Raw genomic sequence first — 92,993 nt, 5'->3', positions numbered from 1 at the left:
TGCGCTTCTTGGGCACCACGGTTTCGGATGCGACCAGACGGTTGACTTCCTTGCTTATCTGAATCGCCGAGTTGTAGAACTCGAAGGTAGAGAGATTTCTGTTTCTAACGAAAATACCGCTCATAGTGGGTATCCTTCCAGAGAATCCGTACGAAGGTACCCCCCCCCCTGCGATTTTGCAAAAATCCAGCGACTCCCGCTTCGCGGGAGGGGGATGCGCCCGCGCAAGGCGGGCGCTATGAGGAGTACATTATACGGCTGCTGCTTCGCATCAGCCTACGAGGAAGCAGGGCAGCGGGCGAACCCACGTGTTCGCAGCCGAATTGTAGTTGGCATGGCCAGTGCTGTTGACACTGCACACGTTCGACGCCGACGCGCCGTGCGCGGAGCGCAGCCACCAGTTGACCCGCTGTCCCTGAATGCGGTCTTTGGTCTGCTTGAAGATCGGGAACTGGCAGTCCATACCGACCGAATATCCCGGGGTGCCCCAGACGCAGCAGCCGTAGACCTCCATTTCAGAAGGAGACCAGATTTCCCCGAGGTTCTTCCACTCCCAGCCGTTGGAAGCGTTGAGAGCGCCGGAAGCGCTGTAGCGGGTCTCGGCCAGCGACCTGTACGGAAGGATCGCGTTGCGCACCATCTGTGGCAGCGACGGCAGGTAATCGTTGATCTCCCACTTGTGCAGATTGCTGACGAGGTAGGGCGACTTCTCCGCGCTGGTGCCCTGATTGGTGGCTGTGGTGTTCCACATGATGTAGCTGCCGTTAGTGACGTAGGTTGTCGAAGCGTTCAGCTCCACGGGTGCTGTCGGCACCATTATCACATGGTGAGACAGCGGCGAATCGGAACACTGGTAGTAGGGGTCGAACGCCCCGATCTGGTAGCGCACGGTGCCGTATTTCGTAGTCACCACGTCGATGTAGTCGCGAATGCGCAAACCGGTGAAGTTCGCGGCTTGAACTCTGGCCTTGAGCCAAGCCCAGATGTTCGCGTAACCGGCGATCTCGTCGGCGAAGACGATAGCAAGGCTCCTGCCTGCGATGGTATCGAGGTTGTCGCTCTCCAAGTAAGCGATCCGATCCTCTTGGTTCTCGTCGGTGTCGTCGAGTCCTTTTAGTAGACCGTCGATGATGTCGGCGTTTCCGTTGATGACCGCGATGTCCACGTCGTCGCCGTATGCCGGTTTCTCAAGATTAGCGAATGATGTCATAGTACTCATAATCGTTATCCCTTCAATTCTCCCCAAGTTGTCGTTCCGTTGAGGTCGCCCCAAGTGACCGTGTTGTGAATCCTGTCGAGCTTCTGCTTGTCGTCGGATGTCATGAAGCCGTTCGCGGTGGCCGATGCCGGTGCGTGGACATGGATGAGCGGTGCGAACGCAGCCGTCAGCTTCGACCACAGCACAGACCAGAAATAGGCCAGCCCTGTCAAGGTGACCACTTCCGAACCAGTGGGCGTCTCGCCGTTCGCGATACCGTCGATTTGGGAGGTCGTGACAGGAGCGATCTTCGACTCGGTAGTGCCAAGGCGCTCCCAGCCGTCATCGTCCTCGCCTACGATCCACTCGACCCACATGTTGTCGTCCGAGGGGTCGTCTGAGGGAACGAAGTAGATTGTCGCCGTGTTCGGGTTCTCGATCGTCGGCACGAGGGTGTCGGGGTCGTACTCGCCCTCAAGGCAGTAGTGGCGCAGCCATCCCTTAGACAACAACTCCATCTGAGCGAACCGGGCAGTCCTGCGGGCTTCCTCAAGCTCGCGGTTGGTCTCTGCCGTCTCCCTGCCGCTCTCCGCCGCAACACGCGCCCGTTCAGCCGCAGCCCGTTGAGCTTCCGCTTCCTCGCGGTTTTCCTCGTTGCCTTCGCGGGCAAGTTCGTGTACCTGACGCTGTTGCTCGTTGAACTCGCGAATCTGCTCGGCTTCGTCGCGGTCGGTCTCAGCTGCGTCACGGTCGCCTTCCGCCTGAACACGGGACACTTCCTGAGCTGTGGCCGTGGTGATGAATTGCTCGGCCTTTGAGACCGCACCGCCCACCTGATCGGTGAACTCGTCTTCGAGGGCTTGGGCGATGTCGTCCATGTCCTCGAATGTAGCCATGCGCTTGGCGCTGCCGGTGGAGAAGCAAATATAGAGAGCCTTCCCGTCCTCGACGTTCGGGTCGCCTTCGAGAACGACCGCGCCCTCGCCGGACACCAGCTTCGTCGGATCGAACTGGTCGTAGGAGCCGCGTCTAAGTTGGATAGCCATAGCGAACCTCCTAAGCCTTCACGAGGTACTTCTCAGAGCCGTTGGACGTGCCGATGGCGACGTAGCGCGTCGCGCCGCTATATGCGGTGTAGTGCGCCCATATGTAGCCATCGCGCTCCACAACGTCGGCTGCGATGCTGTTGATGGTCTGCCCATAGCTGTAGGAAGCGACGACACTTCCAGACATACCGGGCGCATCGCGGACGTTGAGCGAGGATGCGACGACCTTGTAGGTTCCGGCGATGATCCTCGGCTTGCCAGTCGAAGTGCCAGCTGCGTTGGGCGTTCCGTTCAACAGCTCGTTGACGCGAGCCTGAACCTGAGCGTACTTGTCTCCAAGTGCCGCTTTGCGGGCTTCTCCCGTGCCGTAGCGACCGGCGATGACTGCCCGAGCAAGCTCGTCGATGGTGCCGCCGACCACGGTTGCCGTAGAGCCTGCGGACGCGGAACCGCTCGGAGCGTTGCCGCTCACCACGATCACGGCATGCCCGCCCGAAACGAGAATCGAGCCGACCTGCGCCTTCTGCTGGATTTGCGAGTAGGACAGCCCGCGATACACGGTCACGAGACCCGTCTGCTCAAGACGCTCGGCGAGGTTGCCCGTGTAGCCGAGATTGCCACCGGCGTACATGATCGACTTGGCTGCACCGGCGGCGATGCCGCAGACGCTCGCGAGGGACGAGCAGTCGCATTCGCAGTCCTTCGCGATCTTCGACAGGTCGTAGCTGACCGCTTCCGCAGGAGGAAGGATGGTGTTGCGCTCGCCTTGGTCGTAGCCGATATGGAGGTTCGACACCGCCCTCGACGCCGCAGTAGCACACGCTCTAGCGGCATCGGCGCTCTTCCACACGACCAGTGAAAGCCAGTTGTTGTCCCAAAGCGCACGAGTGTTAAGCTCCGTACCCGATTGGTTTCCCGCTTGACCGCCGACGTACTTGCCGCGCTCGTCGCAGGAAGCCTGTGCGATATATGTGGTCATGGCTCCCTCATTTCCCGCAGCGTCGTACTGCGTGAGATCGAATTGCTTGACGAGAGCCATGCAGGAACTCACATAAGTGGAGCTTGTCGTATAGCCGTCGTCCTTGATGGTCTGTAGGTACTTCTCGGGGTCGCGAATGCCGCGAAGGTTGCTGTAGCGCGGGAGCTGAATGAACTCGAAGTAGCCCTTGATCCCGTCCTCCATGCTGTCGTAGACGCGGAAGTTGTCGGTGATCGTGGTGAGCGTTCCGGGTTCGTACTCCTCCTTGGTGCTGAGATTCACCGATCTGCCAGTCCACTTCGTTCCGCACTTGAGACCGAAGTAGTTGTGGTAGACAGCGGCCAGAGTGGACTCACCCCAGCCGCTTTCCAGAATCGCCTGCGCGATGACAGCCGACCTCGCGTAAATCTCGTAGGAATCCGCGTACTTGGCAACGCAAGCGGCGACAGCCCCGATGAACTGCTGCCTGTCCATGTCTATTTCTCCTCGGATTCCTTGATGTTCGCGGCAGGCTCGGTGTAGGCTAGCGCCCGCTTAGAGTCAGACCAGTCGTCTGTGGTGGGGTCGGCCACGATGCCGAGAATCGCCAGCAAGACGAACACGGTATCGACGACCGCTAGAATCTGCGTTTGCAGAATGGAGAAGTCGAGCGACAGTCCGAAGATGTCGCCGATCTGTACGACGAGAAGAAGAATCGCAGGGATAATGGCGATCCAGAACGCCTTGTTCTTGATGCGTACTTTCCAGTTGATATTCATAACAATCGACGCTCCTTGCTTGTTCACTGATAAAGGAAGCGTCACCTCTCCGCCGCAATGAATGTCACCTTAGTCCGCTTTGTCGATACCAGCCCTGTCCATGCGATTGTGAGCGGCTTCCGCTCGCTCTTGTGCGTGAAGGGCGATGTCGCGCACCTCGCTTAATTCGTTGGTGTGGTTCTCTCGCATTTTCTGAATGTCGCTTGCGGTGCGCCTGTTCTCGGCCTTGATGTCCTTGATGTCATTCCCGATGAACTCCAACTTCAAGTTAGTCTCGGCTCGCTCGGCAGCATCCCCTTGTACTACCTGCTTGCCGCCACGCATGTAAGTCGCAAGTGCCAGAAGGGCGCTCATGACCGCAACGGTGACCGACACGGCGGTAACGATCTCAGTAGGCATTTTTGCTCACCTCCTCTCGTCGTCGGGTCTGCGGTCATTCCGAAACCAACTGAGCCTTAAGCTCAGCAGTATCGTCGTAAAGCTCTACGAAGCCCTCAAGAAGGTCTTTGGCACCGGCGCTCGCCTGCTCAAGACCTGCCAGCAAGTTTTCCAGTTTCTCATCGGACGTGGCTCCCTCTACGTTGCCCACGGACAGGAGGAAGGCCGCAAACGCCCTTGTAACGTCCATGTGCATCTGGCTAAGCACGTCGGTGTTGCCGATAATCTGCGATGTGATTTCCTGCGTCTCGTCCATTGCTCTCTCTCCTTAGTCTTCCAGCATCCATTCAATTTCGAGCATTTGCCTGCCGCTGAGGATTCCGATGCACTTCTCCGTTGGAATCTTGTAGATGGGCGGCTCATGCTCTATCTCAGCCCATTCGATGATCTCGTCCGAGTAGTCCTTGAACTTGGGGCTGTCGAAACGCAACTCAATCTGCCCCGTAGGATTGCCCTCGTCGTCAAGCACCTCTTCGCCGTATTTGGCAACAAGCTCCTCACGGCGAGTGATATATTCCTGAATCTCGTTCGTTAGGATTCTGGTGTTGCGAGCGGCTGCATAGCCTACGATGTCCGTGTGATCCAGAAGCGGTTCGAGCGATTTAATCATCAGCTCCATTTCGATGTTCTTATAAGATGTCATAGCGTGTTCTCCTGTTCTTCGCCGACTACGGCTTCCACTTGATTCTGTCCGCTCTCGCTGTCAACACCCTCTTCTACGGCATTTACGGCGGCTTCGTTCATCGGCGTCAACGTGAGCTGATAGATTTCAAAACCAGCCTGTTCCCACATTTCAATTTGGCTCGCTGGCGCGTAAAACGAAGCGTTGCCCTTCTTCACTAGATACAACTCGTCCATTCTCTCTCCTAACTTGTGTCCATGATTCCCTTGGTAAAGTGGATGTTCTGGGTGTAGTACCTGCTGACATAGGGAATCGTGAATGTTGTTGAGTAATACTTCCCGTTCGATATGCTCGTCACGCATGTGAATGAGAAGTTCTTATATTCCAGCGAAGTCATGAAGGTCTTGGTCGCAGTAATGCCTATCGACATGGTTGATCCCTGCCCTCGGCTGTAGTACGCCCCCACTCCGAGATAAGGGGTGAGAATCGCAACGCAGCCTTTACCGGCAATTCTTGTTCCCGGAGTATTCGTCGGGGTGTATCTGGTGTTGAAGCTCAGATAACCGGTTTCTGTTCCGCTCGAATAACCTCCAAAGAATGCTGCGTTACTCATGGCATTCCATTGGGCACCATTGCCGGTGCTGATGCCAGAGGTATTGAGCAACACACCAGCTGTGTTGCCTGTGTGGCTGTTTCTTCCGTTGTAATTGAGAGCGCCGTTAGCCAGCGTCAAATTGCCGATGGTACCGCTCTTTGCCGTGATGACGCCCGTGCTGGTGACAGAGAAGTTCGTGCTGTTCACGACGAACGTGTTCGAGTTGAAGGTGACTGTACCGCTGCTGATGGTGATTGCGGACTTATCGTTGGCGAAGGCGCTGCGAACCTTTGACATGTCGATGTTCTTGGTTTGCGTCTCGCCATTGACGCTCAGTTTTATGGAAGCGGTGCTTCCAAGCGATCCGGTCACGGACAGCTCGATGCTGTCTGCGGTCTGCTTTATGAGGGATAGCGTTGCCGAGTCGATGGCTACCCAGTGCGAACCGTCATAGCGGAACGTCATGACGCCCTTGGCTTCCCAATAGTAGTCATCGGACATGTAGGTGTCGTTCACGTAGATGTGCGCCGCGCCTGTGCCGTTGACGTTCAGTCTCGGGTTGGCGGCGGTGTTCTTATTGGTGAACTTGACCGTGATCTCAGCACCCGTGTAGAGCGTGAAACCCGGAGCCGTTACGACCTTGGTCGCCGTGGCTGCGGCAGTGGCGCAGGTGCCGTAGGCCACCTTCATGGCACTAACTGTGGAAGTGAGTCCGTCGGCTGTCTGCTCAAGCACGTTCACACGGTCGGTGAGGTCTACGATGAGACCGCTGGACGTGTCCTCATCGACGTTCCAAGCGTTGTCCGCGTAGATGAAGGTCTTGATGTCACCGGCCTTCCACCACTGCGAACTCGTCATGGCTGCACCGTCCACGAAAATCGGTATGCTACCTGTGCCGTTCACATTCAGCTTCGGATTGCTGACTGTGTTGGCATTCGCGAACTTGACGCTTATGGCCGCTCCTTCGATAAGCTCGAAGTCCTCGCACACAACGACCTTGTTCGCCACGCTCGCGGCAGTGGCGCAGGTGCCATAGCTTGCCGAGAGCGAGGAGACTGTTGACTTCAACCCGTTCACGGTCTGCTCAAGGACTGCCATGTCTCGCGTGTAGCCGTTGAGAGCCGCTGTGAGCGTCCCAGAGCCTACTGTAACGCTGTCGGCGGCTATGACAACCTCACCTGTATTCAGGTCTGCCTTGAACATCGTCTTGGCTGTGTCGGGCTGCTTCACGACGAGAGCGCCCGTGATGATATAGGATGCGTCGATGCCGATAGCGTAGATTCGGTTGAGGATGCTGTCGCCGTCAACAGTAAGCCCGTAGGGGTAGGTCTCGCCGCCATCGGTGGACATGGCGAGCGCTTCCGCAGTGAGTTTCCATACGATCGAGGACTCTTCAAGCGTCGGCTTGTCGTGCATGTAGTAGATCGTAGAGCCGTCGGACTGCACGTCCTCGGTCACGAACATACCGCCCGATTCGGCCAGTCTGGTAGCAAGCTCCTCGATGGCAAGCTCGCGCTTGGTCTTCTCGCGTTCGATCTCCTTGTGAGCCTTGAGGTAAGCCTTCGTGGTAGCGCTGTAGGACGTGGAGCTGTTGCGGGCGGGCGTCTCGGCGTTGCAGGCGATCGACTGGTAGTTACCGATCTTGTATGTCTGGTTCGTAATGAAGGACGCGAAGCGGGTGCCGTTGCGGTCGATGATCGCAACGGGGTCTCCTGCTTCTGAGAGCGGGTTTCCCACCACGGACGCTTCGTAGGGGCGGAAGATCATATGCAGGGCACCGCGACCGATGCGCTCGGCCACCTCCGCTGCCTGCCCGATGGCGATGAGCGGGTTGTCCAAGACCTTGAGGACGTAGCCCTCCACGCCCCATAGCGCTTCGTCGAACTCGTCGTCCTCGCCCTCGACCTCCACCTTGATGCCCGTGACAGTAACCTCGTCGGTACACATTGAAAGCGATGAGAGGGCGTCGATGGTACCCACCTCGCTCAAGCCCGAGTACGTGACGAAATCGCCGCCGTCAACAGACCAAGCTGCCGCGTAGTTGATGAAGTTGCCGCCGTCGGCTTCGTCGCCGTCGCCGTAAAGGCCGTCCTCACCGGTGACATCGAAGGTGCCGCCGTCGAGGTTCACCTCTCGCAGCGCCAGCAGGGCGTCGCGGTCGTACCAGTTCATGACGATGCGGCCATGGGTGTCGGTCTTGACCCAGCATCCGGCCACCTGAGCCGCGTAGGAAAGGATAGACAGGCATGTCTCATCGTCGTCAGGGCGCATCTGCACAATGAAGTCCCAGTTCTGAAAATCCGACTTGAACAAGGTCAGCCCTGCGAATTGGCAGATGTCCTCGACTATCGTGCGCAACGTGGCCGGATAACTCGTCTGAACATAAGCGTAGTCCTTCTCAAGGAGAGATAGGTTGTCGTAGCAATCAAGACCGATGGTGCTTCCGTAGGTGTCGGGTTGCTCCACACGGTAGACGCCCTTCTTCACCCATTCCTCGCCGCCATTGGCAAGCTCGATGCCTACGTAAGGCTCGATCTTTGCGCCGGTGAAGTCATAGCCGTCGAAGCGACGATCCCAGTTGTTGAGGGTGCAGGAGAACTTTCCGATGACGGCAGCGCCTATGTCGAAGGCCGACGAGGACGACGTTGCTTCTGTGAACGAAGCCGTCGCATCCATGAAATCATCGCCCTCTAGGCTCCTCACCTCGCCGTTGGCGAATGTCATCGTCGCCTTGAGAAGTAGCTTGCTGTTGTTGGCGACCTTCTGCCTGAACTCCATACTCGCAGTTAGCATGTCCGCCTACCTCTCGATGATGTCGAACGAGAGCGTCGCGAAACGGGTGCCGCCGTTCACGTTAAACCACTTGTAGGGGGCGGTTCTGTCGCCGACGTAGGCTTCCATGGTGCGCCAAGTGCCGGTCATGGCGTCCTCGTACTTCACGTAGAAGTACTCAGGGTTGACGGCCTGCAAGATCGCAGCGGCCTGAGCCTTCGTCGGCATAGTCCACGTGAGAACCAGCTTGCGCTTCTGGCTAGTGCGCATCTTGTACATAGTGTTCCCGCCGTTCTGGACGCGGCCTGCGTCGGATGCGGAAATGTCCTGCAAGCCCCACTGCATCGCGGAGGGGTCTGGGGTGATGGGTCGCAGGTTGTTGGGGCTTTCGCCAATATAGATCATCGCCATTTCAATCACCTCTAACCAAACGACATCCCAAGCTCGCCGCGACGCTCAAGGTCTTTGAATCCCTTGTAGGTGGCGCGGGCAAGCTCGTCGTTGCCGACTCTCAAGACGACCTCCACGGGGCGCTCGCCTTCGGAGCGGCCTGAATCGGAGAGTGTCATGACAGAGAGCATCGCTTCGATAACGCCCTGCTTGATGCCGTCCACGATCTGCTCGTTGTTCGCGACGGTCGCCTGACCGCCCATCTGGCCGACCAGCTCGGGCATGCCGTTCTCACGGGCTACGAAGAGCTGTCCGCTCATCACTTGACCGCCTGTGGCGAGATAGGGAATCTGAGGTGCGCTGATGTTGCGCAATCCGCTGAACGGGTAGACGCCCGCGATGTTGAAGCCCTTGATGAAGTTAATCGCCGAGTTGAGTCCGCTGAACGGGATCGAGATCACGTAGTTCACACCGCTGATGAGGTTGTTGATGATCGACTTGAGACCGTTCAGGATTCCGCTGCCGAGGTCGCCGAACATGGTGCCAACGGCACCGAAAATGGTGGTGACGCGGCTCCAAGCATTCGAGAAGATGCTGTAGAAGAAGTTCCCGACCGCGCTGAAAATCGTCACGATGCCATTCCAAGCCGCCTGAGCGCCGTTCTTGATGGCGTCCCAAGCGCCGGAGAACCAATCGGACACGGGTTTGATTACGTTGTTGTAGAACCAGCTCGACACTGCGTTCCATACGCCGACGATGCCAGACCAGCAAATCTTCGCACCCAGTGACAGAGCGTTCCAGAGAGTCGAGAAGAAGCCGCTGATTGGCTTGATGATGTTCTGGTCGAACCAACTCGATACGACGCCCCAAATGAGCTGTATCGTTGTCCAGCAGCCCTGCGCGATGACTCCGATGTCATAGAAAACGTCGGACACCGTTTGCCAGATGCTCCCGAAAAGCTCGGCGAACCACGCGACGATAGGCGACCAGAAATCAATGAAGGGCTGGATCACGGTGTCTTGGAACCATTGTGCGGCACCGTTCCAGATGCCCACGATAGTGTCCCAAGCGCCTTGGAAGAACCCGCAGATGGTGTTCCAGCAATTCTGGAACCACTCTCCCACCGGCGCGAAGAAATCGCATATTCCTTGCCACAGGTCGGCGAAGAACTGAGAAATGGCTTCCCAATTCGCAACGACAAGGGCAACGATCGCCGTTACGGCCGCGACAACTGCCGCCACAGCCAGTGCAGGCCATCCGAAAATGAGCGCCAGACCGGCTCCGATTGCCAAGATGCCTGCACAGATGAGAGCGATATTCTCTACCGTGATGCCGTTGTTGAAGGCGTCGTAGAGACCCACTGCGATTAGCGCCAGACCTCCTACGACCAAACCTATGGCAGCTGCCAGCACCCCGAGGGTCACCGCGTGACCGGCCACGGCCACGTATGCGATTTTCAGCATGTTGCCGAGGTTGGTGAACGCGAGATAAAGACCACCGACCGTCGCCACGAGACCCACGAGGATCGCGGCCACGTTCGTGAAGTTCAACCCGTTGTTCACGGCGTCGATGATCCCGGCAGACAGCAATGCCAGACCGCTGATTATAAGTCCTATAGCTGTGCCGGTTGAGCCGAACGCAAGTCCAAGACCTCCTACTAGCAGCACCGCACCGGAGAGCATCATCAGCAGGTTGTCCCAATTAAGCCCGTTCACCAATGCGTCGCACCATCCCCATACGAGCAGAACAGCGCCAGCAGCGGACATAGCGATTCCCAAGAGCCGCTTCCAACCAAGCTCCAATCCGAGAAGGTCGTTGAGGGCGCTCGCGATCTTCCATGCCGCGATGCCAGCACCAATGGCCGTGACATAGGGAATGATCTTCTGGAAGGCCGTGGCGAGCTTCTGCGCAAGAGCGTCGGTCTTCTGACCGATGGTGTCGGTGAGACCTGCGAGGAAATCGTAGGTGTCGAGCGGAAGGTCGAGACCGATTCCGCCGCCGTTGCCCTTATCCTTGCCGCTTCCGCTAGAATCCTCCGGAGGGGCGTTGAGCTTGTTCAACTCGTCGAAGCCCATGACGGTGTTCTTGTATTCCTTAGCGGCCTTTGAAGCCTTGTCGAGGGCATCTGCCGCGTCGTTGGCGTCGTCGCCAGTAGTGGCGATACCCGACGTGTCCAGAGAGCTGTAATCGACCTCAAACGTGGCGTCGATGCCGAAGAAGTTCGCGATTGTCTGAGCGAGCAGGCGGATTGCCTTAACGACGGCGATAGCGACGGGAAGGATCATATTCAACGCCGGAATGAGCAGATTGCCTATTGCGCGAGCCGCAAGCGTGACCTGAGCCTTGAGGACTCGCAGCTGGTTCGCGGGACTTGCGATAGTACGAGCCATGTCCCCATGCACGATGGTCACCTGATTCATGATGAGGTAGTAGCGAAGCGCCACCTTTTCCGCCTGCGTCATCGACTCGGCGTTCGCGTCAATACCCATCTTTGTCAGCTCAAGGTTCATGCGGGCGTTGGACAAGTCCCAACCGATACGGCGCAGCGGCTCAAGCTCGCCAGCGATGCCCGACTGAATCTTGAGCATGGCGTCTTCCGTACTCATGTTGTAGAAGGAAGCGATGTCGTAGCCGAGCTGGGTTAGCTGCTGGCTCATAACGGACGCCTTGTCGGCTGTCATACCCATGCCCGTAATGAGCGTTTGGAACACGCCTTGGTTACGCGCCCACTCGCCGAAGTCGATGCCGAGCAGTTCTTGACACTTCATGCCGAACTCGGTAGCAGCCTGAGTGCCAGCGCCCATGGACGCCTGAAACAGGTTCATGTTCTCGATGTAGCTGTTCGACTCGTTTATGCAGCTCGCCAAGACGTTGATGACCTTGCGCCCTGCGGCGACGAGCATGGTGAACTTGCCGATCACGTTCAGCGTGGATCGCGACACCTGCACATTGCTGTCGTTCAGATACTTGTTGGAAGCCGCAAGGCTTCGAGCAGCCGCGCCTGCGGTTCGCATCGAAGTGGGTAAACTCTTGAAAGCTGTACCGAGACGGTAGATGTTCGCCGCCAGTGGTTTCAGCTGGGTATTCAGCATTTCCATCTGTCGGACGAAGCCCGTTACATCCAAGTTCTTATACAGGGCAAGAACATCTGGCAGCTGCTCAAGCTGCTTGAGCGCCGTCTTGATGTTCATTCCGTTCAACCCCTTGAGCGGCAGCAGAACAGACGCGAGTCCTTGGAACTTCGATGCCCCATCAACGGGGAAACGAGTGATGGAATCTCCTAGCAAACCGAGATTGGTTGCAGCAGACCTGCTGATAGTCAGACCACTCAGGGCGTTCAGGGAAGCGAGCGGGCGAACCTTCTCGCCTGCATCCATCGGAATCTCCTTGGCGGCGTTCGCCAGCAGAAGAAGGCTGTTGCCGAGCGTTCTGCTGACAGTGACCTCGCCAATGCCCTTCAAGGAATCGAAGGCGCTCAGTCTGGCGTTGGCGTCTGCCGGAATTGCCGCGATGCCATCGGCGAGTGACGACAAGTTCGCGCCTAGATTGGACGCTACCTTGATTTTGCCGACCTCTGCTAGTTTTGACAGATTCAGGTTGGCCGCGCTGTTCTTGAGATCGTTTACAGCACCGGACGCTTCGCGAAGACGCGCATATCCTGAACCGGTGCTTTTCTCTAGCCGTTCAAGAATACCAACGAGATCGGAAAGACCCTTAGCGGCACCACCAGCATTGCTGCTGACCTCAATGGCTAGTTTATCTATGGTGCCGTCTGTTGGCATTTCCGCTCTCCTTCGCATTCTCGTGGAAAGCGGAACCTCTCCTGTGTCGAGCTATTCCCCTTGCTCGAACCTCGCATTGAACTTCGCAGCGAAGGCAGTAAACACCGCCTTGTTGCGCTCCATGCGAGCCTTTTCTTCCTGCTCCTTGGCGATTTCCTTGGAGCGCTCGGTAGAGAACAGCGGCTTATCCGGATAAGGATGCTCCGATGTCTTCTGGAACTCGCGGTACGCATTGGCTGCGCTCAGAAGCGCTTCAAACATGTACACGCCAGCTCGCCATTCGGCGACATACTTGTTCTCCACCGTGATCGAGTAGGCTTCGCGATATGCTTTGCAAAGCCTTAAATCTCCGTGCCAGAACTCCTCTGCCGACATGCCTATCGCTAGGTACTCCGGCAGAACCTTCCAAAACAGCTCTTCCAAGCTGTCGAAGGCATTCCCGCTGGAAGGTTGCCCGTCTGGGTCTAGCGAGCCTTCCAGCCGATCCCTTTTCCCTGTTCCGGCTCCTCAAGAACAGACCCAGCAGTATTGCCGTACATGCCGACAAGCACCTCGTAGAGACCCTGCTTGTCTTCGAGCTTGTTCCAAAGCTGCTGCATGGTGCGAGGCTTGATGTGAGGGTGGTTCTTGATGAACGCGGCGAAGAAGAGGGACTGGATGGCCGAAGCCTTGCCGCTCATAGCTTCGCTAAGCGACAGGTCGAACATCTTCTCTGCCTTCATGGCTGAAGCGCGATCAAATCCAAGCACATAGGACACGCCGTTGTCAGTGAACACGATTTCCGTTGGAACCGTATCCTCCTCGGGGGCGGTCTCTACGGTCTCCTCGACCAACACGGCGATTTCCTCTTCACGATTCTCATTCTGTCCAAACATTGCGGAACCTCTCTTTCATTCGTCAATAAATCGAATCCCAATTAGTTGCCGGTCTTAGGCAGCGTGATCTCCGTGGAAGGAGCAATAGCAATGCCCATTTCCACCGCCGAGGAAACACTCGCGCCCTTGACGTACACAGCGAGCTGACCCTTGAACTCGAACTTACCGGCGTTGCCATCCGGCGTGTCCACGCCAGCGGTGGTCGTAGCACCAAACCACACGGCGAAGTAGTAGTCCTTATGAGCCATAGCGGCCAGCTTCTTGTAATCGTCCAGATCGTAGTTCGAGGTGAACTCAAGCTGACCCGTGTCGAGGATGTCCTGCAAGTAGCGCTTCTGGGCATCCGACAGAGTGGTGATGTCCACGGTATCGGGAGCCTTGCCGAGATCGGGAATCTCCTTCACATCGACCAGCTTCTCGTAGTCCGTGCCGTCCTCCGAGAACATCAGATAAGTCTGGTAGCTTGTACGTGCCATTTTCTATCTCCTATACATGACTAGGTTTCGGTCAACAAATCCCGTGTAGCGGGCGATCATTCTGTACACGGTCGGGTCTCTCGCGTTATCGACCGTCGAGGACATGATTCGCGTCATGTTGCAAAGGCGCATCCTCTTGTCGATCACGTTTAAGATTGCCTTGCATTCCTGCTTGGCGTTGCTCTGCGAGTTGCTGTAGACGTTCACCGTGTAGGTGAGTGCCGCCATAACTTCCTCGCCTGAGCTGTCCTCGGTTCCCTCGTTCGTGACGTTGTTCGTCTCGATGATCGAGATTGCCGGGAACTGGGGTGGCGCTTCGACGTACTCCGAGGACACGAACGATTCCGGGTACTCTGCAAGGATCGCTCTTGCAAGTTCGTCGAAGAGGTCTACTTCCACATCAATCAAATGCGAACACCTCCTTGGCGATCTCAAGCACCTTCTGGCGCATGTCCTCTCCGGACTTAGCCATGTACGATGCCGCCTGCTGCCCTCGGGTTCTATGCCGAACGCCGTCAGCGTCGTAGTAGTACCAAGCCGTAGGGTCTTGAGGGTCGTGCGCTTCGGGGGTCTCGCGCGTGTCGTAATCCCAGTCAGAGGGAAGCTCTCCCTCGTAGGTGCCGGAACCGACGACGCCAGTGCCGAACTCCACGAAAGCAGCGTGACCGCCAACCGAGACTACGAGATAGTCAGCGTCTCCGATGCGTTGAACCGAAATACCTCCGGCCAGCTCGCTAGTGTCGATCTTCACGTGGGTAAGCGCAGCGTCCATGCCGATCTCGCTCAATCGCCTAGCGAACTCCTCGCTCATAGCGGGAAGTGATGCCGCATATTCCTTGATCTGCTCCCGAGCCTTGCGAATCGACTCGGCTGAAAGCTCTATCTGCAAGGTCTTCACTTCGCCACCTCCACGTGCTTGATCGCCACAGCGATGCAGTTTGGGGACTTGGCTACGCGCTTCACCGTGTAATCGTGCGACTTGCCGCCTGTGTAATACACGTTGAAGCCCTCGTCGATCTCATCGCCCGACTCAGGGATAGACACGTTATCCACCCAGAAGACCGAGCTTTCATCGACGGGGCAAGACGTGTCTTCGATGATGACCGTCTTGTCGTAATCCAAGTCGATGCCGAACGGGCTGTTCTCGACGTTGCCCTTCGATGCCGACACGCTGAGGTAATAGGGAATTGGCTCCGTCCGTACCACCTCGTGCTTGCCGGTGAGCCTACCCTGCTCGTCCTCGCGAGCCTTCTTCTCGATGAAGAAGGAAATGAGTACGAGTTGTTTGTCTCTATCCAAGCACCTCATAGGACTGCTCCGCAGAACGGAACGATGCCCTCGAAGTAGCTCTTCGGAATACCGGCGGACTCGTAGCTGCGCGACACGCCGTTCTCGCTGTGTGAGACCTCTCCCTCAGCCCCGCGCTTGTTGATGAGGAAGACAGCGATCTCGCAAGTTCTGGCATGGTGCTTCTCTGGAACGTCACCCCAACTGGCGTCGCTCTTGTAGGGATACAAGTGAGAAATCACCGCATCCTTAGCTATTGCCAGATAAGATTCGATCAGTTCGTCGAAGCGCGGATCGCCGAGAAGGGTCGAGACCAGTGCTGTCATTTCCTCATCAGTCATGGCCGTCTCCTATCGGACACCCGGGGTGATGAGCTTCGCGATCGGGATAGCATCCACGTCGCTGTAAGCTGGTGCCCAGTTACCCGACGCCTTGAGTTGGGTGTCAGTCGGAGAATCCGTGTAGCCGGACTTGGGCTTGGAGAAGGTGAAGCCGTCCGGGTGGATGGTCTCGCGCAGGCGGTTGACGAAGTAGTCCTCGCCGCCGTTCTTAAGCGGGTCGCGACCGAACTCGAACGGGTTGCTCACAGGAGCGTCGCCATGGCGCAGGGAGCCAGCCCCGAACAGGTAAGTCGCGTACGTCGCAGGCTGCGCATCGACCTTGGAAGCTCCGGAACCGGACTCGGGAACGGCTGCGGTCTTCGGAACACCGTTGTAAACCACGACGGGGATGCCGTTGATCTCGTAGATGTTAAGCTCACGAGTGAGACCGTTAGGATCGGTGTACTTCAAGTACTCGACGCGCTCCTTGTCCTTGTAGAACTGGGCGACGGAGGAGTGCATTACAGCCAGTGCGATCTGGCTCGCGTTGTCGCCGAAAATCTCCTCGCAGGCGTCGTCGAGCGTGGTTTCGGTGAGCGCGTCCTTGGTGAGGACGTGACCCGCCATCTTGGTGTTAGCAAGACCAGCTTCAACGATGCCGAGCATGGTGTTCTGCTTCTTTACAGCCCACCACTTCTTTGCGCGAGCAGCCATAGCGGCCATGGGATTGGCGGCAGTGAAGTCGGTCACGAACTGGCGAGCGCCCCAAGCGTGAGCGCGTCCGTAAACAACACCGGTCTGAGAGCCGCCGGAAATGCTGCCGACGGTGATGTCAGTGCGACCGTCGTAGTTCTCAGGCTCAGCATCGTAATCGAGCAGGCCGTAGAACGGGATGGTGTAGATGTCCGAGCCATCCTTGATAAGCTCATTGATGTAGCTGTCCTCTACCATCGCACCAGAGGTGAGCAGGGCGACGCTCATGAGGTCAGGCTCATCGTTGAAATACGCGGCGAAGATTTCCTCGTCGTAGGGAATCGACATATTGCCGAGAGTGAGTGTACCGGGCATTTTGATTACTCCTTAGTCAGTTGGGACATGATTTCAGGGTTGTCAGCCTTGAGCTGCAACTGCGTCTTGTACGGAAGAGCCAAGAACTCCTTCATGGTCTTAGGCGCTGTCGGGTCGGACTCGCCGCCCGCGCCTTGGAGCTTCGGATTACCCTTGAGCAGTTCGTTCTTGGTGTTCTCCTCGACAGACTTTCCATGACGTTGCACGACCTCGATGATCGCGTTCGCCTTGGCAATCGTGGCGTCGAGGTCTTCCCCGACTACTTGCTCCACGAGGGCTGCGATCTCCTCGTCCTCGAAGCAGCCTGCGGCGACGAAAAGAGCCTTGGCATCTACGCCGTTGCTCTTGAGCTGGAACTCGCGCTCCTTCTCCTCGGCCTGCGCCCGCTGCTGCTCAAGAAGCTCCTCTGCGGTCATACCGGCCTGCACCTTCGCGGACAGGTCATCGACCTGATCCTTGTAGGCTTTGTTGTCGGCTTCCGCCTTGGTCAGCTTCTCCTGAGCTTCGTCGCGGCTCGCGGTCGTCTCCTTAAGCTCCTTTTTGAGCGGATTCAACTCCGAGCCGAACTGGTTCAGGATGTTGTCGATCTGCTCGTCGGTGGCTCCGGGGAAAATCTTTACAACGTCTTCTCGCTTCATTTCCTTATCCTCTCGATACGCTTTGTTGACGCAGTTAGCTCTGCAAGGACGTTTACGTTGCCATTTGACGCATGGCTGCTCTATGCGCTCGCGGCGGCTGCTGCCGCGTCATCGCCTTCCTCAAGTTCCGGCGCACCGGCTTGGGAGCCGACCTTCGGGTCATCTTCCTCGCCAGTAGCGACGGGTGCGAACTGGAATTGCTTCTCAGCCTTCTCGTCCGCGTATTGCTTGCTTTGGTAGTAGGCCGCTTCCGGGTCTGTGAACATCCCACATGCTTGGAACGCAAGCTCGGGATGGATTTGATTCGACTTGAGCATCGTCGTGAGAACCTGCGCCTTCGTGAGGATGTTCTCGTAGTTGCGCCTGTTGAACGCAAGCTCGATGTCCCGGATGCGAAGGTCGATGTGGGTATCGCTCGACTGCCTGCAAATCTCAAGTACAACGCGCAGCATGTCGCGCTCGCTGCGCTTGAATTGCAGCTCGTAGCTCTTCGCATGGGACTCGGCCAGCGTCCAGCCGTCACGAAGAAGCACCGCAGCGCCCGTGTCTGACGAGCTGCCGGAAGTGCCGTTGCGATTCGGCATGCCGCAGATGTTCACGATCGCCTGATAGAGGTCGTCCTTGGTGACCTGCGTCTGTGTCTGATCGAGGTCGTTCTTGATGATGTCAACGTCGCTCTGAACGCCATCGGTAGTGGTCACCTTTACGGCTCCAAGCTCGACCATGGCCTTGAAAGTAGTTTCGTCGATGTCGCAATTCACGAACTTCATGAGTGCCTGAACCGTCTGCTCGATACCGTCTAGCCTGTTGCTCTCGACGGCATTGATTGCGTCCAAAAGCGGAAGCACCGGCTCGAACACTCCCATGCGGGCGTTGTTCAGCTTGTACTCGACGATGGGGTTGTGCTTATAGGTGTGGGGCTTGGTGTCGATAATCTTGCCGTCGCAGATTACGTACAGCACCTCGTCGGTGTAGACGTTGTAGATTACCTTCTCGGTAATGACTTCCTTGCCAATCCAGACACTCATGATCTGCCTGTGGTGGTAGGCGCTGGAATAGACGACGTAGGTGACGCGGGGGTCGAGGGTGTAAAGCTCGAAGGGAGCGCCGCCGTCCTCGCGGTCGTCCTCGGTGTCGGATTCCGTCATGCGATAACCCAAGCCGCAAACGCACATCCACTCGAACAGGTCGCGGTCGCACGACGCCTTGTCCTCGGCGAACATCAGGGTATTAAGCTCATTGATCTGCTTGAGGTCGTCGCCCTCGACATCATCGGAATCGCTGTTGTAATTGCGGCAGGTGTACTGCAACGGCTCGGCGAGCTGGTAGCCGATCTTGAAGGCCACGATCTCCTGAGCATGGTTCACGACGATCTTGTTATTGATCTCGGGGCGCACTTCCTTCTCGCGCTTGAGAATGGGCTGCTGCCCACGGTAGTAATCCCAGAGATACTGAACCTCTGCGGCGTTCACGGAGTGCATGGGCAAGGTGTCGTTGAGAGCGGCCACCACGTTGTCGGCGTCGATCTTCTCGTAATCGGAGAAGATGCGATGACGACCCTTGAACAAGGTGCCGCTACCGCCGAGATTCGCTTTGGGCTGTTCTGTGTTCTGCTCTTCCGACACGTGCCGTTCCTTCTTTCGATGATTTAGACGGTGACGCCAGCCCGCCGAACACATAGGGGGGTGTGTCCGCCGAAGCGGAGACGGGCTGGTTCATCGACGACGGAGAGGTTCCGCCGATCGGGATGCTCGCTCATCGGAAAGCGGCGCGTAAATACTTTCGTGCTATGCACTGCAATGGATTGGTTTGTATCGCTTTGTCTCGTTTTCGCGCAATCACATGAAGCGCTTCACGGGTTCAACCTTCGCCTTGCGCATGGAAGAGACGAATCGCTTGTACATCGACATGGCGTCGGGCGGGTCGTCGTAGCGGTTCTTGCCCGAGATCGTGTAGTGGGTGAGAAGGCTCATGAAGCGCTTGTAATCGGCATCGGGGAAGTCCGACCTGAAATAGCAGTGTTCTTTGATCCACCCGGAGTCCGCCAGTATTCGCGTCTCCTTGTTGGTGGTCGAGAACTTCTTCGAGATTTTGACGACATGCCCCTCGTCGAGACACGCCTTCTGGATGTCGTCGGCTACTCGACCACCGGCGCTGTTCGACTCATAGCGAGCCAGCGACACATCGTTTCTGATGAGTGAGTCCTTCAACCTCGGCTCCACCACCTCTGGCAGGCGGTTGTCGCACACGACCGAGTGGATGTAGTGCCTGTCGCCGTAGACGTAGCCTACGATCTGGCAGGCGTAGTCAGTGCCGCGATCCTTGGTGTCGCATACGGCGACCACCATGTCGCACTCTTCATCGGGAAGCTCGGCGTAGTACCTCAGCTCGTCCTCTGGAAACATGAGACCGGTCATCCAATAGGGATCGCCCATGTACTTCGCAGCCCATGAGTCGTCCTCACCGGCGTCTATGAGCGAATCGCGCATGTCCTCGTAATACGCCGTCGAGAACCCAAGCCCGTACTGATAATCGAAATTGCTCAGGCCGTTCTCGTCTAGCGCCGGTACCGCAACGAAGCGGTAGCGCGGGTTTCTAGCGTACTGTTCCTCGATCCTACCAATCGGGTCGTTGGGCACCCAGCGCGTAGCCACGAAGAGCTGTTTCGCACCGTCGTTCATACGGTCTTTCAACTGGTTCAGGTAGGCGGAGTAGAGCTTGTCCATTCGGTCTACGTTCAGGGCTTCCTCGCGGTCTTCCACCAAGTCGTCCATGTATAGCAGCGCGTATCGACCCACCTCCACGGCACCGGTGAGGGTGCCCTCGATCGAGCGGCACGTCAGCGTCGGGAAGCGCTCGTTGCAGCCCTTTAGCAGAAGCGTCTCGTCGGCCATCGACTTGTCGTAAAGCTCTGATTTCGGGAACACCTCGGCGAACCTATAGGTCGGGTCGGTGATGATGGACAGCGCTTCCTTGTGGAAACCCTTGGTCAGCTTGTCCGAATGGCCGCTCATCACGTTCGCCCTCTCGGGATGGCGACCCATTGTCCAAGTGAGATAGAAGATACACGTGGTGGACTTTCCCGTTCTGGGCGGCATGGATATGGAGAGGAAGTCAAGTTCGTCGTCAGCTAGGTCTTGCAGATGCACGACCACTTTCGGGTAAAGCACGTGCCGTCTCGGCTGATAGAACTTCTTCTCGGGAGGGCGGTTCCATTCCATGAACAGCATATAGCTGTCGAAATCGTCTCTGGCGTTGAGCTTCAAGATCGACTCGATGCAGGACATGATCCTGTCCGCGCTGTCGGTGTCGCCCACGGCGCAGCACTCCATGACCTTGTTGCCAGCAACCTCGCGAAGGTATCTGGCGTAAGCCCGTTCGACGAACATGTCCTCTTCGAGAAGATTCGGCAGCAATGCCAGCGCGTCCTCGAACGGCTCGGGAGAGCATCCGCCCTCGGCTGACGCCACGATGGCGTCCAAGATTATCTGGGTCTCCATTTCTCGCTCCTAAACAAAAGAGATTCTTAGCTGTCAGCTAAGAACCTCTCCGTCCAAGAGCGCCGACCCCTATGGCGCTATGTGAATCCTAGCAGCCCCTCACAGGACGTGGGACGTGCCGCTCGAATAAGATGATCTCCTGCTCTGGAAGTCCTTCACGAAGAGCGACGGCTTCTGCCAGTCGGCGTTGCCCGCCTTCGGGTCGTCGTACTGGAACACTAGGGACGCGGGGCTTCCAGACCTGTCCGTGTAGTCGATCACGAGGAACATCTTACGCACGACGCTCCTCTTCTCCTTGGTCATCGCGGCACCGGCGACGGCTCCGATTATCCCGAGCGTCGCCCCACCGAGGAGCGCCATCCCGGGGCGGTTCTTCAAGTGCGTCTGGACTTCCTTCTCGGTGAAGGTCTCGACGTTTGTGACCTTCTCCTTCGCCAAGTCCCAGCTGTCGCCGCTGCCGGTGCGGATCATATAGCGCTTCTCCAACATGTCGATGGTGACAGCCGTGCCGTCGGCTATCGGAAGCCCCGACCTGTGGACTGCTGGAAACGGCTTCGCCCCGTACCTCTTTCCTCCGAAGCTCATGCGATCAGCCTTCCTTCCTCGATCATCCTGTATATCGTAGCGCGGTTCACCCCGAGCATCTTAGCGGCTTCGGTCTTAGCGCCGCCGTCTCGCAGGAACAGCTCCACCTCGCCGAGGAGGTCTCCGTCGAACTCGGTCGGCTTCCTGCCCTTGTAGACGCCGCGCTCCTTGGCAAGGGCGATACCCTCCGCCTGCCGCTGCTTCATCTTCTTGCGCTCGGTCTGGGCGACGTAGGCCAGAAGCGACAGCAGCATGTCCTCGACGCACTTGCCCACGTCTCCCATGGCGCGGAACTTCGCAGAATCGAAAAACTCAAGGTCGAGCGCCTTCAAGTCGCAGCCGATATCGCGGGTGATGCGACGCCACTCTACGGTCAAGTCGTCGTAGTCGCGCCCAAGGCGGTCGAGCGAGTCCAACACGATCTCGTCGCCCGAGACGATGATGCCCATGAGCTTCTTGTAGCTGTCGCGCTCCAAGTTCTTTCCGGACGCCTTGTCGATGAAGATGCACTGCTCGTCGATCCCGAGGTCTAGCATCTTCTTGACCTGACGCTCCTCGTTCTGGTCGGCGGTGGAGACGCGGACGTAGCCGTAGCGCATCCTACTCACCTCCGTGGATTTGGAACTCAAGCTCGTCGTCGATGACGATAGAACCCTTCGGCAGCTTCGAGCCGTCCGGCACGATGACCAACTGGTACCCCAGCTTGCCGAGGATCGCCACTAGGAAATCCGTCCTCGGCGACTTCGCCCTGCGCCTATTGTCGAATGCCTGCGGGCTTGCGAAGCCGAGAGCCGATGCCAGTCTGGCTTGAGTCCAATCGGACATCTTGATGAGTTGCTGTATGGCGTCTTTTGCTTTCATGTCATTCCTTCCGACGACGGTAGGATATAACATCAATAATAGTGTTGTCAATACTTTTGTTTATCCTGTTTCGCTTTTAATTTTTCTGGCTATTTGAACCACTAACCTAGTAGTATCGCGCGTTTCCTATTTACTGCCCGGGTGTCATGATCCGCCGGGTATTTCGATCGTTTGGGGCTAATCCGGCGTCGCGTTTGGGTAGGGGCAAAAGCAACGCGAAACGCCCTAGATAATAATCAACAAAATTATTGATATTTTGGGTTGACAAGACAACAAAAGTATTGATAATAGGGTGTATCAACAAAAGTGTTGATATAAGAAAAGCCCCCGCGCGGATCAAGGCAACGGGGGCAACGTCCGAAGACTAGGGAAGGATACCAAAATGAGCATGACATGGGAAGAGTATCAAAATCAAGTAAAGGCCGACGCTCTGGACGTTATCGAGTCCGAATATAGCGACTATGAGGACTGGGACGAAATGAGCGAAGCGCTTTTCATCGACGACAGCGTAACCGGCAACGGCTCCGGCTCTTATACGTTCTGCACTGCTACCGCAGCCGAGAATGTGGCCGGGATCATCTTCGACCCGGAAGCCGTGGACGCTTTCGAGGAATACGGCTATAAGAGCATCCCGACCGAGAAGGGCGCGGAAGCCTGCGACGTGATAGCCCGTTGTATCGCCCTCGGTTATGTGGGCTATGAATTAGAAGAGCGCTTCGACGAGCTGAAAGCAGAAAACGACTAAACCCAAACGAGAAAAGGGGCAATTATGAAAACTTTACCAAATATCAGCGACGCCGTTATAACCGACTGGGACGGGGGCGTAATAGAATACCACGCGGAAGGCGACAGCACATACACGGCAGAAAACGCCTTCATTTTCACCCCTACCACTCCGCACATGGGACTTTTGACGCTGAACGATCGAAACGGGCGCGAAATGCTCACCATGTGCCAAGAACACGACTTCGAGGACTTCGACGCCTATATAGCGCACCGCGTGGCGTGTCATGTAGAAATGTATTGGTAAAGGGGGATGCTATGAAACGATTTATAATCACTTTTCCACTTTTGGGCGCTCGTGCCCATTGCACCGGCGAAAACGTAGCCGAAGCGCTCGAAAATGCGCGGCGCATGTATGCCGGTTGCATCACTGAAAACGGGCTTGCAACCGTCGCGGCTGAAAAGGGCGTAACCGTTGCCCAGCTTTTCAAGAACGCAAACGTAACCGTAGGGGGTGCGCTATGAAAGAGAAAACCGGCGCAGATATAGCGCTATCAGTGGCAAAAGGTTTAGGGCTAGCGCTTCTGATCGTTTTTGCTTTTCCCGTCCTGCTGATTATGCAACTGCTGAAAATATCGGACTAGAAAACGCCCCGGATCGCCGGGGCTTTTCTTTTGGCCTGATCCCTGAGCCGTCCCGTTACACACGAGGCGGCTTTTCGCGCGTTATAAGCCCGTATAACGCCCGCCCGCGCTCATCTGGTACCTAAGCCCACCCGGGGGCGTTATAGCCCCTCATACGCCGCCGCATGCCCTCAGAGCGCTATATAACGCGTTTGCATACCCTTATATAAGCGTCTCAGAGCGTACAGAAGCCCCGATATAGCCTAAACCCTAGCCCGTACACGCCCCGCGTGTTTGCGCGTCCCGTGGACGCTCTGAGACGCTGAGAACGGCAAACGACACGCGCCCACATAGCCCCAAACGCAAGAAAGCCCCCGACCCAAACGGATCAGGGGCTTTTCTCATGCCTTGATTCGGCCTGTTCGGCGGCTATCGCGATCCCGTCACGGCTTCTGCTACCGGATGCCCGGAAAGTCGAAAGTCGCACGGGGCGCAAAAGTCGAAAGTCGTTTGCGTTTCCGGAAGTCGGAAAGTCGAAAGTCGTTCGCTACTCGCCCTCGGGAAGCTCGTAGACGACCTCCGGTTGGGGCTTGCCCAGCTGCGCAGCGTACTTCGCGGCAACCTCGTCGGCAGTCGGAAGCGCAGCCCGCTCGTCGATGTTCACGTTGATGTGTTCGGACTGATCCTTGTAGCCGAAATGGTTCTTGGCGAGGAAGAAGTACTTCACCGGATTTCCCTTGTCGGCCATCATCAGATTTTCGAGCGTGATTTCCAAAAAACCGTAATGCTTTTTGATAATGTCGAGGGATTCCCGAGTTAGTTTCATGCCCCCGACAGTCACCTGCTGATAGTCGCGCCGGGTCAAGTCCCAGAGTCGCTGCCTGCTGATACCAAGTGCCGCCGCATAAGAAGCCACACCGGCTCTCATGCCCCACTTGTCGCACAAAGCGAGAAAGTCGTAGAACCTCTCGTCGATGGCTTCCGGGTCAGTGAGGTCGCACTTGTCCATCTGGGTAAGCTCTTTCGTGAACTGTATGACCCTATGGTTCACATCCGGGTCTACCTTCTCGGCACCGTTCCCGGCACCCTTGCGTCTACCGCCGCTGCCCTTGCCGCCCATCGGCGTCCACCTCCTTCCATCTTCCGCACCAATCGTTGTCCTTCACGACGGGAAAGCGGAAACGCTCGGAGTACTGATCCGACACGAACACCGGCGGATCGTGCCTGCACTCCCTGTCGTAGCTCTCGCCGTGAAGGTACGAGAAGTCGCAGAACTCGCAAGTCCCTCTAGCCATTCCATACCTCCGTTCTCGTGTGGGTGGAGTAGGTTGACCTATTTCTTATATGTTGCTTATAAAGTTATACATACCCCATAAACACATATATAGATAGGTCTTATATCCACCTACTCCACCTTTGCCTGATAGAACCGTGGATTTACCTCCACCTTTTAGTCCACCTTCGCTCCACCTACTCCACCTTTTTCAACCTTCTTTCCGAGCTTCACGGTCGGCTTGCTAGTCGATTTCGGCGATTTCGGCGTCGTTTTCGAGCTTCTTGCTCCACCTCGGGTGGACTTAGGTGGAGTTGAGGTTGACTCTTTTCCCGACTTCTCGGGAGCTTCCTTGAGGGCGATTCCGTAGAAATAGAAGTAGCCCTTCGCTCCCTTCCTAGAGGGTATGGCGCGGTCTTTCAGCCGAGCCTTGATGTCCTTGTCGGTAAGGTTCTCCTTGTCGTTGTCGGTAGCCCATTGCTTGTAAGCGTCGCAGATGTCGCGCACCTTCTCCTTGGCGCTGGTCTCGATGACGCACTCGGTATCGACGAACTTCTGGAAGTCGTCCCCTCCGGAACCCGCCCAAATCTCCGTGGCGTCCACGATCGACTTGGGTTCGGCCAGCCCCTTCCGCTTCCACTTCTCGTAGCCCTCGATCAGCCACGTCAGCACCGTGTAGGCTCCGTCCTTCGTGCGGAAGCGGTTCTTCAACGTGCTGTCCTGCTCGGCCTTCTCGAAATGCCGCTCGAAGGGGATTACGCGGATGCGCCCGGAGGTGAACACGGTGGTGTCCTCCACCGACGGGAGCCTGTTGCACGACAGCCACATCGTGAACTGCGGGTAGAAGGTGGTCGTCGGGCAGTACTTCCGGGCGACCGTGATGGGGTCGTTGCCGGTGAGCGACTTCACCTTCGCTTCGTCGAGCTTGCGGCCTGCCGTCGGCTCGCTCATGGTCACGAAGCGAACGCCATCGAGCGCCCCGAGCGCGTCGTCGTCCGACGAGCTTCGCTGTTTCGTGCGGGTGAGGAAGTCGCTCGGCATGTTCGCGGCGTAGTCGCCGAGAACCCAAGCGATCGTGTTCAGCAGGGTGCCCTTGCCGTTTCGGGTCGTGGCACCGTAGGCGATGAACATGACCTCCTCGGGATTGCCGCCCAGCATCGAGTACCCGAGCGCCCTTTGCAGATAGTCGGCTCGCTGCTTGTCGCCGCACATGATCTCAAGGATGAACTCGTCCCAGCGCTCGTCGTAGGCGGGGTCTTGGTTGAAGCGGCTCTGAACCTCGCCACGGCAGGACTTTGTGACGTGCCAGCGCTTGGCGTCGTCCTCGTAGCCCTCCATATCGGTGAGCAGCCGACCCATGTCCATATCCACCACGCCGACCTCGGTGCCGATGACGGTAGGCTCGCGGTTCAGCTGCGACGCGGCTATCGTGCGGGTCTTGCAGAACAGCGACACAGCAGAACGCAGCTGGGATGCGTCGTTGGCCTTGGTGACGTGCTTGAGGTACGCCTTGGCCGAGCCTAGCCGCTCCTTGTCCTCGCCAGCGGCCTTCGCTATCTCGTTCATAGCCCACATGCGCCGACCCTCGTTGAACCGCTGCATGAGCTGGTAGAGGTATTCGTCGCCTTCCTTCTCGATGAAGGAGTCCTGACCGTTGCTCAGGATCAGCGAGCGGATGCCGGGGCACCAAAGCACGTCGTCGCGCCAGACGGCGAACTCGGCGATGGTCTCGGCGCTGTTCAGCGACAGTTTCGAGTCGTCGGCCAAAGGGTCGATGTCGTCGAGGGTGCGCATCACGCGCTCGATGTCGCCAGTCACCTCGGTGCCGTCTTTCAATTCGTAGCTCATAGCTTTCCTTCCTCCTTCGGAACGTAGTCGAGGAAGCCTTCGATGAAGTCCAAGACGCGCTTCTTAGACCAGTTGCCGTTCTCGTAGATGAGGGCGTCTGCCATCGCGTAGACGAGATCGTTGCGCACGTCTTTGTCGCGGGCTTCGTGGTTGCGCTCCAACTTGTCGATCTGGGTATGCAACACGGCCTGCCGGTCGCGGCTGCGCTGGTTTTCCTGCTCGACGGCCTTGATCTCGCGCTCGACCTGCTCGCGCTTGTGGGTCTCGGCATCGCGTTCGCGGCGGCACTGCTCTGCGAAGACCTCGGCGCTCGATAGCTTGGCCTTGACATTCTCCATGGCTTCGAGTTGCGCTTCCGCAGATTTGAGCTTCGCTTGCAGCCGCAGCTTCTCCTCGTAGGTCTCGCCGACCATGCGCTCAAGCTCCTCGCCCGAGTAGCGCGGGGCGATTACCTCGACTGCTGCCGGAGCTATCTCGGCGCAGGGCTGTTTCCGTTTGAAGAAGCTCATCGCCCACCTCCGATGTTGCATAAGGCCGTCCGCAGCCGTTCGGTTGTGGCGCTCATGGATTGCTCGTCTTCCAGCTTGGGAAGCACCTCGTTGAGGGCTTCCAGCAACTCCGCGTCGTTCACGACGATGATCTTCGGGATCGTTGCGTTCACCTTGCGGATGCGGAGTCTGTTGGTGCAGCTGATCTTGTGGTAGATGATGACGGTCGCGCATACGAAGATGCTACCGAACATGATCGCTGCCACAAGGGCGCTCAGAAGTTCGCTCATTGTTAGACCTCCTTCTCGATAAGCTCTATTTCTGCCCTGACGGCAGCTTCCTCGTCCTCGATGGTGTCGTAGCGCTCGTGGATGGGAAGCTGCTTCAAGGCATTGCTCAATAGTCTGTCGGCATGCTCGGTGCAGTAGTCGCCCACGACCCTGCTCTCGTAGATGACCTCGCCGGTGACGCTGTGGGCTACGATGAATCCGCATCCGTCGGCTGGCTTGCCGCAAACGTCGCAGAAGCGCTCTTCCACGACCTTCTCTGGTATGATGCGCTGCTTCTTCATAGCCCGAGTCCCTTCTTGTCGTCGGCAGCGCCCACGCTGAATCGGATCAGCATGCAGCACAGCCACACGCCCGTTCCGATAAGAAGGCTCCATTCAAGCCCGAAGCACAACGTGATGAGCCAGCTTATGAGCAGCACAGCTCCCCACGACATGCCGAGAACCAGAGCCACGGTGAGAACCGTCGTGAGGACGCTCACCAAAATCGCCATGAAAGCCTTCATGACCAATCACCTGCCATTCTTCTCTCATAGAGCGCCTTCTCGCGCTCGTATCTCCTTGCTTCTTTCCTGCCCTCGATGATGTCCCGCACGTCTTCGAGCAGGGCATCGAGAACAGGGGTTTCGATCTCGCTGGGTGGTTCGGCATCTTCGAGCGCATAAGGCTCCAAATCCGCTTTGGTCTCATCGACCTCCGCCTTTATCGAGTCGAGAATCTGCCCGATGCTACTCATCGTCCACCTCCATGATGTCGATGAGGTAGTCGATGCACTGGCGGCACTTCCTCAAGTCCTGAACGCCGTTCTTCCAAATCCAGCGCCAGAGGTACTTGAACGCGCAGCCCCACCAGTAGAAACCTGTCGGGGGAATGTTCTTGGCTTTACCGCCGTTAGCCTGCGGCTGGACGCAGTAGACGCTGTTCATCATCGACTGCAACGCATCCATGCATTCGATAGTGCCATCACCCCTATAGTGTCTCGGCGCTGCAACGGGGTCTTCCGCAACGCTCGCGCAATGGTTCATAGAAATCACTTCCTAAAGGACAGCTGCTCCTCGCAGGTGTCTACTATGTGTTCGCACAGGGCTTCCGGGATGCGGCTTCGCTCCACCAATCCCTTGAGTCCCTGTGTGCCCGTCTTAGCTCCTCTCGGTGCCGATACGTGGCATGGGTCGCCGTTCTTGCACGGTGGAAGGAACTTCGGATTGGGATGGTTAGTCCAAATGTCGGTGGGCTTCATACGCGTGTCGCCGTATTGGCAGTAGGTAAGCGTGTAACGCTCTAAGCCGCGCATGAAGTCCATCTTCCTCATGCCACCGCGCGGGTTCTCAATGAACCAAATGGGGGGGGGATCAGCATCATGATGAGGTTGTGCATGTGGAGGTTCACACGATCGCAAATCCTCGCGTAATCGCTGACTCCTGCGAGATTGCCGTGATCCTCGCGCTTGCGGTGATGGCTGATGGCAGCGATGCTGTAGGTCGTGCAGTCCGGGGACGCCCAGATGACATCGGGCTTGCCGATGAGGTCTAGGATGTCACGATAGGTGATCTCAAGCACGTCGGCGTTCAGGTCGATGTCCTCGAAGCGATCGTCCCAGTCTACGGAAAGTACCTCATGTCCTCGACGCTCGAAGGCTCGATCGATGGAGCGGGTACCGGCGAAAAGCTCCACTACTTTCATGGAAGCATCACCACCTTGTTTCCATAGGGGTCACCTATGGAAATGAAGTAGCCGTCGTCATCAGTGGTAATCGAGACCATCTGCCCATTGAGCAGGTCGTTGATGAAACCGCCGTCTTCCCAGTCGATGTGTAGGCAGTCGAGGACTTCCTTCAACTTCTCGGGTGTCAGTTTGATGCTCCCACAGGTATCGGGTTGTCCGATCATGATGCGGGTCTCGAACACACCGTAGTGGCCTATACCGTAGATACCGGCCTTGTTGATGCGGTAGATGTTGCTCACAGCCCACCTCCAAATATCTCTTGGATGGTGTTATTAAGCTCTCCCTCTGTAGGGATGACGTGACCAGCGAACACCGGACATCCGCACTCGCAGTTCTCTCGGTTCTCGAAGCGGTTCATGTCCTCGGTCAGGGGCATCGGCTCGTGAAGGTGGATGTCCTCGTGCCAATCTACATGAGTCATGAAACCGGGTGCGCAGTTCGGGCATGAGATCGTGAATGGCACGGGCTTGTGGTTCTCGTCATGGGTCTCAAGCGTGTCGTCGAGCCACATGACGGCGTGGTGCCCGCAGTTGCCGCAACGGTAGTGCATTCCTTGGCGCGTCATCATGCTGCATCACCTCCATGGTCGCGCTGCTCGGCGCACGTGGGGCAGTAACAGCCTTCGTTGTCCGGGTCGTCGGGGATGTGCCACCCTTTAGACCGAAGGCGCTCTACGATGCCGTCGAAGCCCTCTCCGTGTTGGGACTGCTCCTTGCGCGTCGCGCCGCAGTCGTCGCAGATCGCCCAGGCGGTTATCTTCTGCTTGAACATTTCTGAATCCTCCTCGGAAGGTTAAGCTCGACATCAACACCCAGAAGGTTCTGGATGTTGTTAATCTCGTCGCGATCCTCGATCTCCTTGATGGCGAACTCGATAGTCAGATGCGGCAGCCGGTAGTCGAAGCTGGTATTGATCTCGATATGCTTGGCGGTGATCTTCATGTCTACTCACCGAGCGCCTTGCTGAGCTGGTCGATGTAGTTCGGGAACGTGCGTTTGAGGGACGCGTTAACCACACCCTCGCGACGCCACAGGGCAGGGTTACCGTCGTGGAACGCCTGACACCCGCAGGCACCGTCCTTCGTGCGGAATCGCTTGCACTGACCGCTCATGACGCACTCGTGGCACTTCACGACGGTCTTCTCGCCGTCAGACCAAAAGATGATCGTCGCGGGTGCGTTGTAGAGGACTCGCTCGATGTACCGCTTCTGATCCGGATAAGAAATCAGTGCAACGCTTCCACCGAGGGTGCGCCAATCGTAATAGTTGTCTTTAGATGGCATGTCATTACTCCTTGTTCTCAGAACGCTCCATGTGGAGCAGGTACTCTTCCAATAGCGCCTGACCGATCGACTGCGACACATAGGCGCGAATCTCGTCATCGACCGTCTCGCAACCGAGAGATTCGAGGTATCTGGTGGCGACGTGCGTCGTCTCGTGTACGAGGACGCCCATCATGGCTTCTCGGTCATTCGGGCGCTCGCTCATGCGGACGCAGGCCACGAAGCGCCCCTCGTCGCTCCTGCACGTGATGGCTTCGCCGACCGTCCTGCCGCACATCGGCACCTCCCCGGGCGTCAGCCCGAACTGCATCAGGTGGGTTGCGACCTCTTCCTCCGAGTAGCAGAGCGCCACATCGACGGGAGGGAGCATGTCTGTGATGGACATGTAGCTAAGCGTCGCCGTATCATCGCCGTAGTAGCCGCGATCCTTGTTCTTCGCGACCACGGCGTCGGCTACCCTCAACACGATCTCCGGGTCGAACTCGCGCAACGCGGTCTCGCAGGCATGAATGCAGTCAAGCACCTCCTCGATGTATTTCTCGGGAGGGTTCGCCGCATCGCTGGTCGCTTCCGCGAAAAGCTCGGCGGCTTCCTCGACGATATGGTCTGCTTGACCGGCACGTGTAAGCCCCTCGGGCGGAACGAACTTGGCGGGTGGGAAATTGAAGCAGTAGCTCATCGGCTTCCCACCTCCTTAGCGGCCTTGTCTGCCGCCTTGGCGATGACCTTCGCCTGCGCTTTTACTGCCTTCACGGCATCCTCGATCCCGACGACCGAGCCGCCTTCTTTGAGCAGGCGCTCGTGTACGATGTTCAGTGCTTGATCGAGCGTGGAGGGATAGCATCCTTCCGACACCCACTCTCTCTTCACCGAACCATCCTTCTTCTTAACGTCCCTGAACTTCCAAACCTCCCAGCACAGGTTGTTCGGATAGGGACGTATCTGGTAGTTCTCTATCTCGACAATCATTTTCTGCACCTCAGTAACATGATTTTTCCTTCTTGCCTGTGAACCTTCACTAGGTTCTTGAAGTCGTTCTTGCGACTCACGTTGTAAAGACCCTTGTAAAGCGTCTCGAAATCGAATGGGCAAGATTCGTGTCTCACATAAGCCTTCGGGGCGCAGCCCTTGAGGAAGGCGATCACAAGCTCCTCTGAGAACTTGCTCAGGCTCGTCGTGTTGCGTCTGAGCAACACGGGATCGGTGCAGTCGTCTAGGTAATGCTCCATTTCTACCTCCTGTACCTAGTGACCGAATCTACGATCTGGCGAACCTCTTCCTCCCCCAAGGGCGGCTCCATGTAGTGCTCGTTCACCGTCAGAGCCATCTTCAACAGCGTCTCCTTGTGTGCGAGCGCCCTGTGAATCTGGCCGCAGTAGCTAACGAGCGACAGATGTCTGCTGCCACTCGTCACCGGCTCGAACGTCGGGCAAAGCGGAACCTTCCCGTTGCTTCTGAGCGTGTAGGAGGGCTTCCAAATCTTCTGGCGGTTTCCCGATTTACTTGACGATTCCGCCACCTCATCGGAGAAGTGGGCTTCGAGAACGGCGTCGATACCCTCTTGGGCTTCCGCGATGTCTGTGAACATAACGGTCTGCCCAGTGAGGACGAAGAAGCGCCCCTCGCGGTATATCTCCCATCCCTTGCGGTTGTTCTTGCCACGGAACGGGATGTCGCCCTTGCAGATGATGTGAAAGCCCTTGCCGCTCTTGGACACCTCCGTGTAGCTCTTGCATGCGCTTATGGCGGCGAGAGCTTCATCAGTCGGAAGGCCGTCCTCGTCGAAGCCGCAGTCAATGTCGATTCCGACGAAGCCGTCGGAATCGAAGACGAAGCCCGCGTACTCGTAGATTCCGTCTTCGATGCACTCCTCGGCTTCCTCGAAGGACGCCCAAGTGTCGGGCTTGCTTACGGACGCTGCCGCCGCCGCGAACGCCCTCATGGGCATCTTGCTGTCGGCATTGGAACAGACCCAGCGTTGAAGACTTCTCAGCTCTGGCGGTATGTTTCCCATCAGCGTCGCCATGGCTCTAGTCCTTCTTGGCGCTCTTGGTAGGAACGGCTGTCTCGGGCTTGTCGCCTTCCTCGAAGTCGATCACGTTCAAGGGAATGAAGTGGCAACCGTCAATGTTCATGTAGCCGTTCACCTCTTCGCCCTTCTTGCCCTTGGCGATGATCTCAGCCGCAACTTCGGCGGGCATTTCAGAGACCGTGAAGCGACCGTCACCCGCGTCGAGCTTGTAGGCGACCTTGCCGCCCTTTTTGAGTACTTCGTTCTTGATCTTCATGCAAATCGAACTCCTTGGTCATGACCTCGACGAAGGTGTCGAAGTCGTCTATCACGTAATGGGGGGTTCCCACGGCCTTGAAGCGCCTGCGCCAGATGATCTGATCCGGCTGAACCTTGTAGCCGCTGTCGGCCTTAAGCTCTACGGCCACGGCTTTCTGGTCGCCGAAGACGAGAATGTCCGGGAAACCCTTGTTGGAGTAGCCCCCGCCGTGGATGTTCACGGCGAGGAGCCTGCCCCGGTAGTTGTCCTTGATCCAGTCAAGGCATTGCTTCTGGAAAGCCGTCTCGCGCATCAGTCGAACAGCCCCTCGTCGTCTTCCTCATCGGCTTCGGCGTCGTTGAGGTCGGCGACCTTGAAGTTGCGGACGTGGTAGTAAGTGTTGGTGCGACCAGTGTCCTCGTCGGTAACGATGTCCTTGGTCACATCTGCCTGCACGTAGCAGTCCTCAAGCTCCTGTGGGTCGAACTCGGTCTCCTGCATGCCGAAATCGTTGAGGGCGCACATAGCGAGCGTGGTGAAGATGTTGAGCGCCACCTCGTTCGGCTTGCCGTTCTTCCCGGTGAAGAGGAACTGCTCGGTGCAGGAGCCGCCGCGATCGTCCTTGAAGGTCACCTTGCACTTGTCGTACTTCTCGTCGTAGGTGACCTTGGAAATCTTGAGGGTCTGGTTCTCGCCCTCGGTGAGATTGATGAAGCCTTTTCCGAGTTTCATTAGATCTGTCCTTCCTATTTCTCGAACTTGACGTTGAACCGGGTCGATTCGGTCTCCTCGGCGTATTTGTCGAAGATTCCGTCGTCGCGCATGGCGTCCTCGTTGACCTTCACGGCCACGGTTCTGGTGAGCTTGCAGGTGACGCCGCTGCCCTCGATCGTGAGGGTGTCCTCCTCGCCGATGTTCTCAAGCGCGTACTTCTTGAGCTGTTCCTTGATGACCTTCACGCGCTTGGCGTCCTCCTTGACGGTGGCTTCCGCTACGTCGATGCGCTTCTGGCAGTCGCGCAGCTCCTTTAGCAGGGCGTCGATGTCGCTGTTGGGGTTGAGCGACACGTTGCGCAGCAGCTTGAGGTAGTCGGCGTCCTTCTTCTCGTCGAACTCGGGCGAGTTGCCGGTCTCGATGTGTCGATCCCACCAAGCCAGCGCTGGCTTGACGTACTCCTCCTCGAAGTTCGGGTAGCGCTCGGACACGTTGAACTCGTAGGGCTGCGTGTTCTCAGCGTTGGGGACGAACTCCTCGGGATGCTCGTAGTCCTTGTCGGTCAGGAACGTGACCACCATGACCACGTAGTCGCAATCGAGCAGATAGGCGTAGAGCGCGGCCTGCAACGCGTAGTACTCGGGCGGCTCGACCTCTCCGTCGTCGTTGAGCCAGTCCTGCGGGCGCGAGGTCGTCTTGAACTCAAGAACGCCTTCCACGTTGCCGTCTTCGTCCTTGAGCAGCGAGTCCCACATGCCGCCAAGCACCTCGTGGTCGAAGAAATTGCCGTATGTCTTCGAGAAGTAGTCCTTGCCGAACTCCTGCGTGGGATCGACTAGGTTGTCCATGCCGTAGCTCTCACGCATGTACTCGATCTGCTTAGGCTCGATCGCCTTACCGGCAAGCGTGTACTTGGTGTCCTCGAAGGGGACTATGACGGCCTTGGTGATGTCGCACCAGATTTGGAACGGCGTGTTCCAGCGGTTCATCCCCAGAACGCTTGCGAATCGGGTGCCCGTGAGCTTCTTGGGGCGCTTGGGAGGGTCGATGCTGATGGTTCCGTCGGTGTTCCATTGGATGTCCATTACAGCTCCACCTCCTCTTTGAGGAACTTGATGACGCCATCTGTAGGCGCTAGGACGCCGTAGTCCTTGAACACCCAGTCTTGCAGCTTCCCGAGCGCGGCTCCCATTTCGATCGGGTTGACCCCAACTTCGTCAGCAGCCTCGGTAATCTTGTCGCACAGCAACAGAACCTTCTCCTCGTCGCAGGAGAGGTCTACGACCTCGATCTCGATGTTGATATTCGACATGCTTACTCAGCTCCTTCCGTGTCGAACTTCTCCTTCATTTCGCCGATGGCCTGAATGGCTTCCTCGGCTTGGGTCTTGGTGATGTCCTTTAGGTTGTTAGTGGACGCACCAAGCTCGGTGATGTAGGCACCAACCTCCGGCTTGTCGCCGTATTCGGTCTTCAAGGTCTTGATGGCCTTCTTGAGCTGCGTCACTTGCAAGTTGTTGGCCTTGCCGTCGGCGTTGGTGACCTTCTTCGCAGCAGCCTTCTTGTCGGCTTCGGTAGAGGGCTTGGCAGCGGACTTTCGAGTGGTGGTCTTGCGCACGGGCTTGGCTGAGTCGCTGGCCGACTTGGCCGGGGTCTTCTCCTCTTCGGCACCGCTGTTCGCTTCGTTGGCGTCGGTCTCGGTGAGATCGAGGACTTTCAGCTTGTTGTAGCGGCGCAAATAGGTCGTCTCGCTGCCCTTGCGCTGCAAGGCGTTCTGGGCTTCCTTGCCCGTCTGCTTGCTGACGATCGGCTCAAGCTCTGCCCAGTCGGTGCGGAACTCGATGAACTCCTCAGGCTGGTCGGTGTTGATGACGCGGGACAAGGCGTAATGCTCAGGCTCGCGCTCGTCGATGAGATTGCGGGTACCGTCCTCGCTGACATCGGTCAGGAAGGTCTTGCCGCGCTTGACCTCATCGAACAGCTCGATCAGGCCGACCTTCTCGAAGATTCGGGTTTGCGCCGGTGTGATGTCCTTCAACTCGAAGAACTCGAACTCCAAGTGGAAGTTCTTGCCGCTCGGCACCAGCCTCTCGTCGAGGATCATGCGTCGTGCAATCGCGAGCTTCTGATAGACGTTCAGCTTGCTGTAGTCTTCGGTCTTGCTCGTCTTAGATGCAGCTCGTTTGGGAGCCGACTTGGTTTCTGTCGTAGTTGCCATTTCACTCTCCTTGAAGTCTTGCGCCCGCTTCTCTGCGAGCTGGATGTAGTACGACTTGTCTATTAACGAAATCGCTGGCGGATTCTTTTGAAGGTCGTCGTTCCAGACAAGGCAGTGTTCGGGAAGGCTCTCGATCTTCGCCACCTTGCCGTCGGATTTCTTGACCTTGTAGAGACGCCCGTAGCGCTCGTCGTTGCAGGCGAAGACGCGGTTGCACTTCTGGCGCTCCACTGTCTCTGTGCCCGCTTCGCCGACAGGCTCGGGGAAAATCTCTTGATAAACGCGGCTGTATTTGCCGCCCGCCTTGGCGATGAGCTGGAACTGGTAGGGGTCGTCGCAAGCGTTGATGGTGTCTGCGACAGGGATGCCGTCCAGCAGGTACTTCTTGAGGGCTTCTGCGACGATCGTCGCGTTGAAGTTCACAGACCAAGCTCCGATGGGGTTCACGCCCCTGACCAGATAGCCACCCTTGACCTTCTCCGTACCGTCCATCTTGCGGCAGACGTAGTTGTTCACGTCCTTCTGCCAGATGAAGTCAATCTTGTCCTCTTCGAGAACTAGAGAGGTCTGCTGCTGCCACCAGTCGTTGACGGCGACAAGCTCTCTGTAGCTTTCCTTCGGGATGCTCACCATGATGCCATCGGTGTTGAGTTGGATGATCTGCAAGCCCTCGATGCGTGAGTAGACCACCGCAAGTTCGGTGATCGAGAGCTGGCCGCTGATGCACACGCTCCTCGCCATCTTCGGGTCGTACATGGGGTTGTACTTGTTCAGCATCGCCCCGTACGCTTTGTTGAGGGGCGACTTGAGCGCGTTGGCCGTTTTCTTGTCGCCCTTGGCCTTCGCATCGAATCGCTCTGAGCGGACGTTGGCAAAGACCTCCGGGGAAGGCACTGCGCGGCTTACGTAGCCGTACTCGATCATGAGAGACGGGTACAGGCTCGCCACGTCGTAGTTGAGGATCAGCGTGTCCTCTGTGGCCTTCTGCCTGTACTTCGGAAGCGCCCCGTGGATGCCGCCGAAACCGTAGACCGTCGGGCACCCTCCGATGTCGATCTCCAACTTCGAGCTGAACAGCTCATCGTCGGGAATCTCGTCGTTCCAGATGCGCTCAAAGAACGCTAGAACCTCGGTGGGTATGAAGCGATACTCAAGCCTGCCCGGGAACTCGTAGTCGCGTTCGTCCTCGGCGATGTCGGCCACAGCCGTAGCGCCCATGAAAGCCGCCGCGAGCATCGGGTCTGTCATGTTGAGTGCCCTGATCTGGTTGATGTCCGCCATGCCCGCAAGGTGCATCTTGGTTTCAAGGTAGTCCTTGCGAAGCTCTAGCAGCTCCATCGTGGCGTCAACGTCGTGACGGCAGTAATGCTCCACCTCCTTCCTCTGCTCTTCGGTGAGCTTCTTCGTGTAGGTGAAATCGACCGTGGACTCTTCCACGCTCATTCCCAGATGGCCTTCGATTGATTTCAGGGACGTGCCCTTCATCATGTCGTCCATCAAGTCCGAGTTGTTGAACCAGAACCTCGGCTCGCCCGCTATGTTCAGGTACGGGTGCTGCCAGCCCGGGTCTCCCGACTCGATGATGAAGTCGTTGACCTCTTTCGCTTCCTCCGGAGTGCATCCGGCCATGAGAGCTTTCAAGATGTACTGGTCGTAGTGTTTCGAGTTGAAGCCCACGAATACAGCTTCCTCGTTGGCGTTCATGAAGTCGTAAAGGTTCTCGGGGTCGTTCCAGAAGCTCGTGTAGGTGCCGAGCTGATCCTTGAACACGACCAACCAGTCATGCGCGAACACCTCGAAGTCGTAAACGATGAGGTCGAGGTCGTCTAACTGCATGAGACCACCTCATTAAGGGGCTTACCCTTCATGTTCCCCAGAACGGCTTCCAGCGCTTCAAGACGCTCCCAATAGCGAGGGAGGTTATCGTGGATTGCTTTAAGCTCTTTCCGGTTCTTGTTCCTACAGCACCAACATGAAACTCTGTCGAGAACGTCGTAGAGTCTTACACCATCCTCTAACCATTCATGACCTTGCTCGTAGCAGTAAGCCAAGCACTCTCGCTCTGTCATGTTGTAGTCGAGCAACGGGTAGCACTTGTCGCCGATGCGATTCTTCTCATCGGCTGCTATGCCTACGTATTGGACGACCTTCTCTTGATAGCCGCGCAGGTGTTTAGCAATCGCTAGGTTCTTATAGGTGGTGCCCCAACGGCATGACCCTCCGCACCAACCGTAGCCGTGCTTGTGAACCCCGCCGGTCTTCCTGCTGTGTACGGGATGCGCGAACATCTGGTAGAAGAACGGTTCCGCTGGATGCAGCTCGGTGTACTTAATGTGGCGCTCTTCGAGAAGCGGCAAGATGCGATCGCGCTCTCGGTAGATGCAATCGAACTCCGCCCCTGTGTCGTAGAAGACCACCTCGTCAAGCGACCGTCTCTGCTCAAGAAGCAGGTGCAGCATCGCCAAGCTGTCTTTTCCAAAGGAAACCGATGCAACGAATCTCAATGTTTTCACCTCCTAGAAGTTCACGTAAACGTCGATCACGCCGGAGGGACAGCCGCAGTCATAGACCTTGGCGGCTCCGAATGGCGTGTCGCTGATAACTGATCCGAATGGGTAGTCCTCAGATGCAACGACCGCGTAGCCGTCACTGTCTCGGTAGACGCCCTGAGAATCAGGAGTCCACTCGTTCGTCCTGTAGTGGTGCAGCACGTTCGAGGAGTACCACGTGTACTTGAATCCCCCGTAGTACCAGACCCCATCGCGCTTGAAGCTGCTTCCCGAGTAGGACGATTGCTGCGGCGTCTCAGTTACCTCCTCTATAGAAGGTTGCTCGATCGGCTTAGGTGCGACCTCTTCCTGAACAGGCTCGGGGTCGTCCCCAATTTCAGGCGCAGACTCCGGTTCAGGCTCCGGTTCCGGGGCTGGGAAATCCGAGACCTGCAAGAGCATCGCTTCGTGCATGATTTCTTCGTCTGACCGCTCTTCCGCCGGTGCGGCACTGCATAGGCAGAGCGCCAGCAGGAGAATCGACAGGGGAATGAGTAGGAGCATGAGTTTTCTCATATCCTCGCTCCCTTCGTGTACTCGCCGATGTAGCGCGTGAACAGCGCTTCACCGAAGTCCTCGTAGTTGCATAAGGCTCCGTAGATGGCGGCTTCGATGGTGTGGTCGGTAATCAGGTAGACGTAGCTGCAAGCCCTCTTCTGCCCTACTCTGTGGATGCGGTCTTTGGCCTGCTCGTTGAAATTGCTGGATAGCGTCGGCTCAAAGAAGATGCAGGTGTCGGCGGCGTACAAGTCAATGCCCGCGCTGCCGCTCTGGTATTGGCAGATGATGGCTTGGATTCCCTCGTCGCTTTGGAAGCGCTGCCAGATGGACTTGTCCTGCTGTCTGCCGTCGAGGATCACGTGTTTCATCTTCAACTTGTCCATGACGGCGGACACTGCGTCGATGCTGTTGCGAAACTCGCAGAACACGACGACCTTCTTCTCGAAGTCCTCAAGGAACTCCTTCAAGGCTTCCAGCTTCGCGCACGGGTAATCGACGTGTTCGTCGTTCTCCGTCTCGATGAAGCCGGACGCGATCTGCCGAAGACGCAGAGACCGCGTGAGCGGATTTCCCGCAAGCGTGTCAAGCTCCAAGATCGCCGAGCTTTTCACCATCTGCCTGTAGTCGGCTATGACGCCGCTTTTCAGCTTCACATGAAGAATCTCATCCGGCATCTTCTCGGGGAGGTCTAGGCACTCCTCCTTGGTGATGCGGTAGCTGACCTCCTCCATGACCTTCTGGATGGAAGCCACGTTCTTGTACTTGTACGGCTTGTGGTACTTGTTGAGATAGGCGACTGAATCTAGCCAGTCGGCGTAAGTGGCACCGTCAAAGCACTCCGGGTAGACGCGACCCTTGCGCACGATAGGAGTGATGGCCGCGAACTGCGACCACAGGTTGCAAAGCTGCCCGTTAGATGTCGGGGTGCCTGTGAGAATCCATCGGTACGTCGCCCTAGAAGCCAGCTTCAAGCATCCCTTCGTGCGCTTGGCGGAAGGGGACTTGATGTAGTGGCTCTCGTCGAACACCACGGCGTCGTACGTCGAGTCCGCGATGTCCTTGTGACGCCAAACGATGTCGTAGGACGCGATGACCAGCTCGATGGATTCGAGCGCTTCTCGCTGATCTACCGACAGCTGGCGTATTTTGTCTTCCCAAGAGCTGCAAACGGCCTTCGGAGCCGCTATGAGAGCCTTGGAAATGCGGCCTGTATGAGCAAGCTCGGCGAGCCTGAAAAGAATCGGGAATGTCTTTCCCGTGCCCTGCTCCATGAATAGGGCGAACCCGTTGTTCAGCCGCAGCAGGCTGAGCGCCGTCTTCTGATGCTCGTAAAGCTCTACCATGGGCGCTCACTCCCTATTCGGAGGGATGCGCATGCTAGAATTGGCTTGCAGGTAGCACCTGTGTTCGAGCGCTTACGCTGGCAGGCTGGGGCGCTCGTTCTTTTTCGCCTTGTTGGCACGTGAACCCTCCTCTCATCATTCCGTAGACGATCGCCGCGAAGCCCCGCTTCTCCCACTCGCTGAGTTGGGCGAAAAGGTTCACGTGCGTCGCCTGTTCCTGTTCGCTCGTTTCCAAGCGTTCCACCTCCTAAACGGACTTGGCGGCATCTAGCAGAGCCTTCTGCCGCATCTTTTCCTCGGTGAGGATCGTCAACGCCGCAGTGAGCAGCTTTCGCGCTTTAGGCGTGTTAAGCCCGCTCATAGCTGAGGAGAACTCGGAGCAGTTCGTCTTGTAGCCGTACTGGCTCTTGATCTTCTCGACCACTTCTGCCTGCGAGAACGTCACCTCTTTGAGCAACCGCCGAACCTCATTGCGGATGTCGTCGCTCATGAACTTCACCTCCTAATAAAGGTCAAAGATTTCCAAAACTTTCACCGACCTTTTGACGACTATCTCGGCACGGTCGTTTCCGGCTAAGCCGTTTCCATTCCGTCGGTGTGAACCATTCAGTTGTCAAGGTGCGGATTTACCGAGTTACTTAGTAACTGTGTTGACGGTTACGTAATAATTCGGTAAGATTCGGTCTACAACTCAATAAGGCAATTAAGGGCTAGACCTCGGGTGTTGTGAGGTTTATTACTTTGTGCTTATTGAGTTGTGGTCGAACTAGTATTGGATTATTACGTAGTAACTTAGTAATGTCAAGGGAGTTTCCAAAGAAACTTTGGAGAATGGTATGTTCTACGAGAACTTCGAGAGAATCTGCAAATCAGCCGGGGTGAGTCCAAGCGCTGCGGGGCTGGCTATCGGTGTAAGCAAAAGCACTCCTTCCGCATGGAAGAAGAACGGGACGATTCCAAAAGAAGATGAGCTGAAAGCACTGGCACAGCACCTCCACTGCTCCGTGGCCGACTTTTTCGCCGACGACAGCGGCATGAGGTTCGGCACGAGCGAGGAATCCGCTATCAACGCGCTTTACCAAGCCCAAGACGACGAAGCCCTCGATCTCGACGAGAACGAGGAGGAACTTCTGCGCATCTATGGAGAATGCTCGAAGAAGCAGCGGGCTAAGCTGATGATGCTCGTCTACGACTTCGAGGAAGAGGAGCTGGCGTGACGATAGCCGCCATATACGCCCGTTTCTCAAGCGACCGCCAGCGCGACGAGTCCATCGAGATTCAAGTCGAGCATTGTGAAGCGCTGATCGAGCGCGAGGGGTGGACTCTCGGTGAGATTTACACTGACTACGCCAAGACGGGCACCAACGACAAGCGCCCGTCCTTCAAGCGCTGCATCGAGGACGGCAAGGCCGGTGCCTACGACGTTCTCGTCATCTACAAGCTAGACCGCTTCGCCAGAAACGTCGAGATTTCCCGCCGCTACAAGCGCGAGCTTCGCGACGCAGGCGTGAGGATCGTCTCGGTGCGCGAGGGCGAGCAGCGAGATACGCCCGACGGCCTTCTGCAAGAGGGAATGGGCGAGCTTTTCGCCGAGTACTATTCACGTAACTTGTCCGTGGTAGTTCGCGACGGCATCAGGAAGAACGCCGAAAATTGCAAGGCGAGCGGAAGGCGCATATTCGGATTCGCCGTGGACGCTTCCGATCACTTCGTAGAGGACGAGGTTCAGGCACCGATCGTGCGAAGGGCGTTCGAGCTTTACTTCTCCGGGCGGTCGTCGAACCAGATTTCCGAGTGGATGGCCGATCTGGGATTCCTCACCAAACGAGGAAATTCTTGGTCGCCGAAGGCCGTGCTTAACATGCTGACGAACGAAGCATATATAGGCGTGTACGACTACGCTGGCGTCCGCGTGGAAGGCGGCATGCCAGCAATCGTGGACAGGGGGCTTTTCATGGCCGTGCAGGAGCAGATGAGGTTGCGCAAGGAATCCAAGCGCAAGAACGTAGTGAACGACTTCCTGCTCACCGACAGGATGTTCTGCCTAGAGTGCGGCAAGCCCATGTGCGGCACGAGCGGAACGTCCCACACCGGCAAAAAGTACAGCTACTACGGCTGCGTGAACAAGGACGGGTGCAAGCTGCGCGTGAACGCTGACAACGTGGAGGACGCGGTTCTCGAAGAGCTGTCGAAGCTGCTTCACGACGAGCAGACCATCGACGATATGGTCGCGAGCGTCGTCGAATACGCAAGGGAGCAGCAGAGCATGACGGATATGTACCGTGAGGAGCTGTCAGACTGTCTCTCGCGTAAGAACAACTTGATTAAGTCCTTGGAGGAGGGCATACCAGCATCGGCTGTCAGGGACGCTCTGACGGCTTTGGAAGATCGTATCGAGGAGCTTGAAGGTCTCGTTGCCTTCGAGGACTTCAAAGTGGAGAAGCTGAGGGACGAGGATTCTATCCGCTCGTTCGTGAGAGAAATCGTGGACAGAGCCGAGAAAGACCCCGCCAAGGAGAACCTTCTCATTTCCACCTTCGTAAAGGCGGTATACGCGAACAAGGAGACCATCATTGTCGTGTTCAAGGTCAGCGGGGATGACGGCGATAGGTATGACTTCGAGGAAATCAAGGCTATAGAAAACGCGAACCCTGCCGAACTTCCCAGTTCAGACAGGGTTCGCAAACTCAATTTCTGGTCGGGTTGACAGGATTTGAACCTGCGGCCTCTGCGTCCCGAACGCAGCGCTCTACCAAACTGAGCCACAACCCGAAATGCTCTTCTCGCGAACAGCGAACGATATGATACCACAGTTATCGCCCAGCGCAAGCGGAAACTTGCGCGGTTGCTCAAGAGGAGCGAGGGACCTAAAACGCCGCGGCACCAGCGCGGGCGGCCTCGCGCTCGGCGGCCTTCTGAGCCAGGTAGGTTTTCGGCACCACCTTCACGACGATGGTACCGTCGCTGATCACATCGCCCTCGTCGTCGTAGGCCGCCACGTCCCAGATCAGCTTGTAGCCGACCCGCGAGGACGGCACGCGCTCGGCCAGGGCAGCCACCCCGCGCAGGTTCCCCGCCTTGCCGCTCTTCTTGTGGCGGATGTTCACCTCCACGCCGAAGGGCTGCTCGGTTTCCACGTCGCAGGCCACTTCCCCGCCGGCCGAAGCCACCGATTCCAGAAGCGCGATGGTCGCACCGCCATGGAGGAAGCCGAAGGGCTGGTGCACGGCGGGAGTGATGGGCATGATCGCTTCCAGATGCTCGGGAGTGACCTTCGTGAACTGCACGCCCAGCGTGTGGTTCAGGCCCACGCTCTCCCGCTTCTCTGCAATTTCAGCTGCCATCGATTGGGTATCCGCCATGGCATCTCCCTTCCCGCGAGGCGCCGAGGCGCACCCGCTACTTCTTCAGATGATCGTTATGCGCCGCCGCAGGGGCCGCGCCCGGCTCCTTTGCCAGCGCCGCAGGTTCGGCAACCGAACCCCGCGCCCCTTCCGCAGGCTCGGCCGCAGAAGTCGCGGGCATCTCGCCTGCCGCGTCCTTGCGGGCCCGCACGGTCCCCAGCGGCACCGGCTCGCGCTTGAGCGCCTGCTCGCTGGGCACAAAGGCGCGCATCCGCTGGATGACGAAGGCACCCACCAGAAACGGCAGCCAGAACACGATGCCGCGGTACACCATGACCACGGCCAGACCCGTGGCCGAATCGATGCCGAACAGCGCGAAGGCCACGGTCACCGCCGCCTCCACCACGCCCACGCCCTGGGGCACAAAGGAAATCATAGCAAACAGCGTGGCCACCACATACCCGCAGATCAACGCTTCTGGGTGATGCACCCCGAAGGCGAAGCCCGTCAGCACGAAACAGCCCATCTCGCAGATGCTGGACAGGGTGGTCCACAGAAACGACTGCACGGTCTTCTTCGGGTTCTTCGTGATCAGGTGCGCCGCGCTCGAGAAATTGTGGATGGTGCGGGTCACGGCATCGTCGATGGGATCTTTCTTGAACTTCGCCAGCACCTTATCGGCCAGGAGCACAAAGGGATGCAGCACCTTCAGCACCAGATTGGGCTTCAAGCCGCCCACGGTGATCATCAGCACCAGGCCGCCTACCAGCACGATGGCCACCGCGCCCACAGCCAGCCATCCCGGCTGCAGCCCCACGGTAAACGACAGGATGCCGAAGGTGACCAGCATGATAATCACGAACCCCGTGTCGATGGACAGCTGCATCAGCAGCGCCGCCGTGGCGCCGCGGCCCGCCTGCATGCCGTTCTTGGTGGCCGTGGTCATCACGAGCGAGGTGCCGGCCAGGTTCATGGAGGGGGCCACCGTGTTCATGAAGAACGTGCCGAACACAAGCGACAGCCCCGTGCGGTAGCTGATATGCCCGTTCACGGTGTTGAAGCAGGCCTGAAAGCCACGCCCCTGGGCAAGGTACTTCCCTATTTGAGCCGCAATGGCCGCGCCGATGAACAAGGGCGCGCCCTGCTTGATGGTCTCCACCAACTTCACGAGCGAATCGCCCGAGAAGAAGATGAAGGCCAGCACAATAACGGCGATCACGCCGATCATGATCTTCTGTAAGTTGCCGCGCACGGGTCACCTCCCATGTCCCGGACCCGTCGAGGCGACGGGCTCTTAGCCCTCGCGCCCCTCGGGGCGACTCGCCGGCAGTACGATTCCAGCCGGGCCCGCTGCACACGGCGCGTCGTCCCCGGCCCCGTTTTTGCTCGGTTGCAGCATACCCTCTTCGTGGGCCTTCCCGCTCACCATTTGCCCTTCTTCGGCCTGCTGTTCCCAACCTGTTGTTGTCCCTAAATCTTGAGCCGTGCCACCCCGGGCGGCGGGACGCTTTTGAGCCCGCGCCCGCGCCGCGCCGATGCGCGTGCGGGCATGGCCCAAGGCATCGTCAGTGTAGGGTTGCAGCGAGCCCAGCGAGAAGGGCCGATCGAAGGCAGGGCGCTTGAAGAACAGCCAGACAGCCAGCAGGATGCCCGCGATGCCGATATGGATGGTGCCCTGGAACAGAAACTCCACCCCCGCCACCAGCACGAGCAGGCAGATGGTGAAGGCCCAAGCCGTGCGGAACCGCAAAATGAGCCCAGCGGCCAGCACGAGCATCAGCATCGAGGCGATGATAAGCGGGCCGCCCACGAACACCGTGGACATGTCGATCCACGAGGTGAGCATCGTGTAGGGCGCGAAAGAGCTGGGGATGAAGGCCAGACCGATGTTCACCAGGCCGATAACGGCCACGAGCGTGCCGGAAATCCAGCCGATGTCCTTATGCTTCTGCTCCTCGGTGGCCGTCTTCTTGCTGGCGAAGAAGCCCGACTGGGACAGCAGCACCGCACCGATGCAGAAGGGGATCCAGAACATGATGCCGCGATACACCAGCGCGATGGCCGTAGCCGTGGCCAGCGAGCACCCGTAGGCCGTGAGAATCGCGGCGATGGCCGCCTCCACCACGCCGATGCCCTGGGGCGTGGGGCTCAAGATCACCGAGATGGCCGCCACGGCGAAGGCCGCCACCAAAGGCGCCGCCTCCTCGAAGCCGAAGGCGAAGCCGATGGCCACGAGGGTAGCCATATTCAGGATGGCCGAGAACGACGCATAGGCCACGGTGATGAAGGTACCGCGGGGATTACGGGCCAGGATGTTCGCCGTGTTCTCGAAGGAATGGGCCGTCTTGCGGCCCCAGCCGGCGCCCATGGACTTCTTGAACACGCCCACGATGCGGTTCAGCAGATTCTGCAGCCCCAGGAAAAAGCGGTAGAGCAGCCGCGGCCTCAAATGCCCGATGAAGAACAGGCTGGAAAGCGCGATGAGCGTCGCCGCCAGGCAGAGCGCGCCGGTGACGAACAGGAAGTTCACCTCGCCGGCCACCAGCATGGTAATGAACCCGATGGCCGAGATCACGAAGATGGCGGCGAAATAACCGATCTGGGAGAGGATGGCGCCCCCTGTGGACTGGCCGGCGTCGCAGCCTTCCCGATGGGCGTCGTCGATGATGAAGGCCACGCCGGTGGCCCCCGAGAACAAGCAGAAGGTGTTGATGAACACCAGCGAGAAAATGAGCACCACGTTGTGCCAGAAGCCCGTGGCGTGCCCCACAGCGTCGAAGGCCGCGTCATAGGAGGCGGCCTGCACGAAGTGGCGCGCCAGCATGAGGATCACAGCCAGCACCAGGGGAATGAAGGCGCCGGTTTGCAGCGTATCAACAAACGTTGCCAGATAGTCGGCGTTGCCAATGAGAAAGCACACGGCCACGATGCCCAATATGAGCAGCAGGGCTTTCTTCAAAGGGGATCCTTTCCTCGGGGTGCATTTCAGCGGCGTATGTCTGCCTATTATATAACGGAACGCGGCGGCGCTTTGCTGAGGCGATCCGTCACCATTGGTTTCGCATGGGCGGGAAGCGGGGTCGGGCGCGGAGGGAAAGGGCGGAACCGAGGGGCACCGAGGGGCGTCCAGGGGGGCAGCGGGCACCCCGGGGCGCCACCAACCCGCGGCAACCACCCGAGCCCACCTACTTCGTGCGGCGGCGACTGATGAGAGCCAGGGCTACACCGCTGGCGATGACCACGAGGAAGGCGATCACCATGGGCACGCCGAGGTCATCGCCAGTTTGGGCGAAATCGGGAGCGCTGGACTTATCAGACCGGTCGGCCCCGTCAGGCTGGGGCTTCTCCGCGTTCTGACCGGCGTTTGCGGAACCCTGGCCGTTGTCGCGGCCGCCCACGGCCTCGGGCCCATCGCCGCTCGCGCCGCCCCCGTCCTTGTCGGCGCCGCCATCGGCGGAAGCGTCGCCATCGGGCCGCACCCCGCCACTCGCACCGCTTTCGCCGCCTGTGGGCTTATCCCCCTCGCCGGCGGCCGCGTCACCGCCCGAGGGCTTGTCGCCGCCCCCATCGGGGCCGGGCACCGCTTTCAGATGGTTCTCCCACACTACAGGGCTCGGCTGGGCCGCCAAATCCACATCGACCCAGGTGTCGCTGCCCATGGGCTTCTTCCGCACGTGGGTGATGGCGGCGTCCAGCTTCTGCTGGTCGTTCTGGGTCACCTCCACGGTGATCACGTAGGACGCCTCGTCCAACACCGCCGCATCGGCCACAGCGCGCGCGGAGGCCACCTGCTTCACGGCATAGAAGAAGCGTCCGGGCCCGTCGAACCGCGCGTTGCTGATCAGGGGCACAGCGGCCGTCTGCTCGCCACCGTCGCTGGCCTCGCAGCCCACCTCCGCGTTGTCGAGAACGGTGCCGTCCTCGGCCACCTCGCGCACGTCGAAGCTGAACTCGCCGGCGGCGATGGGATTGCCGTCCCAGGACACCGCGCCGTCGTAGGATTCCAGCACCGTGCCGTTGAACACGTTCACGAAGCCCCGTCCCGCACCGGGCGCAGCCCTTCCGGGACCCTGATCGAAGATGGCGTCGCCCAGGGGCACGAGCACCACCGACGAGGCACCGGCCGCATCCACCGACTCATAGGCGTATATATAGATGCGCTTCACGCTATCGTCGTAGGCGACGCCCTGGTACACATAACGGCCGCTCGCGTCACGGGCGACCCCGTCCTTCAGCGAGCCATCGGCGTTGCGCGGCACCTGTTCGGCCACGGAATAAGAGAAGATCGTGCCCTGGTGGCGTTGGGTCGCCGTCGCTCCCAGCGAGGCCCCGCTGAAGGTGATGGGCGCGAAGGCCACCGTGCCGTCGCTCGCATTCACTGCCACCGACGAGGCGGGCATCGGCTGAACCGAGGAGGGGTAAAATGTCAGGCCGCTCTCCATGATCAGCTGGTATTTCTCGTCATCGGACAGACTGCTTCCCTGGCGCAGCTTATACGCCAGATCGCTCGCTCCGGGCACTAAAGCCGCGCCGCCCTCGCCCAGACGGAACGAGAATTCCCCCGCCGCCAGCGGCCGGCCCTCCAGATACTTCATGCCGGAGATGGTGAAGGATGCTGGAGCGATCGTACCGCTCGCTGCTTTCACCAAGGGCAGTCGATGGTGATCGGGCAGGTCGCTCGACCCCGCCTGGGCCAAGTCGGCTGTTGTCGGCCGAGCCGTCGCCGGGTCAGCCGACGGCGAGGCCGCCAGAGGGGCCTCGGCGGTCTTTGTCGGCACCGACGAAGCAGCCGCGGCCGAAGATGCGGCCGACCCCTCCGCCGCCGGCCCAGCCGCAAAGGCCACGGGGGCCACGAGCACGCAAAGCACACTTGCCATCAGCGCGGCGCACGCCACGGCGGCCCAGCGCCGCGCGCGGCCCGCCGTCTTCTCGGTTGTCTTCGCCACGATTATCACCCACCTCATTCACAGGACGAGGCGCGATCGCACAGACCGCGCCTCGTACAGCATAGGCGGCAAAAGGTGAGCCGCTCAGTGGGCGTTAACTTTGTTCGCGGGCCGTCATCCCCGCGTTAGATACGGGTTTACCCCACGAATTCCATGAGATCGCTGTTCAGAAGCCATTCTCGCTCGGCCGCGCCGGCCCCTTCCTTGTCGGTCTGCAGGAACAGAAAGCCGTAGAAGCCCACGGTCTCGGGATCGAAGCTGTGATACGACAGCACATGAGAGAACCGCTCCAGCAGCCCGTCGCTGTTGAAAGGCTGGGCCAGATCAGCCTCGGGCGCCGGATTCAACAGCGACATGGAGAACACCTGACCCGGATGCGCCCCGTACAGAGCCGCCAGATCCACCGGCTCGTTCTCCAAGAACGCCGCGTAGGTGCGCAGCCCCACGCCGAAGTAGGCCACGTCGGTGCCGCCCAAGCCGGCGAAGCGCAGCGGGTTGAACTCGATAGGGGCGATCACGTCGCCATCGACGCGCAGCTCCACATGGATGGGAATGTTGCAGGCCCCCACCACCTCGTTCACGGCAGCGAGCCAGTTCATGAAGCGCGGACCCATCTCGCTCACGATGGTCTCGTCGGTCAGATACAGGCGATCGGACGTGTCCTCGGGGCCGGCGAAGTCGTGACGCAGGATGTTCAGGATGTGCGGCGCGCCCGCCTCGTCGTAGTAGCAGTCCAGCGCGTATTCCACGCCGCCGATAAAGCCCTCGATGATGTACGTATCGCCGCCCACCACGCTCTCGGGATAGCGAGAATGCCAGCCCTCCTCGCGACGGGCAATGTCGGCCACGGCATCGGCCCAGTCGTCGGGCTCCTCGATAATGTAGACGCCCATGGAACAGAAACCCACCGAAGGCTTCAGAACCACAGGCAGGGGCAGATCGTCCACGGTGACGGCATCCAGCTCTTCGCGGCTGACCGTGGCGTAGAACAAATCGGGGTTCAGCGCGGCCAGCTTCTCGCGCATGAGCGCCTTGTCCTTGAACAGCTCGATGGCCTCGGTGAGCCCGGGATTGTCCACGTGCTCTTTGATCCACGCCAGGGCGTTCTCGGAATTGGTGTACACGCGCTCGCCCGCCTCCAGGCGCCGGGCAGCTTCGGCGTCATCCACCAAGTTCAGCGACCGCGCATCGGCCAGCGACCGCGAGAAGTCGTTGGCCAGCACGGGATGCTGCGACTCCTCCATATAGTCGAGCAGCGGCGCCGAAGCGTAAGGGGCATCGATAATGATCATGGGGCACTCCTTCAAAGCGAATATGAGTCGCGCCCATTATACCCGCAAAAGAATGGCGCGCCCCTAGGGAGGAGGGGGCGCGCCCTTTTCGGAGGGAGGGCAGGTAGGCGGCAGTGCCCGCCGGGGAAGTCGCTGCCTTACAGGTTGGCGACGTAGGTGCCGGTGACGTAGCCCTGGGTATGGGCACGGCCCAGCGAGAGGCCCGGCATGTACATGGAGTAGTCCACGCCGCCGTAGAAGTTGCCGGCGGTGTTGCCGATGGCGAACAGACCCGGGATGGGCTCGCCGGTCTCAGCGGCCAGCACCTCCATGTTGGGGCCCACGTTCACGCCGGACACGATGGCGGACACGCGCACGTGACGGTGGATGCCGTAGAAGGGAGGAGTGTCGATGGCCGTAAGCCACTTGCCCTCCTTGCCGAAGTCCAGGTCCTTGCCGGCGGCGACGCACTCGTTGTAGCGCTCGACGCTCTTCACGAAGGCGGCGGTGTCGGTGATACCGAGCTTGCCGGCGAGCTCCTCCAGGGTGTCGGCCTTGTAGGTGCCGATCTGGTCCTCGAAGACACCGACCTTCTCCACGTCCTCCTCGGGCATGTAGACCTTGATGGCCTCGGGATCGAACAGCTTGCCCGGCCATTCGGCAGCGGCGGTCATGTAGTTGCTGTCGAAGATCTGGTTGTAGTCGCCCTGGTCGGCCTCGCTGCGCAGGAAGTTGTTCATGAGGGACATGCCCAGCGTCTCGTCGCAGAAGCGGGTACCGTCGGTCTTCACGGCCAGGAAGGGCATGTCGGCCATGGAGCCCGGGCCGCCGTCGAAGTCGTGGAGCATCTTGGTGTGGGTGATGTCCTCGATGGCGCCGCCGGCCCACACGGCCATCTTGTGGCCGTCGCCGGTCTTGTTCATCTGCTTGCGACCGAGGTTGGCCAAATCGGGCAGGTAGTAGGCCATCATGTCGTCGTCGTTCTGGTAGTCGCCCGTGGCCAGGATAACGCCCTTGGAAGCGTTGAACTGCACGATGCCGTCGGGGCCCTCGGCAATGACGCCGGTCACGCCGGCCGCGTCGCCCACGAGCTGCTTGGCCTCGGTGTTGTAGAAGATCTCGACGCCCTGAGCCGCTGCGTAGTCGGCCAGCACCTGCATGCCGTTACCGGTGTTGTAGGGCTTCGGGCCGAAGTCGATGGACAGGTAGTCCACAGGATAGCCGTTCACTTCCTTGATGGCAGCAGTCCACTTCATGGTGGTGTCGGACACCTGGGCGCCCTCGGCGGTGGCCAGATCGAGCACCCACCGAATAGCCTCGCCGGAGTTCTTGGCCCACAGCTCCACCTGCTCGCGCTTGCCGCGGTACTGGTGGTCCTTCAGCAGGCGGGACACCACAGCCTCCACGCCGGCCTCGTCGGAGGTGTCCAGCAGGATGCCCGTGGCGGTGTTGCCCTGGGAGATGGCCGTGGCCTCCTTCTGGATGAGGGCCACGGTGGCACCGGCCTTACGGGCGGTGATGGCCGCAGGCACGCCGGAAGCGCCGGCACCCACGATCACCACATCGAAGTCCTTGGTGTCGGCGATGTCGGTGATGGGCTCGGGCGCGGCCAAAAAGCTCGGCAGGCCCTCGCGGGAGTGGCCGGCCACCGTGGTGGTGCCGGTGGAAGCGGCCGGCGTCTCGCCACCGGCGGAAGAGGAGCTGGCGCCGCTCGGCGAGCAAGCGCTCAGCAGCGCAGCCCCACCGAGGCCGGCGGCGGCCAGGCCGCTGATCTTGAACATGTCGCGACGGGTGAATTCTGCAGTCATCTTAGGTCCTTTCTGTACAACCCCTTTGAATGCGTTCGCCATTGGATCTGAGGCGTCCCTCCCCTGGATCCGTCGCTGGCGTTGGGCAGACCTTATCCGTCACCAGGGGGTCGCGCGCGTCGACCATGGCCGCATTTCGCAGGTTTATTTTTATAACCCCCTCCCGTAACCCCTGCACTATCAGCCAAAACGAAACCTACCCGAAAACCGTGATAGAACGGGTTACGGTATCATAGTCACAGCACTACCAAGGGAGGGGTTACACGGCCATGGGAACGAAGGCTCGCGACGCGCTGGCGTCAGAACGCAATTTGCCCGCCAAGACAGCCGCCGATGACAACGAGGCGCACTGGGACACCGGCGACGACGACTCCGTCGCCCATCCCGAGCCGATCGCCATCGGACAGCGGCGGCTTCCGATGATCCCCGTGGCCTTCTTGGGCATCGGCTTTTATCGCGCCTGGATCGAGATCGCCTTCGTGGGGTCGTTCGTTTCGTTTCCCGCCGTGCCCGCCCTCGCTCGAGAGTGGTTCGACGGCGCCGGCGTCATCGTGATGATCCTCTGCGTGCTGCTGGCGCGGCGCATCGGGCCGTTCTACCACCATCCCTCGCTGTTCATCTTGTGCGGCGCGTGCATGACCCTCTCCACCATCGCGCTGTTCGCCACCATGCTCGTGCCGGGCCTGGGATCGGATGTGGTAATGGCGGCCGCCGTCGTCGGCGGCGTGGGCCTGGGGCTAATCATTCTCATCTGGAGCGAGGTGTTCGGCTGCCTGAGCCCCTTGCGCGTGACGCTGTACTACTCGGCCTCCATCGCTCTGGGCGCCGTTCTCGTGTATATCTTCATGGGCTTCCGCCTAGAATGGCTCGCCTGCTTCACGGCCCTGCTACCGACGGTGTCGTTGGCGATGGCACGGCGCAGCATGGCCCGCGTTCCCGAGAAGCGGCGTCCCCAGCCCAGTCAGATCAACTTCAGGCCCCCGTGGAAGATCTTCCTGCTGATGGCCTTGTACGGCTTCGCCTACGGCATCTTGGAAACCCGCGCCTATACCGGGCTGTTCGGCCCTCATTCTTCGCCGGGCGTGCTGGTGGTGGCCCTCGTCATCTTCTTCAGCGTAGCCCTGCGCCGCGAGAAGTTCGATTTCAATTCCATCGTGCGCATCGCCCTGCCTTTAACCGTGGTGGCCCTGTGGCTCGTGCCCATGCTGGGGCTGGAGGCCACGGTGCTCAGCGGCCCCTGTGCCATCGGCGGCTACACGGCGGCCACCATCCTCATCATGGCCCTGTGCTCGAACATGTGCTATCGCCATGGTGTGTCGGCCATCTGGCTATTCGGCATCGAGCGCTCGTTGCGCCTCGGATTCATGTTCCTGGGCCGCGGCGCGGCCTTCGTGGGCATCCACGCCGACCTGAACGGCATAGACGGCGACTTTCTCATCTCGGGCTTGGCCATGATGGCCGTGATCACGGCCACTTTGCTGCTGCTGTCCCAGAAAAACGTCGAGGGCCAGTGGGGCATCTCGTTTTTGAACGGCAGCGGGAAGAGCCGCGCCGACAAGCAGGCCCAGCGCGTAGCCGATCGTTGCGGCGAGCTGGCGGCCGAGTACCACCTGACAGCGCGCGAGCTGGAAATCCTGCGGCTTTTGGCCCAGCGCAAGACCGTGGGCATGATCGAGCGCGACCTGTTCATCGCCAACGGTACGGCCAAAGCCCACGTGCGCCACATCTATCAGAAGCTGGACATCCACTCGCGCGAAGAGCTGTTCGCCCTGCTGGACCCCGCGCCCTTGGATCCGCTGGAGAGCGACCGCTAATCGCTCACGGGACCGTCGGAGCGGGCGGGGCCGGGAAGGGCCCTGAGGCCGTACTTGCGACGGACCCGGGCCAGCTGGTTCAGCAGCGGATTGGCGGCAAAGAACAAGGTGAGGGCCGTGGCCGCACCGTGGATAAGGTTCACAGGCAGGCCCGCCAGGTAGATGGCCACCGCGCTGGCCGGAGTGATCTTCGCCATCATGAGCATCAGCGAGCTCGTATCCAGGATGGGCCCCAGCACCAGCACCACGAACAGGAAGCCCCCTGCCGCCAGGGCGATGCGCCGAGGCAGGCTGAGCTGATCGCGGGGAATGAGCCCGCGCGCAGCCAGGGCACCGGCCGTCAGACCCGCGGCGCCGAAGGCGAGCATTTGCCAGGGCGTCCAGGGCCCTTGACCGAACAGAAAGCCGGAAGCCAGGGCCGCAAGGGCTCCCACGAAAAATCCGCGGCGCGACCCCAAGGCGATGCCCGCGATCATCACGATGGCTGCCATGGGCTTGAAGTGGGGCACCAAGGCGAAAACCGCCCGGGATGCCACGGCCAAGGCGACCAGCACCGCCAGCAGCACCACCTCGCGCGCCGCGGGGCCCTGCCGCTCGAAGGAGGCGAAGAAGGGCACCAGGCCCAGGGCGATCAGGCCCACCGCCGTAAGGTAGGGGCTCACGCCCCATACCGTGGCCGCCGCCACCAGAGCCACCGCCAGCACGGCCGCCGCAACGTTCACGAAGAGGGCAGCGCAACGCGATAGACGGCGGCCGAAAGCGGCGGGCGAGGGGGTCGGGCGATCCGACGAAGGAGCGACGGGGTGCGCGCCCTCGCGAGCAGCTGGGCGGTTTCCCCGCCGGTTTCGTTTCCTAGGCTCCATGGGCGGCCTCTTCCCGGCAGCAGGCCACGATGTCCTCGGGAGTGAGGGCCTCGGGAATGCGGTCACGGGCCATGCGATTGGCCGCTGTGGTGTAGAAGCGCGCCCCAGCGAAGAACCTGCGCGGGGCGCCGTGGCTGACCACGGCGCCATCGAAGAGCAGGGCCACGGCATCGGCGAAGCGCGCGCAGAACTCCAGGTCGTGGGAGACCAGCAGCACAGTGACGCCGCGCGCCGCAAGGGCGGTCAGCTGGGTAGCCAGGGCAGCCTTGGCGGCCACATCCAGGCCCTTGGTGGGCTCATCCAACAGCAGCAGACGCGGGTCAGTCAGCAGTAGCTTGGCCAGGGCCACTTGCTGGCGCTGGCCTCCCGACAGATCGAGGGGATGGGACCCGAGCAGGCCGCCGATACGGCATTGCTCCGCCATGGCCGTCACGGCCGCGTCGTCGGCCCCCATCTCGGCCAGCTCGGCTCCCACGGTGCCGCGGGCAAACAACAGGGTGGGGTCTTGGGGCAACAGGGCCACGCCCGTTGTGGCGGCGTCCGCGGCGCGACGCCCCCTCTTCCGCCCGAACAGCGACACGCTGCCCCGATAGGGCCGCACCAGGCCGCATGCGGCTTTCAGCACCGTGGACTTTCCCGATCCGTTGCCTCCTACCAGGGCAAACAGCGAACCGGTCGGCACCGTGAGCGACAAGTCCCGCAGCACATCCGGGGCGTTGCGGTCGTAGCGGAAGCGAACGTCGCGCAGGGCAAGAGCCGGCGGCACGTCGGTATCGGCAGGTTGCGAAGCGCGTTCGGGCACGGGGCCGGGCGCAACCAGCGACCCCGGATCCGCCGGCAGTTGCCGCTGAAGCCAGAGGCGTCCTTCGCGCACCGTCAGGGGAAGCAGATCGGCCGAAGCCATGCCACGAGGCGCAACGAGGCGCAGGCCCTCGCAGGCTTGCAGGGCGACCGGCAGCGCCGGCCCAAGGGGGTGCCGCTCGGCGCACAGCCGCGCGCCCACAACTCGGGGGGCGCCGTCGGCCACGATGCGGCCGCCCTCCATCACCGCGAGACGGTCGGCATCGGCCAGCACCTCTTCCAGGTGATGCTCGGCCATCACCACCGTGACCCCCAGCTCACGGTTGATGCGGCGCACCAGGGCAAGGAAGCTGCGAGCTGCCACGGGATCCAGCTGACTCGTGGGCTCGTCCAGCACGAGCACCGCAGGTTCCAAGGCCATCACGGCCGCCAGGTTCAGCAGCTGCTTCTGGCCGCCCGACAGCGACGCTGTGGACCGGTGCAGCCATTCCTGCATGCCGAAGAAGTTGACGGCCTCAGCCACCCGCAGACCCATGGCATCTCGGTCGCAGCCGATGTTCTCCAGCCCAAAGGCCAGCTCGGCCAAAACGGTATCGCAGACGATCTGGTCGTCGGGGTCCTGCAGCACGAAGCCGACGGCCCGCGCCTGCTCGCGCAAGGGCAGCGCGTCAACCTCGGTGCCGTTCACCAATACTCGCCCGCTCCGCTCCCCCGCCGGCGCCAAAGCCGGCTTCAACTGGCGCAGCAGCGTGGTCTTGCCGCAGCCCGACAGGCCAGCCAGCACGACGTACTCCCCCGGTTCCACGACCAGGCCCACATCGCACAGCGCCGGCGACGGGGCTCCCGCATAGGTGAAGGTCAGATGTTCGAAAGCGAGCAACGCCATCGCACCTCCCCACCGAGATTCAGAGCCGCGGGCAACAGCAGAAACGCCCCGTACGCCACCAGGACGCCCACCGCCAGGGGCGACGGGGCGACACCGGCGGCGATAGCGTCCGCAGGGACGTAGCCCAGCGGCACCGCGCCGGCGAGCACCCCCGCCCCTATCGCCATCAACAGCACGACGGCCACCGCCACAACCGCGCCATCGCGGCCCGTGAAACGGTAGCTCCTGTAGCTCGTGCGCTTGCCCGAGCCGAAACCGCGCGCGGCCATGGAATCGGCCGTGACCACCCCATGATCCAGCGCCCAGCCCGTCAGCGCCCCCAGCACCGTAGCGCCGGCGCGCACCTTCTCCGCCAGCGACTCCGGCTCGCCCGCATCGCGACCCAGGGCCCGCCGCGCGCGAAAGACCTCCGTGGCGCGACGGCCATAGCCGGGCACCAGGCGCATCACCAACGTCAGCACCGTGGTCAGTGCCGGAGCGGCCGAGCCAAACAGAAAGGTCGCCTTATCGCTCGTCAGCGCCGCGTTCAGCGAGGCGAACCACAGAAGTGCCGCGGCCAGCGTCGCGCCCATCGCGATCCCTAGGATCAGGGCCTCGGCGGTATAGGGACGCCCGTCACCGTAGGCGAACAGCACCGTCGCGCCCTCTGTATTGAACAGCGGGTTCATCGCCGCCACCAGCACCACGAGCGGCACAAGCCCCCCGATGAGCCCCCAGGCCCGACGGCCGCGCACCGTGATCAGGCAGCACGCCGCCGCCCCGAACGACAGCGCGACGAAGGCCGGAGCCGCCACCAGCACCGTCAGCCCCAGAGCACATGCAAAGAACCCCAATGTCACAGCTGGATGAAGCAGTGCAAGAAAGTTGTTCGAGGGAGATTCCACAGCGAGTCCTCTACCAGAATGGGCGCAAGCGGCGGCTCAGCATCGCGACGGCGGAGCGTTTGCGCCGTGCCGCCGCGGCCGCCCCGTGCCGCTCGCGCCCGAAGGCGACCTAGACGAAGAACGCCCACTCCACGGTGTCGCCCGCGGCCAGCGTGCAGGTGCTGCAGCCCTCCATGACCTCTTCGCCATTAACGGTGAACACCCAGCCGCTCATATCCCCTTGGGACCCATTGGCCACGCCATTGATGGCCGTGACGTACTTGCCGTAATCGCTATCGGCGGCCTCGACGGCCCAGCCCGTGGCCACCAGCGCGTCGTAGACGGTGCCGTCGGCGGGGATGGACACCTCAGCGCTCTGGGACTCGGCGTCGGCGCCTTCCGGCATGGTCACCGACACGGTCACCGAGGCCTCGCCCTGCGTCGCAGCGTTCGAGGCACCGCCAGCGGCGCCGCTGGCGCCGGCGTCGGCGCCATCCCCCGCCGCGCAGCCGGTCAGGGCCAGCACGGCGGCCAGGGCGCAGGCACACGCCAAACCCAACAGCTTCTTCGATTTCAAGATAGGGGCATACTGATACATGAGGCAAACCTTTCTCTCCAGGGCTCGTGCCTCTCGGCTTGGTATTCCGACTTCGGCCCGACCGGCCACCGCCTGCGCGACGATCGCCCGAGCACCTTACGGTTACTGGCATAGCGCGGGATTCGCACCCACATTCCCCAAGGCAAAAGCGGCCTCGGCACGGCACCCTGCCGCCCGAACCGCCCGCACCGCTTCCGCGGCCCGATGAGCCATTGACCCGAGCATTATGGCACAAAACGGCCGCCCCACCTGACGGCGAGGCGGCCGCTGTCCGCAAATTGCCACAGAAGCGCTCGTTGTTACGCGCGTCCCAGGCTCTTTTCGTGGCGCTCGCGCGCCGTCTCGCTGTAGCGCTCACGGTAGCGCACATCCACGAGCTCGGCCACGATGGCGATGGCCAACTCGGCCGGGGTCTTCGCGCCGAACTTCAGGCCAATGGGCCGCTTGACGCGCTCCCAGTCGGCCTCGGCAACGCCCGCGGCCAGCACCAGGTCGTGCACCGTGGCGTTCTTCCCGGCGCAGCCCATCATGCCCACATAGTGCACGCCGTTCTGCAACGCCCAGATGCAACCCTCGGGATCGAACATGTGGCCACGGGTGAGCACGCACACGTAGTCGTCGGGCCGCGCCGGCATATTCGCCAGCTCGTCGAAGGTGCCGCCATGCAGCAGGATGCGCTCGGCTGCGGGGAACCGCTCGGCGTTCAGGAACGCCTCGTCGTAGTCGACGGCAATCACGTGGAAGCCCACATGATCGGCCAGGGCCGCCACTTCCACAGCCGCATCCGACGCGCCCAAAAGCCACACGCGCACCCTCCCAAACAAAGGCTCGCTCACCCAGGTAAGGCCGTCGAACTGATCGTTGTGCATAGAGGGGCCGCGGGTGACGTCCTTGGCCTGGAACACGTCGCGCGGCGACAGGGGCCGCGACGCCACGATCTCCTTGGCATCGTTGCAGAAGAACACAAGCGGTTCGCCGTCGGCAGAGCCTTCCTTGCCGTACTTCTTCGTCACCTCGTTATCTACGTTGCCGACCGCCGCGGCCGGGTCGTAAACCACCTTGAAGCCGAGCCAGGCCAAGTCCTCCTCGTCTAAGGCTCGCAGCGCCCGCTCGAACGTGGGAATATCCGCCTCGGTCAATGTGGCTGTGATAGCCGCCAGAGTTTCGGGGCCGATATGGGGGTCGCCCGCGGTGGCCGCCTCGGAGAACGCGGGCAGGTCCTCAGGAGTCAGCGTGGGCACCCTCCCGGCCCGCAAATCGGCGACAACCGCTTCAAGAGTTTCGCGCTTCATTAAGCTCTCCCTTCAGTGAGAGTACATTGGGATTTTCTGGACAAAATGGCGTCGAGTGCGCTCCTTGGCCCCCTGTTAGGGCCGTCGCAGCGTCTTTTTTAGGCTTGCACAAAGCGCGTCAGCCCGTTTTGGCCCGATTGCGAGGCCGAAACGGGCTGGCAGCAGCTCACTCGAGGCCATTTTGTCCACTTTTTCGAAAAGTGCTCCCGCAAAGGCGCCAGCAGCCTACTCGCTAATGCGAACGATGCGCTGCCCGTCCATGGTCATGCGCCCCTCGGCGATGGCCCGCAACACAGTGGGGTAAATCTCGTGCTCCACTTCATGGATGCGCGCCTCCAGGGCATCGACGTCATCCCCGGGCAGCACGGACACGGCCCGCTGGGCCACGATGGGCCCCTTGTCGTAGTCCTCGTTGGCCAGGTGCACCGTCACACCGGTCACCTTCACGCCGGCATCCCACGCATCCTGAATGGCGTGCGCACCCTTGAAGGAGGGCAGCAGAGCCGGGTGCAGGTTCAACACCCGATCGGGGAAGGCGTCCAGCACCACGGGAGTGAGCTTGCGCATGTAACCGGCCATGACCAGGTACTCGGCACCGGCCTCGGCCATGATGGCGGCAATGCGGGCGTCGGCAGCCTCGCGGTCCTCGTACACGGTGCGGTCGAACACCGTCACGGGAATGCCCGCGGTTCGGGCGCGCTCGATGCCGTAGGCATCGGGGCGCGAGGAAAGCACGTGCACGATCTCCACGGGCAGCCCCTCCTGGGCAACGGCGTCGATAATGGCCTGCAAGTTGGTACCGCTGCCACTGAGCAGCACGCCGATCTTCAGCTTGTCAGTCACTTCTGTCCCTTCTTCTGGCTTGAACGCACGGGCCTACGCGAACAGACCGCCAACGTTGGCGTACCGCACCTCGCCGGAACCGGCAACGATACGGCCGACGCGGAAGGTCTGCTCGCCGGCCTCGACCAGGGCGGCCTCCACAGCCTCGGCCTTATCGGGGTCCACGATGAGTACGAGGCCCAGACCCATGTTGAAGGTCTTCAGGGCCTCGGCCTCAGACAGGTTCGCCGCCTCGCAGGCGAAGCGCACCACAGGCGGAAGAGGCCACGTGCCCAGGTCAACCTCGGCGTCCACCGTGGCGGGCAGGGCGCGGTTCAGATTCTCGGTAATGCCGCCGCCGGTGATGTGGGCGAGCGCACGGATGCCACCGGGCACCGCGTCCATGACGGCGCGCACCGGCTTCACGTAGATGCGCGTAGGGGTGAGCAGGGCCTCCAGGATGCTCTGGCCGGCCAAGTCCTCGCGGGCCTCGCGCAGCGCCTCTTCGCTGCGGCCCTCCACGCACACCTTGCGGGCCAGAGAATAGCCGTTGGAGTGCAGGCCCGAGGAGGCCAGGCCGATGAGCACGTCGCCCTCGCGCACGCTCTCGGGATCGAGCATGCGCGGGCGATCCACCACGCCCACGCAGAAGCCGGACAGGTCGTAATCGTCGGGATCCATCACGCCGGGGTGCTCGGCCATCTCGCCGCCGATGAGCGCGCAGCCGGCCTGGCGACAGCCCTCGCCGATACCGCCGACGATCTTGGCCATGGCCTCGGAGTCCAGCTTGCCCACGGCCACGTAATCGAGGAAGAACAGCGGCTCGGCACCTGTGGCCAGGATGTCGTTCACGCACATGGCCACCAAATCGATGCCCACCGTGTCATGCACGCCCAAGCGCTGGGCCACCTTCAGCTTCGTGCCCACGCCGTCGGTGCCGGACACCAGCAGCGGATCGTCCATGGCCTTGGCCGCGGCGATGGAGAACAGGCCGCCGAACCCGCCGATGTCGCCCACCACTTCGGGACGGTAAGTGGAATGCACCGTGTCCTTGATGGCGTCCACAGCCCGGGCACCCTCGACGATATCGACGCCGGCCTCGGCATAGGTCACGCTGTTCTGGTTTTCCATGGGGTTCCTTTCCAAGAATGATCCGCTGGCTCATAGTATAGGGAATGCGGCGGGCCGCCCGCGGACGAAGCCACGGGCGGGACATTAGTCGTTGATACGGTCTTGGGTGGTATCCTGAACGGCATTGATGTCGTCGCCGGCCACCTCGCTGTTGCCGTGATAGTCGCCAGTGCCCACGTACTCGATAGGCACGAACTCGGCCGGCACGGCAAAGGTGATGTAGCGCCACGTGTTGTCATCGCCGTCGCAGGTGCAGAAGCCGAACAGCTTCATGGCCGCCAGGGCATCGGCATCGGTGTTCGGATCGGGCGTGACCACCGACTCGTCCACCAGCCACTGCTTGAAATCGTTGAACTCCTGGTCGGTGGGGTAATTCGGCGTGGCGATGGACCCGTGGGTCATGGGCACGTGTTCCACGGCGAAGGTTTCCAGACGGTAGTTGCCCGCCGGCGTCAGCAGATAGATGGTGCGGTGCTGGTTGAAGATGGCGCTGTCGTAGAAGTCGCCGAAGGTACCGAACATCGATCCGTTGCGCAGATGGTGACCGTAGATGATGTTCACCTGATCGGAGAAGTCGCCGGCATTCTCGCCGGATAACATGATGCAGCCGTACTCGGCACCGTACTTCAGGCCCTCGAAGTCGCTGAAGTTGTGCTTCAAGTAGTACTTGCTGTCACCGGGCTTGTGAGCCACCGGGTAGTTCACCATGGTATCGGGCACATAGACCCAGGCCACCACTTCGGGGTTGATGGCGCGCAGGGCGTCCCAATCCACCACCATGTCGGCCAAGGTGTTCGACTGCTCGTTGGGGAAGGCGCGCGAAGCGATCTCGTCGTATTGGTTCTGGCCTTCCCAGTAGGTGTAGGCGATATAGCCCAGCACGCCCACCGACCCGATGAACACCAGCAGGGCCAGCCAGAACACGATGCGCCACAGGCAGCCGCCTTTTTTCTTCTTTTTCTTCTTCTCCTCGGTTGGGATGTCGTCGGTGGGAATTACCTGGTCGGACATCGAACCCCCTTGCTCAAAACAAAAAGGCCCCCGAAGGGGCCCGGGTGCTATTTCTTCATCTCGTCCATGAAGCCCTTGGCGATGAACACCACAATGACCAGGACCACGATGGCGACGATCGCCCAGATTGCCTCGATGGGCACTTGCATACCGAACAGTTCCATAAGGGACTCCTTCTATAGCAGAGGCGCAGAAATGTCACACCCCATATCCTGTCTCATGATGGGATCATAGTACCCCGAACCCCCTGTTTGCGCAAGCAGCACCCCCACCCCCGCCGCACACTCGCGGTAGACGGAACCCCGCCCTTGCGCGGAAGGCAAGGCGACGGCGAAACACGGCGCGGGAAGGGGCGTCTCGAAGGAGCGACGACACAACGTCGGCGCAACCGCGCCGCGGCGACTCGCTATTGGAAGTGGTCTTCGCCGAGGCGTTCCTCCAGGGCGTCCACGATGATGCGCAGGGCTTTGATGCGAGCGTAGCGCTTGTCGTCGGATTCCAGCACGATCCAGGGGGCGAAGGTGGTGGAAGTCAGGCGGAACATGTCGTTGATGGCGGCCTTGTACTGGGGATACTTCTCGCGATTGCGCCAGTCGTCCTCGGTGATCTTCCACTGCTTGGCCGGGTCGGTCTCGCGATCCTGAAAGCGGCGCAGCTGCTCTTCGGGGCTCACGTCCACCCAGAACTTCAGCAGTATGGCACCCCAATCCACCAGGTCGTGCTCGAACTCGTTGATCTCGTCGTAGGCGCGGCCCCACTCCTCGGGGGTGGCGAAGCCCTCGACGCGCTCCACGAGCACGCGGCCATACCAGCTGCGATCGTACATGCCCACGTGCCCCGCCTTGGGCAGACGCGTCCAGTAGCGCCACAGGAAGGGATGGGCCAGCTCGGGCTTGGTAGGCGCCGGCGACGGGTAGATGTTGTAGGCGCGGGCGTCCAGGGCCTGAGCCACGCGCTTGATGTTTCCGCCCTTGCCGGCGGCATCCCAGCCCTCGTACATCAAAATGAGGGGCACGCGCTTCTGGAACATGATGTTCTCTAAGCGGAATAGGCGCGCCTGCAGGGCCCGCAGCATTTTCTTATAGCGCACAGGATCCAGAGCCAGGCTGTGGTCGATCATGTCCACCTGGGGATAGTCCTCCACGATGGCGAAGCGCGACGAGCGCGGCGCCAGATCGTGGGCTGCCGCGGCCTGGGCGCGGGCGCGGGCCAGGGCAGCGCCCGCCAGCATGCCGCGACCGGGGCGCACTTCCACGGCGGCGGCATCGCCCATCATGGTGCTGGCGGCAGCATCGACCGAGGCCTCGAACTCGGCCTGACGCGCCGAGAAGGCGCTGCGCAGGGCATCGTTGGCCTCTTTTTGGCTGAGTCCGCGCTCCAAAGCCTCCACCAGCGTCTCGGCGATGGTGATGTTCGAGCGACGGCGGTCCTCGCCGTTCAGCAGCACCCACGGGGCAAAGGGATAGTCGCTGCGCTCGAGCAGACGGTCGTACAGCTCGTAGGCCGCCTCGTAGCCATGGTGGCTGTGCAGCTTCTTGTCGGTGACGCGCCAGCGGGTCACCGGATCGTCGTGCAATCGCCGCAGGCGATCGATCTGGGCCTCCTTGGTCATATGCACAAAGAACTTCACGACGATGTAGCCGTCGGCCACCAGCTGCCGTTCGAAATCGTGAACGGAATCCAGGTAGTGGCGCTCTTCATCTTTGGGCAGCAGCAGCTTGGCCGGCGCGTTGTGCAGCATATGCTGGGTAACCGCCGAGTACCAACCGCGATCGTAGAAGGTGATGGAATTGCGCTCGCCGAGGGCCTTCCAGAAATCCTGCATGATGGGGTAATAGCCCGTCACGCCCATTTCGCGACCGGCGAACTCGCGCTCGGACTCGGGGTCCAGATCGAGCCCCACGTAAACGCCCGTGGAGCGCGCGTCCAGGTTGTACATGAGGTCGGAGATACGGCTGCCTTTGCCGGCGCCGTTCCAGCCCTCGAACAGCACCACAAGCCCCACGCCCTCGTTATGCGCCCGCTGCTGCAGCACCACGAGCTTCGCCAACAGGGCATCCCACCGCTCCTTGTAGGCGGCCTTCTTCATTTTCTTTTGAGAGAAATCGACTTTCTCCAACATACGACCGCCTCTTTTCCCTGGTAGCCCGTGATTTTCCCATTCTACCATGGTCGGGAGTCCAGCAGACTCGCATTGGGGCGCCACAAAACGCTCCTATGTTTCACCCAGCTGCTGCGCCAGGTCAATCAGCTCCTGCTTATTGTGAACCCCCAGCTTGGCGTATATATGGCGCACGTGAGTATCTACCGTGCTGATAGACACGTACAGCGTGTCTCGAATATAGGGGCGACTGCGTCCCTGCAAAAGCATACCGAGTATTTCGCACTCCCGATTCGTCAGACCATAACGTTCAGTAATATCTTGAGCCGCCTCGGCGGTACCTGCCGTGGCAGCTATCTCGTCGTTTGCGGAAAGACTCGTTTTCTCATAAGAATTCAAGGAATGAGATCGGCCGAGTCGTGTTTCGACGTCAAGCAGCAAAAGAGAGCTCGCCCCGACGAGAACGGCGAGCACGACCAAGGTAAGGTGCAGCGAATCGATGGCAACCGTCATGGTTACCACCATGTATATGCTCGGCCCCAAAAACGCTCCCGCCATGATGGCGGCAAACCCCCAGCCCACATACAGAAGCTCGTCACCCTGGTTTTTACGGGCAAAGGAAATCACCTGCATGCGCAAAATCATTTCAAAAGCCGCATGGGCGACGGACAGCATCAGGCAAGCTGCCACCAACAGCTCCGGAATCTCCGAGCCGTTGAACAGCAGGCCGCAAGCCATCACCGGCAAGACCCAGCGAGCCGCCGCCACAAAGCCGACGCTCGGCGAGTACTTAACGAACAGCCATATAGCCAACCCCGAAATCATAAAGCCCAGACCGAAGAGAAGCGCCTTGGAAACCATAAGTTCCTGATGCCTGAGCGAGAACATGCACCATACAAAACTGACGATCGTGATAGAAAACGCAACGCTCAAAACCAGCGGCGTGAGAGTGACCCGCGCCGCCTCTTCGCATTCGCCGCGAACCTCCCCATCGCCCTTTCGAATCAGGGAGTCGTTCGGCAAAACAACGCCGTCCATCAGAGCGGAAGCGGCAACAGCCACCGGGATGGCAGCAAGAACTCCGTCCAGAATCGCTTTCGGCGAGCCGAGCGCCACCATGACAATCAGGCCCACCAGAACAAGGATCAGCACGAAATCCCGTTCGATACGCTCAGCGTCGCCACGGCACAAGGCCAGTCCCCAGAAAACCAGAAAAAACGATGTTCCCGTGCCGTTGACAAATGTGAGTATCACAAGAAGAGGCGCGGGGGCCGATGCAGAGACGCCCATGTTCCCCAGCCATCCGGCAAGCCAGAGCACTGCAGCTCCCAAAATCGACCACATGAGCATCTTGCGGTCAAACAAGCGAGGGGCGAGGATGCAGACGATGCAGGGTATAAGCCCCACGGCGCTCAAGCGGATAAGTATCTGAGCACCCGCCGAGACGCCTTCCCAGAAAGTTCCATTTGCACTAATAGGAGGCGCTGCGCAAAAGGCCCATGCCAGGGTCAGGGCCATGCCCAAAACGCGCAATGCGCTGTTGCGATAATCTCTCATTCCGCGCCGACCCTCTTTCTCGTTCACACCGCAGATTGTACTTCACTCTCGGCCCGCATTGCTTGTCATAGGCCACCCAGAATGCCCCTCGCCAGTCAAATCACTGGAAACCAGTGACACGAAAAACCGTTTCCGTGCGATTCCATGGATGCAGTGGTCGCTGAAATCGCGCAAGCTTTTCCACGCACTGTCATTCCGCTTGCCTCTCCGAAAAGAGGCAGCGGCTCACTGGGGCGCCGCATCCCGCGTGCGCCAGAAGGAGGAACGAATGGGAATCGAGAACGCATCTTTGGAGCGCCGCAGCTTCCTTAAAGGCATCGCCGCCCTCGGCGCAGCCGCAGGCGCGACCGCCTTGGCAGGCTGCTCCTCGCAATCCGAAAGCTCATCGGGCTCGCTTTCTCAAACCGGAAGCAACGGCAACGGCGCGGCTGCCCATTCTTGGGAGACCGCACCCGAGCCCATCGACGAGGCCAGCGTCACGGAAACCATCGACGCCGATGTGGTGATCATCGGAGCCGGCATGGCGGGCATGGCTGCCTTTATGCATGCCGCAGAGCAGGGCGCGCGTACTGTTATCATCGAAAAGCGCGACTCCTTCAGCGCCCGCGGTCTCGATTTTGCGGCCATCGGAACGAAGGTGCAAAAAGCCGCCGGGGTCGAGATCGACAAGGGCCAGCTCATTAACGATCTCGTGAAAGCATCGGGGTACAAGGCCGACGGCTCTCTCATAAAGCTCTGGGCTGATCACTCTGGCGAGGTATTCGATCGCTTGATCGACATGATCGTCGCCGATGGCGGCGAGGTTGCCCTTGGCGCTGGTTCCTCCGCGTCCGCCAACGCAGAGGACTTCACCACACGAACCTACCCCACCGATCATACCTTTGGCGAGGGCATGACGGGGCCGGGCGACATCATCGGCCACATGGAAAAAGTCGGTCTCGAAGCCGGCGGTCAGGTGATGTACAACACGAAGGCCGAGCAGCTTCAGAAGGATGGCGATCGCGTAAGCGCCGTGTTCGCCACTGACGCCGACGGCAACATCGTGAAGATCGTCGCCTCAAAAGGCGTGATTCTGGCCACTGGCGACTACGGGAACAATGCCGAGATGGTGGAGGCGTGGTGCCCCCTGGCCGCCGGCGCCGAAGGAAACGTGTATCCGGCGCCCGAAGCGAACACCGGCGACGGCATCAACATGGCACTGTGGGTGGGAGGCGCCATTCAACCCGGCGCTCACGCCGCCATGATCCACCCGATCTTCGGCGGAGGCGCCATGAGCACCGCCTCTTATCTGAAGGTAAACGAGAGCGGTATGCGTTTCTGCAACGAGAACACCACGTTACCGGGCATTTCCAATATGTACCTCACCAACAAGGACCACAAGGTGTGGAGCATTTTCGACGACGACTTCGAGACCCAGATGCCAGCCATGTCCGCCCTGAGCAACTACAACAACAATACCGCCGGCCCGCTGACGGCCATGTTCGGCACCGGCGATGCCGACCCGGCAAATCCCCCGAGTCCTGCCGAGGTGGTTTCGTACTGCCTTGAGAACGGCAGCACCGTTAAGGCCGACTCCCTGCCGGAGCTGGCCGCTGTCATGGGCGTTCCCAGCGACGCCCTTGAGGCCACGGTGACCCGTTACAACGAGCTTGTGGCTGCCGGTGTCGACGAGGATTTTGGCAAAAACGCCGACGACCTGAAGCCCATCATCAAAGCACCTTTCTACGCCTCGGCGCTCACCGCCAAGGTGCTGGTAATCGCTTCGGGGTTGAGTGTGAACAGCCAGATGCAGGTGCTGTCCACCGAGGACGAACCACTCGAAGGCCTGTACGCCGTGGGCAATGTGATGGGAAACTTCTTCGCCAACGACTACCCCATCTGCGCTCCCGGCCTCAGCCATGGACGCTGCCTTACGCTTGGAGCGTTGCTCGGCCGCGCCGTTGCGACGGGCCAAGCACTGGGAGCCTAGGATCACCCTCCCCTTGGGTGCCAGCTCTGCCGATTCCCGTCGGGCAGCGAAGCAGGCCGTCGAGAGGAGGCGGAGCTGACACCACCAGCATTAGACGTTCAAGGCCCGATGGCCGGCTGCCGAAGCAGCCGGCCATCGGGCCTTTCAACATGTTAGCCGAAGAGCTTCTTGAGCAGGCGCGTGAGGAAGTTGCCCTTCTTGGCGTCGATCACCTCGGCGGGGACGATCTCGCAGGTGGGGGCAGCTGCAGACTCGGCAATGGGCGCCGACGTGGCCACCGAAGCGCGCGGCGCGGGCTCGGCGGAGGGAGCCGATGCTGCGGAGGCTGGAGCGGAAGCCGTTGAAGTCGCCGGCGCCGAGGCGGAAGCGGCTTGCGGAGCTGCCGGCGCCGGTACGGAGGCCGGGGCGGCCGGGGCGAACGCGGGCTGCGAGGCCGATGCGGAAGTCGCCGGTGCCGGGGCGGTCGGGCCAGACGCGGGGGCAACGGCCTTCGCGGGCGCCGCAGGCTTGGCGGCCGGGGTGGCCTTGACCGCCGTAGCAGGTGCCGTTGATTGGGCGGTCGGCGTCGCGGTCTTGGCGGCCTCAGCCTTCGCCACGGCGGCAGGTGCCGCTGCCGGAGCGGGCGCGGGCGCGGGAGCCGCAGCGGGCTTGGCCTTGGGGGCGGCCTTCTTCTTGGGCGCGGCGGGAGCCCCCTGCTGCACGGAGGCCGCGGCCCCCGAAGCGGCTTGCAGGGCCGACACCGCTTCCCCCTCTTCGATGCCCTTGGGAGCCGCAGGTGTCGCGGACTCGGCCGCGGGCGCGGCGGCCGCAGCCGGCACGGCAGCCTTCTTCGGCTCAGCGGGCACCGCCGGCGCGGCCGGCTCCTCCCCCGCCTCCCGCGCCGTGGTCGCCGGGCGCGCCGCCTGGGCCTCCAGGGTCTCGGTCATCAGCAGCTCCATGGCCAGCTCGGGATGGGTCACCGCTTGCAGCACGCTTTCCGCCGTGGCCGCCGCCGCTGCGGTCATGGCCGCGGCGGCATCGCGCATGGCCTTCACCTCAGCCTCCACGGCGGCCCACATCTCCGGATCCACCTCGACCATGTCGCCGGCCCCGGCGCGCTCGGCCTGGGTGGCCAGGGCAGCGGCCTTCACCGCCCGGGCCAGATGCCGGTCCACGCGCTCCTCTTCCGTCAGCGATGCCACGAACTCGGACTCTTCCTCGGTCTCCACGACCGCCGGCTCAGGCGTCGTCGCGGCCACCTTCCCCAGGGGGAACACGTAACGCGCGCCCTCGCCGTTCACGGTTTCCTCGCTGGCGGCCAGCTCGGCGGCGGCCAGGTGCATGCGCTGGGCCTCGGCGATGAGGTACTTCTGGGAATCGAACAGCTCCACATCGCCATCCTCGTCGCGCTTCGCGAAATAACCGAGGGGCGTGTAGGAGCCGTCGGCCAGAAGCTCGCGCAGCTTCGCCGTGTCCGACCAGCTGATGTCCAGGTAGCCCAGCACCTGCTCGCGCAGGGTGTCATCCAGGATGGGCCAGGCGATCTCGATGCGCTTGTCCATGTTGCGCGTCATGAGGTCGGCGCTGGACAGGTAGATGGTGCAGCTCTCGCGCGGGCCGAAGCCGTAGATGCGGCTGTGCTCCAGCAGCTGCCCCACGATGGACACCTCGTGCACGTGGTCGGTGTAGCCGGGCACGCCGGGCAGGATGCAGGAGATGCCGCGCACGAACAGGTGCGTTTCCACACCGGCCTGGGACGCCTCCACCAGCTTGTCGATCACTTCCTTGTCGGTGATGGAGTTCGTCTTGAAGAACAGCCCCGCCGGCTCGCCGGCCTTCGCCCGGGCGATCTGCTCGTCGATGCCGCGCAGGATGTTCTGCTTGATCATCAGCGGCGCCACCCACAGCGTGTCGTAGTTGTCCGAGGTGTTCTCCAGAGCCATGTTGCGGAAGAAGTCGGCCGCGTCGGCGCCGATGCGCGGATCGGTGGTGATGAACGAGAAGTCGGTGTAGAGCTTCGCCGTCTTCTCGTTGTAGTTGCCGGTGCCCAGCTGGGTGATGTGCTGCAGGCCGTCGGCGGTCTGGCGCGTGATGGTGCAGATCTTCGAATGCACCTTGAAGTTGCGGAAGCCGTAGATGACATGGCAGCCGGCCGCCTCGAAGCGCTGGGACCACTCGATGTTGTTGGACTCGTCGAAGCGGGCGCGCAGCTCGAACAGGGCCGTGACGTCCTTGCCGTTCTCGGCGGCGGCGATGAGGGCCTCGGCCAGGTGCGACTGACTGGCCAGGCGGTACAGGGTGATCTTGATGGAGATGACCGACGGATCGATCGCCGCCTCGCGCAGCAGCTGCACGAAGGCGTCCATGGACTGGTAGGGGTAGGACAGCAGCACTTCGCGCTCGCTCACCTGTTGGATGAGGGAGCGATTGCGGTCGAGGCACGCGGGCCATTGGGGCGCGAACGGCGCCTGGGTCAGCTCGGCGCGCTTCTTCGCGGGAAGGCGGCCGGCCAGACCCCAGGTGTAGCCCATGTTCAGGGGCACGCGGGTCACGTACAGCTGGTGCTCGGCCAGTTCCAGCTTGTCCAGCAGCAGGCCCTTCACCGTGCGCGACAGCGGCCGCTCGCTTTCCAGGCGCACCGGGGCCAGGCGGCTGCGGCGCTTCAGGATGCGCTTCATGTGCTCGCGGTAGTCCTCGCCCTGCTCCTCGGCGCCCTCGGTGGCGTCCAGGTCGGCGTTGCGCGTGACGCAGATGATGTTGGTGTGCTTCACCGTGTACATGGAGAAGATCTCGGGCACCCACATCTCGATGGCGTGCTCCACCAGCATGTAGGACAGACCCTCGCCGGGCAGCGCGATGACGCGGTCGGTCTGGCGCGGCAGGGGGATGATGCCCAGGGTGACGCCCTCGGCGCCGAGGTTCTTCGACTGCTTGCGCTCGGCTTTGTCGGCTTTGTCGGCTTTCTCCGTCTTGTCAGCCTTCTCGGCTTTGGCGCGGGCCTTCTCCTCCTTGGTCTTCTTCACCTTCGGCGGGGCCTGCTCGTCCAGGCGCACAATAATGTAGAGGCCGCCGTTCTCCAGGTGCGGGAAGGGATGGCGCGCGTTCACGATCTGCGGCGACAGGAAGGGCAGCACGTTGTCGCGCATGTAGTCGTCCAAAAAGACCAGCTGCTCGTCGGTGAGCTTGTCCTTGCGCACCTGGTGAATGCCCTCCTTGGCGAGCAGCCCCGTGAGGTTCTCGAAGGTTTCCTCGTAGTAGGGGTACAGCTCGTGGCAGCGCGCGTAGATGGCATCCAGCTGCTGGGCCGGCGTCATGCCCGACTTCGGATCGATGATGGACTTCTTCAGCAGCGAGAGGTCGGTCAGACTGCCGACGCGCACCATGAAGAACTCCTGGAGGTTGCTCCAGAAAATGGAGATGAAGTTCAACCGTTCGAGCAGGGGCACCGTGGGATCGGCGCCTTGATCAAGCACGCGCTTGTTGAAATCAAGCCAGGACAGCTCGCGATTCTGCATGTACGGGGGCTTCTGAAGAGCGCTCGTGCTCGCCGCGTCCTTGGATGCTTGCTGGTTCATGAGATACCGCCTCCCGAGGTATGTGATCAAAATCGGCACGCCCCCTGGATGCACCTGGGCGCTCCTGCGGCCGATCTCTTGATTTTATCACGACCAAGGGATATTACCCGCAGCTGTGGCCAGTTCGTTACGGGACGGCAACAGCCCAGGTAAAAAACAAAATCCCACCGCCTCGGGGAGGGAATCGAGGCGGTGGGAGGCGGGAAGGCGAAAAGAGGGGCACCTGCGAAAGGTCGGTCGGCTTCGGCCGACAACGCGGCGCGGTGCCCGTCGGAAGTGCCTAAGCGGCGTAGTCCTCGGCCAAGGTGGTGCTCACCAGCATGCCGGAGCCGGCGGCGGGCACAATATCCTCGGTGCCGGCGGTGCAGCCGCAGGCATACAGGTTGGGAATGGGGTTGCCGCCCTCGTCGAGCACCTCCATGCGATCGCTCACGGCCAGACCGCCGCAGCTCTTGTAGCGCACGGGGTAGTTGCGCAGGAAGTAGTAGGGCGGCTGCAGCTTCTGGAGGAACAGGGTCTTGCCGAAGTCGGGATCCTCCTGGTTGTCGCAGATAGCATCCCAGTTCGCCAGGGCCGCCTGCACCGTTTCCAGGGCCAGGCCCATCTTCTCGGCCAGCTCCTCCACGGTGTTCGCCGTTTGGATGGCGTTGCCGGCATGGGCGATCACTTCCTGGTCGATGCCGTTTTGGGCCACACCGTCCCAGATGCTGTACCACTCGTTGTAGCCGGCGGCCAGGGCACCAGTGGCGGCATCGTGCACGGCCGTCTCGCAGTAGAAGCGCTTGCCGTTGGGCAAAAGTCCAATGAGCGGATAGAACGTGCCCAGCATGTGGCCGGCCTCGTAGCGCGGGTTCAGGTTGCTGGAAGCGGTCATGCCCGCCAAGGTGCCGCCTGCGGCCACGCCGGCGGCGATGCCGTCGCCCTTGCGGCCCGACACGATGTTGCCGAGGAAGGCCCACTCGGGCGCGTACTTCACCATCCACTCCTGGTTGGACACATAGCCGCCGGTGGCCAGCACCACGGCCTGGGCCTTGATGTCCAGAAGCGAGCCGTCCTTCTGGACGAAGCGGGCGCCGGCGATGGCACCGCTCTCGTCGGTGATCAGCGTCTTGAAGGTGGTCTCGAACAGGTAGTTCGCCCCGGCCTCGGTCACCTTCTCGTTGATCAGCTCGAACTCGCTCTTCATGGTGCACAGGCCGTCCTTCGGGAAGAAGGCCTGGTGGTAGGGGCTCTCGCGCAGCTCCTGGAACTGGTAGCCCCAGTCGTAGTGCATGCGATCAATGTAGCGGCCGCCCCAGTCCTGCAGCAGCACGGTGCGATCCAGTCCCTCGGGGTTGTCCTCGTAGTAGGGCGCGAACTTCTCGCGCACCTCCTCGGGGCTCATATACTTGTCGGGACGCTCCTCCTCGGTCAGCTTGGCCGTGGAGCACATCTGGCAGGCGGCCGAGTAGATGGCGTCGCCACCGTAGGTGGCGTTCTGGTCCACGATGAGGACGTTCTTGCCCGCCGCGGCCGGGTCGATGGCGGCGAACATGCCGGAAATGCCGGCGCCCACCACGAGGATGCCCACCTCCTGGCCGAAGTTCACGCTGGCATCCCCGATGGCCGTGGCCGCAGGCGCTGCAGCACCGGTGTCGGACAGCTTGCCGCTTTCGTTGGCGCAGCCCACCATGCCGGCGGCGATGGCGGTCAGGGCACCGGCGGTGCCCAGGGCGCAGAACTGACGACGATTCATGCTCATGGTTCTCTCCTTCTGTTTGTTGCCGGCGGCCTCCAGCACCCGAGCCTCGTCACCGTGGCCCGTCGCAGCCGCCGCCTCCCTGAAAAGCCTTTGCGGGCGGTGACGCGTTTACTTGGCCTGGGCCAGCGCCGCTTCCACGGCCTCGCGCACGCCGCCCGAGGTCATGGTGGCACCGGTCACACCGTCGATCTCGGCGGACTGGGCCTCTTCAATCTGCATCTTGAAGGTGCCGTCGGCCACGGCCTCCTTGCCGCCGACGCCGGGGGTCTCGCCGGCCTCGGTGATCTCGTCCACGGCAATGGTGCCGCCGCTCACGGTGAGCGTCACCGTGATGGGGCCGCCCATGCCCTGGCCCTCGCCGGTGTAGGTGCCGTCCTTGTAGTCGGCCTTGGGGGCCGCGGCACCCTCCTTCGCCGGAGCGTTCGCATCCTGGGCGGCTTCCACATTGCCCTCGGGCTGCGCGGGCTCGTTGGAAGCGGCCGGGGAGCATCCCGCCAGCAGGGGGCTCGCCGAAAGTGCGAGGCAGCAGGACAGCGCTACCGCAGGTCGTCTCATAGCTATCATCCTCTCTCGTAGGGCGGGCGACTTCCCGCCGGGACCGTCCGTATTGAAGCCCCAGCGGGAAACTAACGTCAATCAGCCCCGTGAGGTAGCGCGAAAAATAGTGTGGTAGCCATGAGGTAGCAGTGAGGTATTCTTACAGAAGACAGCTCTGAACTGGTAATTTTCAAAATCGTCTTCCCGCTTTGAAGACGGTGTCTTTGGTAAACTAATGCCGCGTTATTTGACAGAGGGCCGATCGCAATCGCCGATACCTCGGATACCTCACGGCCCTGCGACCCTCGTCATCGACATTTCAGGGGAGGATTTCATGAGCAGGATGTCTTCGGCGCGCGCCAGCGGCCCCATCGAGGGCATGTCCACGTCCGCCTTCGCCGTGCTGGCCTGCGGGCTCGGCTTCTATATGGGATGGCAGACCGTGGGCATCTCGCCGACGCTGTTCCCCGCGCCCAAACCGGTAAGCGCCGGGTTGGTCATCGCGGGCAGCCACCTAGAGACGGGGCTGTTTTTAGCCCTGCTCGCGCTGCTGGCGCTGTTCGTGCGCCGTCGCGGCGACCTGATGAGCCACCGCGGACTGGTGATCGCCGCGCCACTGCTTATTTGCGCCGCCACTCTTATTAAGTACAGCTGCGGGTGGCTCTTCGATCTGCCGGCAGGCCTGATAGCCGGCTATGCCCTGAAGGCCACGAAGGCCCTGCTTTTCCTGCTGTGGGCGGAATGCCTGTGCCGCGTGCGCTTCCGCGACACCCTGCTGTGCGTCGCCCTCGCCTACGGCGTCACCTTCGCCCTCTGCCTGCTGGTGGCGGGGCTGACGCCCTTGGCGGCCCTTATCACCCATGCGGCGCTCCCCCTTGTTTCGGGAGCGCTGCTGCTCACCCTGCGCAACGACAGCGCCTTCGCCGGACTGCCCCAGAGCGAGGCGGCGGGAGCCAAGACCCTTCAGCGCCCGCCGTGGCGCCTGTTCGTCGGCGTGGGTATCCTGGGCGGCGTCGTGCTGATCGTGAACACCCTGTCCGAGACGAAGTCCCCCTCGGCCGAGCTGTACACTCTGCTGGCGGGACTCGCCGTGTCGTTCATCACCGCCGCCATCGCCGTGCGGCGCGTCGAGCGGCTGAACTTCACCATTTTGTACCGCTGGCTCACGCCGCTGTTCGTGGGCAGCGTGATCCTCGTGCTGGTGCTGGAGAGCGGCAACCAGCAGTACGAGGCGTTCGCCATCGGCGTCAGCTGGTCGTTCTTCCGCATCTTCACCTGGACGCTGTGGTGCAGCATCGCCCTGCGCTCGCGCCTGGCGGCAGCCTGCGTGTTCGCCATCGGTCAGGCGACACTCACCGCGTGCAGCACCCTGGCCCAGCTGGTTATCGACTACGTGCTGCCCGCAGCCCAGCTCGCCTTCCCCGTGACCGTCTCGCTCGTCATCGTGATCATCGTGGTGAACGCCGCCTTCGTGATGAGCGAGAGCGATGTGAGCCGCTGGTTCAAGAAACGCGGCGAGTCCAAAGGCCTGGTGCGCGAATCCGAGGAGACCCTGGGGATGCGCCTGAGCCAAGCGGCCCGCGACTTCGGCCTCTCGAAGCGCGAGGAGGAGATCGCCCGCTTGGTGATGGAGGGCAAGAACAACGCGGTCATCCAAGAGCGCCTCTGCATCACCGAGAGCACCCTGCGCACTCATCTGCGCAACATCTACGCCAAAGCCGAGGTGCATAGTCGGCAAGAGCTCGCCGACACCCTCGCCACCTATGGGGAGGACGAGTAGCGGAAGACATCCTACAGAGAAAGCTCCTTGAAAAGCGCGCCACGGAAAGCGGCGTCAACCGAGGCCCGCTTCAAATCGTCGAGCCGGCCCGCCTCAAGAAGCCGATCCGCCAACGCCGCAAAGCGAGCCTCGCCCTGGACGGCGCCCAGCCCCCGTCCTTCTTCCAATCCCTCCTCGCGGCCTTCAGCACGAGCCATGCGCAGTTCAATACGACGGCGCCGTGCGTCGTTCTCCTCGATGGTGCTGACTGACCACACTTTGCCCACCCACTTCCGGTCCGCATTGGCCCGCGTGACCGCACGATCAATCTCCCGCGACAGCGCGCCAGCCGTTTCGCCTGTTCCAATGTATCTTAGCAAATCGAACAGACCCCCGCCATCTACCTCGCCCCAATCATGGGCATTCAGCACCATCCAGTGAGATCCATCGCCCACCTCCATCTCCGGCATCTCACAACAGGTTCGTTCGAGGTGATAGACCGGCAGCCCCCGACGAAAGGGATCAGTGCAGCAAATGAATATGATGAAGCTCTCTGGCAACTCGTCATAGTCGGCACCCTGCGGCAACTCGTGCGCATCCAACGACGATTGGTAGTAGCGAAACCGTCGCCCCAAGCATGGCTCCGCATCGATCTGCATCTCGACATCGTACATGCGCCCACTTTCGCGCGCGTACACGTCCATGCGAATCCCGTGGCTCGTCGGATCTGGCTCCATCACCTGTTCAGCATTCAGATACTCGATATGCTCCACCTTAATACCAAGCGCCGCCTCGATCACCTTGCGACAGATCGGCTCCTCCAGCATGACTCGATTGAACATCCACCGATTTGTGAAACTCAGCCTTCGCTGCTCCATGCTATCCCTTTCGCCGCAACCAAACGATGAAAGGAGCATACAGTCGCACAACCGCATTCTCGTCGCGAGAACCACCGCCCAAGAACCGCACACCAACCGCCCGAGAGTCACTTCGTAACCGCTCAAAACCGCTCCCGAAACACCCCACGGCCGCCCAGCAGCCGCTACCCGTTCGCGTCCGCATCATCTTTCGCTCCCTACGCCCGCATCATGTGTCCCAAGTTTCAGACACCATGAGATGTTTCCCTATCCCCTGACAGGCATTTCACAAGGTGTTATACGTATTACTATCTTCGAAAGGAGGCTATGATGGAGAGCACTTTGGTAAGCGCCCGCATTCCGCAGGCTAAGAAGGAGGCAGGGGTAAGTCTGCTCGCTTCGCTAGGAGCGAGCACTTCCGACCTCATCAACAGCGCCTTCGATTATCTGCTGGCCCACCAATCGCTTCCCGCCGACCACGAATCTCGTGCTTGATACGAACATCCTCATCGACTATCTCGGTCGGCGAGAGTCCTTCTTCGTCCAGGCTGAACGCATTGTAGCCGCCGGGTTCTTCGGCAATGTAACCTTGTGGATGGCGGCGCAATCACCCAAAGACGCCTGTTATGTACTTGAGCGGTACACGAGCTCGCAGCGCATCCAGCAGGCCCTCTTGGAAACCTGCCACATCATCACGCCCGTTGCCTTGACCGCCGACGACCTCACGCGCGCCGCACGTCTGCAATGGGATGACTATAGGGACTGCCTCGTTGCCATCGCGGCCTAGAAGGCCGGGGCCGATTATCTTATCACGCGCGATGCCAAGGGCTTCGACCGCTCCATGGTGCCGGCCATCTCGCCCGCCGCATGGCTCGACCTTATGGAAGGCAAGGGTCTCGTCTATGACGCCGGCGCCTTTCCCAAGAACTGAGCGATCGCCTTCGGTCCATACCGCGCATTGGCCATCGTTCTGCCGATAGTTCCGCGGGAGGCATCAGCGAAACGATAGTCTGCAAGCGAGGAGCACAGTCGCGTCAACGGCCCCCATGGGTTCGTCAACAGAGACGGGGACTTCAACAAGGTATGGGGAAAGCCGCCAGCGACTCCCTACCCGATGCCGCCGTAGAAGATGCCGAGCACGATGACCACGGCGGTGATGCCCACGAACACGTAACGGGTCATGAAGTTGAACCACTTCCCCAAGGGCTTCGCGCGCCCGAGCTCCGCCTGCTGCTTCGCGAAGCCCGCCGGGCACACCCAGAAGAACATGACGGCCGCCAAGAACGCTCCCACGGGAATGACGTAGATGGAGATGACGTCCATCCAGTCGCTCACGGCGCTGCCGTTCTCCAGGAACAGGCCCACGGCCACCGCGAGCACCGCCACGATGCCCACCGAGGCCGCCCGCGAAAGCCCCGCTTGCACCTGGAGTGCCTCCACGGGTGCCTCGAACAGGTTCATGAGGCTCGTAATGGCGGCAAACACCACGGCCACGAACAGGATGATGGCAAAGATGCCACCAAAGGGCATCTCCTGGAACACCTGGGCCAGGGTGATGAACAAAAGCGGCGGCCCCGAAGACACATCCAATCCGAAGGCAAACACCGCCGGCACCACCACGCAGGCGGCCACCAGGCCGGCAATAGTGTCGAAGATGGCGACGTTCTTCGCCGCATCCACCACATCCACGTCCTTCTTCAGGTAGCTGCCGTACACGAGCGTGCCGCAGCCGGCCAGCGACAGGCTGAAGAAGGCCTGCCCCAGGGCGTACACCCAGGTCGTGGGGTTCAGCAGCGCCTCCCAGCGGGGCACGAGCAGATACATGTAGCCCGCCTCAGCCCCCGGCAGCGTGGCCACCCGAATGGCGATGATGATGAACAGCACGAAGAAGGTGGGCATGAGCACTCTGTTCGCCTTCTCGATGCCGCGGGAGACACCGAGGATCATGATGCCGAAGGTGATGGCCAAGCCCAGCAGGTGGAAGCTCACGTTGCCGAAGTCCGACGCCATGGCCCCGAAGAAGGCGCCCGTATCGGCTTGGGCCATGAGCTCGCCGGTCAGGGCCGAGAACAAGTAATGGCACGCCCAGCCGAGCACCACCGCATACCCGATGGCCAGGGCCAGCGACCCCAGGGTGGGAATGAGGCCGATGACCTTGCCGATGCGATTGCCGTTCTTCACGCCGCGCATCTCCATGGCGCGCCCGAAAGCGCCCATGGGACCCGTGCCCATGGCGCGACCGAAGGCCATCTCCCCGATCACGCCTGTGAAACCGAGCAGCGCCACGAAGATGAGGTACGGAATGAGGAAAGCCGCACCACCGAGCTGGGCCACGCGGTACGGGAACAGCCAGATGTTGGCCATACCCACCGCGCTGCCCACGCAGGCGAGGATGAAGCCCGTATGCGTCGCCCAGGTGTCACGCCGCCGACCGGCCGTCGCGCCCGTCTCCTCGCCGACCTCGATGGCCCGCGCCTCTTCCGCCACGATGTTGTCGCTTCTGTTCGTCACAGCGTCCTCCTTGAAAGTTCCACGCCCACCACTATAGCGAATGACGGGACGTCTGGGCGCGGCTTTTCGTCGGCAGGCAACAACGACCTCAAGGGGCCAAGCACGTAATGGGAACGACATACACTCCATCGTCCCGCCGATAGGCATACCCGCCAGGCGTTATCACAACGAGGAACGAGGGCTCGCCCATAATACCCCGGTCGATCTTTCCCGCCAGCTTCTTCAGACTGCAAGCGCCCTCCTCAATGAACTTAGCGCCCATTTTCACTTCGCAAAGCGCGTATCTTCCGTCTGGCAGAACGACAACCGCATCAGCCTCCAGCCCGGTATTATCGTGATAATGCATCACTCGACCGCCGAGCGCCTCGGCATAGACGCGCAGATCCCTCGCACAAAGACTCTCGAACAGGAGACCGCACGTGGACATATCCTTCAAGAGAAGGCCCGGAGTGGCCCCCAACGCTGCCGCCGCTATAGACGGATCGGCGAAATAGCGCACAGGGGTAGTCGTGATACGCGACCGCGCATGCAGGGAAGGAGACCACGCGGGCATATCTTCGATCACGTAGAGATTCCTCAACGCGCCGACATACGAGTGCACAGTATCTTTCGATAGGTCGCTCCCACGAGCCTTCAGATTGCTGCGCACCGTCCCCATATCGGCCTGAGTGGCGCTGCACCGGGCGTAGGCCTGAAGAATAACGCGCGCATACTGCGAGTTCCGCGACACTCCGTCCACGCGCGAGATATCCTCCTCGACAATAGCGTCGAGATAGTCGTAGGCCATGCGAAGCGAGGCTCGCTCGCTTTCCGTTGTTACAGCCCGAGGCCATCCTCCGCGGCATATCAAGTAAGCGACATTTTCAATGTCCTTGGAAGAATAGCCCCCTATTTCCCCCTCATCAGCGGAAGCGGTGCGATCCTCCCCCTGACAAGCACGACCGAACAGCATGCGCAAACTCACCTCAGCCGTCGAGTCGCCGGACTCGTAAAGCGTCATAGTGCACATATCGAGGAAGGAGAATCGTCCCGTTCCCGAATGCCGGGGCTTTTCCTGCGGCGTGGCCGAACCGGTGAGCATGAATTGGCCCGACTCATCCGATCGATCCACGGCATAACGCACCGCATCCCACAGCTGAGGCGCTTCCTGCCACTCATCAATAAGACGAGGCTTGCTTCCCGCAAGGAGAAGAGAGGGCTTTGTGTTCGCAAGGATCTGATTGTTATCGCGCTCGTCAGGATCCTGCATGAAGACGGCGCTCTTTGCCTGCTGCTCGGCAGTGGCCGTCTTCCCGCACCACTTCAGACCCCGTATCGCAACAGCGCCAGCATAGGACAAACGCTCTGTTAAATCGGCGTCTACAATACGCGGCAAGTAGGTTTTCATGGCTGCTCCAAATTAGGCGATCTGCTCTTTGCAACAATTTTAACCCACTCTTTGCAACTATTTCAACCTGCTGTTTACAATGAATTCGACCCCCTCCTTGCAATTGGAGGAGGCCGATCCGGACATTAGTTATCGCGGAGGAGGCGGCGGTAGAGCAGCTTGAAGGCCACTACGGCCGCCACCATCCACACGGTCGTCACCGCGAGGGGCGCCACCGCAGCCGCCGGCGTCAGGCTTCCGCTGACGATAAGGCGCAGCAGCTCGTCCGCGCCTCCCGTGGGTGCGAAGCACACGACCGCGCGGATACCCTCGGAAAAACTGCCGAAGATGGGCGCCATGGTCAGCAGGAGCACCGGCACGCTGTACAGGCCCGCGGTCATCTGGTCGCGCGAGGCGAGCCCCACTACGAGCGACACCAGGATGACGGGCACCGCCCCCACGCTACCGAGGAGCAGATACCACCCTGCCAGGCTCCACGGAGCCCCCGACACGGCGAAGCACACCAACTCGGTCGCTATGGTCAGGACGAAGGCCACGAACCCCTTGGCCAGCATGAGCTGCTCGGCGCTCACGTTCGCCAGCATGAGCGTGCGCAGGGTGTGCTTCTCCTTCTCCTCGGCCAGCCCGTAGATGAGCGACACAGAGGCGCCCATACCGATGGACAGGCACAGCGACATCGACAGCACGATGTATTGGACGACCGACGTCACCTGGGGGCTCGCGCCCAGGCCTCCGTCGCCGCGCAGCGAACCGGCCAGGCCCATATCCCCGATGAAGAACCGGTAGAACACGGCGAACCCCACCGGCATCAGCACGCACAGGATCATGGTCGGGTTCTTGGCGAGATCGGCGGCGTCCTTGGCGATAAGGGCGCCCAACTTGCGCAGATTCGCTTGCATCAGAACTCCCTTCCCGTCAACTCCAGAAACACTTCCTCCAGGTTCGGCTCGTCGGAATGCACCGCGAGCAGCTCGCCGGCACAGGCCAGCTCGGGCAGCTTTGCGACATCGGCGGGGTCTTTGGAGAGCTCCAGCGTGCCGCGCGTGCGGGTGCGCACCGCGATGCGGTTGCGAGCATAGCGCAACTTCAGCTCGTCGGGGTCGTCGCAGGCGGCAATGGCACCGTCGGCCAGGATGGCCACGCGGTCGCATACCGTCTCCGCCTCGGCCATGTCGTGGGTGGTGAGGAACACCGTCGCGCCCCGGGCGCGCAGGTCGGCGAGCAGCTTGTGAACCTCGGCACGAGCCACAGGGTCGAGCCCGCTTGTCGGCTCATCTAAGAACAGCAGCTCCGGCTCGTGCACGAGGGCCGCCGCAAGGGCCGCGCGCTGACGCATGCCCTTCGAGCAGTGCTTGACGAGCGTCTTGGCATCCTCGGCCAGGCCGAGCCGCTGAAGCAGCATGGGCACCCGACGTCGCCCTACCCCGCGCAGCCGCGCATAGAGCTCCACGTTGTCGGCGATGGACATGCGGTCGTACAGAGCGCTCGTGTCCGACAGGATGCCCACCCGCTCATAGTCGGCCTCTGTCGCGCGCTCGAGGGGGCGCCCCAGCAGGCTGATGCGACCCCCGTCGCGAGAGAGCTGGCGCGTAAGCAGCTTGATGGTGGAGGTCTTACCGGCTCCCGACGGACCCAGGAAGCCGAATACCTCGCCGCGACGCACCGAGAAGGTGAGGTTGTCGAGCACGCGCTTGTCGCCGAAGCTCAGACCCACCGCCTCCATGGAGAGAATGGCCGCGCTCATCGAGCGGCTCTCAAGGTGCCGACGGCCACGGCGGCGTCGCCGGTCTCGGCCGAGGCGGAGTGGCCGGGCTCTAGGGCGTCCAAGCGCTTGTTCACCTTGGCGAGGCCTTCGTCGATATGGCGCTGCAGGTACACCACCCCCGCGCCGATAAGCACGAAGGCGAAGGCGAGGGCACCAATCAGAATGGTGAGGGCGTGGGTCGTGATCATGGGAAATCCTCTCTTTCAGGGCGCCGCGAGAGCGCCGGTGAACTGACGGGGCCCATGATCGGAAAAGCGACCGCTGCCTGCAATATCTTCTGCACGACGCGCGCATCGGCTGCCCGAGAGGAGCCCACGGGCGCACGAGAGGAGCAGGGCAAGGCCGGCGGGAGGGCCCCGCGCGCAGATTCCGCAGCGGCTTCTACTTCCAGCCGTAACGGTCGCGCATGGCCTCGGCTCGGCCCTTCGACAGCGGCAGCGAGGTATGCACCGCGTCGGACAGCACGAGGTTGAAGGTGTTGCGGGTGTAGCGCTCCACGCGAGCCACCTTCTGCACGTTCACGATATAGGAGCGGTGGCAGCGGAAGAACCCGAAGCGGCCGAGCTCGGCCTCCAGCTCGTCCATGGTGAGGCTCGTGGGGTACAGCTCGCCGCGCACGCTCGCGTAGTTCACCCGGTTGGCACTCTCGATGAAGTCGATGTCGCGAGGGTCGAGCAGCAATGTGGCGTCGCCGGCCTTCGCGGCGATCTTGCACACGCGCACCTCGTCGGAAAAGCCATCGTCCTCCTCGACGTCCGCCTCCTCCACATCGGCCGCGAACAGGCGCCCCTCTTCTTCCCAAAACGCCCGCCCCGGCAAAAGAAGCGCCTCGCGCAGGGGCTGGCCCACGGTGACGAACACGGTGCCGGCCTCATGGCGCTCGGCGATCCACGCCAGCACGAGGGCACGGGAGGGAGCGCTTAAATCCAGCAGGGGCCGTTCGCAGAAGCACAGCTCCGGCTCGAAGAGGCTCATGCGGGCGAAGGCGAGCAGGGCACGCTGCTCGGGCGCGAGCTTCGCCACCAGAGAACGGGTGCACCCCTCCAGGCCGAAATGGGCCAGGGCGTCCCCAACCGCCGTGCCGTCCCGTCCGGCGAGCCGAGCGAAAAAGCGCAGATAGGACCGCGTCGTATCGCGGTCGAAGCCGCCGTCGTCTTCCAGAAAGTAGGCACCGCGGCGCGCACCCTGGATCTCGGCGACGGCCTGGCGGGCGCGCAGGCTCGTCTCGCGGGCGCATTCCACGTGCACGCTGCGGCACGCCTGCCCCGCCTCCGCGCGGATGAGCGCTTCGATGGAGAGGTATTCGGTGGCGAAGGTCTCTGAGGCCATAGCTTCTCTTCCCAGTCGGTTGCGCCGTTTATTATAATGGCGAGCGGAAAGATAAGGGAAGGAAAGACGGTCATGGAGCAACAGGAGCGCGCGACGCCGCGCATCATCGGCGCACTTGTCGCGCGCGATGCGGGTTGCGCCCTGCGCAATCCCACGGTGCTTCTGTGCGCGGCAGTGGCCGCGGCCTTCTCATGGCTCTTCGGGGCCACGCTGGCCGACGAGCTGACCGCAACGCCCGGCTTCGCCGTTTTCCTCATGGCCTTCGCGACGATCCTGCCCACCCTGGAGGCGGGCGGAGTCGTCACCCTGTTCGCCATGAGCGAGGAGGACGCCCACGGCACCTACGACGTCATGGTGCGGGGAGGCGCGAGCCTGGAGGCTATCGTAGCGGCGAAGGTGATCGTCGGCGCCGTGGGATGCACGGTACTCGTCCCCGTGTGCCTGGCGCTCGCGGGCGCACCTCGGGGCTGTCTTGGGCCGGCCGTGCCGCTGACGGCCGTGGGCAGTCTGCCCGTTCTCGTGCTGTTCTGCGGATGCGGCCTGCGCGCTGCCGACCAGATGCGCACGAACGGATGGGCCTGGCCCCTCGTCGTTGCCGGTATGCTGCCGCTGCTCGGTGCGCTCGGGCCGCAGTGGGCGCCGCTCGTCGCGGCAAGCCCTGTGGGGTTTCTCGCCGGCAGCTGCGTCGCGGCGGCCACGGGCACGCCTGACGCCCTGGGCCTTCCCCTCCCCGCGCTCGCAGTCAACCTCGTTGCGTGGCTCATCCTCGCCCTGCTCTGGCTGCGCCGGTGCATGAAGGCGTGGCGCAGCGCCCGGGAGTCGCGCTAGACAGAGGCCTCCACCACGGCGGCGATGGCCTGGGCATGGCGCTCGGCCTCGGCGGGGTCGGCCGCCTCCACCATCACGCGCACCACCGGCTCGGTGCCGCTCGGGCGCAGGAGCACCCGGCCGTCGCCGGCGAGCGCCTCCTCCGCGGCGGCCACGGCGGCGGCCACCTCGGCATTGCCGTCCACAGCGTGCTTGTCGCGCACCCGCACGTTGATGAGGGTTTGGGGCATCTTCTCCATCACGCCGATGGCCTCGCACAGGGGCTTTCCCGAGCGCAGCACGGCGGCAAGGAACTGGCAGGCCGTCATCAGGCCGTCGCCCGTGGAATTGTGCTCCAGCAAAATCATGTGACCCGACTGCTCACCGCCGATGGCGTAGCCGCCCTCGCGCATGGCCTCCAGCACGTAGCGGTCGCCCACCTTCGTCTGCACCACGTTAATGCCGGCCTCGCGCATGGCGCGGACGAACCCGAAGTTCGCCATCACCGTGGACACGACGCAGTTGCCCGTCAGCACGCCGCGCTCGCTCATATCCAGAGCGCACACGGCCTCCACCATGTCGCCGTCCACCTCGGTGCCGTCGGGGCACATGATCATCACGCGATCGGCGTCGCCGTCATGGGCGATGCCCACATCGGCGCCGGATTCCGCCATCAGCATGCGCAGGGGCTCCAAATGGGTGGAACCGCACTGCACGTTGATGTCCATGCCATCGTAATCATCGTTGATAACGACAACCTCGGCGCCCAGACGCCGCAGCGCCTCGGGACTTGTGAGGGCCGACGCGCCGTGACCCGTGTCAAGCGCGATGCGCAGCCCGGAGAAGCTAATACCCTGGTCCTGGATGGAGCGCACCACGTGGTTGATGTAGATCTCCTGGGCCTGCTCCAAAGGCACGATGACCCCCAGCGAGCCGCCCGAGGGCATAGATATCTCCGATGCCAGATAGCTCGTCGCATCGGCGGCGGCCGCACCAGTCGCCTCTTGGGACGCATCCCAAGCCGCCTCTTCCATACGCGCCACCTGGCCCTCCAGGCCGCCCGCGACAATGAAGCGCTCGATCTCGTCCTCCACCGCGTCAGGCAGCTTGAAGCCCGCCGAGTCGAACAGCTTGATGCCGTTGTACTCCGGCGGATTGTGAGAGGCGGAGATAACCGCGCCGCCCGCCGCCTTCATTTCGCGCACGAGCAGGGCCACACCGGGCGTGGGAATAACGCCGGCCTCCAGCACGGTACCGCCCGCGCTCATGATGCCCGCGGAAAGCGCCGCGCCCAGCATGTCGCCGGAACGCCGCGTATCGCGCCCCACCACGATGGTCTTGCCCAGGTACATGGCGGCAGCCTGACCCAGGCGGTAGGCCATCTCGCAGGTGAGTTCCACGTTGGCGATACCACGCACACCATCGGTTCCAAACAATCGGGCCATGGCTACTTTCCCCTTCTCACATATTCCCCGTGCAGGCGCACGGCGCCGGCGGGACGTTCCTCGTCGGCCATGCGCATGTTCAATTCGGCGGCGAACTCGTCGAGCGAGATGCCGTAGCGCTCGAGCACTACCAGCAAATGATACACCACGTCGGCGGCCTCGTAGCGCAGATGGTCCACCGCCTCGCCGTACTCGGGCGGAAGCTGCACCGAAAGGGCATCAGAATCAGCCAGCGCCCCAGCAGCGTCGACGGGGCCAGTCCCCGCACCGGTCCCGTTCGCCGCCGTGTCCAAAGCCACGGCCGCGGCCAGCGACGAGGTGGCCCAGCCCTCCACGTCCTTGGCAGCCAGGGCCACTTCCCCGGCCTCTTCCATGACCTTCTTCAGCACGCCATCTACGCTGCCGGTCAGAAGCCGATAGGTGTAGCTGCCCTCCCCCGCCTCGTGCCGCGCGGCAATCGTGGCGCCAAGCGCTTCCAGCGTGGCGCCGATCTGCGAGGCCGGGGGCACCTCGCCTTCAGGGATGTACGTCTTATCAACCATAGGTGACACTGCTTTCTCTTCGCAGGCGAGCATGCTATACTGCAGATACCGGTAAAGCCCGAGTGACCTTATACTCCGGTCGGGCGGCGCGGGTTGTTTTGAATAGGGGTTAGTGGCAGCTAGCCCCTATTCTTTTCTTCCCACGACATCCTCGCGTTTATCCTCCCTCCATGTTCTCCATACCTCAAGTATGAAAGCGGCGATGGTCGAAACCATCGCCAGCACGTTAAGAGCTTCCAGGATTATCTCCATAGGCAACACTCCTCTCGAAGCGCCGCCCACGTTCGGACTTTGCCAGCCCGTCTATGATACCCGTACAACAAGAAGAAGGTGACCCGCACGGGCCACCTTCTCCAAATCACTCAAGCCTGACGAGCGCCTACTCCTCGCCGTCCTCCATAGCGGCGTTGCTGGCGGCCTCGTCCTCGGCGGTGGTCACGCCGAACCCGAAGGAGCCCAGCCCCCCGACCGAACCCAGCAGAGCGTCCAGCTCTTCCAGGTTGCGCTGATAGGAGCGCGGGGGCAGCGCCTCACCGAGCATCTCCTCGCCATCGGTGTTGAACACCGGCGGCTCGTCACCGCCGATGAGGATGGTGTCGTCGGGCGAGAACACCATATCCAACAGCTGGCTCATGTCGTCGGAGGAAGCAGCCAAGTCGTCCTCGATCACGTGCATCAGATCGCGGGCCGCCAGGCCTTCCTTCAGCTCCTCGATGGCCTTCACGCCGATGCCCTCGATGCGCAGCAGGTCCTCCTCGGTGTGACCCAGAAGGTCGGCCACGGTCTCGATACCGGCCTCGGAGAACTTGTTCGCCCAACGCTGGGACACGCCCAGATCGTCGTAGATGTACAGGCGCGCGTCCTCGTCGGACAGGTTGTGACCGCGGTGTCCCGAAAGAGCGCTGTAGTAGCCGCCGAAGGAGCCCGCAGAATTGAAATAGCCGTCGTTGTCCAGCGACCAATCCTGGGGCTGGGGCAGCAGGTCCTCGATCTCGCGCAGGGCGTCGGGGGCAAAGTCGGGCAGCGTATCGCCGCTGATGCGATCCACCGGGCGACCCTTGTAGGTGAGGCGCACGTCGCGGTAGCGGCGCAGGCCCGTACCGGCCGGAATCGGCTTGCCGATGATGACGTTCTCCTTCAGACCGGCCAAGTAGTCGGTCTTGCCCTCGATGGCGGCGTCGGTGAGCACCTTGGTGGTCTCCTGGAACGACGCGGCCGACATCCAGGAATCCGTGGCGAGCGACGCCTTGGTGATGCCCAGCAGCAGCGGCTGGCCCACCGGCGGCTCCTTGCCCTCGGCGATCAGCTCGTTGGCCACCTTCTCGAACTCGAAGCGGTTCACCTGGCGACCCGGCAGGAAGTCGGAGTCACCGGCATCCAGCACGGCCACCTTGCGCAGCATCTGGCGCGCGATGACCTCGATGTGCTTGTCGTTGATGTCCACGCCCTGGGACACGTACACGCCCTGGACCTGGCCCACGATGTAGCGCAGCGTGGTGTTCGGGTCGGTCAGGCGCAGCAGGTCGTGGGGGTTCACCGAACCCTTGGTCAGCTGCTGGCCCACGCGCACCTCGCACCCGTCGTACACGCCCGGCAGAAGCTGGGCGCGGGCGCTCACCGTGTACTCGCGGTAGTTGCCCTCCTGGTCGTGGATGGTGATGGTCTTGGACATCTTGTCGCCGGTCACCTGCATGGTGCCGGAGATCTCCGCGAGCACCGCCTGGCCCTTGGGCTTGCGGGCCTCGAAGAGCTCTTGCACGCGGGGCAGACCGTGGGTGATGTCCTCGCCGGCCACGCCGCCGGTGTGGAACGTACGCATGGTCAGCTGGGTGCCGGGCTCGCCGATGGACTGGGCGGCGATGATGCCCACCGCCGTGCCGATGTTCACCGGACGGGCCGTGGCCAGATCCCAGCCGTAGCACTTCTGGCAGACGCCGTGCTCGGCATGGCAGGTCATGATGGTGCGGATGACCACCTCGGTGATACCGGCCGCGTCCAGCTCGCGCAGCTGCGCCATGGAGCGCAGGTAGCTGCCGGCCTCGGCCAGAATCTCGCCGGTTTCGGGGTTGGCCACCGGCTCCAAGAGGCAGCGACCCACGAGGTTCTCGTCCACCTCGTTCTTCTCGTTGCGCACCGGGTAGCTCACGCCCTCGGTGGTGCCGCAGTCGATCTCGCGGATGATGACATCCTGGGCCACGTCCACCAGACGACGGGTGAGGTAGCCCGAGTCGGCGGTACGCAGCGCGGTGTCGGCCAGACCCTTACGGGCGCCGTGGGTGGAGATGAAGTACTCCAGTACCGACAGGCCCTCGCGGAAGTTCGCCTTAATGGGACGGTCGATGATCTCGCCCTTCGGGTCGGACATAAGACCGCGCATACCGGCCAGCTGGCGAATCTGCTTGATGTTACCGCGGGCGCCGGAGAAGGCCATCATGTAGATGGGATTGAACTTGTCGAAGTTCTCCGCCATGGCCTCGCCGACTTCCTCGTTGGCATCGTTCCAGATGTCGACGACCTGCTTGTGGCGCTCCTCGTTGGACATGAGGCCCATCTCGTAGTCCTCGTCGATGGCGGCAACGCGCGCGTCGGCCTGGGCCAGAATCTCGGGCTTGGAGGGCGGGATGGTGGCGTCGTACACCGACACGGTCACGCCGGCGCGGGTGGCATAGTGGAAGCCCGCGTCCTTCAGGCCGTCCAGGATCGGCGGCACCTCGGACAGGTCGTAGGTGTTGGTGACGTCCTCTACCAGGCGGCTGATCTCCTTCTTGTTCATCTCGTAGTTCAGATAAGGATAGTCCGGCGGCAGCACGTCGTTGAAGATGATGCGGCCCACGCTCGTCTCGATGCGCTCGCCTTCCTTGTGATCCTCGAAGGTGTTGAACGCGGTGGCAACCTTCATGTTGTAGGGCAGGCGCACCGAGATCTTGGCCTGGAGGTCCAGATCGGCGCGGGCATCGTAGGCGTTCAGGGCGTCATCCAGGTCGATGAATACACGGCCCTCGCCCGGGAAACCGTCGCGCACAGCGGTCAGATAGTACAGGCCGATGATCATGTCCTGGGTGGGCACCGTGAGCGGGTGTCCATGGGCCGGGGACTTGATGTTGTTGGAGGACAGCATGAGCACGCGGGCCTCGGCCTGAGCCTCGGCACCCAACGGCACGTGCACGGCCATCTGGTCGCCGTCGAAGTCGGCGTTGAAGGCGGTGCACACGAGCGGATGCAGCTTGATGGCCTTACCCTCGACCAGCACCGGCTCGAAGGCCTGGATGCCCAGACGGTGCAGGGTTGGTGCGCGGTTCAGCAGCACGGGGTGCTCGGCGATAACCTCTTCCAGCACGTCCCACACGTAGCTGGCACCGCGGTCCACGGCGCGCTTGGCGGCCTTGATGTTGGCGGCGTACTCCAGCTCCACCAGGCGCTTCATCACGAAGGGCTTGAACAGCTCCAGGGCCATCTGGCTCGGCAGGCCGCACTGGTGCAGCTTCAGCTGCGGGCCCACGACGATAACCGAACGGCCAGAGTAGTCCACGCGCTTGCCGAGCAGGTTCTGGCGGAAGCGGCCCTGCTTGCCCTTCAGCATGTCGGAGATGGACTTCAGCGGGCGGTTGCCCGGGCCCGTGACGGGGCGTCCCCGACGGCCGTTGTCGAACAGGGAGTCCACGGCCTCCTGCAGCATGCGCTTCTCGTTGTTGATGATGATCTCGGGGGCACCCAGATCCAGCAGGCGCTTCAGGCGGTTATTGCGGTTGATGACGCGGCGGTACAGGTCGTTCAGGTCGGAGGTGGCGAAGCGGCCGCCGTCCAACTGTACCATGGGGCGCAAATCGGGCGGGATGACCGGGATCACGTCCAGGATCATGCCGGAGGGCTTGTTGTCCGACTTCAGGAACGCGTCCACCACCTTCAGGCGCTTCACGGCCTTAGCGCGCTTCTGGCCCTTGCCCGTGGCGATGACCTCGCGCAGCTCCTCGGAGGTTGCCTCCAGGTCCATGGCGTCAAGCAAGTCGCGCACGGACTCGGCGCCCATGCCGCCGGTGAAGTAGTCGCGATAGCAAGCGCGCATCTCGCGGTAGAGGGCCTCATCGGGCACGAGCTGCTTCGGTTCGATCTTGAGGAAGGCGTCGAAGGCGTCCTGGCGCAGGGCCTTGCGCTCGTTGAACTCCTCGTAGATGTCGGCGATCTCCTCTTCCACCTCTTCGGGGGTCAAGCGCTCGTCGTCATCCAGATCGTCGACGAAGTCGTCGTCTTCCGGCACGTAGTCGGTGGACAGCTTGCGGGTGGCCTCGATGAGGCGGTCGCGCTCGGCGTCCAGCTCCTCCAGGTCGGCGGCCAGCTCGTCGCGCAGATCGTCCACGTCCTCCTCGCGGGCCTCCTTGTCCACCGAGGTGATGATGGAGCTGGCGAAGTACAGCACCTTCTCCAGTTCCTTCGGCGGAATGTCCAAAAGGTAGCCCAAACGGGACGGGGATCCCTTGAAGTACCAAATGTGGCTCACGGGCGCGGCCAACTCGATGTGGCCCATGCGCTCGCGGCGCACCTTGGAGCGGGTCACCTCAACGCCGCAGCGCTCGCAGACGATGCCCTTGAAGCGCACGCGCTTGTACTTGCCGCAAGCGCACTCCCAGTCCTTGGTGGGACCGAAGATCTTCTCGCAGTACAGGCCGTCCTTCTCAGGCTTCAGGGTGCGGTAGTTGATAGTCTCGGGCTTCTTCACCTCGCCACGGGACCAGCTACGCACATCCTCAGCGGAAGCAAGCGAGATACGCAGGGCGTCGAAATTGTTGACGTCGAATTCCGTCATGCTTTAAGCCTCCTCTCCGCCACCGATGAGGTCGGTGTTCAAATCGAAATCAAGATCGTCCACCAGGCTGCCCACCGCATCGGCGAGAGCGCCGATGGCGTCGGCCTCTTCGTCTTCGGTCTTCTTGGCATCAGCGGCCAGGGCGTTGTACAGGGCCTGATCGTCGTCCACCGCGTCGATCTCGTCCTCGCTGATGGACTGCATGTCGTGGCCCTTCAGCTCGATGTTCAGGCACAGCGACTTCATTTCCTTCACGAGTACCTTGAAGGACTCGGGCACCTCGGGCGCCGGAATGTTCTCGCCCTTCACGATGGCCTCGTAAGACTTCACGCGGCCCGACGTGTCGTCGGACTTCACGGTCAAGATCTCCTGCAGCACGTTGGAGGCACCGTAGGCGTACAGGGCCCACACCTCCATCTCGCCGAAGCGCTGGCCGCCGAACTGGGCCTTGCCGCCCAGGGGCTGCTGGGTGATGAGGCTGTAGGGGCCGGTCGAACGGGCGTGGATCTTGTCGTCCACCATGTGACCGAGCTTCAGGATATAGGTCTGGCCCACGGTGATCGGCTCGCGGAACTTCTCGCCGGTGCGGCCGTCGTACAGCCAGGTCTTGCCGGTACGGGACAGCTGGGGCACCAGCTCGTCGCGGGCCATGTCGCCGTACTTGGCGTGGTTCATGTTGATGAGGTTGCGGTTCGCCTTCTCGATGGCGTCCGAGATCTCCTCCTCGGTGGCGCCGTCGAAGACGGGCGTGGCCACGTGGATGGGGCCTTCCACGACCTCGTCGGTGTCCTCGGCGTCGGACCAGCCCCACTTGGCGGCCCAGCCGAGGTGGTTCTCCAAAAGCTGGCCCACGTTCATTCGCGAGGGAACGCCGAGCGGGTTCAGGATGACGTCGATGGGGGTGCCGTCGGCGAGGTAGGGCATGTCTTCCACGGGCAGCACGCGGGAGATAACGCCCTTGTTGCCGTGGCGGCCCGACAGCTTGTCGCCCTGCTGCACCTTGCGCTTCTGAGCCACGTAGATGCGCACAAGTTCGTTCACTCCGGGAGGCAGGTCGTCGCCGGCGTCGCGGGACGTGCGGTAGATGCCGATGACGCGGCCGCCGGAGCCGTGGGGCACCTTCAGCGAGGTGTCGCGCACCTCGCGGGCCTTCTCGCCGAAGATGGCGCGCAGCAGGCGTTCCTCGGCGGTCAGCTCGGTCTCGCCCTTCGGGGTGACCTTGCCCACGAGCACATCACCGGGGAACACCTCGGCGCCCACGCGGATGATGCCGTCGGCGTCCAGGTCCGAGATCATGTCCTCGGAGATGTTCGGGATCTCGCGGGTGATCTCCTCGGGGCCCAGCTTCGTATCACGGGCGTCGATCTCGTACTCGGAGATGTGGATGGAGGTGAGCAGGTCCTCGGACACCACGCGCTCGGACACGATGATGGCGTCCTCGTAGTTGTAGCCTTCCCAGGGCATGTAGGCGATCATGAGGTTCTGACCGAGGGCCAGCTCGCCGCCGTCGCAAGAGGGGCCGTCAGCCAGCACGTCGCCGGCGCACACCTCGTCGCCCTTGCGGACGATGGGACGGTGGTTGATGCAGCCGGACTGGTTGGAGCGCTGGAACTTCGGGATGAGGTACTCGTCGTACTCGCCCTCGTCGTTCAGGATGATGATGGTCTGGCCATCCACGTAGTCCACCACGCCGGGGCGCTGGGCCACGAGGATCTCGCCGGAGTCCACGGCGATGCGGTGCTCGATACCGGTACCCACGAGCGGGGCCGTGGGACGCAGCAGCGGCACGGCCTGGCGCTGCATGTTCGAGCCCATGAGGGCACGGTTAGCGTCGTCGTGCTCGAGGAAGGGAATGAGCGAGGTAGCCACCGACGTCATCTGGCGCGGAGAGACGTCCATGTAGTTCACCTGCTCGGGCGGCACGTCCATGGCCTCGCCGAACACGCCGTTGGTGTCGGTGGTACGGGCGAGCACGCGGGTGGACTTGTGGAACACGCCGTCCTCGTCGGTGTAGCCGAACTCGCGGGTCTCAAGGTCGAACAGGTCGTTGGCCTGGGCGATGGTGAAGTTCTCTTCCTCATCGGCGGTCAGGTAATCGATCTCGTCGGTCACCTTGCCGTCGATCACGCGGCGGTAGGGCGTCTCGATGAAGCCGTAGGGGTTGATGCGACCGTAGGCGGCCAGCGAGCCGATCAGGCCGATGTTCGGGCCTTCAGGGGTCTCGATGGGGCACATGCGGCCATAGTGGGAGGTGTGCACGTCGCGCACCTCGAAGCCGGCGCGCTCGCGGGACAGACCGCCCGGGCCCAGAGCCGACAGACGGCGCTTGTGGGTGATGCCCGCGGCCGGGTTCGACTGGTCCATGAACTGGGACAGCTGGGAGGAACCGAAGAACTCCTTGATGGCGGCCACGATGGGACGGATGTTCACCAGCGACTGCGGGGTGATCTCGTCGGGCTCCTGCATGGACATGCGCTCGCGCACCACGCGCTCCATACGGGACAATCCGATGCGGAACTGATTTTGAATCAGCTCACCCACCGAGCGGATGCGGCGGTTGCCGAAGTGGTCGATGTCGTCGGTGGCGAAGCCCTCGTCGCCGTTGTGCAGACCGATGATGTAGCGCATCGTGCGGATGATGTCCTCATCGGTCAGCGTGGAGGAGTCGTTCTCCTCGGGGGCAAATCCGAGCTTCTTGTCCATCTTGTAGCGGCCGACCTTCGCCAGGTCATAGCGCTGCGGGTTGAAGAACAGGCCGTCGAGCAGCGTGCGGGCGGAATCGATGGTCGGCGGCTCGCCGGGACGGAAGCGCTTGTACAGCTCGATGAGCGACTCTTCCTTGGTGGTGG

General features: G+C 61.3%; 97 protein-coding genes and 1 tRNA gene (1 of these 98 cut by a window edge). 12 read left to right on the top strand and 86 right to left on the bottom strand.

The features are described from left to right. Positions 1-271 precede the first annotated feature (271 nt). The 25 genes from G503_RS0101525 to G503_RS0101405 form a co-directional block, all read right to left on the bottom strand. The gene (locus G503_RS0101525) at positions 272-1,219 is read right to left on the bottom strand and encodes a DUF6273 domain-containing protein (protein WP_156891864.1); all 948 of its coding nucleotides are present in this window, start codon (positions 1,217-1,219) and stop codon (positions 272-274) included. 5 nt (positions 1,220-1,224) lie between these two features. Continuing rightward, positions 1,225-2,244 (bottom strand): hypothetical protein, encoded by a 1,020-nt coding sequence (locus G503_RS13115; protein ID WP_035021274.1) that lies wholly within the window; start codon positions 2,242-2,244, stop codon positions 1,225-1,227. 10 nt (positions 2,245-2,254) lie between these two features. Beyond that, entirely contained in the window at positions 2,255-3,697 is a 1,443-nt protein-coding gene (locus tag G503_RS16195) for an endolysin-like domain-containing protein (protein WP_051190812.1), read from the bottom strand. Positions 3,698-3,699: 2 nt separating this feature from the next. Continuing rightward, the gene (locus tag G503_RS0101510; protein ID WP_028026190.1) at positions 3,700-3,981 is read right to left on the bottom strand and encodes a phage holin; all 282 of its coding nucleotides are present in this window, start codon (positions 3,979-3,981) and stop codon (positions 3,700-3,702) included. A 69-nt stretch (positions 3,982-4,050) separates the two neighbouring features. Then, entirely contained in the window at positions 4,051-4,380 is a 330-nt protein-coding gene (locus tag G503_RS0101505) for a hypothetical protein (RefSeq protein WP_028026189.1), read from the bottom strand. A 34-nt stretch (positions 4,381-4,414) separates the two neighbouring features. After that, entirely contained in the window at positions 4,415-4,675 is a 261-nt protein-coding gene (locus G503_RS0101500) for a hypothetical protein (RefSeq protein WP_028026188.1), read from the bottom strand. Between the two features lie 12 nt (positions 4,676-4,687). After that, positions 4,688-5,038, bottom strand: a complete 351-nt coding sequence (locus G503_RS0101495; protein WP_156891863.1) for a hypothetical protein — start codon at positions 5,036-5,038, stop codon at positions 4,688-4,690. 20 nt (positions 5,039-5,058) lie between these two features. Continuing rightward, positions 5,059-5,277 carry a hypothetical protein gene (locus tag G503_RS0101490; protein WP_028026186.1) on the bottom strand — a complete coding sequence of 73 codons (219 nt, stop codon included), beginning with the start codon at positions 5,275-5,277 and terminating at the stop codon, positions 5,059-5,061. An 8-nt stretch (positions 5,278-5,285) separates the two neighbouring features. Then, positions 5,286-8,429, bottom strand: coding sequence for a hypothetical protein (locus G503_RS0101485; protein WP_156891862.1), 3,144 nt, complete (start codon positions 8,427-8,429; stop codon positions 5,286-5,288). 6 nt (positions 8,430-8,435) lie between these two features. Beyond that, positions 8,436-8,819 (bottom strand): hypothetical protein, encoded by a 384-nt coding sequence (locus G503_RS0101480; protein WP_028026184.1) that lies wholly within the window; start codon positions 8,817-8,819, stop codon positions 8,436-8,438. A gap of 11 nt (positions 8,820-8,830) precedes the next feature. Then, positions 8,831-12,580: a phage tail protein gene (locus G503_RS0101475; protein WP_028026183.1), complete on the bottom strand. Its 3,750-nt coding sequence runs from the start codon at positions 12,578-12,580 to the stop codon at positions 8,831-8,833. 51 nt (positions 12,581-12,631) lie between these two features. Beyond that, on the bottom strand, positions 12,632-13,003 hold the full coding sequence (locus G503_RS13105; protein WP_035021271.1) for a hypothetical protein: 372 nt from the start codon (positions 13,001-13,003) through the stop codon (positions 12,632-12,634). A 41-nt stretch (positions 13,004-13,044) separates the two neighbouring features. After that, complete coding sequence (locus G503_RS0101465) at positions 13,045-13,455, bottom strand: DUF5055 domain-containing protein (RefSeq protein WP_028026182.1); 411 nt, start codon at positions 13,453-13,455, stop codon at positions 13,045-13,047. A 41-nt stretch (positions 13,456-13,496) separates the two neighbouring features. Next, entirely contained in the window at positions 13,497-13,931 is a 435-nt protein-coding gene (locus G503_RS0101460) for a hypothetical protein (RefSeq protein WP_028026181.1), read from the bottom strand. 3 nt (positions 13,932-13,934) lie between these two features. Then, positions 13,935-14,339 (bottom strand): hypothetical protein, encoded by a 405-nt coding sequence (locus tag G503_RS13100; RefSeq protein ID WP_156891861.1) that lies wholly within the window; start codon positions 14,337-14,339, stop codon positions 13,935-13,937. Next, the gene (locus tag G503_RS0101450; protein WP_028026180.1) at positions 14,332-14,829 is read right to left on the bottom strand and encodes a hypothetical protein; all 498 of its coding nucleotides are present in this window, start codon (positions 14,827-14,829) and stop codon (positions 14,332-14,334) included. Before G503_RS0101450 ends, G503_RS13100 begins: the two co-directional genes overlap by 8 nt. Further along, positions 14,826-15,230, bottom strand: a complete 405-nt coding sequence (locus tag G503_RS0101445; RefSeq protein ID WP_156891860.1) for a hypothetical protein — start codon at positions 15,228-15,230, stop codon at positions 14,826-14,828. The genes G503_RS0101450 and G503_RS0101445 overlap by 4 nt, the downstream gene beginning before the upstream one ends. 5 nt (positions 15,231-15,235) lie before the next feature. After that, positions 15,236-15,559, bottom strand: coding sequence for a phage head-tail connector protein (locus G503_RS0101440; protein ID WP_028026178.1), 324 nt, complete (start codon positions 15,557-15,559; stop codon positions 15,236-15,238). 9 nt (positions 15,560-15,568) lie between these two features. Next, complete coding sequence (locus G503_RS0101435; RefSeq protein WP_028026177.1) at positions 15,569-16,606, bottom strand: hypothetical protein; 1,038 nt, start codon at positions 16,604-16,606, stop codon at positions 15,569-15,571. Positions 16,607-16,611: 5 nt separating this feature from the next. Further along, positions 16,612-17,244, bottom strand: coding sequence for a hypothetical protein (locus G503_RS0101430; protein WP_028026176.1), 633 nt, complete (start codon positions 17,242-17,244; stop codon positions 16,612-16,614). A gap of 80 nt (positions 17,245-17,324) precedes the next feature. Then, on the bottom strand, positions 17,325-18,869 hold the full coding sequence (locus G503_RS13095; RefSeq protein WP_051190810.1) for a phage portal protein: 1,545 nt from the start codon (positions 18,867-18,869) through the stop codon (positions 17,325-17,327). Positions 18,870-19,082: 213 nt separating this feature from the next. Beyond that, complete coding sequence (gene terL / locus G503_RS13090) at positions 19,083-20,744, bottom strand: phage terminase large subunit (RefSeq protein ID WP_051190809.1); 1,662 nt, start codon at positions 20,742-20,744, stop codon at positions 19,083-19,085. Between the two features lie 99 nt (positions 20,745-20,843). Further along, on the bottom strand, positions 20,844-21,329 hold the full coding sequence (locus G503_RS0101415) for a hypothetical protein (protein WP_028026175.1): 486 nt from the start codon (positions 21,327-21,329) through the stop codon (positions 20,844-20,846). After that, positions 21,326-21,928, bottom strand: coding sequence for a recombinase family protein (locus G503_RS0101410; protein WP_028026174.1), 603 nt, complete (start codon positions 21,926-21,928; stop codon positions 21,326-21,328). The genes G503_RS0101415 and G503_RS0101410 overlap by 4 nt, the downstream gene beginning before the upstream one ends. Position 21,929: 1 nt before the next feature. Next, a complete protein-coding gene (locus G503_RS0101405) occupies positions 21,930-22,190 on the bottom strand; it encodes a hypothetical protein (RefSeq protein ID WP_028026173.1) in 261 nt (86 codons plus the stop codon). A 382-nt stretch (positions 22,191-22,572) separates the two neighbouring features. Here G503_RS0101405 and G503_RS0101400 point away from each other — a divergent pair, with 382 nt between their 5' ends. Genes G503_RS0101400 through G503_RS16835 form a run of 4 tightly spaced genes read left to right on the top strand, consistent with a single transcriptional unit; the run spans position 22,573 to position 23,557 of the window. Then, a complete protein-coding gene (locus G503_RS0101400; protein WP_028026172.1) occupies positions 22,573-22,935 on the top strand; it encodes a hypothetical protein in 363 nt (120 codons plus the stop codon). A gap of 24 nt (positions 22,936-22,959) precedes the next feature. Then, complete coding sequence (locus tag G503_RS0101395; RefSeq protein WP_028026171.1) at positions 22,960-23,220, top strand: hypothetical protein; 261 nt, start codon at positions 22,960-22,962, stop codon at positions 23,218-23,220. Between the two features lie 11 nt (positions 23,221-23,231). Continuing rightward, entirely contained in the window at positions 23,232-23,438 is a 207-nt protein-coding gene (locus G503_RS16190; protein WP_156891859.1) for a hypothetical protein, read from the top strand. Then, the gene (locus G503_RS16835; protein WP_257482900.1) at positions 23,435-23,557 is read left to right on the top strand and encodes a hypothetical protein; all 123 of its coding nucleotides are present in this window, start codon (positions 23,435-23,437) and stop codon (positions 23,555-23,557) included. Before G503_RS16190 ends, G503_RS16835 begins: the two co-directional genes overlap by 4 nt. A 526-nt stretch (positions 23,558-24,083) precedes the next feature. On the opposite strand, the gene G503_RS0101390 is transcribed toward G503_RS16835, so the two are convergent. The 29 genes from G503_RS0101390 to G503_RS0101245 all read right to left on the bottom strand — a co-directional run bounded on the left by G503_RS0101390 (position 24,084) and on the right by G503_RS0101245 (position 40,522). Further along, positions 24,084-24,656, bottom strand: coding sequence for a hypothetical protein (locus G503_RS0101390; protein ID WP_028026170.1), 573 nt, complete (start codon positions 24,654-24,656; stop codon positions 24,084-24,086). Next, entirely contained in the window at positions 24,631-24,831 is a 201-nt protein-coding gene (locus G503_RS0101385; protein ID WP_028026169.1) for a hypothetical protein, read from the bottom strand. The genes G503_RS0101390 and G503_RS0101385 overlap by 26 nt, the downstream gene beginning before the upstream one ends. A gap of 155 nt (positions 24,832-24,986) precedes the next feature. Further along, positions 24,987-26,657 carry a DNA primase family protein gene (locus G503_RS15400; RefSeq protein ID WP_051190808.1) on the bottom strand — a complete coding sequence of 557 codons (1,671 nt, stop codon included), beginning with the start codon at positions 26,655-26,657 and terminating at the stop codon, positions 24,987-24,989. After that, a complete protein-coding gene (locus tag G503_RS0101375) occupies positions 26,654-27,166 on the bottom strand; it encodes a hypothetical protein (protein WP_156891858.1) in 513 nt (170 codons plus the stop codon). The genes G503_RS15400 and G503_RS0101375 overlap by 4 nt, the downstream gene beginning before the upstream one ends. Next, positions 27,163-27,435, bottom strand: a complete 273-nt coding sequence (locus G503_RS0101370) for a hypothetical protein (RefSeq protein WP_028026167.1) — start codon at positions 27,433-27,435, stop codon at positions 27,163-27,165. Before G503_RS0101370 ends, G503_RS0101375 begins: the two co-directional genes overlap by 4 nt. A gap of 2 nt (positions 27,436-27,437) precedes the next feature. After that, positions 27,438-27,716 carry a hypothetical protein gene (locus G503_RS0101365; RefSeq protein WP_028026166.1) on the bottom strand — a complete coding sequence of 93 codons (279 nt, stop codon included), beginning with the start codon at positions 27,714-27,716 and terminating at the stop codon, positions 27,438-27,440. Further along, positions 27,713-27,925 carry a hypothetical protein gene (locus G503_RS0101360; RefSeq protein ID WP_156891857.1) on the bottom strand — a complete coding sequence of 71 codons (213 nt, stop codon included), beginning with the start codon at positions 27,923-27,925 and terminating at the stop codon, positions 27,713-27,715. Before G503_RS0101360 ends, G503_RS0101365 begins: the two co-directional genes overlap by 4 nt. Before the next feature lie 8 nt (positions 27,926-27,933). Further along, complete coding sequence (locus G503_RS0101355) at positions 27,934-28,167, bottom strand: hypothetical protein (RefSeq protein ID WP_028026164.1); 234 nt, start codon at positions 28,165-28,167, stop codon at positions 27,934-27,936. Then, complete coding sequence (locus G503_RS0101350) at positions 28,160-28,378, bottom strand: hypothetical protein (protein ID WP_235715460.1); 219 nt, start codon at positions 28,376-28,378, stop codon at positions 28,160-28,162. Before G503_RS0101350 ends, G503_RS0101355 begins: the two co-directional genes overlap by 8 nt. A gap of 361 nt (positions 28,379-28,739) precedes the next feature. Further along, positions 28,740-29,114 (bottom strand): DNA cytosine methyltransferase, encoded by a 375-nt coding sequence (locus tag G503_RS16540; RefSeq protein ID WP_202805146.1) that lies wholly within the window; start codon positions 29,112-29,114, stop codon positions 28,740-28,742. Further along, positions 29,111-29,395, bottom strand: coding sequence for a hypothetical protein (locus tag G503_RS0101340; protein ID WP_028026162.1), 285 nt, complete (start codon positions 29,393-29,395; stop codon positions 29,111-29,113). The genes G503_RS16540 and G503_RS0101340 overlap by 4 nt, the downstream gene beginning before the upstream one ends. Then, positions 29,392-29,721 (bottom strand): hypothetical protein, encoded by a 330-nt coding sequence (locus G503_RS0101335; RefSeq protein WP_169628135.1) that lies wholly within the window; start codon positions 29,719-29,721, stop codon positions 29,392-29,394. Before G503_RS0101335 ends, G503_RS0101340 begins: the two co-directional genes overlap by 4 nt. After that, a complete protein-coding gene (locus G503_RS0101330) occupies positions 29,721-29,927 on the bottom strand; it encodes a hypothetical protein (RefSeq protein WP_028026160.1) in 207 nt (68 codons plus the stop codon). Before G503_RS0101330 ends, G503_RS0101335 begins: the two co-directional genes overlap by 1 nt. Continuing rightward, positions 29,909-30,097 carry a hypothetical protein gene (locus G503_RS0101325; protein ID WP_028026159.1) on the bottom strand — a complete coding sequence of 63 codons (189 nt, stop codon included), beginning with the start codon at positions 30,095-30,097 and terminating at the stop codon, positions 29,909-29,911. Before G503_RS0101325 ends, G503_RS0101330 begins: the two co-directional genes overlap by 19 nt. Positions 30,098-30,099: 2 nt before the next feature. After that, positions 30,100-30,438: a hypothetical protein gene (locus G503_RS0101320; RefSeq protein WP_028026158.1), complete on the bottom strand. Its 339-nt coding sequence runs from the start codon at positions 30,436-30,438 to the stop codon at positions 30,100-30,102. A 4-nt stretch (positions 30,439-30,442) separates the two neighbouring features. Then, positions 30,443-31,117, bottom strand: coding sequence for a hypothetical protein (locus G503_RS0101315; RefSeq protein WP_028026157.1), 675 nt, complete (start codon positions 31,115-31,117; stop codon positions 30,443-30,445). Then, positions 31,114-31,407 carry a hypothetical protein gene (locus G503_RS0101310; protein WP_028026156.1) on the bottom strand — a complete coding sequence of 98 codons (294 nt, stop codon included), beginning with the start codon at positions 31,405-31,407 and terminating at the stop codon, positions 31,114-31,116. The genes G503_RS0101315 and G503_RS0101310 overlap by 4 nt, the downstream gene beginning before the upstream one ends. Continuing rightward, entirely contained in the window at positions 31,404-31,667 is a 264-nt protein-coding gene (locus tag G503_RS0101305; RefSeq protein ID WP_028026155.1) for a hypothetical protein, read from the bottom strand. The genes G503_RS0101310 and G503_RS0101305 overlap by 4 nt, the downstream gene beginning before the upstream one ends. Before the next feature lie 2 nt (positions 31,668-31,669). After that, on the bottom strand, positions 31,670-32,464 hold the full coding sequence (locus tag G503_RS0101300) for a primase C-terminal domain-containing protein (protein WP_028026154.1): 795 nt from the start codon (positions 32,462-32,464) through the stop codon (positions 31,670-31,672). Positions 32,465-32,468: 4 nt separating this feature from the next. Beyond that, complete coding sequence (locus tag G503_RS0101295; RefSeq protein ID WP_028026153.1) at positions 32,469-32,726, bottom strand: hypothetical protein; 258 nt, start codon at positions 32,724-32,726, stop codon at positions 32,469-32,471. Then, entirely contained in the window at positions 32,662-33,021 is a 360-nt protein-coding gene (locus G503_RS0101290) for a hypothetical protein (protein WP_028026152.1), read from the bottom strand. The genes G503_RS0101295 and G503_RS0101290 overlap by 65 nt, the downstream gene beginning before the upstream one ends. Continuing rightward, entirely contained in the window at positions 33,021-33,440 is a 420-nt protein-coding gene (locus G503_RS0101285; protein ID WP_028026151.1) for a hypothetical protein, read from the bottom strand. Before G503_RS0101285 ends, G503_RS0101290 begins: the two co-directional genes overlap by 1 nt. Positions 33,441-33,454: 14 nt before the next feature. Continuing rightward, positions 33,455-34,507 carry a YqaJ viral recombinase family protein gene (locus tag G503_RS0101280; protein WP_035021268.1) on the bottom strand — a complete coding sequence of 351 codons (1,053 nt, stop codon included), beginning with the start codon at positions 34,505-34,507 and terminating at the stop codon, positions 33,455-33,457. Further along, positions 34,507-34,734, bottom strand: a complete 228-nt coding sequence (locus tag G503_RS0101275; protein WP_028026149.1) for a hypothetical protein — start codon at positions 34,732-34,734, stop codon at positions 34,507-34,509. Before G503_RS0101275 ends, G503_RS0101280 begins: the two co-directional genes overlap by 1 nt. Positions 34,735-34,736: 2 nt before the next feature. Continuing rightward, the gene (locus G503_RS13075; protein ID WP_051190806.1) at positions 34,737-37,475 is read right to left on the bottom strand and encodes an ERF family protein; all 2,739 of its coding nucleotides are present in this window, start codon (positions 37,473-37,475) and stop codon (positions 34,737-34,739) included. Beyond that, positions 37,466-38,143, bottom strand: a complete 678-nt coding sequence (locus G503_RS13070; RefSeq protein ID WP_156891856.1) for a phosphoadenosine phosphosulfate reductase domain-containing protein — start codon at positions 38,141-38,143, stop codon at positions 37,466-37,468. The genes G503_RS13075 and G503_RS13070 overlap by 10 nt, the downstream gene beginning before the upstream one ends. 12 nt (positions 38,144-38,155) lie before the next feature. Continuing rightward, a complete protein-coding gene (locus G503_RS15395) occupies positions 38,156-38,704 on the bottom strand; it encodes a hypothetical protein (RefSeq protein WP_051190804.1) in 549 nt (182 codons plus the stop codon). Continuing rightward, positions 38,701-40,032, bottom strand: a complete 1,332-nt coding sequence (locus G503_RS0101255; protein ID WP_028026148.1) for a DEAD/DEAH box helicase — start codon at positions 40,030-40,032, stop codon at positions 38,701-38,703. The genes G503_RS15395 and G503_RS0101255 overlap by 4 nt, the downstream gene beginning before the upstream one ends. A gap of 247 nt (positions 40,033-40,279) precedes the next feature. Then, a complete protein-coding gene (locus tag G503_RS0101245) occupies positions 40,280-40,522 on the bottom strand; it encodes a hypothetical protein (RefSeq protein WP_028026146.1) in 243 nt (80 codons plus the stop codon). 346 nt (positions 40,523-40,868) lie between these two features. Between G503_RS0101245 and G503_RS13060 the strand changes: the two genes are divergently transcribed. Together G503_RS13060 and G503_RS15875 are read left to right on the top strand one after the other, a co-directional pair. Then, on the top strand, positions 40,869-41,249 hold the full coding sequence (locus tag G503_RS13060; protein WP_035021266.1) for a helix-turn-helix domain-containing protein: 381 nt from the start codon (positions 40,869-40,871) through the stop codon (positions 41,247-41,249). Continuing rightward, the gene (locus G503_RS15875; RefSeq protein WP_028026145.1) at positions 41,246-42,739 is read left to right on the top strand and encodes a recombinase family protein; all 1,494 of its coding nucleotides are present in this window, start codon (positions 41,246-41,248) and stop codon (positions 42,737-42,739) included. Before G503_RS13060 ends, G503_RS15875 begins: the two co-directional genes overlap by 4 nt. Here G503_RS15875 and G503_RS0101230 read toward each other — a convergent pair. The 7 genes from G503_RS0101230 to G503_RS0101200 form a co-directional block, all read right to left on the bottom strand. Next, positions 42,728-42,804, bottom strand: a tRNA-Pro gene (locus tag G503_RS0101230). The genes G503_RS15875 and G503_RS0101230 overlap by 12 nt on opposite strands. A 95-nt stretch (positions 42,805-42,899) precedes the next feature. Further along, the gene (locus G503_RS0101225; protein ID WP_235715459.1) at positions 42,900-43,394 is read right to left on the bottom strand and encodes a PaaI family thioesterase; all 495 of its coding nucleotides are present in this window, start codon (positions 43,392-43,394) and stop codon (positions 42,900-42,902) included. A gap of 37 nt (positions 43,395-43,431) precedes the next feature. Continuing rightward, positions 43,432-44,628 carry a lysylphosphatidylglycerol synthase transmembrane domain-containing protein gene (locus tag G503_RS13050; RefSeq protein ID WP_156891855.1) on the bottom strand — a complete coding sequence of 399 codons (1,197 nt, stop codon included), beginning with the start codon at positions 44,626-44,628 and terminating at the stop codon, positions 43,432-43,434. Between the two features lie 42 nt (positions 44,629-44,670). Then, positions 44,671-46,335, bottom strand: coding sequence for a lysylphosphatidylglycerol synthase domain-containing protein (locus G503_RS13045; RefSeq protein ID WP_051190803.1), 1,665 nt, complete (start codon positions 46,333-46,335; stop codon positions 44,671-44,673). 226 nt (positions 46,336-46,561) lie between these two features. Beyond that, positions 46,562-48,322 carry a Spy0128 family protein gene (locus tag G503_RS0101210; RefSeq protein ID WP_028026143.1) on the bottom strand — a complete coding sequence of 587 codons (1,761 nt, stop codon included), beginning with the start codon at positions 48,320-48,322 and terminating at the stop codon, positions 46,562-46,564. A 137-nt stretch (positions 48,323-48,459) separates the two neighbouring features. Next, positions 48,460-49,614, bottom strand: a complete 1,155-nt coding sequence (locus G503_RS0101205; protein WP_028026142.1) for an ATP-grasp domain-containing protein — start codon at positions 49,612-49,614, stop codon at positions 48,460-48,462. A 137-nt stretch (positions 49,615-49,751) separates the two neighbouring features. Next, entirely contained in the window at positions 49,752-51,401 is a 1,650-nt protein-coding gene (locus G503_RS0101200) for an FAD-dependent oxidoreductase (RefSeq protein ID WP_028026141.1), read from the bottom strand. Between the two features lie 269 nt (positions 51,402-51,670). On the opposite strand from G503_RS0101200, the gene G503_RS13040 reads away from it, so the two are divergent. After that, entirely contained in the window at positions 51,671-53,215 is a 1,545-nt protein-coding gene (locus G503_RS13040; protein ID WP_051190802.1) for a helix-turn-helix domain-containing protein, read from the top strand. Here G503_RS13040 and G503_RS13035 read toward each other — a convergent pair. The 10 genes from G503_RS13035 to G503_RS0101140 form a co-directional block, all read right to left on the bottom strand. Then, positions 53,212-53,937 carry an ECF transporter S component gene (locus G503_RS13035; RefSeq protein WP_156891853.1) on the bottom strand — a complete coding sequence of 242 codons (726 nt, stop codon included), beginning with the start codon at positions 53,935-53,937 and terminating at the stop codon, positions 53,212-53,214. The genes G503_RS13040 and G503_RS13035 overlap by 4 nt on opposite strands. Before the next feature lie 130 nt (positions 53,938-54,067). After that, the gene (locus tag G503_RS0101185) at positions 54,068-55,765 is read right to left on the bottom strand and encodes an ABC transporter ATP-binding protein (protein ID WP_028026140.1); all 1,698 of its coding nucleotides are present in this window, start codon (positions 55,763-55,765) and stop codon (positions 54,068-54,070) included. Further along, positions 55,738-56,649, bottom strand: coding sequence for an energy-coupling factor transporter transmembrane component T (locus G503_RS0101180; protein ID WP_035021261.1), 912 nt, complete (start codon positions 56,647-56,649; stop codon positions 55,738-55,740). The genes G503_RS0101185 and G503_RS0101180 overlap by 28 nt, the downstream gene beginning before the upstream one ends. Before the next feature lie 109 nt (positions 56,650-56,758). Further along, a complete protein-coding gene (locus tag G503_RS0101175) occupies positions 56,759-57,226 on the bottom strand; it encodes a DUF4430 domain-containing protein (protein WP_028026138.1) in 468 nt (155 codons plus the stop codon). Between the two features lie 299 nt (positions 57,227-57,525). Then, positions 57,526-58,518 (bottom strand): XdhC family protein, encoded by a 993-nt coding sequence (locus tag G503_RS0101170; RefSeq protein ID WP_028026137.1) that lies wholly within the window; start codon positions 58,516-58,518, stop codon positions 57,526-57,528. 225 nt (positions 58,519-58,743) lie between these two features. Further along, positions 58,744-59,361, bottom strand: coding sequence for a phosphoribosylglycinamide formyltransferase (purN, locus tag G503_RS0101165; RefSeq protein ID WP_028026136.1), 618 nt, complete (start codon positions 59,359-59,361; stop codon positions 58,744-58,746). 33 nt (positions 59,362-59,394) lie between these two features. Beyond that, the gene (gene purM, locus G503_RS0101160) at positions 59,395-60,471 is read right to left on the bottom strand and encodes a phosphoribosylformylglycinamidine cyclo-ligase (RefSeq protein WP_035021258.1); all 1,077 of its coding nucleotides are present in this window, start codon (positions 60,469-60,471) and stop codon (positions 59,395-59,397) included. Positions 60,472-60,555: 84 nt separating this feature from the next. After that, on the bottom strand, positions 60,556-61,482 hold the full coding sequence (locus tag G503_RS13030; protein WP_051190800.1) for a class B sortase: 927 nt from the start codon (positions 61,480-61,482) through the stop codon (positions 60,556-60,558). 406 nt (positions 61,483-61,888) lie between these two features. Beyond that, the gene (locus G503_RS15870; RefSeq protein WP_084636193.1) at positions 61,889-63,604 is read right to left on the bottom strand and encodes a polyphosphate--AMP phosphotransferase; all 1,716 of its coding nucleotides are present in this window, start codon (positions 63,602-63,604) and stop codon (positions 61,889-61,891) included. Between the two features lie 93 nt (positions 63,605-63,697). Further along, positions 63,698-65,140 (bottom strand): helix-turn-helix transcriptional regulator, encoded by a 1,443-nt coding sequence (locus tag G503_RS0101140; protein ID WP_028026134.1) that lies wholly within the window; start codon positions 65,138-65,140, stop codon positions 63,698-63,700. Between the two features lie 268 nt (positions 65,141-65,408). Here G503_RS0101140 and G503_RS0101135 point away from each other — a divergent pair, with 268 nt between their 5' ends. Continuing rightward, positions 65,409-67,109, top strand: a complete 1,701-nt coding sequence (locus G503_RS0101135; protein ID WP_028026133.1) for an FAD-dependent oxidoreductase — start codon at positions 65,409-65,411, stop codon at positions 67,107-67,109. A 152-nt stretch (positions 67,110-67,261) separates the two neighbouring features. Here G503_RS0101135 and ppk1 read toward each other — a convergent pair whose 3' ends face one another. The 3 genes from ppk1 to G503_RS15865 form a co-directional block, all read right to left on the bottom strand. Beyond that, entirely contained in the window at positions 67,262-70,663 is a 3,402-nt protein-coding gene (ppk1, locus tag G503_RS13020) for a polyphosphate kinase 1 (RefSeq protein WP_202805145.1), read from the bottom strand. A 280-nt stretch (positions 70,664-70,943) separates the two neighbouring features. Further along, positions 70,944-72,404, bottom strand: a complete 1,461-nt coding sequence (locus tag G503_RS0101125; protein ID WP_028026132.1) for an FAD-binding protein — start codon at positions 72,402-72,404, stop codon at positions 70,944-70,946. Positions 72,405-72,512: 108 nt separating this feature from the next. Next, positions 72,513-72,959 carry an FMN-binding protein gene (locus G503_RS15865; protein WP_084636191.1) on the bottom strand — a complete coding sequence of 149 codons (447 nt, stop codon included), beginning with the start codon at positions 72,957-72,959 and terminating at the stop codon, positions 72,513-72,515. Positions 72,960-73,275: 316 nt separating this feature from the next. On the opposite strand from G503_RS15865, the gene G503_RS0101115 reads away from it, so the two are divergent. Continuing rightward, a complete protein-coding gene (locus G503_RS0101115) occupies positions 73,276-74,721 on the top strand; it encodes a helix-turn-helix transcriptional regulator (protein WP_169628134.1) in 1,446 nt (481 codons plus the stop codon). A gap of 11 nt (positions 74,722-74,732) precedes the next feature. Here the strand turns inward: G503_RS0101115 and G503_RS15390 are convergent, their stop codons facing one another. Then, positions 74,733-75,578 (bottom strand): Rpn family recombination-promoting nuclease/putative transposase, encoded by an 846-nt coding sequence (locus tag G503_RS15390; RefSeq protein ID WP_051190799.1) that lies wholly within the window; start codon positions 75,576-75,578, stop codon positions 74,733-74,735. A gap of 306 nt (positions 75,579-75,884) precedes the next feature. Here G503_RS15390 and G503_RS16185 point away from each other — a divergent pair, with 306 nt between their 5' ends. Next, positions 75,885-76,052, top strand: a complete 168-nt coding sequence (locus G503_RS16185; protein ID WP_156891851.1) for a hypothetical protein — start codon at positions 75,885-75,887, stop codon at positions 76,050-76,052. After that, complete coding sequence (locus tag G503_RS13005) at positions 76,045-76,344, top strand: PIN domain-containing protein (protein ID WP_028026130.1); 300 nt, start codon at positions 76,045-76,047, stop codon at positions 76,342-76,344. Before G503_RS16185 ends, G503_RS13005 begins: the two co-directional genes overlap by 8 nt. A gap of 320 nt (positions 76,345-76,664) precedes the next feature. Here G503_RS13005 and G503_RS0101090 read toward each other — a convergent pair whose 3' ends face one another. The 6 genes from G503_RS0101090 to G503_RS0101065 form a co-directional block, all read right to left on the bottom strand. Continuing rightward, the gene (locus tag G503_RS0101090; RefSeq protein ID WP_235715458.1) at positions 76,665-78,068 is read right to left on the bottom strand and encodes a sodium-dependent transporter; all 1,404 of its coding nucleotides are present in this window, start codon (positions 78,066-78,068) and stop codon (positions 76,665-76,667) included. 88 nt (positions 78,069-78,156) lie between these two features. After that, complete coding sequence (locus G503_RS0101085) at positions 78,157-79,455, bottom strand: ATP-binding protein (RefSeq protein ID WP_028026128.1); 1,299 nt, start codon at positions 79,453-79,455, stop codon at positions 78,157-78,159. A 125-nt stretch (positions 79,456-79,580) separates the two neighbouring features. Next, positions 79,581-80,354, bottom strand: coding sequence for an ABC transporter permease (locus tag G503_RS0101080; protein ID WP_028026127.1), 774 nt, complete (start codon positions 80,352-80,354; stop codon positions 79,581-79,583). Further along, on the bottom strand, positions 80,354-81,199 hold the full coding sequence (locus G503_RS0101075; protein WP_028026126.1) for an ABC transporter ATP-binding protein: 846 nt from the start codon (positions 81,197-81,199) through the stop codon (positions 80,354-80,356). The genes G503_RS0101080 and G503_RS0101075 overlap by 1 nt, the downstream gene beginning before the upstream one ends. Continuing rightward, entirely contained in the window at positions 81,196-81,408 is a 213-nt protein-coding gene (locus G503_RS0101070) for a hypothetical protein (protein WP_028026125.1), read from the bottom strand. Before G503_RS0101070 ends, G503_RS0101075 begins: the two co-directional genes overlap by 4 nt. Before the next feature lie 193 nt (positions 81,409-81,601). Continuing rightward, the gene (locus tag G503_RS0101065; RefSeq protein WP_028026124.1) at positions 81,602-82,549 is read right to left on the bottom strand and encodes a LytTR family transcriptional regulator DNA-binding domain-containing protein; all 948 of its coding nucleotides are present in this window, start codon (positions 82,547-82,549) and stop codon (positions 81,602-81,604) included. Positions 82,550-82,621: 72 nt separating this feature from the next. Here G503_RS0101065 and G503_RS0101060 point away from each other — a divergent pair, with 72 nt between their 5' ends. Further along, the gene (locus G503_RS0101060) at positions 82,622-83,377 is read left to right on the top strand and encodes a hypothetical protein (RefSeq protein ID WP_028026123.1); all 756 of its coding nucleotides are present in this window, start codon (positions 82,622-82,624) and stop codon (positions 83,375-83,377) included. On the opposite strand, the gene G503_RS0101055 is transcribed toward G503_RS0101060, so the two are convergent. The 5 genes from G503_RS0101055 to rpoB form a co-directional block, all read right to left on the bottom strand. After that, complete coding sequence (locus tag G503_RS0101055; RefSeq protein ID WP_028026122.1) at positions 83,374-84,801, bottom strand: phosphoglucosamine mutase; 1,428 nt, start codon at positions 84,799-84,801, stop codon at positions 83,374-83,376. The genes G503_RS0101060 and G503_RS0101055 overlap by 4 nt on opposite strands. Before the next feature lie 2 nt (positions 84,802-84,803). Further along, positions 84,804-85,343 carry a phosphoribosyl-ATP pyrophosphatase gene (locus G503_RS0101050; protein ID WP_028026121.1) on the bottom strand — a complete coding sequence of 180 codons (540 nt, stop codon included), beginning with the start codon at positions 85,341-85,343 and terminating at the stop codon, positions 84,804-84,806. A gap of 126 nt (positions 85,344-85,469) precedes the next feature. Next, positions 85,470-85,595 carry a hypothetical protein gene (locus G503_RS16830; RefSeq protein ID WP_257483008.1) on the bottom strand — a complete coding sequence of 42 codons (126 nt, stop codon included), beginning with the start codon at positions 85,593-85,595 and terminating at the stop codon, positions 85,470-85,472. Between the two features lie 127 nt (positions 85,596-85,722). Next, complete coding sequence (locus G503_RS0101040) at positions 85,723-90,144, bottom strand: DNA-directed RNA polymerase subunit beta' (protein WP_028026120.1); 4,422 nt, start codon at positions 90,142-90,144, stop codon at positions 85,723-85,725. A 3-nt stretch (positions 90,145-90,147) separates the two neighbouring features. Next, positions 90,148-92,993: the 3' portion of a DNA-directed RNA polymerase subunit beta gene (gene rpoB, locus G503_RS0101035; RefSeq protein ID WP_028026119.1), read on the bottom strand. The gene runs 688 nt beyond the window's last position; 2,846 of the gene's 3,534 nt are visible here — the last part of the coding sequence; its start codon lies off the right edge, out of view — the gene reads right to left on this strand; the stop codon is at positions 90,148-90,150.

Origin of the sequence: Adlercreutzia mucosicola DSM 19490 (genome assembly GCF_000422625.1) — a bacterium.
GTDB classification, from domain to species: domain Bacteria; phylum Actinomycetota; class Coriobacteriia; order Coriobacteriales; family Eggerthellaceae; genus Adlercreutzia; species Adlercreutzia mucosicola.
Note: the sequence above shows the minus strand (reverse complement) of the source record. Positions and strands in the feature narration are given on the sequence as shown.

Bases quoted from the DNA above. Each gene is read 5' to 3' on its own strand.
- G503_RS0101290 (WP_028026152.1), bottom strand. From the start codon at position 33,021: ATGCGCGAGACGGCTTTCCAGAAGCAATGCCTTGACTGGATCAAGGAC.
- G503_RS0101305 (WP_028026155.1), bottom strand. From the start codon at position 31,667: ATGGAGCATTACCTAGACGACTGCACCGATCCCGTGTTGCTCAGACGC.
- G503_RS13040 (WP_051190802.1), top strand. From the start codon at position 51,671: ATGGGAACGAAGGCTCGCGACGCGCTGGCGTCAGAACGCAATTTGCCC.
- G503_RS0101325 (WP_028026159.1), bottom strand. From the start codon at position 30,097: ATGAAGATCACCGCCAAGCATATCGAGATCAATACCAGCTTCGACTAC.
- G503_RS0101500 (WP_028026188.1), bottom strand. From the start codon at position 4,675: ATGGACGAGACGCAGGAAATCACATCGCAGATTATCGGCAACACCGAC.
- G503_RS0101355 (WP_028026164.1), bottom strand. From the start codon at position 28,167: ATGAGTAGCATCGGGCAGATTCTCGACTCGATAAAGGCGGAGGTCGAT.
- G503_RS13075 (WP_051190806.1), bottom strand. From the start codon at position 37,475: ATGCAGTTAGACGACCTCGACCTCATCGTTTACGACTTCGAGGTGTTC.
- G503_RS0101185 (WP_028026140.1), bottom strand. From the start codon at position 55,765: ATGGCGTTGCTCGCTTTCGAACATCTGACCTTCACCTATGCGGGAGCC.
- ppk1 (WP_202805145.1), bottom strand. From the start codon at position 70,663: ATGAACCAGCAAGCATCCAAGGACGCGGCGAGCACGAGCGCTCTTCAG.
- G503_RS16835 (WP_257482900.1), top strand. From the start codon at position 23,435: ATGAAAGAGAAAACCGGCGCAGATATAGCGCTATCAGTGGCAAAAGGT.
- G503_RS0101465 (WP_028026182.1), bottom strand. From the start codon at position 13,455: ATGTTTGGACAGAATGAGAATCGTGAAGAGGAAATCGCCGTGTTGGTC.
- G503_RS0101310 (WP_028026156.1), bottom strand. From the start codon at position 31,407: ATGATTGTCGAGATAGAGAACTACCAGATACGTCCCTATCCGAACAAC.
- G503_RS0101200 (WP_028026141.1), bottom strand. From the start codon at position 51,401: ATGACTGCAGAATTCACCCGTCGCGACATGTTCAAGATCAGCGGCCTG.
- G503_RS0101065 (WP_028026124.1), bottom strand. From the start codon at position 82,549: ATGGCCTCAGAGACCTTCGCCACCGAATACCTCTCCATCGAAGCGCTC.
- G503_RS0101350 (WP_235715460.1), bottom strand. From the start codon at position 28,378: ATGGATGCGTTGCAGTCGATGATGAACAGCGTCTACTGCGTCCAGCCG.
- G503_RS0101280 (WP_035021268.1), bottom strand. From the start codon at position 34,507: ATGGACATCCAATGGAACACCGACGGAACCATCAGCATCGACCCTCCC.
- G503_RS0101285 (WP_028026151.1), bottom strand. From the start codon at position 33,440: ATGAAACTCGGAAAAGGCTTCATCAATCTCACCGAGGGCGAGAACCAG.
- G503_RS0101400 (WP_028026172.1), top strand. From the start codon at position 22,573: ATGAGCATGACATGGGAAGAGTATCAAAATCAAGTAAAGGCCGACGCT.
- G503_RS0101480 (WP_028026184.1), bottom strand. From the start codon at position 8,819: ATGGCGATGATCTATATTGGCGAAAGCCCCAACAACCTGCGACCCATC.
- G503_RS0101435 (WP_028026177.1), bottom strand. From the start codon at position 16,606: ATGCCCGGTACACTCACTCTCGGCAATATGTCGATTCCCTACGACGAG.
- G503_RS16195 (WP_051190812.1), bottom strand. From the start codon at position 3,697: ATGGACAGGCAGCAGTTCATCGGGGCTGTCGCCGCTTGCGTTGCCAAG.
- G503_RS0101170 (WP_028026137.1), bottom strand. From the start codon at position 58,518: ATGAAGCGCGAAACTCTTGAAGCGGTTGTCGCCGATTTGCGGGCCGGG.
- G503_RS0101415 (WP_028026175.1), bottom strand. From the start codon at position 21,329: ATGAGCTTCGGAGGAAAGAGGTACGGGGCGAAGCCGTTTCCAGCAGTC.
- G503_RS0101245 (WP_028026146.1), bottom strand. From the start codon at position 40,522: ATGAGCGACGACATCCGCAATGAGGTTCGGCGGTTGCTCAAAGAGGTG.
- G503_RS0101490 (WP_028026186.1), bottom strand. From the start codon at position 5,277: ATGGACGAGTTGTATCTAGTGAAGAAGGGCAACGCTTCGTTTTACGCG.
- G503_RS0101475 (WP_028026183.1), bottom strand. From the start codon at position 12,580: ATGCCAACAGACGGCACCATAGATAAACTAGCCATTGAGGTCAGCAGC.
- G503_RS0101495 (WP_156891863.1), bottom strand. From the start codon at position 5,038: ATGGAGCTGATGATTAAATCGCTCGAACCGCTTCTGGATCACACGGAC.
- G503_RS0101410 (WP_028026174.1), bottom strand. From the start codon at position 21,928: ATGCGCTACGGCTACGTCCGCGTCTCCACCGCCGACCAGAACGAGGAG.
- G503_RS0101360 (WP_156891857.1), bottom strand. From the start codon at position 27,925: ATGGCGATTTTGGTGAGCGTCCTCACGACGGTTCTCACCGTGGCTCTG.
- G503_RS13115 (WP_035021274.1), bottom strand. From the start codon at position 2,244: ATGGCTATCCAACTTAGACGCGGCTCCTACGACCAGTTCGATCCGACG.
- purM (WP_035021258.1), bottom strand. From the start codon at position 60,471: ATGGAAAACCAGAACAGCGTGACCTATGCCGAGGCCGGCGTCGATATC.
- G503_RS15870 (WP_084636193.1), bottom strand. From the start codon at position 63,604: ATGTTGGAGAAAGTCGATTTCTCTCAAAAGAAAATGAAGAAGGCCGCC.
- G503_RS0101300 (WP_028026154.1), bottom strand. From the start codon at position 32,464: ATGGCGACGCTGATGGGAAACATACCGCCAGAGCTGAGAAGTCTTCAA.
- G503_RS0101405 (WP_028026173.1), bottom strand. From the start codon at position 22,190: ATGAAAGCAAAAGACGCCATACAGCAACTCATCAAGATGTCCGATTGG.
- G503_RS0101055 (WP_028026122.1), bottom strand. From the start codon at position 84,801: ATGGCCCGATTGTTTGGAACCGATGGTGTGCGTGGTATCGCCAACGTG.
- G503_RS0101365 (WP_028026166.1), bottom strand. From the start codon at position 27,716: ATGAAGAAGCAGCGCATCATACCAGAGAAGGTCGTGGAAGAGCGCTTC.
- G503_RS0101075 (WP_028026126.1), bottom strand. From the start codon at position 81,199: ATGAGCGCGGCCATTCTCTCCATGGAGGCGGTGGGTCTGAGCTTCGGC.
- G503_RS0101135 (WP_028026133.1), top strand. From the start codon at position 65,409: ATGGGAATCGAGAACGCATCTTTGGAGCGCCGCAGCTTCCTTAAAGGC.
- G503_RS0101320 (WP_028026158.1), bottom strand. From the start codon at position 30,438: ATGCCATCTAAAGACAACTATTACGATTGGCGCACCCTCGGTGGAAGC.
- G503_RS0101255 (WP_028026148.1), bottom strand. From the start codon at position 40,032: ATGGTAGAGCTTTACGAGCATCAGAAGACGGCGCTCAGCCTGCTGCGG.
- G503_RS0101125 (WP_028026132.1), bottom strand. From the start codon at position 72,404: ATGAGCATGAATCGTCGTCAGTTCTGCGCCCTGGGCACCGCCGGTGCC.
- G503_RS16185 (WP_156891851.1), top strand. From the start codon at position 75,885: ATGATGGAGAGCACTTTGGTAAGCGCCCGCATTCCGCAGGCTAAGAAG.
- G503_RS0101335 (WP_169628135.1), bottom strand. From the start codon at position 29,721: ATGACGCGCCAAGGAATGCACTACCGTTGCGGCAACTGCGGGCACCAC.
- G503_RS0101080 (WP_028026127.1), bottom strand. From the start codon at position 80,354: ATGCAAGCGAATCTGCGCAAGTTGGGCGCCCTTATCGCCAAGGACGCC.
- G503_RS0101275 (WP_028026149.1), bottom strand. From the start codon at position 34,734: ATGTCGAATATCAACATCGAGATCGAGGTCGTAGACCTCTCCTGCGAC.
- G503_RS0101525 (WP_156891864.1), bottom strand. From the start codon at position 1,219: ATGAGTACTATGACATCATTCGCTAATCTTGAGAAACCGGCATACGGC.
- G503_RS0101440 (WP_028026178.1), bottom strand. From the start codon at position 15,559: ATGACTGATGAGGAAATGACAGCACTGGTCTCGACCCTTCTCGGCGAT.
- G503_RS15390 (WP_051190799.1), bottom strand. From the start codon at position 75,578: ATGGAGCAGCGAAGGCTGAGTTTCACAAATCGGTGGATGTTCAATCGA.
- G503_RS0101085 (WP_028026128.1), bottom strand. From the start codon at position 79,455: ATGAAAACCTACTTGCCGCGTATTGTAGACGCCGATTTAACAGAGCGT.
- G503_RS0101115 (WP_169628134.1), top strand. From the start codon at position 73,276: ATGAGCAGGATGTCTTCGGCGCGCGCCAGCGGCCCCATCGAGGGCATG.
- G503_RS0101390 (WP_028026170.1), bottom strand. From the start codon at position 24,656: ATGGGCGGCAAGGGCAGCGGCGGTAGACGCAAGGGTGCCGGGAACGGT.
- G503_RS0101175 (WP_028026138.1), bottom strand. From the start codon at position 57,226: ATGTATCAGTATGCCCCTATCTTGAAATCGAAGAAGCTGTTGGGTTTG.
- G503_RS0101370 (WP_028026167.1), bottom strand. From the start codon at position 27,435: ATGAGCGAACTTCTGAGCGCCCTTGTGGCAGCGATCATGTTCGGTAGC.
- G503_RS0101315 (WP_028026157.1), bottom strand. From the start codon at position 31,117: ATGAGCTACTGCTTCAATTTCCCACCCGCCAAGTTCGTTCCGCCCGAG.
- G503_RS0101050 (WP_028026121.1), bottom strand. From the start codon at position 85,343: ATGGTTGATAAGACGTACATCCCTGAAGGCGAGGTGCCCCCGGCCTCG.
- G503_RS0101385 (WP_028026169.1), bottom strand. From the start codon at position 24,831: ATGGCTAGAGGGACTTGCGAGTTCTGCGACTTCTCGTACCTTCACGGC.
- G503_RS0101505 (WP_028026189.1), bottom strand. From the start codon at position 4,380: ATGCCTACTGAGATCGTTACCGCCGTGTCGGTCACCGTTGCGGTCATG.
- G503_RS0101510 (WP_028026190.1), bottom strand. From the start codon at position 3,981: ATGAATATCAACTGGAAAGTACGCATCAAGAACAAGGCGTTCTGGATC.
- G503_RS0101205 (WP_028026142.1), bottom strand. From the start codon at position 49,614: ATGATCATTATCGATGCCCCTTACGCTTCGGCGCCGCTGCTCGACTAT.
- G503_RS0101295 (WP_028026153.1), bottom strand. From the start codon at position 32,726: ATGAAGATCAAGAACGAAGTACTCAAAAAGGGCGGCAAGGTCGCCTAC.
- terL (WP_051190809.1), bottom strand. From the start codon at position 20,744: ATGGAGACCCAGATAATCTTGGACGCCATCGTGGCGTCAGCCGAGGGC.
- G503_RS13030 (WP_051190800.1), bottom strand. From the start codon at position 61,482: ATGTCCGACCAGGTAATTCCCACCGACGACATCCCAACCGAGGAGAAG.
- G503_RS0101040 (WP_028026120.1), bottom strand. From the start codon at position 90,144: ATGACGGAATTCGACGTCAACAATTTCGACGCCCTGCGTATCTCGCTT.
- G503_RS0101460 (WP_028026181.1), bottom strand. From the start codon at position 13,931: ATGGCACGTACAAGCTACCAGACTTATCTGATGTTCTCGGAGGACGGC.
- G503_RS13060 (WP_035021266.1), top strand. From the start codon at position 40,869: ATGTTCTACGAGAACTTCGAGAGAATCTGCAAATCAGCCGGGGTGAGT.
- G503_RS15865 (WP_084636191.1), bottom strand. From the start codon at position 72,959: ATGAGACGACCTGCGGTAGCGCTGTCCTGCTGCCTCGCACTTTCGGCG.
- G503_RS0101330 (WP_028026160.1), bottom strand. From the start codon at position 29,927: ATGTTCAAGCAGAAGATAACCGCCTGGGCGATCTGCGACGACTGCGGC.
- G503_RS0101485 (WP_156891862.1), bottom strand. From the start codon at position 8,429: ATGCTAACTGCGAGTATGGAGTTCAGGCAGAAGGTCGCCAACAACAGC.
- G503_RS15395 (WP_051190804.1), bottom strand. From the start codon at position 38,704: ATGAGAAAACTCATGCTCCTACTCATTCCCCTGTCGATTCTCCTGCTG.
- G503_RS15400 (WP_051190808.1), bottom strand. From the start codon at position 26,657: ATGAGCTACGAATTGAAAGACGGCACCGAGGTGACTGGCGACATCGAG.
- G503_RS0101375 (WP_156891858.1), bottom strand. From the start codon at position 27,166: ATGAGCTTCTTCAAACGGAAACAGCCCTGCGCCGAGATAGCTCCGGCA.
- G503_RS0101070 (WP_028026125.1), bottom strand. From the start codon at position 81,408: ATGATCACGACCCACGCCCTCACCATTCTGATTGGTGCCCTCGCCTTC.
- G503_RS0101060 (WP_028026123.1), top strand. From the start codon at position 82,622: ATGGAGCAACAGGAGCGCGCGACGCCGCGCATCATCGGCGCACTTGTC.
- G503_RS0101225 (WP_235715459.1), bottom strand. From the start codon at position 43,394: ATGGCGGATACCCAATCGATGGCAGCTGAAATTGCAGAGAAGCGGGAG.
- G503_RS16540 (WP_202805146.1), bottom strand. From the start codon at position 29,114: ATGAAAGTAGTGGAGCTTTTCGCCGGTACCCGCTCCATCGATCGAGCC.
- G503_RS16830 (WP_257483008.1), bottom strand. From the start codon at position 85,595: ATGGAGATAATCCTGGAAGCTCTTAACGTGCTGGCGATGGTTTCGACC.
- G503_RS0101430 (WP_028026176.1), bottom strand. From the start codon at position 17,244: ATGAAGCGAGAAGACGTTGTAAAGATTTTCCCCGGAGCCACCGACGAG.
- G503_RS0101140 (WP_028026134.1), bottom strand. From the start codon at position 65,140: ATGAGAGATTATCGCAACAGCGCATTGCGCGTTTTGGGCATGGCCCTG.
- G503_RS16190 (WP_156891859.1), top strand. From the start codon at position 23,232: ATGAAACGATTTATAATCACTTTTCCACTTTTGGGCGCTCGTGCCCAT.
- G503_RS0101395 (WP_028026171.1), top strand. From the start codon at position 22,960: ATGAAAACTTTACCAAATATCAGCGACGCCGTTATAACCGACTGGGAC.